This is a genomic window from Pseudomonas sp. Marseille-Q5299 (genome assembly GCF_943737035.1).
Classification (GTDB): Bacteria; Pseudomonadota; Gammaproteobacteria; order Pseudomonadales; family Pseudomonadaceae; genus Aquipseudomonas; species Aquipseudomonas putida_E.
The window spans coordinates 112,245-227,587 of record NZ_CALSFR010000001.1 but is presented as its reverse complement, the minus strand read 5'-3'; the positions used below and the strand labels follow the sequence as shown (position 1 = coordinate 227,587).

Here is a 115,343-nt window from a genome sequence, read left to right as displayed (position 1 = left end):
AGCAACTGCCCCGGCGCCCCCCCCAAGGCAGCCCGCGCGGTGAGCGCGCGCAGGCCCGCGCCGCGCTTGCCCCGGCCGTTGTGCAGCACCTGGCCGGCCTTGGCCTGCCCTTGGACATGGTGTTGCAGGCAGCCTGGTGGCTGCTGCTGGCGCGGCTCGATGGTCAGCCTGCGCAGGTGGTGAACTGGTGCCACGACAGCCGCGGCGACTACACCTATTTCGCCGACAGTGCAGGGGTGTATCACAAGCAGCTGCCGGTGCTTGTCGACTACCAGGCCGAGCAGCCACTGCGTACCTGGCTGCACGGCCTGGCCGCGCAGTTGGAGCAGCATGCAGTTTGGCAGGAATACTTCACCCCCGAGCACACGCCCGCGCTGGAGCCTGCCGCCATCGGTTTTCGCCTGATCCCCGCCTGCCCGCCGCTGGCCGGTGGTTGGCAGGTAGTGGGCATGGACGCGCCGAGGGTCGGCCCCGACCTGCTGCTGCAAGTCGACAGCGACCGCGCAGCGCCACAGGCGCTGTTGCAGTACTGGGCCTCGTGGCATAGCCCGGCACTGGCGCAGCTACTGCTCGAGCAGTACGTAACGCTGCTGGCAAGCATCGCTCAGACACCAGACGCGGCCTTGGCCAGCCTGGGCCTTGTCGGTGAGCAACAGCGTCGCCTGGTGCTTGAGCGTAACGCCCAGGCTGCACTGCCAGCGGTCACCGAACTGCTGCCCGAACGGGTCGCCCGCTGGCTGCGCGAACAGCCCCAGGCGCTGGCGATCATCGATCAAGGGCAGGGGTGGAGCTGGCAGCAGCTCGACCAGCTGGCCACTGCGCTGGCCGCCCACCTGCAGGCCCAGGGCGTTGGCAGCGCCAGCGTTGTCGGCCTGGCCCTGCCGCGCTCGGCGCACTGGCTGGCGGCGGTACTGGCCTGCTGGAAGTGCGGCGCTGCATACCTGCCGCTGGACCCGCTCTGGCCCGCAGCGCGACGCGAGCAGGTCAGCCGCCTGGCCGGCGCGCAGTTGCAGATCGATGCCACGCTGTTCGAGCAGTTGGCGGACACCTCTGCGCCGTTCGAGGCGCAAGCGCTCACGGCCAATACGGCGGCCTATGTGCTGTTTACCTCGGGTTCGACCGGTGAGCCCAAGGGGGTGGTCATCGAACACGGGCAACTGGCCGGGTACCTGCAGGCCGCTGAGCAGGCCTTGGACCTTTCGGCCTGCAGGCACTTTGCGTTCAGCGCCACGGTGGCGGCTGACCTCGGTCATACCAGCCTGTTCGGCGCCTTGCAGGTTGGCGCCACCTTGCACGTTGCCAGCGACGCAGTGATGCAGGACCCGGCGGCCTTTGCCGCGTTCGTGCGCAACGAAGGTATCGATTGCCTGAAGATCGTGCCGTCGCACTTGGCGGCGCTGCTCGACAGCGCGCAGCCCAGCCTGCCAGCGACCCTGGTACTGGGCGGCGAAGCGCCGAGTGCGCAGTTGCTGGCGCGCATCGCACGGCTGGCGCCTCAGGCTCGGGTGTTCAACCACTATGGCCCGACCGAGGCCACCGTCGGCGTGCTGGTCCAGCCACTGCGGGCCGAGACGCCGATGGCGAGCCTGGGCCAGGTGCTGGCCGGCAACCGCGTTTACTTGCTGACGCCTGCAGGGCAACTGGCGGGCGTGGGTGAGCTGGGCGAACTGCATGTGGCCGGGCGCCAGCTGTGCCGGGGCTATCTGGGGGCCGAGCAGGGGGCGTCGTGCTTTATCGACAACCCATTGCAAGCCGGCGAGCGCCTGTACCGCAGCGGTGACCTGGCCCGTTACCAGGCCGATGGCAGCATCCTGCTGCAGGGGCGGCAGGATCACCAGGTGAAGATTCGCGGGTTCCGTGTCGAGTTGGCCGAAGTGGAAGCGCGCCTGCTGGAGATCGACGGGGTGGCGCAGGGGGCGGTGCTGGCGATCGAAACCCAGCCCGGGCAACTGGAACTGCTGGCTTGCTACGCCGTGCACGGCGAAGCCGAAGGGCTCGATGAAGCCTCGCTGCGTGCGCGGCTGGCCGATTGCCTGCCAGCGGCCATGGTACCGACGCAGCTGCGTTGCCTGCCGAGCCTGCCGCGCCTGGCCAACGGCAAGCTCGACCGTCGCGCGCTGCTGCAGCTGCCGCAGCAGCAGGGTGGCCAGCAGGATGCACCACAGGATGCATTGCAGGCGTTGCTGGCCCAGCGCATGGCGCAGTTGCTCGGGCGCGACAGCATCGGTATCCACACCGACTTCTTCGCTGCCGGCGGCCATTCGCTGCTGATCATCAAGCTGGTGGCAGGGATTCGTAAGTTGTTGAACTGTGAAGTGGCGCCGGCGCTGGTCTTCGAGCACCCCACAGTGGCGGGGCTGGCCGAGGCGTTGCAGGCCAACGAGGCAAATCGCGGGCAGTTGCTCAAGATTGCCCAGGCGCGCCTGCAACTGGAGCGCATGAGCCCTGAGGAAAAGGAGCAGATGCTGGCCAAGGCGAAGAACCTTACGGCATAGCTCAGACAGCGTTTGATAGGGCTGCTACGCAGCCCATCGCCGGCAAGCCGGCTCCCACAGGTACAGGGCAGAACTCAAGAACCGCGCTGTACCTGTAGGAGCCGGCTTGCCGGCGATGGGCCGCAAAGCGGCCGCAAATCTATTGACCGACTGGCATTAGCCTTCCGGTTTTTCATGAGTGCGAGGTTAGGCAGCCCCGAGCCATCGACCAATTGAACGCAAATGAAAAAAGTTATCAGTTTTTTTCACGTTCGTGCGTCTTACCTGTAAGCCGCTGAAAACGCGTCGCTCGAACGCGTAAGGCCCTTATAGAAACGGTACGTCGAGACCGTCACCTACACACTCATAGAACAGTCGGAGTCAGTTGCGCACATGAAGTCCAAACGTATGCGAAACAAGGGGGCAGCCTTGGCCGCCGGGCCATCGAAGTGGAGCCTGCGGGCTTCGGCACTGGTGCTGAGCGTGGCCATGGCCCATGCCCATGCCCAGCCGGTTGCGGTGGACATCGCAGCCCAGCCATTGGACCAGGCCCTGATCGCCCTTGGCCAGCAGACCGGCCTGCAGATGGTCTACTCGCCCGACCTGGTCAGCGGCAAGCGTGCACCCAAGGTCAGCGGCACCATGGAGCCGGACCAGGCCCTGGCGCAACTGCTGGAAGGCGCAGGCCTTACCTACCGCATCGAGAACAATTCGGTCCTGTTGATCAGCACCGACACCAGTGATGTCGGCGCCGGTGCTCTGGTTATCGGCGAAACCACCATCATGGGCCAGGGGATGGGCCAGGCTACCGAGAACACCGGCTCCTACACACCGGGCCTGACCAGCGTCGGCTCGAAGAGCCCGACCTCGTTGAAGGAAACCCCGCAATCGGTGTCGGTGATCACCCGCCAGGTCATCGAAGACCGCCAGTTCACCGACATCAACGATGCGATGAAGGCCGTGCCGGGTGTGACCGTGCAGAGCAACACCTTCCGTATCCAGGACTTCTATTCACGCGGCTTCCCGATCCAGAACATCCAGCTCGACGGCGCCGCCCCCATGGCGTTGGGCACCACCGCCGGCAGCTTTTACGCGTCGAACATCTACGACATCGCCGAGTTCGACCATGTCGAAGTGCTGCGTGGTGCCAGCGCACTGTTTGGCGGCACCGGTGACCCGGGCGGTATCATCAACCTGGTGCGCAAGCGCCCGCTGGACTTCTACCAGCTCAAGTTCACCGCCTCGGCGGGCAGCTGGGACAACTACCGCAGCGAGCTGGACGTGACCGGCCCGCTGGGCTTCGATGGCAAGCTGCGTGGCCGTATGGTGGTGGCCTACCAGGACCGCCAGTACTTCGTCGACAACCGTGCCACCGACAAGCCGTTCTTCTATGGCGTGCTTGAAGCCGATGTCACCGACGACACCATGCTCACCGCAGGCTTGCGTTTCAACAAGGTCCACGAGACCGGCACCGCCTCGGCCGTGCCACGCTACAGCAACGGTGCAGACCTTGGCCTGCCGCGCCATACCGGCCTGTCTACCACTTGGGCGTACGCGGACGGCTTTTCCCGCGAGTATTTCGCCAAGATCGACCATCGCCTCAATGATGATTGGAAGCTCAACCTCAGCTACACCAACATCTACGACACCATCACCACCAACAACGCCACCACGCTGGGCTCTGTTAACCCGGTCACCGGCACCGGCGTGACCCGCTACGGCACCTACAACACCCAGTGGAGCGAGCAGAACCTCTGGGACGTCAACGTCTCCGGCGACTTCAGCATGTTCGGCCTCGACCACCGCCTGGTGGTGGGTGGCGACTATCAAGAGATCGACAGCCGCTGGCGCGGCACTGGCCGCTTCACCACTGCCGGCGGCCCGGTCAATGTATTCGATCCCGATTCCACCCCATGGGATGATCCAGGCGCCCGGCCGGTCATCAGCCGCGACTACAAGCCCAACAGCCAGACCCAATACGGCCTGTACTCGAGCCTGCGCCTGCAACTGGCCGAGCCGTTGCACCTGATCGTCGGTGCCCGTGCACAGCGCTACAAGTTCGACCAGACCTACCAGACGGCAGACGCCACCGGGTCGACCTGGACCCAGCAGTCGCGGGTGGACATGCGCGAACCGACCAAGGTCACCCCGTTTGGCGGCATCGTCTATGACCTGACGGACGAATGGGCGGCCTATGCCAGCTACGCCGAGATCTTCAAGCCACAGCAGAACTTGCTGGCCGGGCCTGCGACCTCTGGCAGCACCCTCGACCCGATGACCGGCAAAACCTACGAGACCGGCATCAAGGGCGAGCTGTTTGGCGGTGCGGTCAACACCAGCATTGCGCTGTACTACACCAAGCGTGAAGACCAGGCGGTGCAGGACCCGAACTACCCATTGAGCCAGGTGGCATTCGGCGGTAACTGCTGTTACGTCAATGGTGGGGAAACCATCAGCAAGGGCATCGACATGGAAATCTCCGGCGAAATCCTGCCGGAATGGATGATGATGGCCAGCTACACCCTCAACATCAACAAGAACCGCGACACGGGCTCTGCGCTAAGCACCGTCACGCCCAAGCACATGGCCAAGCTGTTCACCACCTACCGCTTGCCGGGTGTGCTGAACGACTTCCGCGTCGGGGGTGGCGTGGACATCCAGAGTGCGACCAAGGTCAGCGGCACCGCAGCGACCTACGATAGCCTGGGCAACGTAGTGCAGTCCGACGTGCCTTTCGAATACCAGCAGAGCGGTTATGCGATCTGGAACGCGATGGTCGACTACCGTATCGACGAGCACTGGAACGTGACCCTCAACGGCAACAACCTGTTCGACAAGAAGTACTACCAGACAGTCGGTACCTCGACCTACGGCAACTACTATGGCGATCCACGCAACTTCATGCTGACGGTACGGGCGACGTACTGATTTCAGTCAGCGTAATCAGGGCCGCTTTGCGGCCCATCGCCGGCAAGCCAGCTCCCACAGGTACAGCGCAGTTCTTGAGGTCTGCGCTGTACCTGTGGGCCGGCTTGCCGGCGATGGGCCGCAAAGCGGCCCCAGATTCGCATCAGGCCAGCACCTGCTCCAACCAGCATCCTGCCGCGGCATACACCTCGCCAGTCGCTCCGGTGATCCCCGACATGCGCAGAAAGTCGTGGGTCAGCCCCGCCTCTATGCGCAGGGTGGTCGGTGTGCCGCTCGCCTCAAGCTTGCGCGCATAGTCCAGGCCTTCATCGAACAACGGGTCGTACTGGGCCAGGTTCACATACGCCGGCGCCATGGCCGGCAGCGCCGGGTGCAGCAGAGGCGAGGCGCGCCAGTCATTGTGCGCCTGGGCGGCGCCCAGGTAATGGTCATAGAACCAGTCCAGTGTGCCGCTCTCCAGCAGATAACCCTCGGCATACCGCTGGTGCGAGGCGCGCCGGGTATTGCTTTCGGCCACAGGGTAAAACAGTAGCTGCGCTTTCACTGCCATGGCCTGCGGGTGTTGCGCGGCTTCGATCGCCAGCACCGTGGCCAGGGTTGCCCCCGCGCTGTCGCCGGCCAGCACCAGCGCGCTCGGCAGGCCCAGTTCGGTGGCGCTGTGCTGCAGCCAGCTGGCGGCGTCCTGGCAGTCGTGCAGGGCCGTAGGGAACGGCTGCTCCGGCGCCAGCCGGTAGTGCGCAGCGAACACCGCATAGTCACCCAGGCAGGCCAGGCGCCGGCACACGCAGTCATGCGAGTCCAGGCTGCCGACCACATAGCCACCGCCATGCAGGTAGAGCAGGGTGGCCTTGGGCGTGACGCCCGGGCGCACGTAGAGGCGGGCGGGCAACTGCGCACCATCGCGGCAACTGAACTGCAGGGCGCGCACCTCGACGTGGGCGGGGGGTCGGGGTCGAGCAGGCGCGAGGCGTTTTCAAATTCCGCCCGCGCCTGGGCGATGCCCAACTGATGCATGGGCTGGCTCTTGCCCGTCAGGCGGCCGAGTTCGGCCAGTTCCAGGAACGCTTCCAGATCGCAATCCAGGGACATTCGGGTTTCCTTCACATTGTTGGATAAGGGCCCGGCCGCGCAGGGCGGCCGGGCGCAGGCTCACAGGGTTGGTGCGGCCACCGGCTGCAGGCGGTGAAGCACGGTTTCGAGCAGTGCACCATGGCTGACGATGGCGTAGTGATCTGCGGCCAGGCACTGGCTGGAGTGGATCGCGTGGCGCGCTTCGAAGGCCTGGCAGACGCCCGCTTCGCTGCTCTGTGCCCACCAGCAGTCCAGGCTGGCGCGTACCGCAGGCAGGGCGTGCACTTGCAGCGACAGGGCCTTGAGGGTCATGGCGACGGTAAACGTGCGCGCCAGATCCTCGCTGCTTTGCAGGCCGTCCATGGCCTCTGCGCCCAGGCTCCGCTCGATCAGTGCCTGCAGCTGCGTGGCATCGGCATTGGCCGCTACCGGGAACAGCGGCAGGCTGTCGGCCGGGCGGCCACTGACCACGGCGAGGAAGGCGCGCAGGTCGCCGCCGCAGTCTTCGTCCAGCGCCGCACCTGGCTCACCCGGTACATACGGGTCAACCAGACCAAGCAGGTCGATCTGCTGGCCCTGGCTCTCCAGCTCGCGGGCCACCAGTAGCGCCAGGGTGCCACCCAGCGACCAGCCCAGCAGGCGGTAGGGGCCTTGGGGCTGCTTCTGGCGGATGTACTGGGCGTAGTCGATGGCCATGGCTTCGAGCGACTCGTCCTGCCACTGGCGGTCGAGCAGCATGCGGTTCTGCAGGCCATAGACACTGCAAACGCCGTCCAGCCGCTGAGCCAGTGCGCGGTAGTCGAACACCGTGCCGAAGCCTGCATGCAGGCAGAACAGCGGTGCCTGGCGTTCGACCTTGCGGTTGAGCAGCAGCAGTGGGTCGAGCGCCGCCTGCTCGCGCGCCTCGGCCGGGCACAGTTCGGCGATGGTCGGGCGGGCGATCAGGTCGCGCAGCTTCAGGTTCAGGCCCAGTTGCGGTTGGTTGCGCAAGCGCGAGAGCACCTTGAGCACACCCAGTGAATCGCCCCCCAGTTCGAAGAAATGATCACTCACCCCAACCTGCTCCAGGCCCAACACATCGGCCCATATCGCCGCCAGCGCACGCTGGCGGTCATCCGCCGGTGCCTGGTACTGGCGTTCGCACATGAGAGGCTCGGGCAGTGCGCGGCGATCGACCTTGCCATTGGGGGTTAGCGGCAAGGCATCGAGCACCATCAGTTGCGCCGGTACCATGTAGTCCGGCAGTACCTGGCGCAGGTACTCGAGCATCGGGATGACAGCCCGCTCGCCGTCGCCACGTACCACGTAACCGACCAGCTGCTTACCGTTGGCACCCTCGCGCGCCACCACCACGGCATCGAGCACGTTGGCGATATCGCGCAGGCGCGCCTCGATCTCACCCAGTTCGATGCGAAAACCGCGGACCTTCACCTGATTGTCCAAACGCCCGAGGTAGTCGAACACCCCGTCCGGGCGCTGGCGTACCAGGTCACCGGTGCGGTACAGGCGCCCGCCAGTGGCGCTGAACGGGTCGGCGACGAAGCGCTCGGCACTCAGCCCCGGGCGGCGGTGATAGCCACGGGCAAGGCCCTCGCCACCGATGTACAGCTCGCCGGCCAGGCCTGCCGGCAGCGGGTTGAGGCAATCATCCAGTACATGCAGCGTGCGGTTGCCCACGGCCACGCCAATGGGTGCATACACCGCTTCGCAGCGCGCCGTCACCGGCACCTTCCACAGCAGTGGGGTGACCACGGTTTCGGTAGGGCCGTAGCCGTTGGTGAGGTACTGCGGTTTGAGCACCTGCTTGACCTGCTCGAAGTTGGCATCGGCCACTGCATCGCCGCCGAAGCAGTAGATGCGCACAGGGGGCGGGGCCGGTTGTGCCTGGCCATATTCGGCCAGTTGCTGAAGATAGGCCGGCGGGAAGCAGGCGATGCTGATGGCCTCGGCATGCAGCACGTCCCAGGTCTGCTGCGGGGTCCACAGGGTGTTGCCACGCACCACCAGCAAGCCCCCGCTGATCAGGGTCGACAGCCAGCGCTCCTGGGCACCGTCGAAGGCGAACGACATGAACAGCAGTTCGCGGGTCGACGGGCCCATTTCATAGCGTTCGATGATCGCCTGGCAGTGCATGCGCAGCGGGCCTCGGGCCACGGCCACGCCCTTGGGGTTACCGGTGGAGCCGGAGGTGTAGATCATGTAACTGAGCTGATCGTCCAGCGCCTGCTGTTGCGGCGCGTGACGCTGCGCGGACAGCTCGCACCGGTCCAGGTCCAGGCGGCGCTCGGGGGCGATGCCCAGGCGCTCGCCGATAACGCTGTCGGTCAGCAACAGGGCCACGTCGGCGTCGCCGATGATCCACTGCAGGCGTTCGGCGGGGTAATCGATGTCCAGCGGCACATAGGCCGCGCCAGCCTTCATCACCGCGTAGAAAGCAACGATGGTGCGCACCGAGCGGTCCAGGGCGATGCCCACCCGGTCCTCGCGCCCGATACCGCGTTCGAGCAGGGTCCAGGCCAGGCGGTTGGCCTGCTCTTCCAATTGCCCGTAGGTCAGTTGCACCCCGTCGCAGCGCACTGCCACCTGGTCTGCACGCTCCTTTGCATGACGGCCGATCAGGCTGGCCAGGTCATGCTGTGCTGTATCGCAGGGCTGTGCGTGTGGCTGCACGACGGTGTCGAGCAGGCCGAGCGTGCCGACTGCCGCCTCGGGGTGGCTCAGCAGGCGTTCGAGCAAGGCTTCGAAGTGGCGGCGGATGGCCTGCACCTGCTGCGCCTGGAAATGGTCCAGGCGGTAGAGGAACTCGATACGCAGGCGGGTATTGAGGTGCACCGCCAAGTCCATCGGGTAGTTGGTGACGTCGCGCAGTTGCGCTTCGCCGAAACGCAGGCCGGCGGCACCGGCCGATTGCAGGCGTTCATCGATGGGGTAGTTCTCGAACACGATGATGCTGTCGAACAGCGCCTGGCCGTTGCTCTGGGCCCAGCGCTGGATGTCCACCAGCGGCGTGTGCTCGTGGTCGCGCACTTCCAGGTTGCAGGTCTGCAACTGTTGCAGCCAGTCCTGCACCGCTTGTGCCGGGTGCGGTGCCTGGATGATCGGCAAGGTGTTGATGAACAGCCCCAGCAGGCTGTCGGCACCCGGGAGGCTGGCCGGGCGACCGGACACGGTGGCGCCGAAGCACACGGTCTGTTGGCCGGTGTAACGTTGCAACAGCAGCACCCAGGCAGCCTGCACCAGGGTGTTGGGGGTTACGCGCAGGCGCTGGGCCTGCTCGCGCAGCCAGGTGGTGCGCTGCTCGTCCCAGTGCAGGTAGAGCGCGCCGTGGCCTTCCTGGGCGCTGCGGCTGCCGGCCGCACCGGCCAGCTGGGTGGGGGCCTGCAGCTCGGCCAGGCGTGGCCGCCAGAAGGCTTCGCTGGCCTGTTGCGCCGGCGCCTGCAGCCAGCGGATGTAGTCGCTGTAGCGGCCTTGCTGAGCCGGCAACGGCTGGCCGGCGTAGCACTGGAACAGTTCACCGAGCAGGCGTGACTGGCTCCAGCCATCCATGAGCATGTGGTGGCTGGTCAGGATCAGTTGGTGGCGCTCGTCATCCAGGCGCACCAGCAACAGGCGCAGCAGGGGCGGGGCGAGCAGGTCGAACGGGCGGCGGCGCTCGGCTTCGGCGGCGGCGGCCAGGCGCGCCGGCTCGACGGCCTGGCCACGCCAGTCCAGCTCCCGGGCGTCGAGCTGGCCCTGGCGCAGCACCACCTGCAGTGGCTCGCTCAGCTGCGGCGCCTGCCAGAAGGCACTGCGCAGCATCTCGTGGCGCTCCACCAACCGGCCCCAGGCGGCGATGAAACGCGGCGCCTCCAGGCCTTGGACCTCGACGCTGGTCTGGTTGATGTAGAAGTCCCCGGCACCGGCATCCTGGGTGTGGAACAGCATGCCCTGCTGCACGGTGGACAGCGGGTAGATGTCCTCGACCTGGTCGCAGGCGAAGGGCAACAGGGCCAGCTGGGCCTGGCTCAGGCGGGCCAGCGGCACGTCCGAAGGGGTCAGGCCCCGGCGCACGCCCTGGCCGCACAGGGCCACGACCTCGCGCAACTCGGCGGCGTAGTCATCGGCCAGGCGCTGCAGTTGAGCCGGCTCGAACATGCGCTGGCTGAAGCTCCAGTTCAAGCGCAGCTCGCCGTCGAACACCTGGCCATTGAGTGCCAGCCAGTTCTGCAGCGGTGCATCGGCGCTGTGTTCGCGGCCTTTGTCTGCCGGGATCGGCCGCATCAGCGTGGCGGCATCGTCGTTGCCACTGTCGAACTGGCCCAGGTAGTTGAAGGTGATACGCGCAGCGGGCAGCGCGGCCAGGGCCTCACGTATTGCCGGGCTGGCGAAGCTGCGCAGGGCACCGAAGAACGCACCTTTGCCCGGCAGGGCGCGCAAGTGTTCCTTGGTCAGCATGATCGCTTCGGCCAGCGAGCTGCCGGCGCTGATGCGGGCCGGGTAGAGGCTGGTCAGCCAGCCGACGCTGCGGGTCAGGTCGGCCTCGACGTCGGCGAAGGCTTCGCGGCCATGGCCTTCGAGTTCCACCAGATGGTCATCGGCGCCGGTCCAGCGTTGCAGCACGCGGGCGAGGGCGGCCAGCAGCAGGTCGTTGATCTGCGTGCGGTAGGCGGCCGGGCAATCCTTGAGCAGGCGCGTGGTGGTCGCGGCATCCAGATGGGTGGTGACGCTGCGGCTGTCGCGCAGGCGCAGCGCAGCGTCGGCATCGATCACCGGCAGCGTGCTGTCGATATCGGCGCACTGGCGTTGCCAGAAGGCGGCTTCCTGCTCCCCGGCCGGGCTCTGTGCGTGCGCTTGCAGGCGCAGGGCCCAGTCCTGCACCGACAGGGTACGCGGTGGCAGCGCGCAGGCCTGGCCGGCAGCCGCCTGGGAATAGGCACTTTGGAGGTCTTCAAGCAGGATGCGCCAGGACACACCGTCAACGGCCAGGTGGTGGATCACCAGCAGCAGGCGCAGCTCACCGTCGACCACCCCTTGCACTGCGCGCAGCAACGGGCCTTGGGCCAGGTCGAGGCTGCCCTGAGCACGGTCGCACAGGCCCTGCCAGCTGTCGCCCTGGCTTGGTTCGAACAGCCAGAGCACGTCGTCGTCGGGCACGTGCGGGGCAAAGTGTGCCTGCCACTCGCCTTGCACCTGGCTGAAGCGCAGGCGCAAGGCATCGTGGGTGGCCAGCAGTGCAGCGAGTGCCTGGCGCACATGGGCCGGGGCCAGCGCCTGGTTGGCCTTGAGCATCACCGACTGGTTCCAGCGCTGCGCCTGTGGTACGGCCTGGGCGAAGAACTGCTGTTGCATCGGCAGTAGCAGGCTGCGACCGCTGGCGGGCAGGTATGCGGCCTCGGCCGGTTCGGCCTGGGTCAGGGTGACGTGGGCCAGCGTGCGCACGGTCTGGTGGCTGAACAGGTCTTTGGGGGTGAAGTGCAGGCCGTCGCGTCGAGCCTGGCTCACCAGTTGGATGGACACGATCGAGTCGCCGCCCAGCTCGAAGAAGTTGTCATCAATGCCCACGTGCTCACGCTTGAGCACCCGCTGCCAGACCTGCACCAGGCGTGCCTGCAGTTCATCTTCGGCGGCGCTGTAGCTGGCCTGGGCCTGAGCCAGCCCCGGGGCGGGCAGGGCCTTGCGGTCGAGTTTGCCATTGGGGCTCAGCGGCATGCGCTGCAGGAACAACCACTGGTTGGGCACCATGTAGTCGGGCAGGTGGGCCAGCAGTGCCTGGCTCAGTTGCTCGCGCTCCGGCAGCGGTGTGCCGGCCTTGGCCACCAGGTAGGCGACCAGCTGGTTGTCCACGGCCAGCACGGCGGCCTCGTGGATGGCGGGTTGCTCCATCAGGCGCGCTTCGATCTCGCCGAGTTCGATGCGCAGGCCGCGGATTTTTACCTGGTGGTCGATGCGCCCGCAGTACTCGATCACGCCGTCGGCGCGGTAGCGCGCCAGGTCGCCCGTGCGGTACATGCGTGCGCCAGGCTGGAACGGGCAGGCAACGAAACGCTCGGCGGTCAGTGCCGGGCGTTGGTGATAACCGCGGGCAAGGCCCACGCCGCCCAGGTACAGCTCGCCGATGACGCCCGCGGGTTGCGGCTGCAGGCCGGCATCAAGGATCCAGCAGGCCAGGTTGGCGATCGGATTACCAATCGGTACGCCGGTCTTACCCTCGTCACGGCAGGTCCAGTGGGTGACGTCGATGGCCGCTTCGGTGGGCCCGTACAGGTTGTACAAGCGGGCCTGCGGCAGTTGCGCGAATACTTGCTGCTGCGCCTCCACCGGCAGTGCTTCGCCACTGCAGACGATGCGCTGCAGGCTGCTGCAGCGGGCAACCTGGTCGTCGAGCAGGAAGGCCTGCAGCATCGAGGGCACAAAGTGCAGGGTGGTGACCTGATGCTGGACGATCAGTTGTACCAGGCGCGCCGGGTCGCGGTGGTCACCCGGTGCGGCGATGGCCAGGCGGGCGCCGGTGATCAACGGCCAGAAGAACTCCCACACCGACACGTCGAAGCTGAAGGGGGTCTTCTGCAGCACTGTGTCGCTGGCATCCAGGCCGTAGGCCGCCTGCATCCACTGCAGGCGGTTGGCCAGGGCCTGGTGGCTGTTACCCGCGCCTTTCGGGCGGCCGGTGGAGCCGGAGGTGTAGATGACGTAGGCCAGTTGCTCGGGCGCGCACGGCAGCTGCGGATCGTGCTCGGGCTGCGCAGCCAACGCCTGGTCGAGCAGGAGCACGGGCAGCCGGGGCGGCAGCGGCAGGCGATCGCGCAGGTGCGACTGGGTCAGCAGCAGGCCGATGCCACTGTCTTCGACCATGTAGCTCAGGCGCTCGGCGGGGTATTCAGGGTCCAGCGGCACGTAGGCGCCGCCGGCCTTGAGGATGGCCAGCAGGCCAACCACCAGTTCCAGGCTGCGCTCGGCGGCGATGCCGACCGGCGTGTCCTGGCGCACGCCTTGGGCGATCAGGGCGTGGGCCAGCCGGTTGGCCTGACGGTTGAGCTGGGCGTAGCTCAGCGCGCTGTCGCCGAACAGCAGTGCGGTGGCATCGGGTGTGCGGCGTGCCTGGGCTTCGACCAAGGCATGGATCGACGGCGTGGCAGGGTAGGCGTGGGTGGTGGCGTTCCACTGGGTGAGCAAGCGCTGGCGTTCTTCATCGGCCAGCAGTGTCACCTCGCCAAGCGCCTGCTGCGGGGCATGCACCACTTGCGCCAGCAGGCGCAGCCAGTGGTCGCCCAGGCGTTGGATGGACGTGTGGTCGAACAGGGCTGTGGCGTAGGTCAGGCTCGCACTCAGGCCCCGGGCGTCCTCAAAGGTGTTGAGGGTCAGGTCCAGCTGCGCGGTCTCGCCTGCCAGTGGCAGCGGCTCGATGGCCAGGCCATGGCCGAGGGCCGTTTCGTTCGGCTGGGGCGCGCCGACCTGATGGTTGAACATGACCTGGAACAACGGGTTGTGGCTGAGGTTGCGCTCGGGCTGCAAGGCCTCGACCAGTTGCTCGAAGGGCAGGTCCTGGTGGGCCTGGGCCTGCAAGGTGGTGGTTTTGACCTGGTCGAGCAGTTGCTCGAAAGACAGGGTCGGCTGGCACTGGCCATCGATGACCAGGGTGTTGACGAAGAAGCCGATCAGGTCTTCGGCCTCGACCCGGTTACGGTTGGCGCTGGGCACGCCGACGCGGATGTCCTGCTGGCGGGTGTAACGGTGCAGCAGGGCCATGAACGAGGCCAGCAGCACCATGAACGGTGTGGCCTGGCGTGCCTGGGCCAGCTGGCGCACGGCCAGGGCCAGGGCCGGCGGGATGGCCAGCGGCAGGCGCGCACCGTCGAATCGCTGCACGCTCGGGCGTGGCCGGTCCAATGGCAGTTCCAGCACTGGCACTGCGCTGCCCAGGCGCTGGCGCCAGTAGTCGAGCTGGCGTTCCTGCTCGCCGGCTTCCATCCAGTGGCGTTGCCAGATGGCGTAGTCGGCGTACTGCAGCTGTGGTTCTGGCAACTGGCTGGTCAGGCCCTGGCTGAAGCGGGCGTAGCAGTGGGTCAGCTCCTTGACCATCACCTGCATCGAGCGGCCGTCGCTGATGATGTGGTGCTGCACCAGCAGCAGCACATGGTCATCGCTGCCCAGTTGCAGCAACTCGGCACGCAGTAATGGGCCGCAAGCCAGGTCGAAAGGTTCACGTACCCGCGCCTGGATATGGGCCTGTACGGCCTGCTCATCGAGCGTGGTGAGCGTCAGGGGCAGCGCGACGGTGCTGTCGACCTGCTGCGCGACGCCTTGCTCGTCTTCGATGAAACGCGTGCGCAGGCTGTCATGGCGGCGCACCAGCGCCTCAAGGCTGGCCTGCAGCGCAGCCACGTTCAGGGCGCCGCGCAGGCGCAGGGCGCAGGGGATGTGATAGGCGCTGGCCTGGCGATCGAACTGCCAGAGGAACCATTGGCGTTGCTGGGCGAACGACAACGGCAGGCGGTCGAACGCGTCACGTACCTGAGGGATCGGCAGGCTGGCCACCGACAGGCCTTCCTCGCGCATCTTCATCAGGTACTGCCGGCGCTTTTCCAGCGGCAGCAGGACAAAGCGCTTGGCGATTCTCGAAGCGGCAGTGCTGTCCATCAGTGTTCCTCCATTTCGTCGAGCCAGGCTTCGAGGGTGTCGAGCTTGTTTTCATCGACCGCAGTTGTAGTGGTGTCCAGGTGAAGCGCCAGGGCTTGAAGGGTCGGGTGCTGGAACAGGGCCTGTGGGGTCAGCTCGCGGCCCAGCTCCAGCTGGATGCGCGAAACGACGTTGATCACCAGCAGCGAATGGCCGCCCAGCTCGAAGAAGTCGTCGTCCAGGCCCACGGCCTGCACGCCGAGCACCTGTTGCCAGATGCCGGCCAGTTGCTCCTGCAACGGTGTGTGGGGGGCGCGGAAGGTGCGTTGGGCGTTGCTGTCGGCTGGTGCCGGCAGGGCACTGCGGTCGAGTTTGCCGTTGACGGTCAGGGGCAGCTGTTCGAGCCACATGCAATGGGCCGGCACCATGTAGTCGGGGAGCTGCGCCTTGAGCGCGGCGCGCAGGGCGCCGGTGTCGCCGCCCTGGCCTGCATGCGCCACCAGGTAGGCGAGCAGGCGGGTGCCGGCGGGCCCCTGGTCGGCGATCACCACTGCCTGCGCCACCGTCGGCTGCGCTAGCAGGCTGGCCTCGACTTCGCCCAGTTCAATACGGAAGCCGCGGACCTTCACCTGTTGGTCGATGCGCCCGATGTATTCGAGGGTGCCGTCGCTACGGCGGCGCGCCAGGTCGCCGGTGCGGTAAAGGCGGCTGCCGGGCTGGGTGGAGAACGGGTTGGCGATGAAGCGCGTGGCGCTCAGCCCGGCGCGGTTGAGGTAGCCTCGGGCGAGGCCCGCCTGGCCGATGTACAGCTCGCCGACGCAGCCCGCCGGAACCGGCTCGAGTTCGCCGTCGAGCAGGTAGCCGCTGAGGTCGTCGATCAGTTCGCCGATCGGGCTCACCGTGCGGTTCAGGTCATCCAGGCCAATCGGTCGATAGGTGACGTGCACAGTGGTTTCGGTGATGCCGTACATGTTCACCAATTGTGGCCGCTGTGCGCCGAAGCGCTCGAACCAGGGGCGCAGTGCAGCCACGTCGAGCGCTTCGCCGCCGAAGATCACAAGGCGCAGGGCAAGGTCTGCCGAGGTGGCGCTGCACGCGGCCTGGGTCAGTGGTTTGAAAGCCGAAGGTGTCTGGTTGAGTACGCTTACACGCTCGTCCACCAGCAGCTGCAGGAAGCCCTGCGGGTCGCGGCTCAGGGACTGCGGCACGATCACCAGGCGGCCTCCATGCAGGAGCGCACCGAAGATCTCCCACACCGAAAAATCGAAGGCAAAGGAGTGGAAAAGGGTCCAGACGTCATTGTGGTCGAAGCGGAACCAGCGATCGCAGGCACTGAACAGCCTTAGGACATTGCGCTGGCTGAGCAGCGTACCTTTGGGCAGGCCGGTGGAGCCGGAGGTGTAGATGATGTAGGCGAGGTTGTCGACGCTGCTGCGCGGCGCGGGATTGTCCACCGGCTGGTCGTCGTAGCCGGCCTCCAGGTTCAGGCGCAGCAGCCCGTCGTACTCTGGCAGTTCGGCGAGCAGGCCTGGCTGGTCGAGTAGCACCTTGATGCCGCTGTCGCGGACCACGAAAGCCAGGCGCTCTGCCGGGTGCGCGGGGTCGAGCGGCACGTAGGCGCCGCCGGCCTTGAGGATGGCCAGCAAGCCGACGATCATCGCGAAGCCGCGCTCTGCCACCAGGCCCACCGGCACCTCGGCGCCCACGCCCGCCGCGATCAGGCGGTGTGCCAGGCGGTTGGCGCGCTGGTTGAGCTCGGCGTAGCTCAAGGCCTGGCCCTGATAGCGCAGGGCAACAGCCTGCGGCTGCCGTTGTACCTGGGCTTCGATGCGTGCCGCCAGCGCTTGCGTTTGTGGGTGGGCGACCGGCGCGCCGTTCCAGGCGTCCTGGACCTGCAAGCGTTCGGCCGGGTCCATCAGGGCCAGTCGTGCGAGCGGCAGCCCTGGCTGGGCCAGGGCCTGTTCGAGCAGGTTCAGCCAGTGCCTGGCCAGGCGTTGCAGGGTGGTGGCGTCGAACAGCGTGCGGTCGTAGGTAAAGCTGGCGCTGAGGCCGTGTTCACCCTGGGCCGTGCTTAGCGCCAGGTCGAACTGGGCCTCCTGCGGCTGGCTGTCCAGTGCCTCCAGGTGCAGCGCACCCAGTGGCGCGGCATCGGCCGCCTGGTGGTGGTTGTACAGCACCTGGAACAAGCCCTGTTGCGGGCCGCGCTGGGGCAGCAGGGCTTCGAGCAGTTGCTCGTAGGGCAGGTCCTGGTGGTCTTGGGCTTCGACCATGGCCTGGCGGGTCTGCGCCAGCAGCCCGGCAAACGACAGGTCGGCCGTGCAGTCGGCGCGCAGCACCAGCGTGTTGACGAAGAAGCCGATCAATTGCTCGGTTTCCAGGCGGTTGCGGTTGGCCACCGGTACGCCGATGCGGATGTCCGGCTGGCCGGTGTAGCGGTGCAGCAGGGCCTGCCAGGCCGCCAGCAGCACCATCGGAACTGTCGCCTGGTGCGCGCTGGCGAAGCGTTGCACGGTTTCGCCCAGTGCCGTGGGCAATACCAGATGCAAGCGTGCTGCCGGGCGCTTGGCGTTGTCGCGACGGGGGTGATCGCAGGGCAGCTCGAGCACCGGTTGCTCGCCGGCCAGGCGTGTGCGCCAGTAGGCCAGCTGGCGCTCGCGCTCGCCGTCATCCAGCCAGCGACGCTGCCAGGCAGCGAAGTCGGCGTATTGCAGTGCCAGTGCGGGCAAGGCCTGGCCTTGATAGAGCGCGCACAGCTCGCGGACCATCACCTGCATCGACCAGGCGTCGGAGACGATGTGGTGCTGCACCAGCACCAGCACGTGGTGGTCGGCCGCCAGGCGCGCCAGCCCTACACGCAGCAGCGGGCCGTTGGCCAGGTCGAAGGGCTGGCCGAGCAGGCCTGCGATAAAGGCTTGGCACTGGCTCTCTTCAAGTGACTGGCACTGCAGGTTCAGCGACCAGGGGGCGAGGATGTGCTGGCGCGGCCGTTCACCTTCGAGGGTGAAGCAGGTGCGCAGCGCTTCATGGCGGGCAATCAGCTGGTCGAATGCTCGGCTCAGGGCGGTGACATCCAGCGGGCCGCGCAGGCGCAACACGCTGGGAATGTGGTAGGCGCTGCTTTCTGGGGCCAGCTTCCACAGCAGCCACTGGCGCTCCTGAGCGTAAGACAGCGGCAGTTGGTCACGCGCGGTTTGCACCGGCAGGGCCAGCGGCGTGGCCCTTTGCAGCTGCGACAGGGCCTGGCAGAAGTCGCCCAGGCGCGGCTGGTCGAACAGCAGGCGCAGGGGGAAGTTCAGCGCCAGCTCATGGCGCAGGCGCGAGACTGCCCGCGCCACCAGCAGCGAATGGCCGCCCAGGGCGAAGAAATCATCACCCAGCCCGACGCGTTCGGCCTTCAGCAGCTCGGCCCAGGTGGCCGCAACCTGGCGTTGCAGGTCAGTGGTCGGCGCCAGGTAGCGAGCCTGCGCCGGGCTTTCATCGACCACCGGCAGGGCCTTGCGGTCGAGCTTGCCGTTGGGTGTCAGCGGCATGGCCTGCAACAGGTGCAGGCGTGCTGGCAACATATAGCCCGGCAGTTGCTCACGCAGCGGCGCCAGGCAGTGTTCGGTGAATGCCTGGATGTCGGCGGGCCTGCTGGCGGGTACCACATAGGCGACCAGTTGAGCGCCATCGACGCCGTCGCGGGCGACCACTGCGGCTTCGCGCACCGCGTCCAGGGTGAGCAGGGCCGCTTCGATCTCGCCCAGCTCGATGCGAAAACCACGGATCTTCACCTGATGATCGACCCGGCCAAGGAAGTCCAGGCTACCGCTGGCGTGGCGGCGCGCCAGGTCGCCGGTGCGGTACAGGCGCTCGCCGGGCTTGCCATAGGGGTGCGGCACGAAGCGTTCGGCGGTCAGGCCGGGGCGCTGGTGGTAACCCTGGGCCAGGCCGTCGCCGCCGATGTACAGGTCAGCCGGCACCCCCGGGGGGCTGGGCAGCAGGTTGCCGTCGAGCAGCAACAGGCCGGTGCGCTCGATCGGCTGGCCCAGTTCGGGGCGGGCGCTGGCGCGGGCCAGTGCGTGGCGCGCCGACCAGATGGTGGTTTCGGTCGGGCCGTACAGGTTCCACAGCGCGGCGCAACGGGCCAGCAGCCTTACCGCCAGGTCATCGCCGAGCGCTTCCCCGCCGCATAGCGCGGTCAGTGCAGGCAGGCGTTGGTCGGGGTCATTGTCGAGCAGCATGCGCCATGTCGACGGGGTGGCCTGCAGCACGTCGACGTGCTCGCTGATCAGCAGGTCGAGGATTGCCGCCGGGTCCTGCACGGTGTGCTTGTCGGCCAGCACCATGCACGCCCCGGTGCACAGTGGCAGGTACAGCTCCAGGCCGAAGATGTCGAAGGAGCAGGTGGTGATGCTCAGCAGGCGCTGGCCCGGGTGCAGGCCGGGGGCTTTGGCCATGGCCGCGACGAAATTGGACAGTGCGCCATGGGGCACCATCACGCCCTTGGGGTTGCCAGTCGAACCGGAGGTATAGAGCACGTAGGCCAGTTGCTGCGGTGGGCAGTCCAGGGCCAGGGCCGGTTCGGGCTGGTGCGTGGCCTGCAGGTCGAAGTCATCGAGCAGCAGTACCTGCTGGCCTGGCGTTGGCAGGGCAGCCAGCACCGAGGCCTGGCTCAGCAGCAGGGGGGCGCCGCAATCTTCAAGCATGTAGGCCAGGCGTTCGGCGGGGAACTGGGGGTCCAGCGGCACGTACGCCGCGCCGGCCTTGAGGGTGGCCAGCAAGGCGACGATCAGCGGTGCGCCGCGCTCCAGGGCCACCGCCACTCGCTCGCCCGGGCGGATGCCGGCGGCTTGCAGCCGGCGGGCAAGGCGCTCGGCGGCGTTGTCGAGGGCGCGGTAGCTCAGGTGCGAGTCGCCGGCGACCAGCGCAACGGCCTCGCCGTGGCTGCGCGCCAGGCGTGCGAACTGCTGGTGCACGGCCAGGCCGTCGAGGGCATCGCCAGCGGGGCCCTGTGCGGCCGCCAGCCACTGTTCACGCTGCAAGGCAGGTTGCGCATGAAGCTCACCGATAGCGCACTCGGGGTGGTCGAGCATGGCCTGGAGGATGGCCAGCCAGTCCTCGCCCAGCCGCTCAGCGGTGGCTGCCTCGAACAGCGCGGCATCGTAGTCGAGGCTGATGCCGAGCCGCTCGCGACCCGCCTGAACGTTGAGGCTGAGGTCGAACTTGGCGGCAGTCGGCGCACTGGGCAAGGGCTCGATGTGCAAACCTGCGAAACCGGCCGGGGGCTGCTCGGCATTGTCGCTGGTCCAGTTGAACAGGCAGTGGAACAGTACGCCGTTGGTGCTGTGGCGTTGTTCGGCAAGCGCTTGCTCAAGCGGATAGTCGGCATGTTCCAGGCACGCCAGGGCGTGCTTGCGCACCTGCTCGAGCAGGCCGGCCACGGACTGGCGCGGGTCCAGGCGTGCCCGGTGGATCTGGCTGTTGACGAAAAAGCCGATCAGGTCCTGTACCTGTTCCTGGGTGCGCCCGGCATTGGGCACACCAACGATGAAATCCTCCTGCCGGGCATGGCGGCCAAGTACCAGTTGCCAAGCGGCCAGCAGCACCATGAACGGCGTCAGGCCATTGGCCCGGCAGGCTGCCTGCAGCTGGCTGAACAGCGCGGCGGGCAACGCCAGGGTGCAGGTCCCGGCGGCGGTGGCGGGGCGGCTGTCGCGCGGGTGATCGGTGGGCAGTTCCAGCCGTTGCAGGCCACCTTGCAGGTACTGGCGCCAGTAGCTGGCGGCGCGTTCGTGGGCCGGGCTGGCCTGGTAGACGCCGCGCTGCCAGTGGGCGAAGTCCAGGTACTGCACCGCTGGGCGAGGCAGCTGACAGTCACTGCCGGCGCAGGCGTTGGCGTAGGCCTGCGAGAGGTCGCGCAGCAGCACCGGATTGGACCAGGCATCACTGACGATGTGGTGGCTGGTCAGGGCCAGCACATGGCGTTGCGCGCCCAGCTGGTACAGGCAGGCGCGCAGCAGTGGGGCCTGGGTGAGGTCGAACGGGGTGGCGGCTTCGGTGTGCAGCGCCTCGCGCAGCACGTGCTGTGGTTGGCTGCGCAGGTCGACGCAGCGCAGGTTCAGCCGCGCTGCGCGGTCGACCTGCTGGCGTGGCTGGCCCTGCACCTCGTTGATGCGGGTACGCAGGATGTCGTGACGGTCGATGACCCGGTCCAGTGCCTGTTGCAGGTCTTGCGCCTGCAGCGGGCCCTGGAGCAAAAAGGCGCGCGGCTGGTTGTAGGTGGCGGCATCGGGGTCGAGCTGATCGAGCAGCCACAACTGCTCCTGGGCGAACGACAGCGGCGCGTGGTCGGCGCCGTGGGCAACGATGCCGGCAGGGGCAGCGGCGGTTTCGTCGAGCTCGCAGAGCAGGGCCAGCAGCGCGTCATCGGTGGATTGGTTCTGGGGTGTCATCTCGGTCTCGCCATCACTGGAGAATTAAGCGTACTGAGAGAGACGAAGGGGCAGGGGGGTGATTTAGGCAGGTGACGAAACAGCTGCACCCGGCGCGCGTGGGGCGCGCCGGGTGGGGCTCAGGCGAGGGCGGGTGCGTGTTCGACGACGACTTTGCCGGCCTGCAGCCGCACCAGCTGGTCGGCGATGTCGAAGTAGCGGTCATCGTGGGAAATGACAATGATGGTCTTGCCCAGGCGCTTGAGGTCCGGCAGCAGCTCGGTGTAGAAAATCCGCCGGAAGGTCGGGTCCTGGTCGGCGGCCCATTCGTCGAACACCAGCACCGGGCGCTCTTCCAGCCAAGCGTTGATCAGCGCCAGGCGCTTGCGCTGGCCGGTGGACAGGTCGGTGGTGCTGAACGCACCGTCCTTGACGCTGACCTTGTGGGCGATTTCCAGGCGCTCCAGGTAGCGGTTGGCGTCTTCGGGGATGTGCGTGTCCCCCTGCACCACATCATCGAACAGGTAGTAGTCGGCAAACACCGTGGTGAACAATTGCCGGTAGTCGTCGCGAACCTGTGCGTCGACGGCCTGGCCGTTGAGCAGGATCTGCCCCTGTTGCGGCGTGTACAGGCCCAGCAGCAACTTGATCAGGGTGGTCTTGCCACAGCCGTTTTCACCGACCACGAAGACGATGTCGCCCTGGGCGATGCGCAGGTTCACCGGCCCTACCTGGAACGGTTGGGCACCGGGGCTGGCTTGATAGGCATAGCTCACCTCGCGCAATTCCAGGCTGTCGACCACGACAGGCTTGTTGCCGTGGTCCTCCAGCAGCAGGTGCGCTTCAGGCGAAGAAAACTGCTCGGAAAGCTCGGCGATACGGCGAAAGGCGATTTGCGCGCGGCTGACCACCGGCAAGGTACCGATCAGGTGTTCCAGCGGGCCTTTCATGTACAGCAGCACCAGCACGAAGCCGCTGATGGCCTTGGGGTCGGCGCTTGGCCAGAGGAACTGCAGGGTCAGGCCCAGGCCGATGACCACGAAGAACAGCATGGAGCCGAAGCTCTTGGCAATGACGAACGTGTTGATCGAGCGGACCTGAGTGGCGCAGATCGCGTCGGCGGTGTCCTGGATGCCTTGGCGGAACATGCGCTGGCGCCGCGGGCGGTGGATGCGCAGCTCCTTGGCCCCCTCGGCGATGGCGTGGTAGTGCTTCTGCAGCCGGTCTTCCGCGTCGCGCGCCGCCATGAAGCCTTTGATGCCACGGCCTCGAGCGATGTACTGGACGACACTGCCGATACCGATTGCCAGCAGCATCATCAGGAACATCGGCAGTGACAGGGTGGCCAGGTAGCCGAGGCAGCCAAGGGTTACGGTCAGCGAGATTGCCAGGGGCGCAAAGGCGAAGGCGAAGTCGCTGATGGTATCGACGTCATGGGTCAGTACCGGGATCAGGCGGTGGCTGCGGAAACGTTCGATCTGCTCGATCGGGGCCGACAGCACCTTCTCGCCCAGGGCTTTGCGCAGTTTGGCGATGATGTGCTGGCCGACGTAGTTGGTGCCGATGTCGGAGCAGATCGAGCTGGCCAGAGCCAGCGCACACAGCCCGGCGAAGCCGAGGATCACGCTGTTGCTCAGGCCGCCGTCGGCGTGCAGGCCACTGTTGATGGTGGCCAGCAGTGCGGTAACGCTCAGGCCGCCGACCATGCCCATGACGACCGACAGGGTGACGATCGGCCAGAACGGTTTGAGCAGGGTGAATAGCTCGCTCAGCGCCCCGCGGGTTTTGGAGGTCATGTTGAATTCCTGGATCAGAGGCAAAAGTACATCGTTATGACGAGTGGCCCGCGGGGCAATTTAACCGCGTACCGTCACAGGTCGCGGACCACCCGCACACCCAGCCAGTCACCCAGGCGGCCCGGGAAATTGGTGTTGCGGTTGCCGGAGCGGGAGAAGATCGGCGCCTCGCCCCAGTCGTTGCCGCGGATACTTACCACCTTGCAGCTGTCCTTGGCCCGGCTGGCCTGGCCCCAGGCACTGCCGTCGGCCGGGGCGCCTTCATAGCTGTTGTGGTAGCAGTCGGCGACCCATTCGTAGACATTGCCGTGCATGTCGTACACGCCAAAGGCGTTGGCCGGGTAACTGCCCACGGGCGAGCTATAGCTGTAGCCATCCTTGGGGCCATAGACGTTGGCGTGCTGGCTGATTTCCAGGGTGCTGTCCGGGTCGATCGGGAAGGGGAACATACCGGTGCTGGCGCCGCGTGCGGCATATTCGCGTTGGGCCTCGCTGACCATGCGGTAATGCTTGCCGGTCTTTTTCGACAGCCAGGCCACGTAGTCCTGCACATCGTGGTAGCTCATGCACACTGCCGGTTGCTGCGGGCCCTGTTTGTAACTGGGCTTGCTGGCGGTGCAGCGGCGGCCAGGGCGATCGTCGCCGTCGGCGATGCGTGTGCCCGTGGCCTTGAGGTAGCCGTCCCATTGCTCGGCGGTCACCTGGAAGCGGCTGATGGCGAAGGGCTTGGCGAAGGTCACCGCATGCTGCGGACCTTCGTCATCCTGGCGCCCCATTTCGTCGGCCGGGGTGCCCATGTTGAAGGTGCCGGCGGGCAGTACCACCATCTCCGGGCAGAGCTTGTCGCAGTCACGGAACACCGTGCCTGGGGTATCGGCGGCTTGTGCTGCCAGGGCCGGCAGGCTGCAGGCGGCCAGCAGGCCGGCCAGGGTCAGGCGATGCAGGGAAGCGGTCATGGTGATGCCTTGTCAGAGTTGTTGGGTAATCAGGGCCATGGCCCGGTCGATCTGCTGCTCGTCATTGAGCAGGCTGGGGGCCAGGCGGATCACCGGGCCGACATCGCGATACACCGCATCGCACATCACCTTGTTGGCAGTGAGGTGGGCGGCGACGGCGTCGGCGTCGCGGTCCTTGATGCGGAAAAACGTGAAACCGGCCGAATAGCGCTCGCTGCGCGGTGTCACCAGCTGGACCTGACGGTGCTCGGCGAGGCGCGCCTTGAGCAGGCTGTTGAGCTGGTGGATGCGCTGTTGCACGTCGGCCTTGCCCAGCGCCAGGTGCAGTTTGAAGGCCTCGTTGGTGGCCCAGCGGTGTTCGAAGGCGTGGTAGCCGCCAGGGGTCATGATGGTGGCGAAGTCTTCATCGCGGGAGAACGTGGCGATGGTCGGGGTGAGATGCTCCATGCCGGTGGAGGCTGCGCAGATGATGCCTGTGCCGCGCGGGCCGAACATCCACTTGTGGGTGCCGGCGATGAAGTAGTCGCAGTTGAAGTCGGCAAAACGCACGTTCTCCACACCGAAGCCGTGCACGCCGTCGACCACATAGAGAATGCGCTCGGCTTCGCTGCGGTTGCGGTTGTGCTGGCGCACCAGCGCGCCGATCTCACCCACCGGCAGCTTGACGCCACTGCCGGAGTGCACCCAGGTCATGCCGAGCACGCGGGTGTGCGGCTGGATGGCTTTGTCCAGGGTGCTCAGCACCTGGTCGGTGGAGACTGTCCATGGGTCGTCGAACAGGCGGATCTTGCGGGTCAGGGTGCCCTGGCGCTGGGCGCGGAAGGCCAGCGCCTTGTGGGTGGAGTAATGCTCGTGCTCGGTGACCAGGATTTCCTGGTGGGCGCCGACCTTCAGGCCGCCATAGATCATCGCCAGGCCTTCGGTGGTGCTGCCGGTCAGGGCCACCTGGCGCGGCTTGACCTCAAGGTAGCGCCCGGCCCACTCGCGCACCTCGTCCTCGCGCTGCCATTCGTACTGGCTTTCCCAGTCCATCAGGGCGGCGGGGTTGCGGTCCAGCGCGGCACGGTGGCGGTCGATCGCTGCCTGTACCGGGCGCGGGTGGGCGGTCACCAGGAAGTTGGCGAAGTGCGCGACCTGTGGGTCGAGCGGGAACAGCGTGCGCAGGTTGCGCCATTTGTCGGGGCCGCTCAGTGGTGTGCTGGCGCCAGCCAGGGCCTGGGGCAGCAGTGGCAGGCTCGCGGCCAGCAGGCCGGCCTGTTTCAGGAAACTACGGCGGTTGCTCATGGTAGGCAGGGCTCGGCTCAACGGTTGGCGACAGGCTGGGCAGCGCTCTGGACTTGCTCCCAGGCGCGCAGGAAATTGCCCGCCCAGAGCTTTGCAATGTCCGTTTCGCTGTAGCCGCGGGTCAGCAGTTCGGCGGTGACGTTGCTAATTTCGCTGACGTCCTTCCAGCCCTCCAGGCCGCCACCATCGTTGAAGTCCGAGGCGATGCCGACGTGGTCGATACCCACCTTTTTCACGGTGTAGTCGATGGCGTCGACATACTGTTTCAAGGTTGCTTTGGGTTCGTCTTCGAGAATGGCGTACAGCGAGCTTGCATACTCGCCGAAGCGTGCCTCGGGCCAGATGGCGATCACCGCGTCGCCCGGCATCAGGGCATTGGTCAGGCCTTGCAATGGTTGCAAGTCGAAGCGCGCACGCAGGGCATCGAGCTTGTCCACCACCGGCTGGGTCAACGGCTTTAGGTACTGACCGAAGCCGACCACCTGGATCACGCCGCCGCTCTGCTTGATCAGTTGCATCTCCTTGTCGGAGAGGTTGCGCGGGATATCCACCATCGCCCGCGGTGCCGAGTGCGAAGCGATGATTGGCGCGCGCGACAGGCGAGCGACATCTTCGAGTGCCAAGGTGGACATCTGTGACACATCGATGATCACCCCCAGGTCGTTCAGGCGTTTCACTGCCTGCTCGCCCAGCGGTGACAGGCCGCCGAGGGCGTCGGCGGTGTCGTTGAAGAACGGCAGCGGCCGCGAAGAATCGGCCCAGTCGTTGTTGCCGACGTAGCTGAAGCCGAACATGCGCATGCCACGTGCTGCCCACAGGTCAAGCTGCGACAGGTCGTGGCCCAGCGGGTAGGCATTGAGCATGCTGATGAAGATGGCGAACTTGCCTTCGCCGTTGAGGCGCCGGAAGTCGTCAGGGGTGTAAGCGATACCGACCTGGTTGGGGAAGTCGCGGACCATGCCGGTGATGATCTTGTAGCGCCCTTCCTGTTCTTGCCGGGCGGCATCGACGAAGCCGGGGGTGGGGCGGTGCGGGGCGTTCGGGCCGTTCCAGATTTCCGGCCAGCCGAACACGGTCAGGGCGGCACCAGAGAGGCGGCCGCGGTTGGCCTTGACCAGGTCGAACTGGCCCGGGCCATCCTTGTCTACTTCGTGCCCCTCGCTGCCCATGCTCAATGGCACGGTGATATGGCTGTCGAACGAGAGCATGTGCTCGTGCAGCTCCTCAGCCTGCTGCACGATCTTCAGCGGGTAGCCTGCGTGCAGGTGCCGCCAGTAGAAGTAGCCAGCGGCACTTGCCAGGGCAACGGTCAGGGCCAGGGGCAGGCCGATGTACAGGGCTTTGCGGGAACGGGTCTTGGTCATTGCCATCTCGTTGCGCGGTGATCGGGGCGGCTGCCGGCTCAGGGTTTGCTGCGCGGGCAGGGCTTGGGTATCAGGTGGACGAACAACGGCGGGGCAAATTTATCGTTGGCTGCGTCACAGGCCGTCTGCCTGCGGCGGTAAATTTTGCGTACTGCACAACGTTCTAGCCTTGGACGGGCCGTGCTCCATGGCCGCAATGAATGCTCAGGTAGTGCAATGACGATTTCTCGACGCGGGTTCATCGCCGGTGTGGCATTGACAGGCATGGCGGTGCCCGGTGCGCTGTATGTGCGGCACGTGCAGCGCCAGCAGTTCGACGAGCAGTATCCTGAAACCCCGGGCGAAGCCGTTGTCGAACTTGCCGATGCGCCCCTGCAGCAGTTGGGCGACAACTTGCGCGGGTGCTGGCTCTGGACAGCGCAGGGCAGGGACGCAGGGCTGCACGGTTTGCCTGATGGGGAGCTGGAGCTGTTGCTGGACGTTGCCCACAGTGGGCGTGGCCTGCGTGGTTACTTGGACACGCCCGAGCGCCTGCGTGGTCCGCAAGAGCCGCGCTATCGCGTGATGGGCGACCTGCTGGGGGACAAGCCAGGGACACTGCGCTGGCGGCTGTTTTCGACGCAGCCGGGCCAGGAGCAGGCGAACTATGAGTGCCAGGTGGTCCTCGACGAAGCCTGGGGCGGGTTCGGCAACGCCGGTCAGGCGACACTCAATGGCCGCATCCTGCCGCTGAACCGCGCATTGACGCTGCCCGAGCAGGACAACCGGTTTCTAGCGCTCAAGCGGCCTTTCCCCGAGGCCCGCGAACGGGCGCCCCTGGCACCGGCCTTGCTGGCGAGGCTGATCGCGCCGGAGCATCGATTGTTCCACCAGCTCTGGCATGCCGCGCGCGACAAGTGGCACAAGCTGGACGAGGACAAACAGGCAGCGCTGCGCGGCCTGGGCTGGCAGCCAGGGCCGCGGGGCCATGAACGCGATGCGCGGGGCCGGCACAAGGACCGCAACGGTTCGGGCGTGGATTTTTTCTTCATGCACCGGCACATGCTGGGTGCTGCCCGGGCCCTCCAGGACCTACCCTCCTGGCCGCGTTTTCCGCTGCCGCAGCCGGAGCTTGAGCGCGACCGTATCGGCTTCGCCCGCTATTTCGACAACCATGATGGCAATGCCCTACCGCCTACCTGGCTGGCTTCGGACGATGCCGCGTACACCCAATGGGTGCGCGATATAAAGACGCCCGAAACGTTCCATGCCAACTTCCAGGTCTGGGAGTCGAAGTACACTGATCCGCACTACCTGAGCACGCTTACGCTGGGGCAGTTCGGTTCGGAAATGGAGCTGGGTTTGCACGACTGGCTGCACATGCGCTGGGCTTCGGTGCCGCGCGACCCTTCCAGTGGCCTGCCAGTGCCTTTCGCTCGCAAACCGGAGGATTTTGCCGCGCGTTGGTTCCAGGCCGAGAACGACTTCCTCGGCGACCCGTTTTCATCCCATGTGAACCCGGTGTTCTGGCACTTCCACGGCTGGATCGACGACCGTATCGAGGATTGGTTCCGTGCCCATGAGCGGGTCCACCCGGGCCAGGTCAGGCGCCTGGAAGTCAATGGTGTGCCGTGGTTCGCGCCTGGGCGCTGGGTCGAAGTGGCCGACCCGTGGCTGGGGCCAGACACCCACGGTTGCTCGACGGTACCGGGGCTGCGGCCTGGGCGCAGCGTGGAGATGGACCCTGAGACCATGAAGCTGGCGTTGCGCATCATCTTTGGCGACGATGACCTGTTCGCCAAGCTGCGGCCGAAAGTCCCGCAACGCCCCTGGTACGCGCGCAATCTGAAACTGGCTCAGCGCTGAACACACTGGCCGCAAGCCGTGCGCGGCCTTTTCAGTGCGGTACCTGCCAGCCGCCCCCAAGCGCCTTGTACAGCGCCACGCTGCCCTGCAGGCGGGCCAGGCGCAACTGCGCTTGCTGGTCCTGGGCCAGGTAAAGCGTGCGCTGGGTTTCCAGCACGGTCAGCAGGGTCTCGGCGCCAGCCCCATAGCGCTGTTGTGCCAGGTCGAAGGCCTGGCGTGCCTGCAACACTTCCTCGTCCTGCCACAGCCGTTGACGCTCCACACCCTCAATGGCGTTAAGGGCTTTTTCAACATCGGCAAAGCCGGCGAGGATGCTGCTGCGATAGTTTTCCAGCAGTTCGTCCTGCTCGGCTTCGGCCAGCGCGCGTGAGGCGCGCAGCCGGCCGTTGTTGAAGATGGGCGCGACCAGGCCGGCGGTGAGTGTGTAGTAGGAACTGTCGAGCACCTGGGCAAAGGTGTTCGCGCCCGTGCCAAGGTTGGCGCCAAGCGTCAGCTTCGGCAGCATGGCCGCCCTGGCCACCTGCACATTGGCGTTGGCGGCGGCCAGGCGCGCTTCGGCAGCGGCGATGTCGGGGCGGCGAGTCAGCAGTTCGCTGGGAACGCCGCTGCCGATTGCCGGCCACTGCACAGTGGTGATCGGTTGGTGGCTGACCGGCAAGGCCTGCACCGGGTCACCGAGCAAGGTGGCGAGGGTGATGCGGCTGTCTTGCCGCTTTTGCTCGAGCAGCGGCACCTGGCGCTCCTGAGCCGCCACCAGGCTACGCTGCTGGGCCAGTTCAAGGCGGGTGGCGGACCCTGCACGCTGGCGGGTTTCGACCAGGTTGAGCACCTCACGTGCATTGCGCAGGTTAAGGCGTGCGATGCGCAGCTGTTCTTCCAGGGCGATGCCTTGCAGGTAGCTGTCGGCAACCGCACTGACCAGGGTCAGCTCCACTGTCTGGCGGTCGAAGCGGCTGGCGTCGAGGCCGTGCAGCGCGCTCGCCCGAGCCGCGCGCAGGCCGCCCCAGAAGTCGAGTTCGTAGCGGGCGGTAAGTTGCAGGCCGAAGGCTGTGTAGGTGGGCTCGCTGCTACTGACGTCCAGCTGGTCAGACCCTTCGCCGTGCAGCAGGCGTTGGCGGCTGCCATCGAGGCCCCCTTGCACCTCTGGCAGCAACGGCGCGCCAGCGATCACGGCGCGGGCCTGGGCCTGGCGTACGCGGGCCGCGGCAGCGGCGAGGTCATGGGCGTTGTGTTGTGCGCGCCTGACCAGTTGGTCCAGCTCGCTGCTGGCGAACGCCTGCCACCAGTGCCCCGATGGCAGTGCGATGGCGGGCGCAGCTGCCTCGCCTTGCCAGTGTTGCGGTGCGCTGATGCCGCTTGAGGGCGCAGGGGGTGTATTGCAGGCGGTGAGGCCCAGGCACAGGGTCAAGAGGCTGATGCGGCTTGGCAATGTCATGGATTATTCGCTGGTAAGGGCTTTGACCGGGTCGAGTCGGGCGGCCTTGCGTGCTGGCATGAAACCGAACACCACGCCGGTGATGGCGGCGCAACCGAAGGCGCCAAGGATGGCGGGCAGGGCGAAGGCGACGGCGACTTCGGCGAGTATCAGCGCGCCGCCGATCAGCAGCGCCAGCACGATGCCGGTCAACCCGCCGACCATCGACAGCATGACCGCCTCGCTGAGGAACTGGCGCAGGATGTCGCGCTGGCGTGCGCCGGTGGCCATGCGGATACCGATTTCACGGGTGCGCTCGCGCACGGTCATGAGCATGATGTTCATCACGCCGATACCGCCGACCAGCAACGAGATCGCAGCGATCGCCCCGAGCATCAGCGACAGGCTGTTTTGTGTGCGTGCCTCGGCCTGGATCAGTGCCGCATCGTTGGTCAGCTCGAAATCGTCCTTGCCTTGATGGCGCTTGCGCATCAGGCGGTGGATCGCTGTTTCTGTCTCGGCGACCCGGGCCGAGTCGGCTGCGGCGATGATCACGTATTCCGGGTCGTGGCTGCCGAACAGGCGCATGGAGGCGGCGGAATAGGGCACCACGATGCGCTCATCGCTCTTCTGGTCACCCGAACTTGCGCCCTTGCCGGCGAGCAGGCCGACGACCTGGAACGGCACGTTGCCGATCAGCAGGTACTGGCCCAGCGCGTCGGTGCCGGGTGCCAGCAGTTTGTCGCGGACTTTCTGGCCGATGACCGCCACGGCAGCGCCACTTCGTTCGTCGGCTTCGCTGAAAAAGCTGCCCTGCACGACCGGCCAGTTGAGGATGGCGGGGAATTCGACGTTGTTGCCGCCAACGTAGAACCTCTGGTTGTTGTTGCCGTGGCGCACCATCAGGTCGCCGCCGATGACCGGCATGACGCGCCGAACCTGGGGCAGTTCGGCGATGGCGGCGACGTCATCGAGGGTGACGATGCCGCCTGGCTCGCGCAGCGTCGGCGGGCGACCGTTGAGGTAGAGGATGTTGGAGCCGAACGCGGCCATCTGTGCCATGACCTGGCGTTTGCTGCCTTCGCCCACGGCCAGCATGACCACGACCGAAGCCACGCCAATGACGATGCCAAGCAATGTCAGGGCGGTGCGGAACCGGTTGATCCACATGACCCGCCACGCTGCCTGCAAGGCCTCGAGCAGCTCGCCTTTCCATGCGCCACGCACGGTCGCGCCGCGGTCCAGGCGCTGGCGCAGGTCATCGGCCTGCAGGCCTTGTTGTGCAGCAGCGGGAGGCTGGTCGCAGGCCGAGTCGCTGATCATCAGCCCGTCGCGGATTTCCACCACCCGGCGTGCCCGCGCCGCCACCTCGCGGTCGTGGGTGATCAGGATGATCACATGGCCCTGGCTGGCCAGCTCGTCCAGCAGGGCCATGACCTCGGTACCGCTGTGGCTGTCCAGGGCGCCGGTCGGCTCGTCGGCAAGGATGATATGGCCGCCATTCATCAGCGCGCGGGCAATCGACACGCGTTGCTGCTGGCCGCCGGACAACTGATGCGGGCGGTTGCCGGTGCGGCTGGCCAGGCCAAGGCGCTCAAGCAGGGCGGCTGCGCGGGCGTGGCGCGCGGCGGGCGGGGTGCCGGCGTAGATGGCCGGCATCTCGACGTTTTCCTGGGCTGAGCCTGAAGGGATCAGGTGGTAGCCCTGAAACACGAAACCAAAGGCTTCGCGGCGCAGCCAGGCCAGTTCGTCACTGCCCAGGTGGGCAACGTCCTTGCCGGCGAACAGGTAGTGGCCCGAGGTGGGGCGGTCGAGGCAGCCGAGGATGTTCATCAGCGTCGACTTGCCCGAACCCGACGCACCGACGATGGCGATGAACTCGCCGGGGTGGATGTTCAGGCTGATGCCGCGCAGTACGTCGACCTTGGGGGTGTCGATACCACCGTAGGATTTGCGGATGTCGCGCAGTTCGATCAGGGGAACGGCCATTCAACCTCCGCTGGCCAGGGGCGCACCGATGACCAGGCGCTCGCCTTCGCTGAGGCCATCGAGCACTTGCGCCCGCAGCCGGTCGCTGAGGCCGATGCGCACTGTGCGTTGTTCGACCTTGCCATCCTGGCCCAGTACCTGGGCCATGCGCAGGTCATCGGCCTCGCTGTCGTCCAGTGCCGCCAGCGGCGCGGTGAGTACCTGGCTGGCCTGGCCGGCGACGAAGAACACCTGGGTGGTCATGTCGGCCATCAACGCCCCATCAGGGTTGTCGACGTCGAGCAGCACGGTGTACTGCACCACCTGGCTGCCTGTCGTACCGGCGATCGCGCTGGCAGGGCCGCCGCCGCCCTGGCTGGTGTGCGCCAGCGGCTTGGGCGGAATCGGCAGGATCTGCCGCACGGTGCTGTTCCAGCGGCGTTTGCCGCCGGCCAGGGTGGTGAAATAGGCGGTCATTCCAGGTTTGACTTTGCCGATGTCGGCTTCGGACACCTGGGCCCACACGGTCATCGGCGAGAGCTTGGCGATTCGCAGAATCAGAGGCGTCTGCTGCTGGGCGTTGAGGGTCTGGCCTTCACGGGCATCCACCGCCACCACGGTGCCGTCCATCGGCGCATAGATGCGTGTATAGCCAAGCTCCGCCTCGTCGCTGCGCAGGTTGGCCTGGGCCTGACGGATCTGCGCCTGGATCATGTCGATGCGGGCCTGGGTGACCTTGAGCTGGGCGTCGGCCGCCTGCAGGTCTTCCTCGCGTGTGGCGCCCGCGCCAGCCAGTTCGCGCTGGCGCCGGTACTGCTGCGTGGCCAGCAGGTACTGGGCGCGCTGCTCGGCCAGTTGCGCCTTGAGGTTGTCGATCGAGAACCGCCCGGCGTCCAGCCTGGCCTGCTGGGTAGAAGGGTCGATCTCCACCAGCAACTGCCCCGTGTGCACCTGATCGCCAGCCTCCACGTGCAGCTTGCGGATCTGCCCGGAGGCTTGGGCGCCTACATCCACATACCGTCGTGGCTGCAGGGTACCCAGGGCGGTGACGCTGCTTTCGATGTCCGCGCGGACGACTGCGACGGTACTCACGGGCACGGCACCCAGAGGGAGCGCCTTCCAGGCCAGCAGGCTGCCAAGGGCCAGCAGGCCGAAGCTGCCAGCCAGCAGGTGGCGGCGAATGTTGGGTATGCGTCTCATGCGGACTTCCAGCCAAAGGGTGGCCACACGCAGCCAGGTCAAGGTGCGCACGGAGGTGCCAGTTAAACGAAGGCGCGCGGGGCGGATTTAGATGGGCTGGCGCTGGGGGGAGGAGAGTTGCTGAGAATCATTATAATTTGTAAGATCCCACGCTGATATCACATGACCCTGTCCGAGCCTGTCAGGACGTACCCCAGGTGCCGTCGTGGAACATTACTATCGCGAATTGGTGAGCTTCCTCTCCGCGCGCCTGGGCAGCCGCCAGGCCGCTGAAGATGTGGCTCACGATGCCTATCTGCGGGTGCTCGAACGCACCGGTACGCAGCAGATCGAGCACCCGCGCGCGTTCCTTTACCGCACGGCGCTGAACCTTGTGATCGACCGTCATCGCCGCCACCTGCTGCGCCAGTCCGAACCGCTGGAGGTGCTGGACCTGGACGAGCGCTGGCACACCCCGGCCCCCACCCAGAACATGCAGTTGGACCAGCGCCTGGCGCTGATGCAAAAAGCACTCGATGAATTGAGCCAGCCCTGCCGTGACAGCTTCCTGTTGCGCAAGCTCGAAGGCCTGTCGCATCAGCAGATCGCCGAGCACCTGGGCATCTCGCGCAGCCTGGTGGAAAAGCACATCGTCAACGCCATGAAGCACTGCCGCGTGCGCATGCGCCAGTGGGAATCCTGAAAACCGGTGGTGTGCCGGTGAAAATTCTGTGTGCTGGCAACTTGATTTCTAACTGTTTCAAGACAACTATCTAGATTGACCCCGCCAGGCGCCGCCCTGGTGGTTGCCTGTTACTGGCGCAGTTTGGTCAGGGAGTGTGTCCCTATTCACCTGACTGCCCAGGTCCGACAATGACCAACAAGACCCTGCGCATCCTGATCGCCGACGAGCATCCGTCCCAGCGCTTGCAGCTGGAGAGGCTGCTCAATGGCCTGGGCTATTACCGGATTGCCCCGGTGGACTCCTTCGACGAGCTGCAGCGCCTGGTGCACTGCGCGCTGCAGCCGTTCAACCTGCTGGTGGGCAATATCGAACTGGCCAGCCATGCAGGTGTCGACCTGGCGCGCTTTTGCCGGGTGAGCACGCAGATTCAGCATGCCTTGCTGTATCACTCGCGGCATCTGAAGGTCCCAAGCGTGCCGCAGACCGAGCGCCAGGCGGTGAATGTGAGCCTGCCGCAGGTGCCGGACAACGAGGCCCTTGAGTCCTTCATGGCGCTCATCGATGGCCCAGTGGTGGTCGGCAAGCTGGCCTTGCCGTCCGGCCTTTCCAGTAGTGGCCCGCCGGCCTACCCGCGCAGGAACTTCGCCCACACGGTCTTCAGCCGATAGCCGCAGCGGACGGGGCAAGGGGGCAGCTATTTGCTATCCTCTTGCCCTTTGCCGATTTGCGGACCTGTGCCATGACTGCCATCGATACCGCTCGCCCGCCCCGGTTCAGCCGTGGCGACCACCGGACCCTGGGCCTGGCGGCGCTGGGCGGCGCGCTGGAAATCTATGATTTCATCATCTTCGTGTTCTTCGCCCTGACCCTCAGCCAGCTGTTCTTCCCACCCGAAATGCCTGAGTGGCTGCGCCTGCTGCAAAGCTTCGGGATTTTCGTCACCGGCTACCTGGCGCGGCCGCTGGGTGGCATCGTCATGGCGCACTTCGCCGATCACCTGGGCCGCAAGCGGGTATTCAGCCTGAGCATCCTGATGATGGCGCTGCCGTGCCTGCTGATCGGGGTGATGCCGACCTATGCCGAGATTGGTTACGCGGCGCCGCTGATCTTGCTGGCGTTGCGCATTCTGCAGGGCGCTGCGGTCGGTGGTGAGGTGCCCAGTGCCTGGACATTCGTTGCCGAACACGCACCGCAAGGGCGGCGGGGTTACGCCCTGGGCTTCCTGCAGGCCGGGCTGACCTTTGGCTATTTGCTGGGGGCACTGACCGCGACACTGTTGGCCCAGGTGTTTACCGCCCAGGAAATCCTCGATTACGCCTGGCGTTACCCGTTCCTGCTTGGCGGGGTATTTGGTGTGATCGGCGTGTGGTTGCGCCGTTGGCTGAGTGAAACACCGGTGTTTCTGGCCTTGCGCGAGCGCAAGGAGCAGCCGGTGAAGTTCCCGCTGCGACGGGTGCTGGGCGAGCATCGTGGGGCGTTGATCCCGGCTGCGCTGCTGACCTGCGTGTTGACGTCGGCGGTGGTGGTGCTGGTGGTGATCACACCGACGGTAATGCAGCAGCGCTTCGGCATGACCGCCGCGCACACGTTCGCCCTGAGCAGCGTAGGTATCGTTTTTCTCAATATCGGTTGTGTGCTCGCCGGGCTGCTGGTCGATCGCCTGGGCGCCTGGCGGGCGCTGATGATCTACAGCGTGCTGCTGCCGCTGGGTATCGGTGCCTTGTATGCGAGCCTCGTGGGCCAGTGGGGCATGACGTGGCTGGCTTACGCGTTGGCTGGGCTTTGCTGTGGTGTGGTGGGTGTGGTGCCGTCGGTAATGGTCGGGCTGTTCCCGGCCCAGATCCGGGTGTCGGGCATTTCCTTTACCTACAACGTGGCCTACGCCTTGTGGGCCAGTACCACGCCGTTGGCGTTGATAGCGTTGATGCCGTGGAGCCCGTGGGTGTGCGTTGGCTTTTGTCTGCTCATGGGCGCGGTGGGGCTGCTCACGGCCCTCTACTTTGGCCGCCGGGAACCTTTGGCATTCGCGGCCGAGCCCATGCCGCTCATGTGCGGTGACAAATGAACGGGTAACGCCTGGCGGGCGGTGAGGCAGACTTCCGGGTGGGGGCTATTGGAATAACCTATTAGCCAAATTTAACCTGGAAGGTTAATTTCTCATGGAAAAGAGAACGCCTCATTGTTCGCTGGAGCGGATCAGGGCCTTGGTCAGCGCTGGGCGCGTCAGCCCGACAACCGCCTCTTTGCGGGGCGCCCTGGCACTGGGGATGGATTACCCGGACATGCTCCAGATAATCAACGGTCTGGAGCGCAGAGACTTTCACAAAAGCATGACATGTCACGGTGATTACCGCGTATGGCAGGACGTTTATCGCCCCCTTACGGGCAAGGGATACGTGTACCTGAAACTGTCTGTGGTGGATGACGTGCTCATCGTGTCTTTCAAGGAGTTGTAATCATGAAATGTCCAGTTTGTGGGGGGGCGGAGCTTGCACCTGATACCCGGGACATGCCCTATCGATACAAAGGTGAAGCGACCGTTATCCCAAATGTCAGTGGCGAATACTGTGCAGTCTGTGGGGAGGCGGTTCTCAGCCATGATGAAGCGATGCGCATCAGTACTTTGATGTCCGCATTCAATCGCCAAGTCAATGCCGCGGCAGTGGACCCCGACTTCATTGTCGCTGTGCGCAAGAAATTCGACCTCGACCAGCGTGAAGCCGGCGAAATCTTTGGCGGTGGGGTCAATGCGTTCTCTCGCTACGAAAATGGTAAAACCAGGCCGCCGGTTGCTCTGGTCAAACTGTTCAAGCTGCTCGACCGTCATCCGGAGTTGTTCGAGGAAGTCCGTACGGCCTAAGGCAGCCCTGAACGAGAAAGCCCCCGGGCCGTGAGGCCAGGGGGCTTTTTCTTGCTGCAAGGGCCGGGCTTACATGTTCGGGTAGTTCGGCCCACCGGCGCCTTCAGGGGTAACCCAGGTGATGTTCTGGGCCGGGTCCTTGATGTCGCAGGTCTTGCAGTGCACGCAGTTCTGCGCGTTGATCTGGAAGCGCTTGCTGCCGTCTTCCTGGCTGACCACTTCGTACACGCCCGCCGGGCAGTAACGCTGGGCTGGCTCGTCGTACAGCGGCAGGTTGCTGGCGATCGGGATGCTCGGGTCGGTCAGCTTCAGGTGGCAGGGTTGTTCCTCTTCATGGTTGGTGCTGGAGAGGAACACCGAGCTGAGCTTGTCGAAGCTGAGCTTGCCGTCTGGTTTTGGGTAGTCGATCTTTTTCGAGTCGGCCGCAAGCTTGAGGCAGGCGTAGTCCGGCTTGGTGTCGTGCAGGGTGAAAGGCAGCTTGCCACCGAACCAGTTCTGGTCGATGTAGTTGAACGCACCACCGAGGATCGGGCCGAACTTGTGCAGCGCCGGGCCGAAGTTGCGGCTGGCGAACAGTTCTTCATGCAGCCAGCTGGCTTTGAAGGCGTCGACATAGGTAGTAAGCGCATCGCCGCCTTCGCTGCCAGCGATCAGCGCATCGGCCACCGCTTCGGCCGCGAGCATGCCGGACTTCATGGCGGTGTGGCTGCCTTTGATCTTGGCGAAGTTCAGGGTGCCCAGGTCGCAACCGATCAGGGCGCCACCGTTGAACACCATCTTGGGCAGCGAGTTCAGGCCGCCCTTGCAGATGGCGCGGGCGCCGTAGCTGATGCGTTTGCCGCCTTCGAGGTACTGCTTCATCACGGGGTGATGCTTGAGGCGCTGGAATTCGTCGAAAGGCGACAGGTAAGCATTGCTGTAGGACAGGTCGACGATCAGGCCGACCACCACCTGGTTGTTTTCCAGGTGATAAAGGAACGAGCCGCCGGTGTTTTCAGCGCTCATCACGTCCAGCGGCCAGCCGGCGGTGTGTACCACCAGGCCTTGTTCGTGCTTGGCCGGGTCGATTTCCCAGATTTCTTTCAGGCCGATGCCGTAGTGCTGGACGTCGGACTCGCTGTCGAGGTTGAAGCGCTTGATCAGTTGCTTGCCGATATGGCCGCGGCAACCTTCGGCGAACAGGGTGTACTTGGCGCGCAGTTCCATGCCCGGGGTGTACAGGCCGTCCTTCGGGTTACCCTCGCGGTCGACACCGAGGTCACCGGTGACGATGCCGCGGACCACGCCGTTTTCATCGAACAGCGCTTCCTGGGCGGCGAAGCCCGGGTAGATTTCCACGCCCAGATTCTCGGCCTGCTGGGCCAGCCAGCGGCACAGGTTGCCCAGCGAGATGATGTAGTTGCCCTGGTTGTGCATGGTCTTGGGCACGAACAGGTCAGGGACCTTGGTCGAGTTGCCGGCGTCCTTGAGCACGTAGATGTCGTCGCGCTTGACCTCGGTGTTGAGCGGTGCGCCGAGTGCTTTCCAGTCGGGGAACAGCTCGTTCAGGGCGCGGGGCTCGAACACTGCACCGGAGAGGATGTGGGCGCCGACTTCGGAGCCTTTCTCGACCACGCAGACGCTGATCTCGCTACCGGCTTCGGCGGCCTTCTGCTTCAGGCGGCAGGCGGCTGACAGGCCTGCCGGGCCAGCGCCGACGATGACCACGTCGAATTCCATGTATTCGCGTTCCACTGGTTCTCTCCTACTCATCAAGGCTCGTGCTGTTGCTTTGTCTTATGGGTGTGGCGTGATCATGCGCGCCGCGCTTCACGGGAGCGGAGCTGTAGCGGCACAGAGGATGGACTACACCGTTTTGTCTTGGCCGCGCATTATATCTACACCACTTGGCGGGTCCAATACAAACGTTTGTTTGAATTTGCCGCAGGCCAGTAAAATCAAAGGAACGCGGCTGGAGGGTGACCGATTTGCCGTATTGACCGGATTGGGTGTTGCGGTCAAGATACGAGCGGTTTTACGTTCGCCGTAGGCTCATCGCCGGGCGCAGGTACACCTCTAAAGACCAGGTGTGGGGTAAGGCTTTCGGGCCAAAACACGGTTTGTAGTGGAGTTTACACGCCACCACAGGAAATGACCCGCGGGTATTTGCCGCAAGAGTCTCAACAGGACTGATCGGTCACCGTGAAGATTGCACCTCGCGCATCGTTTTCAGAGGTGCCCTTGTACCCACGCGCATCGCAGGGCTTAGCCCCAGGCGACTATCTATTCACCGGAGAGTAACGAGGAATCCATGAAGGTTCTTGTAGCTGTCAAACGAGTGGTCGACTACAACGTCAAGGTTCGCGTCAAAGCGGACAACTCCGGCGTCGACCTTGCAAACGTCAAGATGTCCATGAACCCCTTCTGCGAAATCGCCGTGGAAGAAGCCGTGCGCCTGAAAGAGAAGGGCGTGGCAAGCGAGATCGTCGTCGTCTCCGTCGGCCCGGCCACTGCTCAGGAGCAGTTGCGTACTGCCCTGGCCCTGGGCGCCGATCGTGCCATCCTGGTCGAAGCTGCTGACGAACTGAATTCCCTGGCCGTGGCCAAGGCGCTCAAAGCCGTTGTCGACAAAGAACAGCCGCAGCTGGTGATCCTCGGCAAGCAGGCCATCGACAGCGACAACAACCAGACCGGCCAGATGCTGGCGGCGCTGACTGGCTACGCCCAGGGCACCTTCGCCTCCAAGGTTGAACTGGCTGGCGACAAGCTGAACGTCACCCGTGAAATCGATGGCGGCCTGCAGACCGTATCGCTGAACCTGCCAGCGATCGTCACCACCGACCTGCGCCTGAACGAGCCGCGCTATGCGTCGCTGCCGAACATCATGAAGGCCAAGAAGAAGCCGCTGGAGACCCTGGCTCCAGACGCGCTGGGCGTATCGCTCGCCTCCACCAACAAGACCTTGAAAGTCGAAGCGCCTGCTGCCCGCAGCGCGGGTATCAAGGTCAAGTCGGTGGCCGAACTGGTCGAGAAGCTGAAGAACGAAGCGAAGGTAATCTAAATGACTATCCTGGTTGTCGCTGAATACGAGAACGGTGCCGTAGCCCCGTCCACCCTGAACACTGTCGCCGCAGCCGCCAAGATCGGTGGTGATGTGCACGTGCTGGTCGCTGGCCAGAACGTCGGTGGCGTTGCCGAATCCGCTGCCAAGATCGCTGGCGTTGGCAAGGTACTGGTTGCCGACAACGCAGCCTACGCCCACGTCTTGCCCGAAAACGTCGCGCCGTTGATCGTCGAGCTGGCCAAGGGTTACAGCCACGTACTGGCCCCGGCCACCACCAACGGCAAGAACATCCTGCCGCGCGTTGCCGCGCTGCTGGACGTCGACCAGATCTCCGAGATCATTTCGGTTGAATCCGCCGACACCTTCAAGCGCCCGATCTATGCCGGTAACGCCATTGCCACCGTGCAATCGAGCGCTGCTGTGAAGGTGATCACCGTGCGTACCACCGGCTTCGATGCTGTGGCCGCCGAAGGTGGCTCCGCTGCCGTTGAAGCGGTAGGCGCCGCGCACGATGCCGGTATCTCCGCCTTTGTTGGCGAAGAACTGGCCAAGTCCGACCGTCCAGAGCTGACCGCTGCCAAGATCGTCGTTTCCGGTGGCCGCGGCATGGGCAATGGTGACAACTTCAAGCACCTGTACAGCCTGGCCGACAAGCTCGGCGCTGCCGTGGGTGCCTCGCGCGCTGCGGTCGACGCAGGCTTCGTACCCAACGACATGCAGGTCGGCCAGACCGGCAAGATCGTTGCCCCGCAGCTGTACATCGCCGTCGGTATCTCTGGCGCGATTCAGCACCTGGCCGGCATGAAGGACTCCAAAGTGATCGTTGCGATCAACAAGGACGAAGAAGCGCCGATCTTCCAGGTGGCCGACTACGGCCTGGTCGCTGACCTGTTCGAAGCGGTTCCGGAGCTGGAAAAGCTGGTCTGATCCGCCTGCTTCACTTATAAAGAAGCCCGGCCCTTGTAACGAGGGCCGGGTTTTTTTATGCGGGCAAGGAGTGAAGGATGGCGTTTCGTGAAGCAGGCAAGGTGCTGGTGTGCACGATGGCGATGCTTTCACCGCTGGCGATGGCGGCTGGCAAGTGTGAGCGTCTGGTGGCGACTGGCAGCCCGGATGCTCCACCTTACTCCTGGCAAGACCCGAAAGACCCGAAACACCTGATTGGCGCCAACGTCGATCTGTTGCGCAAGGTGGCCGGGGAGCTGGGGCTGAAAGTGGAAGTCCTCAATGCCGGCAGGCGCGATCAGGCGCTGGAAGAGGTGCGCAGTGGGCGCATGGATCTGTTGCTCGACACCCCCCTGCAGGTGGAGCAGTTGACCGCACTGGATTACATCCACCCGCCCTTGCAGCTCAATGAATACCTGGTCTGGACGCGCCATGACGCCGACGTGGAATTCAACGGCCCCGCGGATCTGGCCAGATACCAGGGTAGCCTGTCGGAGCGCGCCCGCCTGACCCCGGCTTTCAGTGCATTCGCCAAGGCGCAGTTAAAGCTGGTACCGGCGCAGAACCTGACCCAGGCATTCCAGAAGCTGGTGCTGGGCCAGGTCGACTACGTGCTGGCTGGGCGTTACTCGGGCATGGCCATGACCCAAAGCCTGGGTATGAGCAATGACCTGATCGCCCGCGGCCTGCCGGTCGACCGGCCAGGGCTGTACCTGGCTGTCTCGCACAACTCGGCATGCAATGACACCTGGTTGCGTGGGCAACTGGCAAAAAAGCTGACAGAATTGCCGATCTCCGGTGCGTCTGAAGCCGTGCTGCAACGTAATGTCGAGCGCTGGAAAGCGCAGATGGATGTGCAGGCGGACGCCCCCAAACAGTAGGAAGAGTGCGTGAGAACCCAATCACTGATCCTTGCCGTGGCCATGCTCGGCCTGGCCGGCTGCGCCAACGACCCGGCGCCCAATGAACAGATGCGTATTTCCGAGCAGGCGCTGGAACAGGCAAAAGCGGTCGGTGCCACCGACCAGGTCGAGGCGCTCAAGCTTGCCGAAGACAAGCTCGCCCGCGCCAAGAGCGACATGCTGACCGAGGACTACCGCGACGCCCGCATGCGTGCCGAGCAGGCCGAACTCGATGCCCGCCTGGCCGAGGCGCGCGTACTGAACCAGAAGAGTGAGGAGCAGCTCGGCGTATTGCAGTCGCGGGTCAAGCGCTTGCGCAAGCAGCTGGAGGTGCAGCCATGAAGGGCTTCAAACCCATGGCGGCGCTGGCATTGCTGGCGCTGGCTGGCGGGCTGCAGGGGTGCGCCAGTCAGCGCAGTGCAGCGGCGCTGGACGATGCCTCGGCGGCCTTCCAGAAGGTCAAGGATGATTCCGCTGTGCTGCGCAGCGCACCGCGTGATGTGATCCGCGCCGGTGAGTCGCTGGCCCGCGCCGAGCGCTTGTCCAGTTACATCGGCACCGGCAGTGACGTGCGCCACTATGCGTATCTGAGCCAGCGTTACAGCGAAATTGCCGGTGAGCACGCGAAGTTGGCGCTGAGTCAGGAGCGTCTGGCCAAGCTCGACCTTGAGCGTCAGCGCCTGCAGCTGGCCCTGCGCGAGGCCAAGCTGGCCAGCGTGCAGCAGCAGGGTGAATGGGTGGAAGCGCAGATTGCGGCGCTGGCCTCGCAGCAGGCTGATCGCGGGCTGGTGATGACCTTGGGTGATGTGCTGTTCGACACTGGTCGTGCGGACCTCAAGAATTCGGCCAGTCGCACGGTGCTCAAGCTGGTCCAGTTCCTTCAGCTCAACCCGCGCAGGGTGGTGCGGATCGAGGGCTATGCCGACAACACCGGCGCGCCGGAAGATAACCTCAAGCTGTCGCGCGACCGGGCGCAGGCAGTGGCCGACATGCTGGTCGACCTGGGTGTCGACGAAAAGCGTCTGCAGGTTGAAGGGTATGGCGATCAGTACCCGATCGAGGCCAATGCTTCGGAGCGGGGCAGGGCGCAGAACCGCCGGGTGGAGATCGTCTTCTCCGATGACAAGGGCAGGCTTGCTCCGGCACGCTGACCGCTGGCGCCTCTTCGCGGCTTGAGAAGAGGCGCGCTGGTTAACCCTTTCGATAGCGGCCACGCCACTGTAATGTCGACTATTGTGCAATCTGTCCCAGTACACTTTGCAACTGTTACGGTATCCTCTACCGTAAGTGAGTCGTACAAGAACAATGAGCCGTCCGCGCGTCGAGATATCGCCATGACCAACCTGCTGCTGTATCAGCGTATCGCCCAGCAACTGGCCGATGACATCCGCCGTGGTGTCTATCAGCCAGGCGAGCGCGTGCCGTCCGTGCGCAAGATGAGCGCCCAGCTCAACGTCAGCCATGCCACGGTACTGCAGGCCTATGCCAATCTCGAAGACCAGGGGCTGATCCGCGCCCGGCCGCAGTCTGGCTACTACGTGCACCAGACCCCGGCGTTGACTGCGCAGACGCCGGATATTGCCAGAGTCGAGCGCCCTGGCCTGGTCACCCGCGCGAGCATCATCCAGCAGGTGCTGACCGAGGCCCGTCGTGATGGCGTGTTTGCGTTCGGTGCCGCCGTTCCTCATGTCGACTACTTGCCGGTGCGGGCCTTGCATCAGCAGATTGCCAAGGTCACCCGTTTTCACAGCCCGCGTGCTTTCAGCTACATGTTCAGCCCGGGCTTCGAGCCGTTGCGCCGGCAGATCGCTATCCGCATGCGTGATGCGGGCGTGCTGGTCGATCCCAGTGAAGTGATCGTTACCCATGGCTGTGTCGATGCCCTGCAAATGTCACTGCGCGTACTGACCCGCCCGGGGGATCTGATTGCTGCGGAGTCGCCCACCTATTACGGCCTGCTGCAGCTGGCTGATTTGCTCGGGCTGAAGGTGATCGAGATCCCCAGCGACCCGTCCACCGGCATCAGTCTGGAAGCGCTGCAACTGGCGGCCAATCAATGGTCGATCAAGGCGCTGGTACTGACCACACGCCTTAGCAACCCGCTGGGCGGCACTATCCCCGAAGAGCGGCAGAAGCAGTTGTTGCGCCTGGCTTCGGACTTCGACATCCAGATCGTCGAGGACGACATCTATGGCGAGTTGATGTTCGAGCAGGGCAAGACCAAAGCGCTCAAGGCATTCGACCGGCTGGACCGTGTGATCTACTGCTCGAGCTTTTCCAAGACATTGTCACCTGGCGTGCGCGTTGGCTGGATGGTAGCGGGGCGATACCAGGACGAAATCCAGCGGCTGCAGACCTTCACCACCCACTCGGCCTGCAGTGTCACGCAGATGGGGGTGGCGGCTTACCTGGAGAACGGTGGCTATGATCGCCACCTGCGGTATATCCGCCAGGAGTACCGCAAGAACCTCAGTGCCTACCAGTTGGCTGTGCAACAGCACTTTCCCGAGGGTACGCAGATGACCCGGCCCACGGGCGGCTTCATTCTGTGGGTCAGCCTGCCGGGGCGGGTCAACACTCAAGAGCTGCATGTGCGTGCGCTGGAGCAGGGGATCAGTATCGCCCCTGGGCTTATCTTCAGTAATACCGAGCAGTTCAACCACTGCATCCGTCTCAACTGCGGTATTCCATGGAACAAGGAAGCCGAACGGGCGGTGATGACGCTGGGAATGCTGGCCCAGCAATTGTGCAGGGAGTCTGTAACTGCGCTTTTGTAAGGCTTGCCAGGCGCAGGCGGAACAGAGAGCATACGCACTCTTGAAGCCTGCCTATCGATGTCCATGAAACTGTTGCGTCGTATTGCCCTGGTTTTTTGCCTCGCGCCAGTGTGTTTGACCTCTGGTGTGGCCCACGCTGCGCAGCCTGCCAAAGCGGACAACGCCAAGGTGTCGCCTGCGCGCAAGCCCGCCAGCAAGGCGGCAACCCAGCAATTGCCCGCGGCGCACCTGGATCTGAGCCTGCCTGCCGAGATGGTCAACCAACTTGAGCCCAGCGTCGGCAGTTCAGTCACGCGCCGCAAGCCCTTGCTGCCGGCCATGTTTACCGACAAACCGCAGAGCGGTGACAGCCCGTTCCAGCTCAATGGTCGCTTGATCAGCAACGAGATGCAGCTGCAGTTGCGCAATGACAGCCGGCGTGATGTGGAAGGGGCGGCGATCGAGTTTGAGTTCCGCCAATAGCCTGGGCGAACTGACTGCCGGGTCACTGCAGATTTCATCGGGCCAGCAATTTCAAACGTATGTTTGAGCGGTTAGTATCCAGGGACGTTCGTCCCGTTTTGTTTCAGGGAGTCCTGATTTTATGAAATGCCGTGAGGGTTGCGGTGCCTGCTGCATCGCCCCGTCCATCACTTCCGCAATGCCGCGCATGCCAGACGGCAAGCCGGCTGGCATGCGCTGCCTGCACCTGACCGCCGACAACCTCTGCGACCTGTTCGGCAAGCCCGAGCGGCCGGCGGTCTGTGGTGGGTTCAAGGCGGATATCGAGGTGTGCGGCAATGATCGCGACGAGGCAATCAGGATTCTCGGTTGGTGGGAGCAGATGACGGCGGCGTGACAAGGCTGGATCTTCGACAACAAGGATAAAGATGATGAGATCGTTCAAGCGTATTGCACTGCTATGTGGCGTGGGCTTGCTGATGGCGCCGGCCGCCTGGGCCGAGAGCTGGCAAGTGGCCAAGGACGAGGAGGGGATCAAGGTCTCTCTCAGTGAAGTGCCGGGGTCCAAGTACAAGGCCTACCGTGGTGTGACCCTGATCAAGGCGCCGTTGGCCAGGGTGCAGGCTCTGCAGGAAGACGTGGCAGGGGCGTGCACCTGGATACATGAGTGCAAGTCGCAGAAGTTGCTCAAGCACGAAGGTGACCAGAGCTGGACCTACACCCAGTTCAATACGCCGTGGCCGGTAACGCCGCGCGATTCGGTGTTGCATGTCACTACCGTCAAAAGCGCTGATGGCAGCCTGACGCGTAACCTCAAGGAAGAGCCGACCTATTTGCCCGAAGAGAAGGGGTATGTACGGGTGGCGAAAGTCGAAGGCTTCTGGAAGTTGGTGCCCAAAGGGGAGAGTACAGAAGTGACCTATCAGGTACATACCGAGCCGGGTGGCAGTGTGCCCGCGATGGTAGCCAACAAGTTTGTAGTGGATGCGCCGTTCAATACCCTGAAAAGCTTGCGTGAGCGGGCAGAGAAGAACTGAAGTCAGGGCAGGGGCAAAGCAATGAAAAAGGCTGCCCGAGGGCAGCCTTTTGCGTTCGGCTTCAAAAGCTTACTTGCGGTCCTTCAGCTCAACGATGTCACGCGGCAGCTCGCCGGTGTACAGCTGGCGCGGGCGGCCAATCTTGTACGGGCTGGAAAGCATTTCTTTCCAGTGCGAGATCCAGCCCACGGTACGTGCCAGGGCGAAGATCACGGTGAACATGCTGGTTGGGATGCCGATCGCCTTGAGGATGATGCCCGAGTAGAAGTCGACGTTCGGGTACAGCGAGCGCTCGATGAAGTACGGATCGGTGAGTGCGATCTCTTCCAGGCGCATCGCCAGTTCCAGCTGCGGGTCGTTCTTGATGCCGAGTTCGCCCAGGACTTCGTCGCAGGTTTTCTTCATCACGGTGGCGCGCGGGTCGCGGTTCTTGTACACGCGGTGACCGAAGCCCATCAGCTTGAACGGGTCGTTCTTGTCCTTGGCCTTGGCAATGTACTTGTCGATGTTCGAGACATCGCCAATTTCATCGAGCATGGTCAGCACGGCTTCGTTCGCACCGCCGTGGGCAGGGCCCCACAGTGCGGCGATACCGGCGGCGATACAGGCGAACGGGTTGGCACCCGAAGAGCCGGCCAGGCGGACGGTGGAGGTGGAGGCGTTCTGCTCGTGATCGGCATGGAGGATGAAGATCTTGTCCATTGCCTTGGCCAGTACCGGGCTGATCGGTTTGATCTCGCACGGGGTGTTGAACATCATGTGCAGGAAGTTTTCCGCGTACGACAGGTCGTTGCGCGGGTACATCATCGGCTGGCCCATGGAGTACTTGTAAACCATCGCGGCGAGGGTCGGCATCTTGGCGACCAGGCGCACCGCGGAAATTTCGCGGTGTTGCGGGTTATTGATATCCAGCGAGTCGTGGTAGAACGCCGACAGGGCGCCGACTACGCCGCACATTACGGCCATCGGGTGGGCGTCGCGGCGGAAACCGTTGAAGAAGGACTTCAGCTGCTCGTGAACCATGGTGTGGTTCTTGACGGTGCTGACAAACTGGGCCTTCTGCTCGGCGTTGGGCAGTTCGCCATTGAGCAGCAGGTAGCAGGTTTCCAGGTAGTCCGATTGCTCGGCGAGCTGCTCGATGGGGTAGCCGCGGTGCAGCAGTACGCCCTTGTCGCCGTCGATGTAGGTGATCTTCGACTCGCACGAAGCGGTCGCCATGAAACCAGGGTCGAAGGTGAAGTGACCAGTGGCCCCCAACCCGCGGACGTCGATTACATCAGGACCAACGGTGCCGGTTAAAATGGGCAGCTCGACGGGGGCAGCGCCCTCGATGACCAACTGCGCTTTTTTGTCAGCCATGTGGCCTCCTATTAATGCTTGAAATCATCAGACAGACCCCCCACGCAGGGCCCGCACCACTATAGAGAAGTAAATTCGAATGTCAATTTGCCTAAAGGCTGGTTGAAACCCGCTCTGAGGCCTGATTTTTCACGAAATTCTCGCCCATTTACGCCTTTTGCTCGCTAAAGGCAATGCGCTATTTGGGCTACCCCGTCACGTTGTCATAAGCAGCCTAACTGTCTATACTCGGCACCCGACCGCCAGGGGCTTGCAAGCCCGAACTGCTGGGGGTCGCCGTTCCCTGGGTGGTGGGTACCTGACCAGTACACTTACCAACAACTTTGCCCTGATTCGCTAGGGGCTCTTCAGTGTGAAAAAAGCCGTGAAAAGCCAACGACCTGTAAACCTAGACCTAAGGACCATCAAGCTCCCTGTCACAGCGTACACGTCCATCCTGCACCGTATCTCCGGCGTCATCCTGTTCCTTGGCCTTGCCATCATGCTTTATGCACTGGGCAAGTCGCTGGGTTCCGAGGAAGGCTTCGGTGAGGTGAAGGCGTGTCTGACCAGCCCGCTGGCCAAGTTCGTGACCTGGGGCCTGCTATCCGCCCTGCTTTATCACCTCGTGGCAGGTGTGCGTCACCTGATCATGGACATGGGTATCGGTGAGACGCTGGAAGGCGGCAAGCTGGGCTCGAAAATCGTGATCGTCATCTCCGTGGTGCTGATCGTTCTGGTGGGAGTTTGGGTATGGTAACCAATGTCACGAACCTGTCGCGTTCGGGCCTCTATGACTGGATGGCGCAGCGCGTCTCGGCGGTCGTTCTCGCGGCTTACTTTCTCTTCCTGATCGGCTACGTGGTCGCCCACCCAGGCATCGACTACACCCAGTGGCATGGTCTGTTCTCCAATAACGCGATGCGGATCTTCAGTCTGCTGGCCCTCGTTGCCCTGGGCGCTCACGCCTGGGTCGGCATGTGGACCATTGCAACCGACTACCTGACGCCAATGTCGTTCGGCAAGTCGGCAACTGCGATTCGTTTCCTGTTCCAGGCGGTATGCGGCGTTGCGATGTTCGCTTACTTCGTCTGGGGTGTGCAGATTCTCTGGGGTATCTGATCCATGGCTAGCATTCCAACCATTTCCTTCGACGCCATCATCATCGGTGGCGGCGGCGCCGGCATGCGCGCAGCGCTGCAGCTGGCCCAGGGCGGTCACAAGACTGCCGTGGTCACCAAGGTCTTCCCGACCCGTTCGCACACTGTTTCCGCCCAGGGCGGCATCACCTGCGCCATCGCTTCGGCCGACCCGAACGACGACTGGCGCTGGCACATGTACGATACCGTCAAAGGTTCCGACTACATCGGTGACCAGGACGCTATCGAATACATGTGTCAGGAAGGCCCTGCTGCGGTCTTCGAGCTGGACCACATGGGCCTGCCGTTCTCGCGCACCGAAACCGGTCGTATCTATCAGCGTCCGTTCGGCGGCCAGTCCAAGGACTTCGGCAAGGGCGGCCAGGCTGCACGTACCTGTGCTGCTTCCGACCGTACCGGCCACGCACTGCTGCACACCCTCTATCAGGGCAACCTGAAAGCGGGCACCACCTTCCTGAACGAGTACTACGCTGTCGATCTGGTGAAAAACCAGGACGGCGCGTTCGTGGGTGTGATCGCGATCTGCATCGAAACCGGCGAAACCCTGTACATCAAGTCCAAGGCCACCGTATTGGCCACTGGCGGTGCGGGCCGTATCTACGCCTCGACCACCAACGCCCTGATCAACACCGGTGACGGCGTCGGCATGGCCCTGCGTGCCGGTGTGCCGGTGCAGGACATCGAAATGTGGCAGTTCCACCCGACCGGCATCGCCGGCGCTGGTGTACTGGTCACCGAGGGTTGCCGCGGTGAGGGTGGCTACCTGATCAACGCCCACGGCGAGCGTTTCATGGAGCGTTATGCTCCGAACGCCAAAGACCTGGCCGGCCGCGACGTGGTCGCCCGTTCCATGGTCAAAGAGATCATCGCTGGCAACGGCGTGGGCCCGAACAAGGACCACGTACTGCTGAAGCTGGACCACCTGGGCGAGGAAGTGCTGCACAGCCGCCTGCCAGGCATCTGCGAACTGTCCAAGACCTTCGCTCACGTCGACCCGGTTGTAGCGCCGGTGCCGGTCGTGCCGACCTGCCACTACATGATGGGTGGTGTTGCCACCAACATTCATGGCCAGGCCATCACCATGGACGCCGAAGGCAAGGACCACATCATTCCGGGCTTGTTCGCCGTGGGTGAAGTGGCGTGCGTATCGGTTCACGGTGCCAACCGCCTGGGCGGTAACTCGCTGCTCGACCTGGTCGTATTCGGCCGCGCCGCCGGCCTGCACCTGGAGAAGGCGCTGAGCGAAGGCGTCGAGTACCGCGATGCCAGCGATACCGATGTCGACGTCGCCCTGAACCGCCTGAACAAGCTCAACGAGCGTACCACTGGCGAAGACGTCGCAAGCCTCAAGCGTGAGCTGCAAAGCTGCATGCAGAACTACTTCGGTGTATTCCGTACTGGCGAATACATGCAGAAGGGTATCGAACAGCTGGCTGGTCTGCGTGACCGCATCGCCAACGTGAAGATCAACGACAAGTCCCAGGCCTTCAACACCGCGCGTATCGAAGCGCTGGAGCTGCAGAACCTGTTGGAAGTCGCCGAAGCTACCGCCATCGCGGCCGAAGCCCGTAAAGAGTCCCGCGGCGCTCACGCCCGTGAAGACTTCGAAGACCGTGACGACGAAAACTGGCTGTGCCACACCCTGTACTACCCGGGTGAGAAGCGCGTGGCCAAGCGTGGCGTCAACTTTGCGCCGAAGACTGTTCCAGCCTTCGAACCAAAAGTCCGGACTTATTGAGGGTGACTGCTATGTTGAAAGTCGAAGTTTATCGCTACAACCCGGATACCGACTCGGCGCCCAAGATGGAGTCGTTCGACGTCGATACCGGCGGCAAGGACCTGATGGTGCTGGACGTGCTGGCGCTGATCAAGGAGAAGGACGAGGGCTTCTCGTACCGTCGCTCCTGCCGTGAAGGCGTTTGCGGTTCCGATGGCATGAACATGAACGGCAAGAACGGCCTGGCCTGCATCACGCCGCTGTCCGGCGTGGTCAAGGGCAACAAGCTGGTTCTGCGCCCGCTGCCTGGCCTGCCGGTCATTCGTGACCTGGTCGTCGATATGAGCATCTTCTACAAGCAGTACGAGAAGGTGAAGCCATTCCTGCAGAACGACACGCCGGCCCCGGCCATCGAGCGTCTGCAGTCGCCGGAAGATCGCGACAAGCTGGACGGTCTGTACGAGTGCATCCTGTGCGCTTGCTGCTCGACTTCCTGCCCATCGTTCTGGTGGAACCCGGACAAGTTCCTGGGCCCCGCCGCCTTGCTGCAGGCCTATCGCTTCCTGGCCGACAGCCGTGACACCAAGACCCAGGAGCGCCTGGCGTCCCTGGATGACCCGTTCAGCGTCTTCCGCTGCCGCGGGATCATGAACTGCGTCAACGTTTGCCCGAAGGGTCTGAACCCGACCAAGGCAATCGGCCACGTACGTAACATGCTGCTGCAAAGCGGCACCTGATTCAAAGCGTTGTAACTGCAGTAAGCCGAGGTGCGGGTGGTGAGCCCGCACTGAGGTAAAACCTGAGCAAGGGCCCAAAAAGCCCGCGCTCGATACCTATGAAGATATGAGACCAGCAGGGGCTTTCCGGGCTGGTACCCGGAAAATCAGCAGGATCCAAGTGGCGTGGTTCAGTCGCTGTGTTCGGACTTTTCCAGGTTTGCTGTGGCTCTCGCCGATCAGTCCCCTAACCGAGGGTGACCAAGCATGCAAGAAAGCGTGATGCAGCGCATGTGGGAAAGCGCCCACCTTTCAGGTGGTAACGCTGCATATGTGGAAGAGCTCTACGAACTCTACCTGCACGACCCTAACGCTGTGCCAGAAGAGTGGCGCACTTACTTCCAGAAGTTGCCCGCCGACGGCAGCACCGCTACCGATGTATCGCACTCGACAATCCGCGACCATTTCGTACTGCTGGCAAAGAACCAGCGCCGCGCCCAACCGGTATCTGCCGGGAGCGTGAGCAGTGAACACGAGAAGAAGCAGGTTGAAGTTCTGCGACTGATCCAGGCCTATCGTATGCGCGGCCATCAGGCTGCCAAGCTCGACCCCTTGGGGTTGTGGCAGCGCCCTGCGCCCGTAGACCTGTCGATCAATCACTACGGCTTGACCAATGCCGATCTTGATACGACCTTCCGTGCCGGCGACCTGTACATCGGCAAAGAGGAAGCGAGCCTACGCGAGATCGTCGAGGCGCTCCAGAAGACATATTGTCGCACCATTGGCGCCGAGTTCACCCATATCGTCGATTCCGAGCAGCGCAGCTGGTTCCAGCAGCGCCTGGAAAGCGTGCGCGGCCGCCCGGACTTCTCCGCCGACGTGCAGGCCCACCTGCTCGAGCGCGTGACGGCCGGTGAAGGTCTCGAGAAGTACCTGGGCACCAAGTACCCGGGCACCAAGCGTTTCGGCCTTGAGGGTGGCGAAAGCCTGATCCCGATGCTGGACGAAATGATCCAGCGTTCCGGCTCCTACGGCACCAAGGAAGTCGTGATTGGCATGGCCCACCGCGGCCGTCTGAACGTGCTGGTCAACACCTTCGGCAAGAACCCGCGCGAGCTGTTCGACGAGTTCGAAGGCAAGAAGATGAACGAGCTGGGCTCCGGTGACGTGAAGTATCACCAGGGCTTCTCCTCGAACGTGATGACCACCGGTGGTGAAGTTCACCTGGCCATGGCGTTCAACCCGTCCCACCTGGAAATCGTCTCCCCCGTGGTCGAAGGTTCGGTGCGCGCCCGTCAGGACCGCCGCAACGATACCGCCGGCGACAAGGTGCTGCCGATCTCGATCCACGGTGACGCTGCCTTCGCAGGCCAGGGCGTGGTCATGGAAACCTTCCAGATGTCGCAGACCCGCGGTTTCAAGACCGGCGGCACCGTGCACATCGTGATCAACAACCAGGTTGGTTTCACCATCAGCAACCCGCTGGACTCGCGTTCCACCGAGTACGCCACCGACGTTGCCAAGATGATCCAGGCGCCGATCCTGCACGTGAACGGCGATGACCCGGAAGCTGTGCTGTTCGTGACCCAGCTGGCCATCGATTACCGCATGCAGTTCAAGCGTGACGTGGTCATCGACCTGGTCTGCTACCGTCGTCGCGGCCACAACGAGGCCGACGAGCCCAACGGTACCCAGCCGCTGATGTATCAGCAGATCAGCAAGCAGCGCACCACCCGTGAGCTGTACGCCGAGGCGCTGATCCAGGCCGGTCGCATCGATGCCGAGCGCGCCCAGGCCAAGATCGACGAGTACCGCAATGCCCTGGACAACGGTCTGCACGTGGTCAAGAGCCTGGTCAAGGAGCCGAACCGCGAGCTGTTCGTCGACTGGCGTCCGTACCTGGGCCACGCCTGGACTGCGCGTCACGACACCCGTTTCGACCTCAAGACCCTGCAGGACCTGTCGGCCAAGCTGCTCGAGCTGCCAGAAGGCTTCGTCGTCCAGCGTCAGGTGTCGAAGATCTACGAAGACCGTCAGAAGATGCAGGCCGGTGGCTTGCCGATCAACTGGGGTTACGCAGAGACCATGGCCTACGCCACCCTGCAGTTCGAAGGTCACCCGATCCGCATGACCGGCCAGGACATCGGCCGTGGCACCTTCTCGCACCGCCACGCGGTGCTGCACAACCAGAAGGACGCCAGCACCTACGTGCCGCTGCAGAACCTGTTCCCGGGCCAGCCGCGCTTCGACCTTTACGACTCCTTCCTGTCGGAAGAAGCGGTACTGGCCTTCGAATACGGTTACTCGACCACCACGCCGAATGCGCTGGTGATCTGGGAAGCTCAGTTCGGCGACTTCGCCAACGGTGCGCAGGTGGTGATCGACCAGTTCATCACCAGCGGTGAGCACAAGTGGGGCCGCCTGTGCGGTCTGACCATGCTGCTGCCTCACGGTTACGAAGGGCAGGGCCCGGAGCACTCCTCCGCGCGTCTGGAGCGTTACCTGCAGCTGTGCGCCGAGCACAACATCCAGGTTTGCGTACCGACCACCCCGGCACAGATCTACCACCTGCTGCGTCGTCAGGTCATCCGTCCGCTGCGCAAGCCGCTGATCGTGCTGACGCCCAAGTCGCTGCTGCGCCACAAGCTGGCCGTCTCGACCCTGGAGGACCTTGCAGAAGGTTCGTTCCAGACCGTGATCCCGGAAATCGACACCCTGGATCCTGCCAAGGTCGAACGCCTGGTGCTGTGTGGTGGCAAGGTCTATTACGACCTGCTGGAAAAACGCCGTGCCGAAGGCCGCGAAGACATCGCAATCGTGCGTATCGAGCAACTGTACCCGTTCCCGGAAGACGACCTGGTCGACATCCTGGCGCCGTACACCAACCTCAAGCATGCCGTCTGGTGTCAGGAAGAGCCGATGAACCAGGGCGCCTGGTACAGCAGCCAGCACCACATGCGCCGTATCCTGGGCCGCCACAACAAGGCGCTGGTCCTGGAATACGCCGGCCGCGACGCTTCCGCCGCGCCAGCCTGTGGTTACGCTTCGAAGCACGCCGAACAGCAGGAAAAACTGCTGCAAGACGCCTTCACTGTCTAACGCCTTCGCGCACCTGAAACCGAATTTAAGGAAACACTGATAATGGCTATCGAGATCAAAGCCCCAACCTTCCCGGAATCGGTTGCCGATGGCACCGTTGCCACCTGGCACAAGAAGCCGGGCGAAGCCGTCAAGCGTGACGAGCTGATCGTCGACATCGAGACCGACAAGGTCGTCCTGGAAGTACTGGCTACCGCCGATGGCGTGATGGGCGACATCGTCAAGGGCGAGGGCGATACCGTCCTGTCCGACGAAGTGCTGGGTTCGATCGTGGAAGGTGGTGCTGCTGCCGCCGCGCCTGCTGCCGCTCCGGCCGCCGCTGCTCCGGCAGCCGTTGCCGCCGATGCCGGCGAAGACGACCCGGTTGCCGCTCCGGCCGCGCGCAAGCTGGCTGAAGAGAACGGCATCGACCTGGCTACCGTTGCCGGTACCGGCAAAGGTGGCCGCGTCACCAAGGAAGACGTGGTTGCTGCAGTTGCCAACAAGAAGTCCGCGCCTGCCGCTGCTCCGGCTGCCAAGCCTGCCGCTGCCGCCCCGGTTGTGGCCGCTGCTGGCGATCGCACCGAGAAGCGTGTGCCGATGACCCGCCTGCGTGCCAAGATCGCCGAGCGTCTGGTTGAAGCCCAGTCCAACATGGCGATGCTGACCACCTTCAACGAAGTCGACATGACCGAAGTCATGGCCCTGCGTTCGAAGTACAAGGACCTGTTCGAGAAGACCCATAACGGCGTGCGCCTGGGCTTCATGTCGTTCTTCGTCAAGGCCGCTACCGAAGCGCTGAAGCGTTTCCCTGCTGTCAACGCCTCGATCGACGGCAACGACATCGTCTACCACGGTTTTGCCGACGTCGGCGTTGCCGTCTCCAGCGACCGTGGCCTGGTGGTGCCAGTACTGCGCAACGCCGAATCGATGAGCCTGGCTGAAATCGAGAACGGCATCGCCACCTTCGGCAAGAAGGCCCGTGACGGCAAGCTGTCGATCGAAGAAATGACCGGCGGCACTTTCACCATCACCAACGGTGGTACCTTCGGCTCGATGATGTCGACCCCGATCGTCAACCCGCCGCAGGCCGCCATCCTCGGCATGCACAACATCATCCAGCGTCCGATGGCCATCAATGGCCAAGTGGTAATCCGCCCGATGATGTACCTGGCGCTGTCGTACGATCACCGCCTGATCGACGGCAAGGAAGCGGTAACCTTCCTGGTCACCATCAAGAACCTGCTGGAAGATCCGTCCCGCCTGCTGCTGGACATCTAATCGCGCAGCTGTAAGCTGCAAGCCGCAAGCTTCAAGCCGAAGCCTGCTGGACTTGCGGCTTGCAGCTTGCCGCTTGAAGCTAAAAAGGAATCTTTTATGACCCAGAAATTCGACGTAGTGGTGATTGGTGCAGGTCCTGGCGGTTATGTGGCTGCCATCAAGGCTGCCCAACTTGGTCTGAAGACTGCCTGTATCGAGAAGTACACCGACGCCGAGGGCAAGCTGGCCCTGGGTGGCACCTGCCTGAACGTAGGTTGCATTCCGTCCAAGGCGCTGCTGGACAGCTCCTGGAAGTACAAGGAAGCCAAAGAGAGCTTCAACGTCCACGGCATCTCCACTGGCGAAGTGAAGATGGACGTGGCCGCGATGGTTGGTCGCAAGGCTGGCATCGTCAAGAACCTGACCGGTGGCGTTGCCACCCTGTTCAAGGCCAATGGCGTCACTTCGATCCAGGGCCACGGCAAACTGCTGGCTGGCAAGAAAGTCGAAGTCACCAAGGCTGATGGCACCACCGAAATCATCGAAGCCGAGAACGTGATCCTGGCCTCCGGCTCGCGTCCGATCGACATTCCGCCGGCTCCGGTCGACCAGAACGTCATCGTCGACTCCACCGGCGCCCTGGAATTCCAATCGGTTCCCAAGCGTCTGGGCGTGATCGGTGCTGGCGTGATCGGCCTGGAGCTGGGCTCGGTGTGGGCTCGCCTGGGTGCTGAAGTCACCGTCCTGGAAGCCCTGGACACCTTCCTGATGGCTGCTGACACCGCAGTGTCGAAAGAAGCCCAGAAGACCCTGACCAAGCAAGGCCTGGACATCAAGCTGGGCGCTCGCGTCACCGGCTCGAAAGTCAACGGCAACGAAGTCGAAGTGACCTACACCAACGCCGAAGGCGAGCAGAAGATCACCTTCGACAAGCTGATCGTCGCGGTCGGCCGTCGCCCGGTGACCACCGACCTGTTGGCCTCCGACAGCGGCGTGAACATCGACGAGCGTGGCTACATCTTCGTTGACGACCACTGCGCTACCAGCGTACCGGGCGTCTATGCCATCGGCGACGTTGTCCGCGGCATGATGCTGGCGCACAAGGCCTCGGAAGAGGGCATCATGGTCGTCGAGCGCATCAAGGGCCACAAGGCCCAGATGAACTACGACCTGATCCCTTCGGTTATCTACACCCACCCGGAAATCGCGTGGGTCGGCAAGACCGAACAAGCCTTGAAGGCCGAGGGTGTTGAGGTTAACGTAGGCACCTTCCCGTTCGCGGCCAGCGGCCGTGCGATGGCGGCCAACGACACCGGTGGTTTCGTCAAGGTCATCGCTGATGCCAAGACCGACCGCGTACTGGGTGTACACGTGATTGGCCCGTCGGCTGCCGAGCTGGTTCAGCAGGGCGCAATCGCAATGGAATTCGGCACCAGTGCCGAGGATCTGGGCATGATGGTCTTCAGCCATCCAACCCTGTCCGAAGCGTTGCATGAAGCAGCGCTGGCAGTGAATGGCGGCGCCATTCACGTGGCCAACCGTAAGAAGCGTTAATTATAAGAAACCACGGCGGGCTGCCCGTCGTGAGTCTTGCGTGCATGACTCACCGCGGAACGTCCGCCGGACCGGATCACACGGGAAAACCCGGGGTCAACGGTCACAGGTGGTGCGGCGCCAGTAATGGCGCAGCGCCGAAGCGCAGTACCTAACGAAGACGGTAAAAAGCATGAATCTTCACGAGTATCAGGGTAAGCAGCTGTTCGCTGAGTACGGCCTGCCAGTTTCCAAGGGTTTCGCTGTCGATACCCCTGAGCAAGCTGCAGAAGCCTGCGACAAGATCGGCGGTTCCGAGTGGGTTGTCAAAGCCCAGGTCCACGCTGGTGGTCGCGGTAAAGCGGGCGGCGTCAAGCTGGTTCGCAGCAAGGAAGACGCCAAGGCGTTCGCTGCACAGTGGTTGGGCAAGAATCTGGTTACCTACCAGACTGATGCCAACGGTCAACCCGTCTCCAAGATTCTGGTCGAATCCTGCACTGACATCGCCAAAGAGCTGTACCTGGGCGCTGTAGTGGATCGTTCGAGCCGCCGTATCGTGTTCATGGCGTCCACCGAAGGTGGCGTGGACATCGAGAAAGTCGCTCACGAAACGCCTGAGAAGATCCTCAAGGCTACCATCGACCCGCTGGTCGGCGCTCAGCCGTTCCAGGGTCGTGAACTGGCATTCCAGCTGGGCCTGGAAGGCAAGCAGGTTCAACAGTTCGCCAAGATCTTCGTTGGCCTGGCCAAGCTGTTCAAGGATCACGATCTGGCCCTGCTGGAAGTGAACCCGCTGGTGATCAAGGCCGACGGCGACCTGCACTGCCTCGATGCCAAGATCAACATCGACGCCAACGCCATGTACCGTCAGCCCAAGCTGAAGACCTTCCACGACCCGTCGCAGGACGACGCTCGTGAAGCCCACGCTGCCAAGTTCGAACTGAACTACGTTGCCCTGGAAGGCAACATCGGCTGCATGGTCAACGGTGCCGGCCTGGCCATGGGTACCATGGACATCGTCAACCTGCACGGCGGCAAGCCAGCCAACTTCCTCGACGTAGGCGGCGGTGCTACCAAAGAGCGCGTTACCGAAGCGTTCAAGATCATTCTGTCCGACAGCAATGTCGCGGCCGTACTGGTCAACATCTTCGGCGGCATCGTTCGCTGCGACATGATTGCCGAAGGCATCATCGGTGCAGTGAAAGAAGTCGGCGTCAAGGTTCCGGTCGTCGTTCGCCTTGAAGGCAACAACGCCGAACTGGGCGCAAAAGTACTGGCAGAAAGCGGTTTGAACATCATTGCGGCAACCAGCCTGACCGACGCTGCTCAACAAGTTGTCAAAGCTGCGGAGGGCAAGTAATGAGCGTCCTGATCAATAAAGACACCAAAGTCATCTGCCAGGGCTTCACCGGCTCGCAGGGTACTTTCCACTCCGAACAGGCCATTGCCTACGGCACCAAGATGGTCGGCGGCGTTACCCCGGGCAAGGGTGGCACCACCCACCTGGGCCTGCCGGTGTTCAACACCGTCAAGGAAGCCGTGGAAGCTACCGGCGCTGACGCTTCGGTGATCTACGTTCCGGCTCCGTTCTGCAAAGACTCGATCCTGGAAGCAGCCTTCGGCGGCATCAAGCTGATCGTCTGCATCACCGAAGGCATTCCTACCCTGGACATGCTGGATGCCAAGGTCAAGTGCGACGAGCTGGGCGTTACCCTGATTGGCCCTAACTGCCCAGGTGTCATCACTCCGGGCGAGTGCAAGATCGGCATCATGCCAGGCCACATCCACCTGCCAGGCAAGGTCGGTATCGTTTCGCGTTCCGGCACCCTGACCTACGAAGCGGTCAAGCAGACCACCGACGCCGGCTTTGGCCAGTCGACCTGCGTGGGCATCGGCGGCGACCCGATCCCAGGCTCGAACTTCATCGACATCCTGAAGCTGTTCCAGGAAGACCCGAAGACCGAAGCGATCGTCATGATCGGTGAGATCGGCGGTTCGGCTGAAGAAGAAGCCGCGGCCTACATCAAGGCCCACGTGACCAAGCCTGTCGTTTCCTACATCGCTGGTGTTACTGCACCTGCGGGCAAGCGCATGGGCCACGCTGGCGCCATCATTTCCGGCGGCAAGGGCACTGCGGACGAGAAGTTCGCGGCCCTGCAGGACGCTGGTGTGAAGACCGTGCGTTCCCTGGCTGACATCGGCAAGGCCCTGGCCGAGCTGACTGGCTGGGAAGCCAAGAAGTAAGTAACACAAAGTAATATGTAGTACCCCCACGCGCACAAAGGCCACCTTCGGGTGGCCTTTGTCGTTGTGCGGCTGTGAAGGCTGCGCCCCCACCTTCGGAAAGTTCGATCACCCTGATCAGGATTTTCAACCAGACATCCGCTCGAATCAGCAATAAATTGTCGTCGAACACGGTCAACCAGACGACAAACATGTACGCACATCGGACAAGCAGCACTGTGCCAGTGCGTTTGGCGGGTAAAACGGTTAATCTACGCGTTCACTTTGTGCCCGTACCCCAAAAGGGAACGACACGCTAAACGGGTCTGGCCTATCAAGCCGGGCAGCATTTCCCTCACTCAAGGGGAAATCCCTTCTCGAATCCCGATTTCAGCAGTGTGGTACTACCCTAAATGAAAGTTTTAAAAGGCCAGGATATCCTGGCGCTTGGCTTTATGACGTTTGCGCTTTTTGTGGGCGCTGGCAATATCATCTTCCCGCCCATCGTCGGTCTGCAGTCCGGGCCGCATGTGTGGATGGCCGCTCTGGGCTTCCTGGTAACGGCTGTGGGCCTGCCGGTCATCACCGTGGTCGCACTGGCCAAGGTCGGTGGTGGCATGGATGCGCTCAGCAGCCCGATCGGCAAGTTCTTCGGCGGCCTGTTGGCGGCGGTATGCTACCTGTCGGTCGGCCCGCTGTTCGCAACCCCGCGCACCGCGACCGTGTCGTTCGAAGTGGGTGTGGCACCGCTCACCGGTGAAAGCCCGTTGGCGTTGTTCCTCTACAGCCTGGTGTACTTCATCGTGGTACTGGCGGTGTCCATGTACCCGGGCAAGTTGCTCGATACCGTGGGCCGTTTCCTCGCGCCGCTGAAGATTATCGCCCTGGCGGTACTTGGCATCGCGGCGTTCGCGCTGCCGGCCGGCACCATTGGTGAAGCACAGCCTGCCTATGCAGCTGCGGCCTTCTCCAAAGGCTTTTCCGATGGCTACCTGACCATGGACACCCTGGGTGCGCTGGTCTTCGGTATCGTGATCGTCAATGCCATCCGTTCGCGGGGTGTCGAGTCGCCGAAGCTGATCACCCGCTATGCCATCATTGCCGGCCTGATTGCCGGTGTAGGCCTGGCGCTGGTCTACATCAGCCTGTTCCGCCTGGGAGCCAGCAGCCATGATATCGCGGCTGGAGCCACCAACGGTGCAGCGGTATTGCACGCCTACGTACAGCACACCTTCGGTTCGCTTGGCAGCGGTTTCCTGGCGGTACTGATCGCGCTGGCCTGCCTGGTGACTGCCGTAGGCCTGACTTGCGCATGCGCCGAGTACTTCAGCCAGATCCTGCCGCTGTCGTACCGTGCGCTGGTGGTGATCCTGGCGGGCTTCTCGCTGCTGATTTCCAACCTGGGCCTGACCAAGCTGATCATGTTCTCGATCCCGGTGCTGACCGCCATCTACCCACCGTGCATCGTGGTGGTAGGGCTGAGCTTCGTCAAAGACCTGTGGAATTCGCCAACACGTATCCTGGCGCCGGTCATGCTGGTGTCGCTGTTGTTCGGCATGGTTGACGCGATCAAGGGCAGCAGCATTGCCCACGTGCTGCCGGACTTCATGGCCCACCTGCCGCTGAGCGATCAGGGCCTGGCCTGGCTGGTGCCGTCGGTGGTGACACTGATGGCGGCTGTGGCGTGCGACCGCATGCTTGGCAAGCCGCGCGAAGCGCTGGCCTGATAGGTTGACGCCTGCCGTTGGCACCGGCCACAAGCCGTAGGGTGCCCGCGAAGGCCGATACACCAAACCCCGCATCCTCAAGGGTGCGGGGTTTTTTATTGCGCCGATGTGCCTTTGCGTGCTTGCAAGCGTCGAAATGCGGTCCCTATCCTTGTCTGCCCTGGCCTTCGGGAAAACTGCATGAATTTCATCCAAAGCAACCTTCACAACGTGTTGGCCCTCTGCTGGTTCGCCCTATGCTGGGGCGGCTATACCCGCTATGCCATCTGGAAGGGCCGCGACACTGCCTGCCTGGCTAGTGTGCTGCATCTGTACCGGGAAGACTGGATGCGCCGCATGCTGCTGCGCGACAACCGCATCGCCGATGCCAGTGTAATTGGCAATCTGGAGCGCAACGCGTCGTTCTTTGCCTCCAGTACCCTGATCATTCTGGCCGGCATCCTGACTGTTCTGGGGGCCTCTGACCGCGCCCTGTCGCTGCTGGCCGACCTGCCTCTGGTGCAGCAGGCCTCGCAAGGCATGTCGGAAATCAAGCTGCTTTGCCTGGCGATGGTTTTCGTCTATGCGTTCTTTACGTTCAGCTGGTGCATGCGCCAGTACAACTTCGCAGCAGTGCTGGTGGGGTCTGCGCCCATGATAGGCGAGCGGCTGGTCAGTGAGCTTGAGCGCAAGGCTTTCGCTTCACGGGCGGCGAGGGTGTTGTCGCTGGCGGCCAATCAGTTCAACTTTGGCTTGCGGTCTTATTACTTCGGCATGGCCATGCTCACCTGGTTCATCAGCCCGTGGTTGTTCATGGTCGTGAGTGTAGGAGTGGTATTGATCCTGTATCGCCGGGAGTTCCACTCCGATGTGCTGGAAGTGATGGTGTTCACGCCAACGGAAAGTGCGCCTACCGAGACCAGCAAGGAAGGCCTCGGTACAAACACATGAAACGTTTAACCTATAACTGGCAGGCACAAAAAAACCCGACAATGTCGGGTTTTTTTGTGCGTCGCGATTACTGCTTGGCAGGCTCAGCCGGTGCAGTAGCCGGAGTTGCCGGAGCGGCTTCTTCAGCAGCCTTCTGCTCGGCTTCAGCCTGATCTTTGGCAGCTTCGGCGTTTTCCTCGGCGGCGTCGTTCATTTTATCCTGAGCTTCGCCCATTTTTTCCTGGGCTTGCTCGGCATGTTCCTGTGCGTCTTGGGCTTTGTCTTCGCTCGCTTTATCGCAAGCAGCCAGGCCCATGGCAGCAGCCAGCATCAGAGCAAAAGCAAATGGTTTACGCATTGGGTGTTTCTCCTTGGTGGAATAAGTGACTTGTTCCTTCGAGTTCAGCCATGCGGCAATAGTTCCGTATCAGTTACAGATATATAACACCGCATCGCGGATAGACTTTTTATCACACTTATGCAGATGTCGCAGGCGCCAGTGGCTGTGAAGAGGAGTGTACCGATGACCGATTCAAGCTTGATGGCCATGGCCGAGCGTTTCTTGTCGGCACTGAAACATTGTCAAGTGTTGCAAATGCGCGTGGAGCATGCGGACGCCGATGGCATGACGCTGCTCTTGCCCTGGTCGCCAGCCATCGTTGGCAACCCGCAGACCGGCGCAGTGCATGGTGGTGCCCTGACCACGCTGATGGACACCACCTGCGGGATGGCCACCCTTTGCGTGCTGCCGAGCTTTGAAGTATGTCCAACGCTGGACCTTCGTATCGACTACATGCATCCGGCAGAGGCGGGAAAGCCCATCTATGGTCATGCCCAGTGCTATCGGGTCACCCGAGACGTGATTTTCACCCGTGGCATGGCCTATCAGGACGACCCCGCCCAGCCGATCTGCCAGGTTGTCGGTACCTTCATGCGCCTGGGGCAGGAGGTCAAGGGCGGCATCCGGTTCGGCAAGGGGCTGAAGGAGGGCGGGGCATGATTCCACAAGACGTACGTCGACAGCTCAACGCGGCGCATGCCGTGGGCGATTACCAGCCATTGCTGGCGTTGATACCCTACGCCAGCCTGATCGGCATCACCTGTGAGCGCCAGGGCGATGACCTGCTGTTCCGCTTGCCGGCCAGCCCGGACAACATCGGCAACCCGTTGCTGCCGGCCATTCATGGCGGTGTGATTGCTGGGTTCATGGAGCTTTCTGCCGCCTTGTATCTGCTGATCTACAGCGAGAGCGCCAGCATCCCCAAGATCATCGATTTTTCCATCGACTACCTGCGCGCCGGGCTCTTTCGCGACACTTACGCGCAGTGCCAGCTCTGGCGCCAAGGCCGGCGGGTGACCAATGTGGCGATCACCGCCTGGCAGGGCGATCGACAATCGCCGATCGCCACTGCCCGTGCGCATTTCAAGATTGAGCCCCAAAAGCCCTTGAAATCGTCGGGGCTGCCCCCATCTGCATGACATCCGCCATTAATGCATGCCGATTCGGCTGCCGGCGCCCACTGCCATCAGATCGGAGTTTTGAAGACCATGAGTGTGGAAACACAAAAGGAAACCCTGGGCTTCCAGACCGAGGTAAAGCAGCTGCTGCACCTCATGATTCACTCGCTGTACTCGAACAAGGAAATCTTCCTGCGTGAGCTGATTTCCAACGCTTCCGACGCCGCCGACAAGCTGCGTTTCGAAGCCCTGGCCAAGCCAGAGCTGTTCGAAAACGACGCCGACCTGAAAATCCGCCTGAGTTTCGACAAGGACGCCGGTACCGTGACCCTCGAGGACAACGGCATCGGCATGAGCCGCGAAGATGTGATCACTCACCTGGGTACCATCGCCAAGTCCGGCACGGCCGACTTCATGAAGAACCTCACCGGTGACCAGAAGAAGGATTCGCACCTGATCGGCCAGTTCGGTGTGGGCTTCTACTCTGCCTTCATCGTGGCCGACAAGGTCGACGTGTTCAGCCGTCGCGCCGGCCAGCCGGCTGCCGAGGGCGTGCACTGGTCGTCCAAGGGCGAGGGCGACTTCGAAGTTTCCACCGTCGAAAAACCACAGCGCGGTACCCGTATTGTCCTGCACCTGAAGAAGGACGAGCAGGAATTCGCCGATGGCTGGCGCCTGCGTAACGTGGTCAAGAAGTACTCCGATCACATTGCCCTGCCGATCCAGCTGCCCAAAGAGCAGGCGGCGGCCGAAGGTGAAGAGCAGCCGGCCGAAGAATGGGAAACCGTCAACCGCGCCAGTGCCCTGTGGACCCGCCCGCGTACCGAAATCAAGGACGAGGAATACCAGGAGTTCTACAAGCACATCGGCCATGACTTCGAAAACCCGCTGGCCTGGAGCCACAACAAGGTCGAAGGCAAGCTCGAATACAACTCGCTGCTGTACGTGCCGGCCCGCGCGCCGTTCGATCTGTACCAGCGTGAAGCGCCGCGCGGCTTGAAGCTGTATGTGCAGCGCGTGTTCATCATGGACCAGGCCGAGTCGTTCCTGCCGCTGTACCTGCGCTTCATCAAGGGTGTGGTCGACTCCAATGACCTGTCCCTGAACGTCTCCCGCGAGATCCTGCAAAAGGATCCGATCATCGATTCGATGAAAACTGCGCTGACCAAGCGTGTGCTGGACATGCTGGAGAAGCTGGCGAAGAACGAGCCTGAGCAGTACAAGGGCTTCTGGAAGAACTTTGGTCAGGTGCTGAAGGAAGGCCCGGCCGAAGACTTCGCCAACAAGGAGAAGATCGCCGGCTTGCTGCGCTTTGCCTCCACCCATGACGAGAGCGGCGAGCAGAGCGTCTCCCTGGCCGATTACCTGGCGCGCGCCAAGGAAGGCCAGGACAAGGTCTACTACCTCACCGGCGAGTCGTACGCGCAGGTCAAGAACAGCCCGCACCTGGAAGTCTTCCGCAAGAAAGGCATCGAAGTGCTGCTGCTGACCGATCGCATCGACGAGTGGCTGATGAGCTACCTCAACGAGTTCGACGGCAAGGCCTTCGTCGATGTCGCGCGTGGCGACCTGGACCTGGGCAAGCTGGACTCCGAAGAGGACAAGAAGGCCCAGGAAGAAGTCGCCAAGGAAAAAGAAGGCCTGGTCGAGCGCTTGAAATCTGCGCTGGGTGAGAGCGTCGCCGAAGTGCGTGTGTCGCACCGCCTGACCGATTCGCCGGCAATCCTGGCCATCGGTGAGCAGGACCTGGGCCTGCAGATGCGCCAGATCCTCGAAGCCAGCGGGCAGAAGGTGCCGGACTCCAAGCCGATCTTCGAATTCAACCCGACTCATCCGCTGATTGAAAAGCTGGACAACGAGCAGAGTGAAGACCGCTTTGCCGAACTGTCGCACATCCTCTTCGATCAGGCGGCCCTGGCGGCCGGTGACAGCTTGAAGGATCCGGCGGCGTACGTTCGTCGTCTGAACAAGCTGTTGGTCGAGCTGTCTGCTTGAGTTGATGCATCGATAAGCCCGCTTCGGCGGGCTTTTTTAATGGTGAATGCCCAAGGAGTGCTTGATGAGCAAGGTAATCGTCGAATCGCTGGTTTATCACCTGTCCGGCAAGGCCTATGAAAGCCGTCTGGTGTATGAGCCAGGTGCGTTGGGGCGACCGGGCCTGGTGATGGCGCCGAACTGGATGGGCATTGGCGAAGGTGCCGAGCGCATCGCCAAGGAAGTGGCCGAAAAAGGCTATGTGGTGCTGATTGCCGACCTGTACGGGCAATCGGTGCGTCCGTCCAATGCTGACGAAGCCGGGACGGCGATGATGCCGTTGAAGAATGACCGTGGCGAATTGCGCAAGCGCATGAAGGAGGCGTTGGCGCAGCTGCTGGCACAGTCGAAGGCGTTACTGGAGCCTGGCAAGGTGGCAACCTTCGGCTTCTGCTTTGGCGGCTGCTGCGCCCTGGAGCTGGCCCGTACCGGTGCAGACCTGAAGGCTGCGGTGTCGTTCCATGGCACGCTGGATACCCCGAACCCTGAAGATGCCAAGCACATCAAGGGCTCGGTGCTGGTGCTGCACGGCGCATCCGACCCGCTGGTGCCGAGGGAGCAGCTGCCGGCCTTCGAGGAAGAGATGAATGCGGCCAAGGTGGATTGGCAGCTGCTGAGCTATGGCGGCGCGGTGCACTCGTTCACCGACCCGAATGCCAATGTGCCGGGCAAGATGCAGTATGACCGCAGGACCTCGGAGCGGGCGTTCCGCTCGATGCACAATTTGCTCACTGAAGTGTTCCAGCGCTGACGGTGCAGTGGGGCCGCAAAGCGGCCCCACTTTAACGCGGTAGCTCGATCCGCGAAGTCTCCCCCGGCACCACCGGCCAATCGCCGGCAGCCCATTTCGCCCGGGCGTGTTCGATCAGTTGCGGATCACTGGCCACGAAATTCCAGTTCATCCGCCGTGGCCCATCCAGTGGCTCGCCGCCGATCAATACCAGCTGGCATTCACCCTCGGCATACAAGGCAATCTCTTCGCCCTCAGGCAGCACCACCAAGCTGCACGCCTCGACTTCCTCATCATTCATCATCAGCTCGCCGTCGAGCAGATACAGCGCCCGTTGCGCATGCTCATCAGGTACCACCAGCGTGGTCGCCGATTGCATCTGCACATGCGCGTAAAGGGTAGGGGAGAGGACTGGCACCGGCGATTCCAGGCAGAAACCGCTACCTGCAATCATGCAGATGCGTACCCCCAGGTTATCGCTCACTGGCAGGCTGGCCGCGGCGTGATGGCTATAGCTCGGTGCGCCTTGCTCGAGCGCGCGGGGCGACGCCAGCCACACCTGCAGCCCATGCAGGCGCGAACCGTGTGCCAACGCCTCGGCCGGGGTGCGTTCGACATGCGCCACGCCGCTGCCGGCCGTCATCCAGCTCACATCGCCAGGCAACACGCGCTGATTCGAGCCCAGGCTGTCCTTGTGCAGGATCGCCCCTTCGAACAGGTAGGTCAGCGTCGACAGGCCGATATGCGGGTGCTGGCGAATATCCATGCCGTGGCCCGGCGCATAGTCGGTCTCGAGCATGTGGTCGAAGAACACGAACGGGCCGACGCTGCGGCACTGCGCCGACGGTAGTGGGCGCAGGATCGGTTGGCCCTCGACCGACTCGGCGCGCGGGCGGATCACCAATGGGCTGCTCATGCTGTGCTCCAGGCGGCGGGAAATAGCACCAGCATAGCGGTTTGCCGTGCATGGCTGAACCGCTGGCTTGGCCGCCAGGTCTACTCTGTTCATACACAGAGAAGGATGCTGCCCATGATCGCCAGAGCGCTGGCCTGCCTGCTGTTGAGCGCAACGTTGTGCCAGGCGGCACAGGCGCGTGATTACCGCTACAGTGACGCCCACCTGCACTATGTGGACTTCTTTCAAGAGACCGAGGGTATGGCTGCCCTGATCAAGGCCATGGATCAAGCGGGTGTCGAGCACTCGATGATTTCTGGCATTCCGGTGGCCAAGAAATGGCACGAGGATGAGCCCAAGCGGCCGCGCTATTACGCCGGTGACGATGCCGACGCCTACTGGTACAGCGCCACCGATACCTACGTGGCGGCGGCGCTGCAGAAGCTGCCGGCCGAGCAGCGCAAGCGCTTTCATCCTTTCCTGACCGGTTTCAATCCGGTAGACAAGAATGCGGTCAGCCATATCGAGCGCATGCTCGATCTCTACCCTGGCCTCTGGCAGGGCATAGGTGAAGTATTTACCCGGCACGACGACCTTACTGCGCTGACCAGCGGTGATACGCCGCGCGCCAACAACGAGGCCATGACCCGTATCTATCACCTGGCAGCCGAACGCGACATGCCGGTACTGCTGCATTCGAACATCACCTCCAAGCGTGAGCGCAACCCGCTTTACCTGGCCGAGATCGAGGAACCGCTGCGCAATCATCCGCATACCCGGTTCATCTGGGCGCACGCGGGCACGAGCATGGAGATTCATCGGCATCAGACGCAGATGGACTTTCTATTGCCGGTGCTGACGCGCCTGCTCAACGACTACCCGAACCTTTACATCGACTTGTCGTGGACTGTGCTCGAGCCCTACCTGCTGGATGACAAGGGTGTGCCGCGCAAGGAGTGGCTGGCGCTGGTCGAGCGCTTCGCGCAGCGGTTCATGCTTGGGTCTGACGTGGTGGGCAAGTTTGGCAGCGTGGGGGAGCAGATGCACAGCTTCAAGCCGTTTCTGGATGCCTTGCCGGAAGGGGTGGCGAAGCAGGTGGCGCGGGACAACTTCCTGGCGGTCTTGCCCAAGGCTCGCTGACGGTCTGCCCGAACGCTACGCGGCACAGGCAAACACAAAAGAAAACGCCCCGAACCAGTCGGGGCGTTTTCATTTACCGCATCAAGGCATTACTTGCCAGTCCAGCGCTTGAGCACCAGGGTGGCGTTGGTGCCGCCAAAGCCGAAGCTGTTGCTCATGACCGTATCGATCTTGGCGTTTTCTTCGGTTTTGCGCAGGATCGGCAGGTCAGCGACTTCCGGGTCCAGCTCGTCGATGTTGGCGGAGCCGGCGATGAAGTTGTTCTCCATCATCAGCAGGCAGTAGATCGCCTCGTGGACGCCGGCAGCACCCAGCGAGTGGCCCGACAGGCTCTTGGTCGAGCTGATCTTCGGTGCCTTGTCGCCGAACACGGCGCGAACACCTTTGATTTCGGCAACGTCGCCGACCGGAGTCGAGGTGCCGTGGGTGTTCAGGTAGTCGATCGGGGTGTCGACAGTGGCCAGTGCCTGCTGCATGCAGCGAATGGCACCTTCGCCGCTTGGGGCAACCATGTCGTAGCCGTCGGACGTCGCGCCGTAGCCGACGATTTCGGCGTAGATCTTGGCGCCACGGGCGAGGGCGTGTTCCAGTTCCTCGACCACGACCATGCCGCCACCGCCAGCGATGACGAAGCCATCACGGTCGGCGTCGTAAGCGCGCGAAGCCAGTTCCGGAGTATCGTTGCGCTTGGTCGACAAGGCGCCCATGGCATCGAACAGGAACGACTGGCTCCAGTGCTCTTCTTCACCGCCACCGGCGAAGACGATGTCCTGCTTGCCCCACTGGATCTGCTCCAGGGCGGTGCCGATGCAGTGTGCCGAGGTGGCACAGGCCGACGAGATCGAGTAGTTCAGGCCCTTGATCTTGAACGGGGTGGCCAGGCACGCCGAAACGGTGCTGCCCATGGTGCGGGTGACGCGGTAGGGGCCGACACGCTTGACGCCTTTCTCGCGCAGGGTGTCCAGCGCTTCCATCTGGTTCAGGGTCGAGGCGCCGCCGGAGCCAGCCACCAGGCCGGTACGCGGGTTGGAAACCTGCTCTTCGGTCAGGCCGGCGTCCTTGATCGCGTCCTGCATCGCCAGGTAGGCATACGCCGCAGCGTGGCCGACGAAGCGGTAGACCTTGCGGTCGATCAGTTCTTCGAGGTTGAGGTCGATGGAGCCGGAAACCTGGCTACGCAGCCCCTGTTCCTTGTATTCCGGGTTGTAACGGATACCCGGACGGCTGTTGCGCAGGTTTTCGGTGACGGTAGCTTTGTCATTGCCCAGGCACGATACGATGCCCAGACCAGTGATAACGACGCGGCGCATGCGAATAACCCTTAGAAATTGTCAGTGGAGGTGAACACGCCGACCCGCAGGGCTTCGGCAGTGTAGATCTCGCGGCCGTCAACGCTGACCGAGCCATCGGCGATGGCCATGTTCAGCTTGCCCTTCAGGACGCGCTTGATGTGAATGTTGTAGGTGACTTTCTTGGCAGTAGGCAATACCTGGCCAAAGAATTTCACTTCACCCGAGCCCAGGGCGCGGCCACGGCCAGGCAGGCCCTGCCAGCCCAGGAAGAAGCCAACCAACTGCCACATGGCGTCAAGGCCCAGGCAGCCCGGCATTACCGGGTCGCCTTCGAAGTGGCAGGCGAAGAACCACAGGTCCGGGGTGATATCCAGCTCGGCGACCAATTCACCTTTGCCGTACTTGCCGCCTTCTTCGCTGATATGGGTGATGCGATCGACCATCAGCATGTTCGGCGCGGGCAGTTGCGCATTACCTGGGCCGAACAGCTCACCGCGACTGCAGCGCAGCAGGTCTTCCCGAGTAAAGGCGTGTTGTTTGGTCATGCGAGCTCCTCAATAACCCCCTGTGGCAGGGGATGAATCTTCCCGGCCAACCCGGCATCAGTCCGGGCGGCAGCCTACAGGTAGACTATTGCGTTGTGGTGAAAGTCACAGCGCACCTGGCGAAAGAAGTACAGGTGTGCACTGAAACGTCTATTTTCAGGGCCGATGAAGGTCCTGTCCAGTCCTTAAGACTGCCGCACTTTAGCATTTATCGCCAGTCGCGGCTGTCCGGCCGGGTAACCAGCGTTGCAACACCTGCTGCAGGTCAGTGCGGCGCAACGGTTTGCTCAGGTAATCGTCCATGCCGGCGGCCATGCAACGTTCCCGGTCACCCTGCAGGGCGTTGGCGGTCAAGGCGATGATCGGCAACTGGCCGCCGTTGGGCAGCAGGCGTATGCGTCGGGTGGCTTCATAACCATCGACCTGCGGCAGGCGGCAGTCCATCAGGATGGCAGCAAAGTGCTGCTGGCTGACCTTTTCCACGGCCTGGATGCCGTCATGGGCCACGCTGACCTCCAGCCCCAAGCTGCGCAACATGGCTTCGATGACGCTCTGATTGACCGGGTTGTCCTCCACCAGCAGGATCCGTTCGCCTTTGGCGAGCGGTGTGTGAGCCGCCAGCGCGCCGGGCAATGTCGCAGGCGCAGGGCTCGCCAGGGCTAGCGGCATTTCCAGGGTGAAGGTCGAGCCCAGCCCTTCGTGGCTTTCGCCACGCAGCTTGCCGCCCATGCGTTCAGCAAGGGTGCGAGCGATGGACAGCCCCAGGCCAGTACCGCCATAGCGCCGGGAAATCGAGCTGTCGGCCTGCTGGAAGGCGACGAACATCATTTCCAGGCGTTCGCTGTCGATGCCGATGCCTGTGTCGCGCACGCTGCACGTGAACCACAGCGTCTGACGATCGAGCGCCTGCCAACGCGCTTCGACCTGCACCTGGCCGCGTTCAGTGAACTTCAGGGCATTGCCGACCAGGTTGAGGAGGATCTGGCGGATGCGCGTCGGGTCGCCCACCACCTGCAGCCGCTCGCTCTGGGCCGGTAATTGCAGTTGCAGATCCAGGCCCCGTTGTTGTGCGCTGTGCTGGAAGGACTGCACGCTGCTGGCGATCAGCTCGCCGAGATTGAAGTCGATATGCTCCAGTTGCAGCGTGGTGCGTTCGATCCGTGAGAAATCGAGAATGTCGTTGATCACCTTGAGCAAGTGCCCGGTGGATTCGCTGGCCACAGCCGTGTACTCGGCCTGCTCGCTGGTCAACTGGGTGGTTTCGAGCAGCTGCAGCATGCCCAGCACGCCATTCATGGGGGTGCGCAGCTCGTGGCTCATCATCGCGAGGAATTCCGACTTGGCGCCGTTGGCCTGCTCGGCCTCCTCGCGGGCCTGGATCAACTGGGCAATGGCCTGTTTCTGTTCTGCGCTGGCCTGTTCCAGTGCGCTGGCCAGGTTGTTGATGTGGCGTGCCAGGTGGCCCAGCTCGCTGTCGTCGACCACCGGCAGCGGGGTGTTGTAGTCACCTTGCTGGATGGCCTTTACCGCATGGCCCATGTCGCTGATCGGCTTTGCGAGGCTCATGGCCAGGCGCCGTGCGAGCAGGAAGGTGAACAACAGGGCGAACAGCGCCAGGATGCCAGCCTTGATAACGATCTCCTGTTGGCGCTGGCTGAAGGCGTCGTCCGACATGCCGACGATCACCCGCCCCAGATAATCGTCCCCGATCGCCGGCGACGGCGCTTTGCCCTGCTGCAGGAAGTCGTTGTCCAGGCGTATTTGCTGAAGCCGGATCGGCGCCTGGAACACCTCCACGCGTTGTGCCCGGTTAGCGCTCTCGTCTGACTGCTCGACGTACACCAGGATGTGGTTGCGGCTGTCCTGCACTTCCAGAAAGCGCACGTGGGGGATGCTCAGGGTGGCGCGCATCAGGCCTTCGAGCACTTCGTTGTTACCCGAGATCACACCGTACTCGGACGCTGGAGCCAACTGATTGGCGATCAGCTGACCGGTATGGTTGAGCTCCTGGCGCAAGTCCTGGATGCGCACGAAGGTGAAGAAGCTGATCAGCAGCAATGTCAGCAGCAGCGCAGGGCCCAGGCTTATGATCTGCGTACGGGTGTGGATATCCCAGCTCAGGCGTCTAGTCATGGGGTGGGTTCTCCTTCAGCCAAAACCTTGGCAGTGGCGTTCGGATCGATCGGTTCAAGGCCCAGGGCGCGAGCCACCTGCTGGTTGCCGCTGACCCCGAAACGTGCGGGGTAGAGGCTGCGCGGCCATTGCGCTGGCGGGCGGTCGAGCAGTTGGTCGAGCACCGCCAGCCAGTCCTCCTGGTCGCTGTAGGTACTGGCCAGGGCACCGGCGCGGACAAAGCCGGCGTTCGGGCCGATCAGCGCCATCTGCCGGCCGTAGGTGCTGAGCAGCAGGTTCTTGGCGGTCTTGGAGTTGTAAAGGTCGGGGTCTTCCAGGCCCAGTAGCACGTCGCTATTGCCCAACAGATCCAGCAGCGGCCGGCTGTCGCGCGGGTCCGGCCATTGCTGGGCGACGATTTCCAGCCCCAGTGGCCGGGCTGCCTGGCGTAGTTCATCAAGCAGAAAATGGCTGTGTTCTGCGTACAGCACGCCGATGCGTTGGGCCTGCGGCAACAGGTAGCGGGCCAGGCGCAACTGGCGGGCCAGGGGCGGGTCACTCCACAGCAGCGTCAGGTACGCCGGTCGCGACTTTCCCAGGCGCTGCTCGGCCTGCACGCGGCTGATGCGCATGGCCAGGGCCGCCGGCCCTTTGCTTTCGGCCAGGCGCCACTCCAGTGCGGCGCTGTCAAGCAGCACCAGGCGCAGGTCGGCCTTGAGCTTGCCTGGGCGCGGCAGTTCGGCGACGGTCTGAAACCGTACCTGATCTTGGTTGCGGCGGCTTTCGAGGGCCGCGACAAAGCTACGGATGCCGGGCTGTTCCTCGCCACCGACCAACAGGATTTCGCTGGCGGACAGCGAGCCTAATGGCCAAAGGCAGAACACCAGCAGGCGCAGCAGGCGGGCCATCAGAACTCCAGCTCCGCGCTGACGCTCAGGCGGTGACGGCTGTCATAGCGGTTCTGGAGGGTGGTGGTCGGCTCGTCGTCCAGGCGCTGCTGCCACAACGCAGCCAGCTCAAGGGTGCTGCCCTCGATCCGAAAGCGTTTGGCCAGACGCAGGTCGAGGCGCTCGTAGCGATACTGGTTAAGGGCATCGTCGCCGTAGTAGAACAGCGCACTGGACCAGCCATCACCCCATTCGCGCATCCAGCCCGCCGAGCCGCTGTTGCGGGCGGTGTTGGCGCTGTCGGCGGGGTTGCTGGCCCAGGCATCGACATAGGCATATGTGAAACGCAGGCGGTCGCGCCGGGTAGGGCGCCAGTCCAGCTGTGCCTCGCTGCCGCTGAATCGGGCCTTGTTGGCGTTACTGGCGATGTACTGGTTGTTCCTCAGGGGCTCGCTGATCATTCCGGTGATCTCGTCGTAGAACAGTTTCACATCCATGTTCAGGTCGATAGCAGTGAACTGGCCGTTGTAGCCCAGCTCGCGTGAACGCATGCGTTCCTGGTCGAGGTCGCCCGGGCCGCGGGTCTTGACGAAATACTCGCCGTTCTGCTGGCCGAACGCAGTAGGGGTCAGGTTCTTGACCGTGTAGCTCCAGTTGACGTTGTTTTCGAACATGTCCGGCGAGCGCACTGCCTCGGAGTACACCGCACGCAAGCCGTGGCGCGGGGTGATCAGGTAGTTGACTGCCATGCGCGGGGAAAGCGAGCTGCCGGACAGTTGCGAGTCTTCGAACATCGCGCCGCCCTGCAGGATCCAATGATCGTCCGCGCGCCACTCCAACTGGCCGAAGAGGCGCCAGGTCTGATCGTCCAGGCCGCCGTCGAAATACGTCTGTGAGTCGGCGCGGTCATAACGGTAGTTCATGCCGCTGAGCAGGCGCAGGTTGTCGGTCAGGCTCAGGGTATCCTGGATTTCCAGGTCGTAGCGGGTTTCACGGGTGCTCTGGTCGACATCGCCGCACACCACGTTGCTGCCGCCCTGGTTGTTCCACTGGTCCTTGATGGCATCGACCAGCGCCTGCTCTTCGGGGTTGCTGCTGTTGGGCGGGTTGTTGGCGCCGCGGGCGACCTGCTCGGCAAAATTCGGGTTGAGCTGCCACAGCCGGGTCAGTTCCGGGCTGAACGACAGCGCTGCGTCGCAGGCGCGCCAGACCTGCTGGCGGTCGAAGTGCTGGGCCGAGCCCTGCACGTACAGGCTGTGGTCAGGGTTGAAGTCGATGTTCCAGCGCACGGAGCCTGCGTAGTCCTTGGCGTTGACGTCGGCGTTGTTGCCGCTTTCGGTGACGAAGGGGAATACGGGCTGGTAGGTATAGGGCCGCTGGTTGCTGCCCTCTTTGGCTGCCAGTTGCCATTCCAGGGTCTGATTTGTCGCGAGGCTATGGCTGACGCTGAGGTTGAAGCGGTTCAGGCGGCGGCTGTCGCGGTAATCCTGGCCAAACTGGTTTTCATCGAAGCCGTCATCTTTCTGGCCCGACACCGACAGGCGCAGATCACCGCCGTCCCAGCCGAAGCCGTGGCTGAGGTAGTAGTCATCGATGCCATCCTGGCCGCGGGTCAGCTTCATGCGCGTGCCATGGCTGTCCGCCGGATTGCGGGTGAGAATGTTGACCACCGCCATCAGTGCATTGGCGCCGTAGCTGACGGTGTTGGGGCCGCGGAATACCTCGATGCGTTCGATGTCCTCCAGCGCCACCGGGATGTCGCTCCAGTCCACCGTGGCCAGGCCCGCACGGTACACCGAGCGGCCGTCGATCAGCACCTGCATGCGCCGGGCTTCGTTGACGTTGGTGCCGTGGTAATTGACGGTTGGCTGGTTGCCGGCGCCGTAGCCGATCATCATCCCCGGCACCAGGCGCAGCAGTTCGGGGATGTCGCGGGCGCCGCTGGCACGGATCAGTTCGCTGTCGAGCACGGTCATGCTGCCCGGCACGGCGGCCGGGGATTGTTTCAGCCGCGTGGCGGTCAGAACCTGTGGCAGGTCGGCGTTGTCGATGAACAGGTCGTCGGCCACGGCCGGGCTGCCGAGCAAGGCAGTCAGCAGCAACAGGCGAGGGTAGGGAGGCGTGCCATGGAACACGATACGGCCTTGTATCAGAGTTGAAACAGGCATGTTAACTGACCATGGGGGTTTTGCCAGCCACAGGCAGCAAGCTGCAAGCTACAAGAAAACCTTGTGGCCAATGAGGGCGCTGTGTCTTGCAGCTTGCAGCTTGCAGCTTGCCGTATAATGGCCCGGTCGCCACTTAACTTATGGCTTTAACGGATTGAATATGACTGAACAGCAACCTGTTGCAGTTCTGGGAGGCGGCAGCTTCGGCACCGCCGTGGCGAACCTGCTGGCGCAGAACGGCGTGCCGGTACGCCAATGGATGCGTGACCCTGAGCAGGCCGAGGCCATGCGCGTCAATCGCGAAAACCCGCGCTACCTCAAAGGCATCCGTCTGCATGACGGCGTCGAGCCGGTCAACGACCTGCTGGCCACGTTGCACTACAGCGACCTGATCTTCGTCGCGCTGCCCTCCAGCGCCTTGCGCAGCGTTTTGGCCCCGCATGCCGGGTTGCTGCGCGGCAAATGCCTGGTCAGCCTGACCAAAGGCATCGAAGCGCAGAGCTTCAAGCTGATGAGCCAGATCCTCGAAGAGATCGCGCCCGATGCGCGAATCGGTGTGTTGTCCGGGCCAAACCTGGCCCGCGAGATCGCTGAGCATGCGCTCACCGCTACCGTGGTCGCCAGTGAAGATGAAGACCTCTGCCAGCGCGTGCAGGCGGTATTGCACGGGAGTACCTTCCGGGTCTACGCCAGCAGCGACCGCTTCGGTGTCGAGCTGGGTGGGGCTCTGAAGAACGTCTATGCGATCATTGCTGGCATGGCCGTGGCGCTGGGCATGGGCGAAAACACCAAGAGCATGCTGATTACCCGTGCGCTGGCCGAAATGACTCGTTTCGCCGTGAGCCAGGGCGCCAACCCCATGACCTTCCTCGGCCTTGCCGGGGTCGGCGACCTGATCGTCACCTGTTCTTCGCCCAAGAGCCGCAACTACCAGGTCGGTCACGCCCTGGGCCAGGGCTTGACGCTGGAGCAGGCGGTCAGTCGCCTGGGCGAGGTGGCCGAAGGGGTCAATACCCTCAAGGTGCTCAAGGCCAAGGCTGAAGAGGTCCAGGTCTACATGCCGCTGGTAGCAGGGCTGCATGCCATCCTCTTCGAAGGCCGCACGCTGAACCAGGTGATCGAGCGCCTGATGCGCGCCGAGCCCAAGACCGACGTCGACTTCATTTCCATCAGCGGTTTCAACTGAGCCTTTAGCGGCTTTGAACAGAACAAGGAGCGACACATGAACGATACCCCTGAGCGCGCCCAGCGCGAGTCGATCATCCTGCGCGTGCTGTGGATGCTGGTGTTTCTGGTGGTGTGGCAACTGGCCGAGCTGCTGCTCGGCGGCCTGGTGCTGGTGCAGCTCATCTACCGTCTGATCTACGGCGCACCGAGCGCCAGCCTGATGAACTTCGGCGACAGCCTGAGCCAGTACCTGGCGCAGATCGGTCGCTTTGGCACCTTCCATACCGACAGCAAGCCGTGGCCTTTCGCAGACTGGCCCACACCGCGTGCGCCGGAAGGCGAAGCGCCGCATGCCGTTGCCCCTGCACCCCACCCGGTGCGCGATGAGGAGCCCAAACTGTGAAGCTGTGGGTATTGCGCCACGGTGAGGCAGAGCCCAGGGCCAACACCGACGCCGAGCGGCGCCTGACTGCCCACGGCCGCGAGCAGGTGCTGCACAGTGCTGCGCATCTGCTCGGCCAGCCGCTGCAGGCCATCATTGCCAGCCCCTACGTGCGTGCTCAACAAACGGCCGCCCTGGTGCATGACACCCTCGGTTTCGCCGAGCCGGTGCGCACCGTGCCCTGGCTGACGCCCGACAGCAATGTGCAGGAGGTGATCGCTGAACTCGAACGCCTGGGGCTTGAGCACGTATTGCTGGTCAGCCACCAGCCGTTGGTGGGTGCGCTGGTCGGCATGCTGGAGCATGGCCACGCGCAACAGCCTGCGCCTTTGAGCACCGCCAGCCTGGCGCAGCTTGAAGGCGACTGGCCGCTGGCGGGGCTGATGACCCTGCAGGCCCTGCAGCACGCCCCTTGATTGATCGGCAACGGGCGTTTGCGCCTGTTGCCGTGCCCCAGCCGATTACTCGCAGCCCGGCTTCGTCAGCGCCTGGTGACCTGATCGCCCTCGCCGATGACCTTTACGGACGTTGCCGAGCGCCCGCGGGATGCCGACAATGGGCCATCATCCTCGTACCGGACCAGGTGCCATGTCGCAGCAGATCTTCTTCGCCCATGCCAACGGCTTTCCGTCGGCCACCTACGGCAAGCTGTTCGCGGCCCTGGCGCCGGATTACCAGGTGCAGCATCTGCCCCAGCATGCCCATGACCCCCGTTTTCCGGTGAATGAGAACTGGCAGAGCCTGGTGGATGAGCTTTTACACCACCTGGCCAGGCAGGATCAGCCGGTGTGGGGTGTCGGCCACTCGCTGGGTGGTGTGCTGCACCTGCATGCAGCCCTGCGGTGTCCTGCTTACTACCGCGGTGTGGTCATGCTTGACTCACCGGTGCTGACCCGCGCCGATCAGTGGTTGCTGCGCACCGCCAAGCGCTTTGGCTTCATTGACCGCATCACCCCTGCAGGCCGCACGCTGGGCCGGCGCGAGGCGTTCAGCGACCGCGCCAGCGCACGGGACTATTTCGCCAGCAAAAAGCTGTTCCGGCATTTCGACCCCGACTGCCTGGAAGCCTACCTCGAGCATGGCCTGCAAGACATGGAGCAGGGGGTACGCCTGCGCTTCGATCCGGCTACCGAAATCAGCATCTACCGCAGCATCCCTCACGCAAGCCCGGCCCCTGCGCGGCAGCTTCAGGTGCCACTGGCGATGGTGCGGGGTGAGCGCAGCAACGTGATTCGTCGCCACCACACGCTGGCTGTGCGCGGCATGCCCAAGGGCGAGTACCACAGCGTACCCGGTGGGCACATGTTCCCCCTGGAGCGGCCGACGGACACTGCCAGCCTGATCAAAGGCCTGTTCGACCGCTGGGGCCAGGCATGAGTGCCCACGTGGAGGAAGTCCGCCTCAGCCTGGGTCATATCGAGCTGGCTGCTCACCTGTTCGGCCCCGAAGACGGCCTGCCGGTGATCGCCCTGCATGGCTGGCTGGACAATGCCAACAGTTTTGCCCGCCTCGCACCGCAATTGAAAGGCCTGCGCATCCTCGCCCTGGACCTTGCCGGGCATGGCTACTCGCAGCACCGCCCGCCAGGCGCCGGCTATGCGCTGGCCGACTACGCCCATGATGTACTGCGGGTTGCCGAACAACTGGGCTGGCAACGGTTTGCCCTGTTGGGGCATTCGCTGGGGGCGATCATTTCTGTGCAGCTGGCCGCCGCCCTGCCAGAGCGGGTCAGCCATCTGGCGCTGATCGACGGCGTCATCCCGCCGACCGGCGCCGAAGCGGATGCCGGCGAGCGCCTGGGGTTGGCGCTGCAAGCCCAGTTGCGCCTGGATGGCAAACGCAAGTCGGTCTACAAGACCCTGGAGGAGGGCGTGCAGGCGCGCATGAAGGGCATGGTCGCGGTCAGCCGGGACGCTGCCGAGTTGCTCGCCCAGCGCGGCCTGATGCCGGTGCCTGGCGGTTACAGTTGGCGCAGTGACAGCCGCCTGACGTTGCCATCGCCGGTGCGCTTGAGCCATGCCCAGGCCATGGCCTACGTGCGCCGGGTGAACTGCCCGGCGTGCCTGGTGGTGGCGGCCGACGGCATGCTGGCGCGCCACGCTGAGCTGCTGCAACAGCTACCCTTTGAACAGAAGGTGCTGCCCGGTGGCCATCATCTGCACCTGAACGATGAACACGGCGCGGCCCTTGTCGCAGACTGTATCAATCGCTTCTTTGGCTTTGCTTGACTTGAGCCGGACAAGTGTCGAGGCTTGGCGGGTTGAACAGGGAGACAACCATGCAACTGCCAGACATCCTGGAGCTTCATTACGGCGCTCGCCGCCGCGCGGGTCGCCGATGAGCGTGCCCGTCATGATTCGTACTGCCGGCGCCTGCCTGGCGCTCGTAAGCCCGCTGCTGTGGGCCGGCGCCCTGCCCGTGCCCGTGGATGCCAAAGTGGTCGAACAACGCCCGGCAGTCGAGCAGGAGCGGGTCTACCCAATGGGCCCGCTACGCAAGATCAGCGGCCGTCTGCGCGTGGATGACAAGGTCGAGAGCCGAGGGCAGGTAAGTTCCATCACTTACGAACTGCCGGCCGAGCGTACGGCTCGTGAAGCCTTCACCAGTGCCCGCGAAGCGTTGCAGCGCGATGGCGGTTACCCATTGTTCTGGTGTCAGGGCCGCGATTGTGGCGAAGCCAGCCTGTGGGGCAATGAGGTATTCGGCAGCGCGCGGCTCAATGGCGGTGACGAGCAGCAGGCGTTCATCCTCCTGCGCCGCTCCGCCAAAGAGGCAGACACCCTGGTAGCGCTTTACAGCGTTACCCGCGGCAACCGCCGCGCCTACCTGCACGTGGAAGAGTTCGTCGCCAGCAGCCCGCTGGGTGAACTGATGCCTACGCCGGCTACGGTGCTGCGCGAAATGCGCGACACGGGCAAGCTCGACTACCCCGACCTGGCTGTGCCGCAACCTTCCTGGGTGACCTTGTTGGGTCGCAGCCTGAACCTGGACAGCACGTTGCGTGCAAGCCTCAGCGGTCCCCAGGCTGAGGTCTGGCGCGAGCAGCTGGTCAGGGCCGGTGTACGCAGCAACCGGCTCGAAGTCGGCAATGCCCCCACCGATGGCCTGCACCTGGAACTGATCCGTTGAATGAGCGCCACCATGGCCAACAATGATCGCCTGCTGATCCAGATTATCCTGCTGACCTTGCTCGGCGCTGCGTTGTGGGTGATGGCACCTTTCATTTCCGCGTTGTTGTGGGGGGCTATCCTGGCGTTTGCCAGCTGGCCGCTGATGCGCCTGCTGACACGCGCACTGGGTGGGCGTGAAACACTGGCGGCAGGCCTGCTGACCTCGGCCTGGATACTCATCGTGGCCTTGCCGTTGGTGTGGTTGGGCTTCAACCTCGCCGACCATGTTCGGGACGCCACCGCCTTCGTGCGCGACGTGCAGGTCGATGGCTTGCCTGATGCCCCCGCGTGGCTGGGCGGCATTCCCCTGGTCGGTGAACGCCTGGTCAGCGGCTGGCAGTCTCTCGACCAGCAGGGCGCCGCGCTGATCGCGTCGGTCAAGCCTCACCTGGGCCAGGTCGGCAACTGGTTGCTGGCACGCAGTGCGCAGATCGGCAGTGGTGTGCTGGAGCTGACGCTGAGCCTGGTCTTCGTGTTCTTCTTCTATCGTGACGGCCCGCGCCTGGCGGCGTTCGTCCTGCGTTTGCTGAACCGCCTTGTAGGTGAGCGCGCCGAGTATTACCTGGAGCTGGTGGCGGGCACCGTGCAACGGGTGGTCAACGGGGTGATCGGTACTGCGGCGGCACAGGCACTGCTGGCCTTGATCGGCTTCCTGATCGCCGGTGTGCCGGGGGCCATCGTGCTGGGCCTGGTCACCTTCATGCTCAGCCTGATCCCCATGGGGCCGCCACTGGCGTGGATACCCGCAACTGCCTGGCTGGTATGGCAGGGTGAGTACGGCATGGCGGTGTTCCTGGGTATCTGGGGCACCTTCGTCATCAGTGGCGTGGACAACGTGCTCAAGCCTTACCTGATCAGCAGGGGCGGCAACCTGCCGCTGGTGATCGTGCTGCTCGGGGTGTTTGGCGGTTTGATTGCCTTTGGCTTCATTGGCCTGTTCATCGGGCCAACCCTGCTGGCGGTAGGGTATAGCCTGCTGCTGGACTGGAGCCGCAACGCCGGGCAGCCAACGCCACAACGTTAACCTTGCGTCGGCCCGGGCGGGCTTGCCCTGCGCATGGGCCGGTGCAGGTAACACGACAAATCTGATCTTTACGCATTCTTTATTTCCAGCCCCACCCCTCGATCTCGCCCCTTTACGCCCCTCCCTTGGACAATTCCCCCAAAGCGGCCCAAGCCGTAACCAGGGGAGATCCACACATGAACATGCTCGACGGGCTGTCACTGCTACTGGCAGTGGCGTTGGCGGTTTACCTGCTGATGGCGCTGCTGCGCGCCGATCGCAGCTAGGGAGCGGCCATGCACAGTTATGACTTCGCGTTGCTGCTGGCGTTTTTCGCCATCGTGCTGCTGCCGGCACCCTGGCTCGGGCGCTTCTACTTCAACGTCATGGAGGGCCAGCGGACTTGGCTGACGCCGCTACTTGGGCCGGTGGAGCGGGGCTGCTATCGGCTGGCCGGCGTGCGCGCCGATCAGGAACAGAACTGGAAGCAGTACGCCCTGGCGCTGCTGGCGTTCAACCTGGCCGGTTTCGTGCTGCTCTTCAGCGTACTTTTACTGCAAGGTTACCTGCCGCTCAACCCGCAACACCTGCCCGGCCAGGAATGGTCGCTGGCTTTCAACACTGCGGTGAGCTTTGTCACCAACACCAACTGGCAGGCTTACAGCGGTGAAGCCTCGGTCAGTTACCTGAGCCAGATGCTCGGCCTGACCGTGCAGAACTTCGTAAGCGCCGCTACCGGGCTGGCCGTGCTGGTCGCCTTGTGCCGCGGCATCTCCCGGCGCTCGACCAGCAGTATTGGCAACTTCTGGGTCGACATGACCCGTGCCACCCTTTACGGCCTGTTGCCGTTGTGCCTGGTGCTCGCGCTGCTGCTGGTCTGGCAGGGTGTGCCGCAGACCTTCGCCGACTACGCCCATGCGGTGACCCTGCAAGGTGCTGACCAGACGATTCCGCTCGGCCCTGCCGCCAGCCAGATCGCCATCAAGCAATTGGGGACCAACGGCGGCGGCTTCTTCGGCGTCAACTCGTCACACCCGTTCGAGAACCCAACGGCCTGGAGCAACCTGTTCGAGGTGGCTTCGATCATCCTGATCCCGGCCGCCCTGGTCTTCACCTTCGGCCATTACGTCAAGGACCTGCGCCAAAGCCGCGCGATTCTGGCCTGCATGCTGGGCCTGTTCCTGATTGGCGGCGCGACCGCGCTGTGGTCGGAGCACCAGCCCAACCCGGCGCTGGACAGCGCGCAGGTTCAGCAGAGCGCACCCCTGGAGGGCAAGGAAAGCCGCTTCGGCACTACCGGCTCGGTGTTGTGGACGGTAGCCACCACCGCAGCGTCCAACGGGTCGGTCAACGCCATGCACGACAGCCTCAACCCGCTTACCGGCATGGTCGCCATGGTCAACATGATGGTCGGCGAGGTGATTTTCGGCGGCGTTGGCGCGGGGCTCTACGGCATGTTGCTGTTCGTGCTGATCGCGGTGTTCCTGGCAGGTTTGATGATCGGCCGCACCCCGGAATACCTCGGCAAGAAACTGCAGGCCCGGGAAGTGCAACTGTTGGTGGCAACCTTGCTGGTGATGCCGGTCGGCGTGCTGGTGCTTGGTGCCATTGCCGCCAGCCTGCCGGGCCCTGCCGGCGCGGTCAGCAATCCGGGTGCACATGGTTTCAGCCAGTTGCTGTACGCCTACACCTCGGGCGCCGCGAACAACGGCTCGGCGTTCGCCGGGTTCGGCGCCAACACCGTGTTCCACAACGTGATGATCGGCCTGGCCATGCTCATCGGCCGCTTTGGCTACATCCTGCCGATCCTGGCCTTGGCCGGAAGCCTGGCAGCGAAAAAAAGCGCGCCGCAAGGGCTGAACAGCTTCCCTACCCACGGCCCGCTGTTCACCGGCCTGCTGCTGGTGACCATCCTGCTGGTGGGCGGCCTGACCTTCCTGCCGGCCCTGGCCCTTGGGCCAATCGCTGAACACCTGAGCCTGGGTTTCTGAGGAACCGACCATGAACATGCCCATTCCTGAAGTGAACGCCCGGCACAGCGCCAAGGACCAGACCCGCTTCGCCGCGCTGTGGCGCCCGGCGCTGGTGCAAGCATTCGTCAAGCTTGACCCGCGTCAGCTCAAGCGCTCGCCGGTCATGCTGGTGGTCGCGCTGACTGCCGTCCTGACCACCGTGCTGTGCTTTGCCCCCGGCACTAACGTGAGCACCGGCGTTGCCGTGCAGATCGCGGTGTGGCTGTGGTTCACCGTGCTGTTCGCCAACTTTGCCGAAGCCCTGGCAGAAGGCCGCGGCAAGGCCCGCGCCGACAGCCTCAAGGCCGGCAGCCAAGGGCTGACCGCAGAGCGACGCATGCGCGACGGCACATTCGAGACCGTTGCCGCTGCGCAGTTGCGCAAGGACGACGTAGTCCGTGTCGTGGCCGGTGAGATGATCCCGGGTGACGGCGAGGTGCTCGAGGGCATCGCTGCGGTCAACGAAGCGGCCATCACCGGTGAGTCTGCGCCGGTGATTCGCGAATCCGGCGGTGACCGCTCGGCCGTCACTGGCAATACCCGGTTGGTTTCCGACTGGTTGCTCATTCGCATCACCAGCAACCCTGGCGAGTCGACCCTGGACCGCATGATCGCCCTGGTCGAAGGCGCCAAGCGACAGAAGACGCCCAACGAAATCGCGCTGGACATTCTGCTGATCGGCCTGACGTTGATCTTCCTGATCGTAGTGGTCACGCTGCAGCCATTCGCCCACTTCGCCGGCGGCAGTCTGCCACTGATTTTCCTGGCTGCACTGCTGGTGACGCTGATCCCGACCACCATTGGTGGCCTGCTCTCGGCCATCGGCATCGCTGGCATGGATCGCCTGGTGCGCCTTAACGTGATCGCCCGCTCGGGCCGTGCCGTGGAGGCGGCCGGTGACGTGCACACGCTGATGCTCGACAAGACCGGCACCATCACCTTTGGCAACCGCCGTTGCAGCGCCCTGCATGCAGCCACCGGGGTGACCGCCAAGGAGCTGGGCGAGGGCGCCTTGCTCGCGTCGCTGGCCGATGACACGGCCGAAGGCAAGTCGATTGTCGAGTACCTGCGCCAGCTGCATGACTTCGTCGAACCGGGCGTGGGGCAGTTCGACGCCATTGCCTTCAGTGCCGAGACACGCCTGTCGGGCATCGATTTCCAGCAGCATCGCTACCGCAAGGGCGCCGTTGATGCAGTCCTCGCCTTCGTCGGCATGCAGCGCCTGGAAATGCCCCTGGCGCTGGCCCGCGAAGTTGAACGCATCGCCCAGAGTGGTGGTACGCCGCTGCTGGTGTGCGTGGACAAGCGCCTGCTCGGTGTGATCCACCTCAAGGACGTGGTCAAGCCTGGCATCCGCGAACGCTTCGCCGAGCTGCGCAAGCTGGGTATCCGCACGGTGATGGTGACCGGCGACAACCCGCTGACGGCCGCGGCCATCGCCGCCGAGGCCGGTGTTGATGACGTGCTGGCCGAAGCCACACCGGAGAAGAAGCTGGCGCGCATCCGTCAGGAGCAGAACGACGGCCGCCTGGTGGCCATGTGCGGCGACGGTGCCAACGATGCCCCGGCCCTGGCCCAGGCTGACGTGGGCATGGCCATGAACGACGGCACCCAGGCCGCGCGCGAAGCCGCCAACATGGTCGATCTGGACAGCGACCCGACCAAGCTGCTGGACGTGGTCCAGGTCGGTAAAGAGCTGCTGGTGACCCGTGGCGCGCTGACCACGTTTTCCATCGCCAATGACGTGGCCAAGTACTTTGCCATCCTGCCGGCGTTGTTCGCCGCCATTTATCCGCAACTGGGCGTGCTCAACCTGATGCAGCTGGCCAGCCCGCAGAGTGCGATCCTCTCGGCCATCGTGTTCAACGCGCTGATCATCATCGTACTGATCCCCCTGGCGCTGCGTGGCGTGCGCGTGCAGGCGGCCAGTGCTGCCCATCTGCTGCGGCGCAACCTGCTGATCTACGGCCTGGGCGGCATCATCGTGCCATTTGCCGGGATCAAGCTGATCGACCTGTTGCTCAACGCTTTGCACCTGGTCTGAGGAGGCCACCATGAACACATATGTACGCCCGGCGTTGAGCCTGATCCTGTTGTTGGCGGTGGTCACCGGCGCGCTGTATCCGCTGGCGGTGACCGGTGTTGCCCAAGTGGTTTTTCCGGAACAGGCCAATGGCAGCCTGGTCCGCGATGAGCAGGGCCAGGTGCGCGGCTCGGCACTGATCGCCCAGGATTTTCAGGGGGATGGCTGGTTTCATTCGCGGCCTTCGGCGGGGGCTTATGCCACCGTGGCCAGCAGTGCCAGCAACCTGTCGCCAAGCAACCCGGCGCTGGCTGAACGGGTAGCGGGCGATGCCGCGAAGCTGTATCAGGCAGGGCAGGGGCCGGTGCCCCAAGCCTTGCTGACCACCTCGGGCAGTGGCCTGGACCCGCATTTGCCACCGCAGGCCGTGGCCTACCAGATTCCGCGGGTGGCGGCGGCGCGCCAGATACCGGTAGAGCGCTTGCAAGCCCTGCTGGAAGGGGCCACCCTCCACCCATTGATCGGGCCGCCTGTGGTCAACGTTCTGGCACTTAACCAGGCCTTGAGCAAATTGGCGCGATGAAGCAGGCCCGGACAATGCCGATCGTGGCACCACTGAAGGATGAAGCATGAGTGACGCAGCCCGCGCAGACGCGCTGTTGGCCAACCTGCCGCGCGAAGGCCGTGGCAGGCTCAAGGTATTTCTCGGTGCAGCCCCTGGCGTAGGCAAGACCTACGCCATGCTCCAGGCCGCCCACGCCCAACAGCGCCAGGGCGTGCAGGTACTGGCAGGCGTAGTCGAAACCCACGGTCGTGCCGAAACCGAATCACTCCTCTCAGGCCTCGCCCAGCATCCTCTGCTACGCAGCGAATACCGAGGTGTCACCCTGGAGGAAATGGACCTTGACGGCCTGCTGAAGGCCGCCCCCGGCCTGGCCTTGGTCGATGAGCTGGCCCACAGCAACGCCCCGGGCAGCCGCCACGCCAAACGCTGGCAAGACGTTCAGGAACTGCTGGCCGCCGGGATCGATGTGTACACCACGGTCAACGTCCAGCACCTGGAAAGCCTCAACGACAAGGTGCGCGACATCACTGGCGTGCACGTGCGTGAAACGCTGCCGGACTGGGTGCTGCAGGAGTCTTTCGAGCTGGTGCTGATCGACCTGCCGCCACGCGAGCTGCTCGAACGTCTGCGTGAGGGCAAAGTCTACGTGCCCGAGCAGGCTCGGGCTGCGATCGATGCCTATTTTTCCCAGACCAACCTCACCGCGCTGCGTGAGCTGGCCATGCAGGCCGCCGCCGCGCAGGTCGATGCCGACCTGGCCCACGGCTACCGTCAGCGTGGGCAAGAGGCGCCGGCCCTGCGCGGGCGTCTGCTGGTGGGTGTCGATGGTGACGATCAGGCCGAACGCCTGGTGCGCCATGCCAGCCGGGTTGCGCAGCGTCGGCATTTGCCCTGGAGCCTGGTGCATGTGGACAACGGGCGGCTGCGCGACGAAACCGCACGGCAGCGTTTGCAGGCGGCTCAACAACTGGCTGAGCGCCTGGGCGGGGAAGTGGTGCTGCTGCGCGCAGGCGAGGTGGCACGCACGCTGATCCAGCATGCCGGCGAGCGCCGAGCCAGCCTGGTGCTGGTAGGTCAGTCGCGGGACCGCCTGCGTCGTCGACTGTTCGGCGCAGGCGTGGCTGCGCGGTTGCTGCGCGAAAGCCACGGGCTTGAGATCAACGTGCTTGACCGCGATGCCCAGCCGGCACCGACAAGTTCGGCCGCGCGGCGGGTGTGGGTATGGCGCCACTATCTGTTGGCACTGGCCGCGACCGTGCTGGCGACGGGGTTGTCCTGGGTGGTGTCGAGCGTGTTGGCGCTGCCCAATATTTCGCTGGTGTTCCTTGCCGCCGTACTTCTGGTTGCGGTGCGCAGCAGCCTGGGCCCGGCCTTGGCCTGTGCTGCCTTGTCATTCCTGACCTACGACTTCCTGTTCATCCCGCCGAATTTTTCCTTCAGCATCCAGCGCGAAGAAGACGTGCTGACGCTGGTGTTCTTCCTGTTCATGGCTGCGCTTACCGGCAACCTCGCTGCGCGTCAGCGCCGGCAGTTGCAGGCCCTTCGCGAAACCCAGGCGCAGACCAACCAGCTGCTTGACCTGTCGCGACGGCTTACGGTCGCCACCGACCGGCAAGCCGTATTCAACGCCGCCGGCCAGCACCTCAATGGCTGGCAGGACGTGCACGTGTGCCTGCTCGAACGCAATCCCGAAGGGCAGTTGCACGTGGCCAGCGGCCAGGCCCAGGCCCTGAGCGACAACGAACGCGCCGCCGCCGAATGGGCCTGGCAACATGGGCAGGCCGCCGGCCATGGCAGCGACACCCTGCCTGATGGCCGATGGTGGTGGTGGCCGTTGACCGTCGACGATCATCCCTTGGCCATGCTCGGTGTCCGCCCCCAGTCCGGCGAACCTCTCAGTGCCCAGCGGCGCCGGCTGCTCATGGCGCTTGGTCAACCGCTGGCCCAGGCCCTCGCCCGGGCTCGCCTGGCCGAACAACTGGAAGCCGCCCGTCTGCACGGCGAGACCGAGCAGTTGCGCAGCGCGTTGCTGGCCTCTGTCTCCCACGACTTGCGTACTCCGCTGACCGCCATGCGTGGCAGTATCGACAGCCTGCTGGCGCTGGGCGAAGCCATCCCCACCGAAGACCGCCGCGAACTGTTGGAGGGTACCCGCAACGAAGCCGAACGCCTTGACCGCTATATCCAGAACCTGCTCGACATGACCCGTCTGGGCCACGGCGGCCTCAAGCTGGCCCGCGACTGGGTCGCTCCGGCCGATATCGTCGGCAGTGCCCTGAACCGCCTACGCGTGGTGCTCGCGCCCCTGCGGGTGCACACCGAGGTGCCCGCCGAGTTGCCGTTGCTGTTCGTGCACGCCGCGCTGATCGAGCAGGCGCTGATCAACGTGCTGGAAAACGCAGCGCGCTTTTCGCCCGCCCAGGGCCGCCTCGAACTGCAGGTGTCGGTGCACGACGAGCAATTGCGGTTCGCGGTCAGCGACCAAGGGCCTGGCATCCCCGTGCCTGAACGCGAGAAAATCTTCGACATGTTCTACACCGCGGCCCGCGGCGACCGAGGCGGGCAGGGCACCGGCCTGGGCCTGGCGATCTGCCAGGGCATGATCGGCGCCCATGGTGGGCAGATCCTGGTCAGCGAAGGCATCGATGGCCATGGCACCTGCATCACTTTATGCTTGCCGCTGCCCCCACAACCCGAAGCCGAAAGCGAAACCCCATGAGCCAGTCCGCCACCCTCCTGGTCATCGACGATGAACCGCAGATCCGCAAGTTCCTGCGCATCAGCTTGGCCTCTCAGGGCTACAAGGTGATCGAGGCGGCCACCGGTAGCGAAGGGCTGGCTCAGGCTGCCTTGGCCAAGCCTGACCTGGTGGTGCTTGACCTCGGCTTGCCTGACATGGACGGGCAGCAGGTGCTGCGCGAGTTACGCGAGTGGAGTGCAGTGCCGGTAATGGTGCTGTCGGTGCGCGCCAGTGAAGTGCAGAAGGTCGATGCGCTGGATAGCGGGGCCAATGACTATGTGACCAAGCCGTTCGGCATCCAGGAGTTTCTGGCCAGGGTGCGCGCGCTGTTGCGCCAGGTACCGCAAGCGGGTGGGAGCGAGGTGACGGCGAGTTTCGGGCCTTTGACCGTGGACTTCGCGTTTCGCAAGGTGACGCTTGAGGGCGCTGAGGTGGCGCTGACCCGCAAGGAATATGCGTTGCTGGCGCAACTTGCCGGGCACCCGGGGCGGGTGATTACCCAGCAGCAGTTGCTCAAGGATATCTGGGGCCCGACGCACGTGGAGAACACCCATTATCTGCGGATTGTAGTGGGGCACTTGCGGCAGAAGCTGGGGGATGATCCAACCGCACCGCGGTTCATCATTACCGAGGCCGGGGTGGGGTACAGGCTGGTTGCGCCTTCCTGCTAGGGCCATTGCCGGTCAAGCTGCACCTTCGTTGTTGCGCACCATGAGACGCCCTCCCTTGCGCCCTCTCCTCTGAATGGTCGCAGCCATCAGCCAACTGAGCGTTTTCACTCAGCAACATCGCCCCCAGTTACGCTTCCGTGTCAGGCGTTGCCTTAGGGCAACGCCGGTCTTTTCTTTGTACGCCAATTTTATTTTGTACAGGTATACAGCCGGGAATTTGCCGTATTCACGGCGAATAAGTCTTTGCTAAGAATAAAAAATTGTACAACGCTCTGGATTTGTACAGGTTTTGTCGGTACTGTTGATTTCCTCGCAGGAGCGCGGAACGTTCAAAGGAGTGATGAAGTCTCAGTAATGGCCCATAGCCATAACCTTGTTGCCATTCCGATAGGGGCAGGTGAAATGAACATGAATGTCGCCCCTATGCCGTCCAATGAAGAGCAGCGCTTGGCTGCGGTCGCTGAGTGGTGTGTTGCGCACCAGGACTGCAGCACCGAGCTGCGCACACTGGTCGAATGGGCCGGCCGCTACTTCAATGCGCCGATGTGCCTGATCTCGATCGTCAGCGAGTGCCAGCAGTGGTTCATGGCCAAGACCGCATTGGAGGCCGACAGCACGCCGCGGGATGTGGCGTTCTGTGCCCATACCATTCTTCAGGCGCAGCCGCTGGAAGTACTGGATGCGACGCAGGACCCGCGCTTTGCCGAAAACCCGCTGGTCACCGGTGCACCCGGCATTCGCTACTATTGCGGCGCTCCGCTGCTGGTGGACAAACAGGTCGCGATTGGCAGTTTCTGCATCATCGATACGGTCCCGCGTGAGGCCATGGATGATGCTCAGCGCGGGATGTTGCAGGCGTTCGCAGACATGGCAGTGCAGATCATTGCCGGTATACGCCATCGAAATTTCTACGACCAGCCGACAGGGCTGTTCAATCGGGTAAAACTTGAATGCGACGTGCAGACGCGCCTTGAACGCCATGATGCCCTGACCGTGGTGGTGTTCGACATCATGCCGGCGCAGGTGCTTACGCACATGATCAAGGTGTTGGGCTACAACTTCGCCCACGACCTGACCCTTCAGGTGAAAGACCTGATCGTCAGCCAGCTTGACCCGGACCTTGCGTTGTACAAGATCAGCCCCACCCGGTTTGCCGTTATCGTGCATCAGCACCCTCTGGCAATGTGCGCGCGGGTAATCGGTGTGCTGAGCGACCCTGTGCAGTGTCATCAGATTCCCGTGCTCCTGGACGCCGCGGTCGGTATTTCGCCGGTCACCCGCTGCGACGACGATGGCAGCCTTGACTGGTTGCGCCGTGCGGTCGGCGCCGCTGACGCAGCCCGTGGCAACCCTGGCCGCTGCGCGCACTATCAGCCGGAGGTGGACGCCGCGCAGCGCAGGGCATTCTCCCTGTTGACCTCACTGGGGGCGGCGCTGCAGAGCGATGACGAGCTCAGCCTGCACCTGCAGCCGCGAGTCGAACTGCAAGGCCATACCTGCAACAGCGCTGAAGCGCTGTTGCGCTGGCGTCATCCGCAATTGGGGGATATTTCCCCTGCCGAGTTCATCGCCCTGGCCGAGAAAACCGCGCTGATAGCGTCGATCAGTCTGTGGGTGATGCGCGCGGTGTTGAACATCCTGCAACACGCTCAGGCGCCAGACTTGCGCATCAGCATGAATGTCACCGCGCGCGACCTGGAGAGCGCGGCATTCATGGACACCTTGCTTGCCGAGCTCCAGCACAGGGCCATCGCGCCGTGGCGCCTGCAACTGGAGTTCACCGAAAGCGTGCTTATCGAGCATCCCGAAGAAGTACGGCGGCAATTGCTGCGTGCACGTCAGGCCGGGATCGACATCGCCATCGATGACTTTGGTACCGGTTATAGCAACTGGGCTTACCTCAGCCGCATTCCTGCCACCCTAGTGAAACTGGACCGCTCGTTGATCCAGAAAGCCACGCACAGTGCCAAGGACCTCCTATTGGTGCAGTCGCTGGTGGGGTTGGCTAACCAGCTCGGTTACCAGGTTGTGGCCGAAGGCATCGAAACCGCTGAACAGCTCACCTGTGCCAAGGCCTGGGGTTGTACCCAGGCGCAGGGCTATTACCTGGCAAGGCCCATGCCGCTGGCCGCCTTCCAGACGTGGTACTGCAACAACCGGCTCCGCTGGTCGCAGATTTGACTTATTCGTCGCTATTCTCAGCAGGTGCCAGCATGTTCAACCGGCAATTGAAAACCACGCTCGCCGAGCGTGAACGCGAACTGGAAAGCCTTCGGCAATGCCTGGAGCAAATAGAGCAGGCGGGTTTTTTTCTGCGGCTCGACGCCGATTGGCGGATCGTCGACTGCAACATTTCCAGTGCTGCTGCGTTCGGCGTCACTGTGGATGCCTTGACCGGCACTTACCTGAGGCAGTGGCTTCCCGCTGAGGCCTTGCGCGGGTTGGCCAGCGCGCTTGCCAATGGTGTGCCGCTGCACGATGACATGAGCCTGAATGCGGCCAATGGCAAGTCGGCGTGGTGGCGCCTGGGCTGGTATCCGCGGTTGGATGCACAAGGGCGGGTATGCGAGGTCCGCGCATACGGGCGCGACGTGTCCAAAGAGGTCGGGCTGGCTCGGGAGAACCAGGCGCTGCTCGACGCGTTGTTGCGCTCCAGCGCGGTCATCCAGTTCGATCTGGCAGGCAATGTGCTGGCCGCCAATGACACCTTCCTGGCGGGCATGGGATACCGTCTCGATGAAGTGGTGGGTAAGCATCACAGGATGTTTTGCTGCGCAGAAGATACCGCCAGCCCGGCATATGCAGAATTCTGGCGAACGCTCAATACCGGCCGCTACGTCACCGGCCGTTTCCGCCGCCTGGACCGGCACGGGAACGAAGTGTGGCTGGAAGCGAGTTACAACCCGGTGAATGATGCGCAGGGAAAATTGGTGCGGGTGGTCAAGTTCGCCTCGGTGGTTACCGCACAGGTCCAGCGCGAAGAGGCCATCAAACAGGCCGCGCAGATGGCGCTTGAGGTGTCCCGCAATACCGTTGGCGGAGCGTCTGAGGGCGCGGCGGTGGTGCAGCAAGTGGAGCAGACCATGCAGGGCATGACCCGGCAACTGCAATCGGCCGGCACGACGATCACTGCACTGGGCGAGCAATCGGTGTTGATCAGTTCGATCGTCCAGACCATCGGCGGCATCGCTGCGCAGACCAATCTGCTGGCGCTCAATGCAGCCATCGAAGCGGCCCGCGCCGGCGAGCAGGGCAGGGGGTTTGCCGTGGTTGCCGACGAAGTGCGAAAACTGGCGGCGCGCACCAGCACGGCTACCGATGAGATCGTCTCGGTGGTGGCGCATAACCAGACACTCGCTAGCCAGGCGGTTGGCGAGATAGAAACCAGCCGGGATCACGCCACGCAGAGCCTGCAGCTCGCCTCGCAGGCAGGTGAGGCGATTGGCGTGATCCTGCAGGGCGCGACGGGTGTGGTGAACGCTGTAGAGCGAGTGAGTCAGGATTTGCGTTGAACCGGGCCAGCGTACTGCTCACCGGGCATCGCTCGATATCAGCGCGGTCAATGGTGGCAGACGATGCGCAGTTCCCCCTCTAGATTCGTGTGGCGTGCTGGAAGCCCCGAACAACAATAACGAGGGACCTGACTATGCCGACCGCCATCCAAGCGAACAACGCCTGGCGCATCCTGTTCCTGCTGTTCCTGGCCAACCTGTTCAATTTCTTCGACCGCACCATACCCGCCATCATCATCGAACCGATTCGCCTGGAGTGGCATCTGAGCGACTTCCAGATCGGCCTGATCGGCACAGCCTTCACGCTGGTCTATGCCATCGCTGGCCTGCCATTGGCACGGCTGGCCGACACCGGCTCGCGCAGCCGGCTTATGGGCTGGGGCCTGATGGCATGGAGCGGGCTGACGGCAGTCAACGGCATGGTTGGGAGCTTCTGGAGCTTTCTGCTGGTGCGCATGGGGGTGGGCATCGGTGAAGCCAGCTATGCGCCCGCCGCCAATTCGCTGATCGGTGACCTGTTCCCTGCCGAGCGGCGGGCAAGGGCGATGGGTATCTTCATGCTCGGCCTGCCGCTGGGCCTGTTGCTGGCCTTCTTCACCATCGGCGCCATGGTGCAGGCCTTCGGCAGCTGGCGCGCACCGTTCTTCATTGCCGCAGTACCGGGTGTGGTGCTGGCGCTGTTCCTGTTCCTGATTCGCGAACCGGCACGCGGTGCGGCAGAAACCGTAGCCGTCTCCCAGGCTCCACTGGACCGGCCCCTGCGCCGCGTACTTAGCGTGCCCACCTTCGCCTGGCTGGTGCTCGCAGGCCTTACGTTCAATTTTGCTTCGTACGCCTGCAACTCGTTCATGGTGCCCATGCTGCAGCGGTACTTCGAGCTGCAACTGCAACAAGCCGCAGTGGCCACCGGGGTCATTGTCGGTGTGACCGGTCTAGTAGGCCTTACCCTTGGTGGCTGGGTGGCCGACAAGGTGCATCAGCGCTTTGCCAATGGCCGGCTGATGTTCGCCGTGCTTAGCATGCTGGTCGCCACGCTGGCCACTGCCTGGGCGCTGCACGCTGGGCGGATCGAGCTGGGCCTGTTCGTGGCGCTGTTCGGCGCGGGCTGGCTGTTCTCGTACAACTTCTACACCTGCGTGTACACCGCCATCCAGGACGTGGTGCAGCCCCGCCTGCGCGCCACGGCCATGGCGCTGTATTTCGCCGGGCTGTATCTGCTTGGCGGTGGATTAGGGCCGGTGGTGGTGGGCGGGCTTTCGGACCATTTCGCTGTCGCAGCCATGGACGCAGCGGGGGAAGTGATGATGAGCGAGGCGTTCAAGGCCCAGGGGTTGCACGACGCGATGTACCTGATACCGGTGGCACTGATGTTGACCATGGTGTTTCTGCTGGCCGCGTCGCGGTGTTTCAGCCGCGATGCGCAGCGCATGCGGGAGGGGATGGTGGCTGACAGCGAAGCACTGGAGGGCCGCGCTGTCCAAGCCTGAGTAACATTGGCCGCGATTGGTTTCTGAGGGTGGCCAACGCTCAGACGTGGCGCCACGTCTGAGCGGCAAGGCCGTTCCGAAAGGCTGTCATGACAGCGTCAGCATCAGAAACTGGCTTTGACCGATACCATGAAGTTGCGTGGCTCACCGTAATAGTTGCCGAAGGTTTCGGTGCCGATGCTGGCGTAGTAGCGCTTGTCGAACAGGTTGTTACCGTTGAGCGCTACCGACCAGGTGTCATCGATGCGATAACCGATACGCCCATTCCAGATCGCATAGCCCGCCTGGTCGATTTTTTCGCCACTGGCGGGCGAGACGCGGAAGTTGTCGCTTTGCGCGTTGACCCCGGCACCGATAGACAACCGCTCTAACGCGCCGCTCAGGGTGTACTCGCCCCACAGGCGCAACACATGCCGAGGCACGTAGCTGTTGAACGCCGCTCCGTTCAGGCTGCTGTCGATGTCGTCCAGGGTCTTGGTCTGGGTGTAGGTGTATCCCGCAAGCAGTTGCAGGCGCTCGATGATTTCCCCACTGAGCTCCGCCTCGAAACCTTGCGCACGTACCCTGCCGGCGTTGACGTAGCAGTAACCATCGGATGACGGGCATGACGAGTTGTAATCGGTCTGCGCCTGGTCTTTCTGAATAGTACGGAACAGGTTGAAGGCGCCGTTCAGTCGCCCCTCCAGCCAGGCCCCCTTGATCCCCAATTCATAGCTCTGGCCCACAAGCGGCTTGAGCGCGGAACCGTCTTCAGACCGGTAGTTGCCTTGCGGAGTGAAGATGTCCGAGTAACTGGCGTAAGCGGTAAGGTTTTCGTTCAAGTCCAGCAGTACCCCGGCGAAGGGCGTGACCTGCCCGGTCTCGCGGGTGCTGGAATGCTCCGACGTACCGGTGTTGATAAAGTCGGAGTCGGTCGTGGAGGTGTACCAGCTCACCCGGCCGCCAACCACCAGGGTCAGTGGGTCGGCCAGTTTCAAACGCAGGGTCGAGTAGAGGCCTTTTTGTGTAGTCTTGGACTTCACCGGCCCGCCGCGAGATGAGTTGTCGATGAAGTAGCTGTCGTCGGGCTCAGGGATGAACTTGTCGGGGTTGAATACATTCTGGCGCTGCGGCAGAAAGGCCACTGAGTAGAAGTCGTCCTTGTTCGAACGGCTCGCATTCATGCCTAGCACCAGTTCATGTTGTTGGCCAAACGCATCGAATGTGCCACCGACGTAGGCGTCCAGGCCGTAATCGACCTGGTCGTAGTCATACATGCTGCCCAGCATGCCAGTGGTATTGGTACCGGGCGTCACTGCACCTGAGGCAAACGCGTACTTGATGTCCTGGGTGTTCTTCGTATAGACGCTGGCAACCTTGAGTTTCCAGTCTTCGTTAAGCTGATGGGACACATCACTGAACACGGTGGTGCGCTGGCTGCGCCAGGTGTTCCATGAGGGGTCCAGGCAGGTTGAGCGGCTCAGCTTCAAGTCGCTGCGATCGCGGTAGCGCGGCAGGCCACCCCAGCATGGGTTGGCATCCACGTCTTCATAGGCAACGCCCAGCCCCAGGGTGGTGTCGGCATTCAGATCGAAGTCGAGCGCACCGTAATACACCTGATCTTTGCGGTTGGCGTCGTCCACGAAATAGTGGCGGCTTTGTTCGGCGATCACTGCCCGGCCGCGCAGAGTGCCGGATGCGTTCAGCGGGCCGCCGGTGTCCAGTTGCCCGCGGTAGTTGTCCCAACTGCCGCCGGACAGGGTGATGTCGGTATGCGCAGCTGCCAGGCCGCGCTTGCGCACGAAATTCACCCCGCCGGCAGTGCCGCCGGAGCCTTTCATCATGCCCGCTGCGCCGCGCAGCACTTCGACCCGGTCGTAGTACGCCATGTCGCTGCTGAAACTGTCGGCCTGGACATAGAGGTTGCCCATGTCCAGCGGCACACCGTCGTACTGATACTGGCCCGACATGCGGAACCCGCGTGAATAGAAGTATTTGCCACCCATGGTCGAGTCGTACACGGTAATGCCGGGCGTCTTCTCCATGACCTGGTCGATGGTGTACAGGTTCTGGTCGTCCATCATCTTGCGGGTCATTACCGTCACCGACTGTGGCGTCTCTTTGAGCGAGTGCTCACCTTTGCCTATGGTGACCGCGCCCGTGGTGTACGAGCCGCTGTTCTCTGTCGTGGCGCCCAGCACCTGGCCGGTGATGTTGGTGGCACCAAGTTCCATTGCCGAACCAGCGGAAGGCACTTCCCGCAGTACATAGGTGCCGTTGGACTGCGCCTGGGCTTGCAGGCCGCTGCCGGCCAGAATCCGGCTAAAGCCTTCAATGACACCGAAGGTACCTTTGAGCCCCGAGGAGCTAAAGCCGTCTGTTTGCCTGGCATCAAACGAAATCGCCGCCCCCGCCGCGCTGGCGAAGTGGCCAAGGACTTCGGTCAGGCTGCCACCAGGGATGTCGAACGACCGCACTGCGCTGTGCTGGGCCGCCACGGCTGCCTCGACCGTTGCTGTGGACCAGGCTCCGACAGTGGTTACTGCCAGCAGCGCGACTTTTACCGCGGTCGCCAGACGACCACGCTTGAATACCTCAGACATCCTAATCCCCCCCTGAAAATGATCGATGACACCCAATGGGGGATGAGCCGAACGATGCGTAAGAAAAGTGCAAAAAAGAATTTTTTAATTACTGAGGCGGGACGACAGGAGGCGACACATTGACCCAGAAACGGCTGTAACGCGTGACGCGTAATGAAAGCCCGCTTTCCAGCGCAGCCAACGCCAGGTCGGTGTCATCGATTGGGAACGCGCCAGAGACCCTCATTTGCGCAATACGCGGATCACAGCGCAGCACGCCGGTGCGGTAGCGCGACAGGTCGGAAAGCAGTTCGACCAGGGGGCGATCAATGGCAATGATGCTGCCGTGTTGCCAGGCTCCCACCGTAGCGTCATTACGCCGTAGCTGCCCCACCGTGAGGTCGGTGAAGGCGATGGATTGCCCGGCCTCAACGCGCACTGTCAATGCGCTGCTGGACGCTCTGACTTCTACCGCTTTCTCCAGGACTGCCACCTCACCGCCCAGCGCTTGTGTGCGAACGATAAAGCGCGTGCCCAGCGCCCGGACCTCGCCATGTGTGGTGCTTACCTTGAATGGCCGCTGTGCTGGGTCGTTAGCGGTCGATACCAGAATTTCACCGCGAAGCAGTTCCAGCACCCGTTGCTGGCCGTCGTACTTGAGGTTTACAGAGGTGTCGGTGTTCAGCAGCAGTGAACTGCCATCGGCCAAACGAAAGGTACGGCGCTCACCCACTGCGGTGCGGTAATCGGCAAACAGCTGTTGCGAGCTGTTGCTACGCCACCCCAGCCAGCCCAGCGAGGTGGCTGGCACTAATACCAATACGCTGCGTAACAGCTGCCGGCGGGAACGTGCGGCACCACGCAGGGCGGGTGCGGCCAGCGCACCCGGCACGCTTGCCATCTGCTCCCCCACAGCGGTCATCCGCTGCCAGGCTTGGCGATTGACCGGGTCGGCAGCCAGCCAGTCGTTCCAGGCGCTGCGATCGGCGTCGGTGGCGATGCCAGACTGCAGCCGCGCGTACCAGCGGGCTGCTGCACTGATGGCCTGCAACTCGGCGGGCGAAAGGCTCATGCCAATTGCATCTGCATCAAACAGCAATGCTCCATTGCCTTTGCCATGTAGTTGTTGACGCTGCGCACGCTGATGTTCAGCTGCTCGGCAATCTGCGGGTAGGTCAGCCCGTCGAATTGCGACAGCATGAACACCTGCCTGACCTTCGGCCCCAGCCCTTGCAACAGGCGATCGATTTCTACCAGTGCCTGCAACATGATCGCCTGCTCTTCCAGCGACGGGTGCTGTGCTTGCGGCAAGGCTGCCAAGGTTTCCAGGTATGCCTGTTCCAGTGAGCGCCGACGAAACAGGTCGATCAGCAAGCCCTTGGCGATCCTCGACAAGTACGGGCGCGGCTCGCGAATGTCCAGTGCGCTGCGTGCCTTGATCACCCGCACGAACGTATCCTGCGTCAGGTCCGCGGCATCGAATGCGTTGCCAAGCCTCTTGCGTAGCCAGCCATTGAGCCAGCTGTGATGCTCGCAATACAGGTGATTGACGGCGCTACGCAGAGAGAGGTCGTTGGCGGGCATTTTGGATGGAATGGTTCGCGATTGGTAATGAATCTTATTGTCGTGCGTGGTGGAGGTGTTTGCAATAGCAAAGGTTTGCCCGAAGGCTACGCCTTTCGCGCCTTAGGCCCACGGGCGTTGTCGTACACCGTGACAAGCACGTAGGCCACCTTCCTGATTGCTTTGCCAGAGGCTTTTAGCTGGTAAAACAGCTCCTCCAGGGATTCGAACTCATGCATCAAGGCTATTATCAGAGCCGAGACGGGCGATCTAGGCGGCAGCGAAACAGCCTGCTGCTCCGTGCTCTGGGCGCACAACCTCTGCCTTGATACGGGTAAAACCATCAGGCCCTGGAAGGCAGTCACCGTTCAGTGTCATGACGCAAAAACGCCGCCTCCAGCAGTTGCTGCGTATAAGCATGCTGGGGTGAATGGAAGATCTGCTGAGCCTCGCCTTGCTCCACAACATGCCCCTGCTTGATCACCATCAGTTGGTGACTCAACGCTTTGACCACGGCAAGGTCATGGCTGATGAACAGGTAGGTGAGGTTGTACTTGTGCTGCAAGTTGCGCAGCAATTCCACCACCTGCCGCTGCACCGTACGATCCAGCGCAGACGTCGGCTCATCCAGCAGAATCAACGCCGGCTTGAGCACCAGCGCCCGGGCGATGGCGATACGTTGACGTTGCCCACCCGAAAACTCATGCGGGTAGCGGTGGCGCGTGCGTGGGTCCAGGCCTACCTCTTCCAGCGCCGCGATAATTGCCGCTTCCTGTTCTGCGGCTGTACCAATCTTGTGAATCCGCAGCCCCTCACCAACGATATCCGCCACACACATACGTGGGCTGAGGCTACCAAAGGGGTCCTGAAACACCACTTGCATCTCACGTCGCAGTGGCCGCACCTGCTTCTGGTTCAAGCCTTCCAGCGCCTGGCCATGGAAGCGGATGCCCCCCTGGCTCGAAATCAGGCGCAAGATCGCCAGCCCCAGCGTCGACTTGCCAGATCCCGACTCACCCACGATCCCCAGTGTCTGCCCTTGCGGCAAGCTGAAGTTGATCCCGTCCACCGCCTTCACATGGTCAACCGTCTTGCGCAGCAAGCCTTTCTTGATCGGGAACCATACCTTCAGGTCGTTCACTTCCAGCAGCGGTGCGCCAACCGGGTTATGTGCCGGCAAGCCGCTGGGCTCGGCATTGATCAGCATCTGTGTGTAATGGTGCTGCGGCGCACTGAACAGCGTCGCGCAATCGGCCTGCTCGACAATCTGCCCACGCTGCATCACGCAAACACGGTGGGCAATGCGCCTTACCAGGTTCAGGTCATGGCTGATCAGCAGCAATGCCATGCCCAACCGCGCCTGCAGTTCCTTGAGCAGCTCCAGAATCTTCAGTTGCACGGTCACGTCGAGTGCGGTGGTAGGTTCATCGGCAATCAGCAACTCCGGCTCATTGGCCAGCGCCATGGCGATCATCACCCGCTGCCGCTGGCCACCGGACAGCTCGTGGGGCAGGGCCTTCAGGCGCTTGCGCGGCTCGGGAATGCCCACCAGCTCCAGCAACTCCAGCGTGCGCGCAGTGGCTTGCTTGCCGGTGAGGCCCTTGTGCAGCAGCAGGATTTCGTTGATCTGCTTTTCGATGCAGTGCAGCGGGTTCAGCGAGGTCATCGGCTCCTGGAAGATCATCGCGATGCGGTTGCCGCGAATCTTCTGCATGGCCTTCTCACCTTGCTGCAGCAGGTCGTTGCCTTCATAGCCGATGCTGCCGCTGGGATGGCGTGCAAGTGGATAGGGCAGCAGGCGCAGAATCGAGTGGGCGGTAACGGACTTGCCCGAACCGCTCTCGCCGACCAGCGCCAGGGTCTCACCCTTGCGGATGTCGAAGCTGATGCCATCGACCACACGGTTGACCTGTTCGCCGGTAACGAACTCCACCGCCAGGTCGCGCACTTCGATCAGGTTCTGTTCACTCATCTCACTTCCTCGGGTCGAAGGCATCGCGGGCGGATTCGCCGATGAATACCAGCAGGCTCAGCATGATCGCCAATACGGCAAAGGCGCTGATGCCCAGCCATGGCGCCTGCAGGTTGGACTTGCCTTGGGCCACCAGTTCGCCCAGCGACGGCGCGCCCGGTGGCAGGCCGAAACCGAGGAAGTCCAGGGCGGTCAGGGTGCCGATGGCACCGGTGAGGATGAAGGGCATGAAGGTCATGGTTGAAATCATGGCGTTGGGCAGGATGTGCCGGTACATGATCGCGCCATTGCGCATCCCTAGGGCACGGGCGGCGCGCACGTACTCGAGGTTGCGCCCGCGCAGGAACTCGGCACGCACCACGTCGACCAGGCTCATCCACGAAAACAGCAGCATGATGCCCAGCAACCACCAGAAGTTGGGCTGCACGAAGCTGGCAAGGATGATCAGCAGGTACAGCACCGGCAAGCCGGACCAGATCTCCAGAAAGCGCTGGCCGGCAAGGTCCACCCAGCCACCGTAAAAGCCCTGCAGGGCACCGGCGATGACGCCGATGATGGAACTGAGGATGGTCAGGGTGAGGGCGAACAGCACCGAAATGCGGAAGCCGTAGATCACCCGCGCCAGTACATCACGGCCCTGATCGTCGGTGCCCAGCAGGTTGTCCGCCGAGGGTGGCGCAGGGGCGGGTACGCGCAGGTCGTAATTGATGCTCTGGTAGCTGTACGGGATCGGGGCCCACAGCACGAAGCTGTCTTTTTTGGCCAGTAGCTCCCGGATATACGGGCTCTTGTAGTTGGCCTCCAGTGGGAACTCGCCGCCGAAGGTGGTTTCCGGGTAGCGCTTGAAGGCCGGGAAAAACCACTCGCCGTCGTAGCGCACGGCAATCGGTTTGTCGTTGGCGATCAGCTCGGCGCCCAGGCTCAGGCCGAACAGGATGAGGAACAGCCACAGCGACCACCAGCCGCGTCGGTTGGCCTTGAAGCGCTCGAAGCGCCGACGGTTGAGAGGGGACAAGGCCATGTCAGTGCTCCCGGCTGGCGAAGTCGATGCGCGGATCGACCAAGGTGTAGGTGAGGTCGCCGATCAGTTTCACCACCAGCCCTAGCAGGGTGAAGATGAACAAGGTGCCGAACACCACCGGGTAGTCGCGGTTGATGGCCGCCTCGAAACTCATAAGGCCCAGGCCGTCGAGGGAGAAAATCACCTCGATCAGCAGGGAGCCGGTGAAGAAGATGCCGATGAACGCCGAAGGGAAGCCCGCGATCACCAGCAACATGGCGTTGCGGAACACGTGGCCGTACAGCACCCGCGAGCGGCTCAGGCCTTTGGCTTTGGCGGTGACCACGTATTGCTTGTTGATCTCGTCGAGGAAGCTGTTCTTGGTCAGCAGGGTCATGGTGGCGAAGTTGCCGATCACCAGGGCGGTGATCGGCAGCACCAGGTGCCAGAAGTAGTCGAGCACTTTGCCGGTGGTGGACAGCTCGTCGAAGTTGTTCGAGGTCAGGCCGCGCAGCGGGAACCAGTCGAAGTAGCTGCCGCCGGCGAACAGCACGATCAGCAGGATGGCGAACAGGAACGCCGGGATGGCATAGCCGACGATGATCGCCGAGCTGGTCCAGACGTCGAAGTGGCTGCCGTGGCGCACCGCCTTGGCGATACCCAGGGGGATCGACACCAGGTACATGATCAGCGTGCTCCACAGCCCGAGCGAAATCGACACCGGCATCTTCTCGGCGATCAGGTCGATGACCTTGGCATCGCGAAAGAAGCTCTCGCCGAAGTCCAGCTGGGCATAGTTCTTGACCATGATCCATAAACGCTCGGGGGGCGACTTGTCGAAGCCGTACATGCGCTCGATTTCGGCGATCAGGGCAGGGTCGAGGCCCTGGGCACCGCGGTAGTTGGAGCCGGCCACGGAGACTTCGGCGCCGCCGCCGGCAATCCGGCTGGTTGCGCCCTCGAAACCTTCGAGCTTGGCGATCATCTGTTCCACCGGGCCGCCGGGGGCGGCCTGGACGATGATGAAGTTGATCACCAGGATGCCGAACAGGGTCGGGATGATCAGCAGCAGGCGACGCAGGATGTAGGCCAGCATGTCAGTTGGCCTCTTGCGCAGGCGCTTCGGACACGGCTGGCGTCACCTCGGGCTTGATCCACCAGGTGTCGATGCCGATGTCGTACTTGGGCGAAACCTTGGGGTGGCCGATGTGGTTCCAGTAGGCCACGCGCCAGGTCTTAATGTGCCAGTTGGGGATCACGTAGTAACCCCACAGCAGCACGCGGTCCAGGGCGCGGGCGTGGTTGATCAGGCTCTGTCGGGAATCGGCGTTGATCAGCGCTTCGACCAGTTGGTCGATGGCCGGGTCCCGCAGGCCCATGAAGTTGCGGCTGCCGGGGTTGTCGGCAGCGGCACTGGACCAGAACTCGCGCTGCTCGTTGCCTGGGGAGCTGGACTGCGGATAGCCACTGACGATCATGTCGAAGTCACGCGAGCGCAGGCGGGTGATGTACTGGGAAACGTCGACGCGGCGGATGTTCAGGTCGATGCCAAGGTCGGCCAGGTTGCGTTTGAACGGCAGCAGGATGCGCTCGAATTCGGTCTGGGCCAGCAGAAACTCGATGGACACCGGTTTGCCGTTCTTGTCGACCATCTTGTCGTCGACGATCTTCCAGCCAGCGTCCATCAGCAGCTTGTAGGCCTGGCGCTGCTGTTCGCGGATCATGCCGCTGCCGTCGGTGACCGGGTTGTGGAAAGCCTCGCTGAACACCTGTTCGGGGACCTTGCCGCGCATAGGCTCGAGGATTTTCAGCTCGTCAGGCGAGGGCAGGCCCTGGGCGGCCATTTCGGAGTTTTCGAAGTAGCTGCCGGTGCGGGTGTAGGCGCCGTTGAACAACTGCTTGTTGGTCCACTCGAAGTCCAGCAGCAGGCTCAGCGCCTGGCGCACGCGGATGTCCTGAAACACCGGTTTACGCAGGTTGAAAATGAAACCCTGCATGCCTGTGGGGTTGCCGTTGGGCAGCTCTTCCTTGATCAGGCGGCCATCGCGTACGGCGGGAACGTTGTAGGCGGTGGCCCAGTTTTTCGCGCTGGTCTCAAGGCCATAGTCGAACTGGCCGGCCTTGAGTGCTTCCAGCGCGACGGTGTTGTCGCGGTAGGAGTCGAAGGTCATGGCGTCAAAGTTGAACTGGCCGCGGTTGAGCGGCAGGTCCTTGGCCCAGTAGTCCTTGACCCGCTCGTAGCGGATCGAGCGGCCGGGCTTGACCTCGGTGATCTTGTACGGGCCGCTGCCGAGCGGGATTTCCAGGTTGCCGCGGTTGAATTCGCGGCCTTCGTACCAGTGCTTGGGCAGCACGGGCAACTGGCCGAGGATCAGCGGCAACTCGCGGTTGTTCTTGTGCTTGAAGGTGAACAGCACGCGCAGCGGGTCTTCGGCGACGACTTGGGCGACATCGCCATAGTACTGGCGGTACAGCGGTGCGCCGTCCTTGATCAGGGCGTTGAAGGTGAACACCACGTCTTCGGCCCGCATCGGGTGGCCGTCGTGGAAGCGCGCCTCGGGGCGCAGGTAGAAGCGCACCCAGCTGTTGTCCGGGGCCTTTTCGATCTTGCCGGCAACCAGGCCGTACTCGGTGAACGGCTCGTCCAGGCTCTGGCGCATCAAGGTGTCGTAGATGGCGCTGAGGTTTTCGGCGGCCACCCCTTTGTTGATGAACGGGTTGAGGCTGTCGAAGCCGCCGAAACTTGACTGGCGGAAGGTGCCGCCCTTGGGCGCGTCGGGGTTGACGTAGTCGAAGTGCTTGAAGTCGGCCGGGTACTTCGGCGCTTCATCATAAAGGGTCAGTGCGTGTTGTGGCGCGGCCATTGCCGGTAGGCTCAGGCAGGCAAGCAGCAGGCTGCCTGCCAGCTGGCGCAGGCGGTATGTTGGCATCATTGGGCTTTCTCCGAAGTCTTTAGCCACCAGGTATTCAGCCCCAGGGTATAGGGCGGTGTGGTGACGAAACCGAACCGGTTGCGGTAGGCCAGGCGGTGATTGTCGAGATACCAGTTGGGGATCATGTAGTACTGCCAGGACAGCACGCGGTCCAGGGCGCGGGCGGCGGCGACCTGGTCATCGCGGGTGCGTGCGGCGAGCAAGGTGTCGAGCAGGTGGTCGACCACCGGATCCTTGACCCCAGCATAATTTTTGCTGCCCTTGGTCGCAGCCTGGCTGGAATGGAAGTACAGCCACTGCTCAAGGCCGGGGCTCAAGGTCTGGCTCAAGGTCATCAGAATCATGTCGAAGTCGAACTGGTCCAGGCGTTGTTTGTACTGGGCACGGTCCACGGTGCGCAAGCGCGCATCGATGCCGATGCTCGCCAGGTTTTCGACATAAGGTTGCAGGATGCGTTCGAGGTTGGGATTCACCAGCAGCAGCTCCATGCGCAATTGCTGGCCTTGTGCGTTCACCAGGCGCTGGCCGTCGAGCTTCCAGCCGGCGCGACCGAGCAGGCTCAGCGCCTGGCGCAGGCTCTGGCGGTCGATGCCGCGGCCATCGGTGTGGCTGACCTGATAGGGCTGGGTGAACAGCTTTTCCGGCAATTGGTCACGGAACGGCGCCAGCAGCAGCCACTCCTTGCCCGTGGGCAGGCCGCTGGCGGCAAACTCGCTGTTGGGGTAGTAGCTGGTCGAGCGCCGGTAGGCGCTGCTGAACAGGGCGCGGTTGGTCCACTGGAAGTCGAGCATCAGGCCCAGCGCCTGGCGTACCCTGGCGTCGCTGAAGGTGGCCCGGCGGCTGTTCATGAACAGCCCCTGGGTCTGGGTCGGGATGCGATGGGGGATCTGGGCCTTTATCACCTCGCCACGGCGCAGTGCCGGGAAGTTGTAGCCGTTGGCCCAGTTCTTTGCCTGATGCTCGATATAGATGTCGAACTCGCCTGCCTTGAAGGCTTCGAACGCGACTGTGGCGTCCCGATAGAACTCGTATTCGATGCGGTTGAAGTTGTACTTGCCGCGGTTTACCGCCAGGTCCTTGCCCCAGTAGTTCTTTACCCGCTCGAACACCAGGCGCCTGCCGGGCTGCACCTGAGTGATGCGGTAGGGGCCGCTGCCAAGCGGCGGCTCGAAGGTGGTGGCCTTGAAATCGCGGTTTTGCCAGTAGTGTTTGGGCAGCACCGGCATCTCGCCCAGGCGCAGGATCAGCAGCGGGTTGCCAGCGCGCTTGAACACGAAGCGGATGCGCAGCGGGCCAAGGATATCCACGCGCTGCACTTCCTGCAGGTTGGTGCGGTAGATCGGGTGGCCGTCCTTGAGCAGCGTGCGGTAAGAGAAGGCGACGTCTGCAGAAGTGATCGGTTTGCCGTCATGCCAGCGCGCTTGCGGGCGCAGGTTGAACACCACCCAACTGCGGTCCTCGCTGTACTCCACCGAGCGGGCGATGAGGCCGTAACTGGAGGTGGGCTCGTCCCCGGAAGGGTCATACATGCCGGTGCCGACCATCAGTGTTTCGTTGAGCTCGTTGACACCGTACTGCAGGAAGTTCGGCGTTGTGACCGGGCTAGAACCCTTGAAGGTATAGGCGTTGAGCGTGTCGAAGGTGCCCAATGCCATGGCGCGCAAGGTGCCGCCCTTGGGCGCTTGCGGGTTGACCCAGTCGAAGTGGGTGAATGTGGCTGGGTACTTGAGCGTGCCGAACTGCGCGTATCCGTGGCTTTCGCTCACCATCGCGGCTGCGGGAAAGCTCAAGGCCAGGCTGAGTGACAGCAGGAGGGGACGTATCAAGTCGGCATCCGATCCAGAGGCGTTGGGCTTTGGTCGGGCTACAGTAACAGCTTGGCGGGGTTGGAAAAAGGGTGTGTCTGGAAGGAGATCAAGGGGCTGCGGAGCAGCCCCGGGTTGCCATCAGTGCCCCAGGTAGACGGTCAAGGTCTGGCCTGGCTTGAGGGCGTGCCCGCTGCGCGGATTCCAGCGCTTGAGGTGCTTCATCTCAACATTGAAACGTTTTGCCACCAGATACAGCGAGTCACCCTTGCGGACCTTGTACTGGGTAGAGCGCTTGGAGGATGCCGCCACCCGGTTGCCTGCCGCACTACCACCACGCAGTGCCAACACCTGGCCGGCCTTTACACGGCTACCCGATAGTTTGTTCCAGCGCTGGATATCCTTGACCGAAACCCGGTTGGCCCTGGCAATGGTGCTCAGGCTGTCGCCGCGCTTTACGCGGTAACTGCGCGCTCTGGCAGGTGCCTTGGCTTCGGCCACGGCGCGTGCGAACACGGCTTTGTTCGGCTGCAGGCTGACCAGTTGTTCAGGCTTGAGGTTGGACAGGCTGTCGGACAGCAGTTGCGCCTTGGCCGTCGGTACCAGCAATTGTTTGGGCCCATCCACGGTCATGCGCTTCTTGAATGCCGGGTTGAGCTGGATCAGTTCGTCTTCGTCGATGTTGGCGAAGGCGGCTACCCGCGACAGGTCCAGGCGGTCCTTGATGGCGACAGCTTCGAAGTAGGGCTCGTTGGCGATCGGGTTGAGGTTCACGCCGTAGGCTTCGGGGGTCAGGACCACCTGCGACAGGGCCAGCAGCTTGGGCACGTAGTCGCGCGTCTCCTGTGGCAGTGGCAGGTTCCAGTAATCGGTGGGCAGGCCGAGTTTCTCGTTGCGCTCGATCGCCCGGCTGACGGTGCCTTCCCCGGCGTTGTAGGCGGCCAGTGCCAGCAGCCAGTCGCCGTTGAACATGTCGTGCAGGCGGCTCAGGTAATCCAGCGCGGCGTTGGTCGACGCGGTGATGTCGCGGCGACCATCGTAGAAATTGGTCTGGCGCAGGTTGAAGTGGCGCCCGGTAGAGGGGATGAACTGCCACATGCCTGCAGCATGGGCGCGCGAGTAGGCCATGGGGTTGTAGGCGCTTTCGATCGCCGGCAACAGGGCCAGTTCCAGCGGCATGTCACGTTCTTCCAGGCGCTCGACGATGTAGTGCAGGTACAGGCTACCGCGCTCACCGGCGTTTTCGAGGAACGAGGGGTTGCTGGCGAACCACAGCCGCTGCTGCTCGATGCGCGGGTTGACGTCGATGGTGTCTTGCAGGGCGAAGCCCTGGCGCATGCGCTCCCACACATCCTGCGGCGCCTGCTCGGCGGGTTTGACCGCGAGCGGAACGGGTTTGTGTTTGATCCGCGCCTGGTAGCTGTGCGCGCGAACGCTGTCGGATTCGTCGAGCTGACGGGTGCTCTGGCAGCCCACCAGGGTGGCGGCCAGCGCCAGCGCACTGATTTGGGCCAGGCGCGTCAGGGCGACTGAATGAGCGGTTCTGCGGCTACGGGAAGACATCGGCGGGGACGGGTATCCGGGCAAAAAATTTCGGCGATTCTAGAAACCGCATCCCGCCGGGTCAACCTTCGAGCACATGTTGCGATATATCTTCAGGTTATCAGAAGGTGTCCTTCCAAGACCTCAAGGCAGCAAAAACAGCGACATGCGTGGTGTTTGAATGTCCCTTCCATTCGTCAGCTTTTTGTTTAACTAATGTTTCAGAGGTACGCAGAAAGGGGTTGGTCAGCCGTTCCAGGCCGATGGTTGATGGCAATGTGATGTGATTTTCGGCGCGCAGCCGGGTAACATCATCGAAACGTTGCAGAACGTGCGGGTTTTGTGGCTCCACGGCCTTGGCGAAGCGCAAGTTGCTAAGGGTGTACTCGTGGGCGCAGTACACCTCGGTACGCTCCGGCAGCGCGGCCAACCTGGCGAGGGCAGGCTGCATCTGCTCTGGCGTGCCTTCGAACATCCGCCCGCAGCCGGCGGCGAACAACGTGTCGCCACTGAATAGCACCGGTGTCGCAGGTTGGTCGCTGAAGAAGGCGATATGACCCAGCGTGTGCCCCGGTACTGCCAGAACCTGGAAGGTCACGCCCACCGCGGTCACTTCGTCACCTTCGTCCAAGGCAAGGTCGCGGCACGGAATACGCTCGTTGGCCGGGCCGCTGACCCGCGCACCGGTCAGTTTTTTCAGCCGCTCGACACCGCCCACGTGGTCATTGTGGTGGTGGGTGACCAGAATATCCTCCAGCACCCAGTCGGGATTGGCGGCCAGCCATGCCTCCACGGGGGCGGCATCACCAGGATCGACCACCGCGCAGCGGCGTTTGGCAGTATCCTGTAACAACCAGATGTAGTTGTCGGAGAAAGCGGGGAGAGCATCGATCTGTATCATGGTGCGGATCCGTATCGCCTAGCGTGGCACATGAGGCCATCTTAGCCGCGATGGCGCGGTGCGAGAACCTTCGAGGGAGAGCGCAAATGACCGACCAACCCTTTGCCCAGGCCGACCCGGCCTGGATCGAGCTGATCAGCCTGGCCCGTGACTGGTTCCACGGCCCGCTCGGCCAGCTGATGCTCAAAGAAGAGGAAAAATTGTTGGAGGAGGAGCTCGGGCGCTTCTTCGGGGGTTACCTGGTGCATTACGGCCCCTGCGCCGAGGCTCCGCCCAGCGCCCCCCAGGTACAGCGCAACGTGCGTTTGGGCGCGCCGCTGCCGGGGGTGGAGATCGTCTGTGAGGAACAGGCCTGGCCCTTGAGCGAGCACGCTGCCGACGTGGTGGTGCTGCAGCACGGCCTGGACTTCTGCCTGTCGCCCCATGGCTTGCTGCGCGAGGCCGCCAGTGCGGTACGCCCCGGCGGGCATCTGCTGATCGTCGGCATCAACCCCTGGAGCAGTTGGGGCATACGCCACTTCTTCAGCCACGGCGCGCTGCGCAAGGCCCGCTGCATCTCGCCGTCACGGGTCGGTGACTGGCTCAACCTGCTGGGCTTCGCGCTGGAGAAACGCCGCTTCGGGTGCTATCGTCCGCCGCTTGCCTCACCGGCCTGGCAACAACGCCTGGCGGGCTGGGAACGGGTGGCAGGCGGTTGGCAGAGCTCTGGTGGCGGGGTTTACCTGCTGGTGGCGCGCAAGATGGTGGTTGGCCTGAGGCCGCTGCGCCAGGAACGCCGCGAACCGATGGGCAAGTTGCTGCCTTTGCCATTGGCCAAGGTCAACCGCACCGTGGTCAGCCCGGATACCGAAAAGCACTGAACATGAGTGGTACATGAGCGATAGCGTCGAGTTGTATACCGATGGTGCCTGCAAGGGCAATCCAGGCCCTGGTGGCTGGGGTGTCCTGTTGATCTACAAGGGCGTCGAAAAGGAACTGTGGGGCGGCGAACGCGAAACCACCAACAACCGCATGGAACTGATGGCCGCGATTCAGGGCTTGATGGCGCTCAAGCGCGAATGCGAGGTGGTGTTGACCACCGACTCGCAGTACGTGATGAAGGGCATCAACGAGTGGATGGTCAACTGGAAGAAGCGCGGCTGGAAGACCGCCGCGAAGGAGCCAGTGAAGAACGCCGACCTGTGGCAGCAGCTCGACGAGCAGGTCAACCGCCACAAGGTCACCTGGAAGTGGGTGCGCGGGCACATCGGCCACCCCGGTAACGAGCGCGCTGACCAATTGGCCAACCGTGGCGTCGACGAGGTACGCGCCAAACGTTGAGCTGCGGTACAATCCTCGGCTTTGTAACTGATGCAAGTTGGAGCGCCCCGCGTGGAGCAGCAGCAAGATAAACGCCTGGTCATTCTCGATACCGAAACCACCGGCATGCCGGTCAGCGAAGGCCACCGGATCATCGAGATCGGCTGCGTCGAAGTCATTGGCCGGCGCCTGACCGGTCGGCACTTCCACGTCTATCTGCAACCGGACCGCGAGAGTGACGAGGGCGCGATCAATGTCCACGGCATCACCGACGCGTTCCTGGTCGGCAAGCCGCGCTTCGGCGATGTGGCCGAGGAATTCTTCGAATTCATTCAGGGTGCCACGCTGGTCATCCATAACGCGGCGTTCGACGTCGGCTTCATCAACAACGAGTTCGCCCTGCTCGGCCAGCGCGACCGCGCCGACATCTCGCAGCACTGCACCATCCTCGACACACTGTTGCTGGCCCGCGCCCGGCACCCGGGGCAGCGCAACAGCCTTGACGCGCTGTGCAAGCGTTACGATATCGACAACTCCGGCCGTGAGCTGCACGGCGCGTTGCTCGACTCGGAGCTGCTGGCTGACGTCTACCTGGCAATGACCGGTGGCCAGACCAGCCTTTCGCTGGCTGGCAATGGGGCGGACGGCGACAATGAAGGGCAGGGCAGCGGTGGCAGCGAGATCCGCCGGATTACCGGGCGTGCGCCTGGGCGGGTGATCATGGCCACTGCCGAGGAACTGGAGGCGCATGCAGAGCGCCTGGCGGCTATCGCCAAGTCGGCGGGCGGGCCGTCGATGTGGCAGGTATTGACCGAAACGCCTGCCGGTTGATGCTGAGTCTGCCCTGGCCTTATCGCCGCAACCTGGCTCCCACAAGCTCTTTACTGAACTGCAAATTCGCGTAGGCACCGGCGTGCCTGCGACAGGGCCGTACTGACAGCACCAGGCTCTACTACCCTGTGAAAGACGCTCTGTCCTTCGGAGGTTGCAGCCTGATGTACAAGGACCTCAAGTTCCCCATCCTCATCGTCCACCGTGCCATCAAGGCCGACAGCGTTGCCGGCGAGCGCGTGCGGGGGATTGCCGATGAACTGCGTCAGGACGGCTTCGCCATTCTCGCCGCGGCAGACAATGCCGAAGCCCGTCTGGTCGCGGCCACCCACCACGGCCTGGCCTGCATGCTGATCGCCGCCGAAGGCATTGGCGACAATACTCACCTGTTGCAGAACATGGCCGAGTTGATCCGCCTGGCCCGCCAGCGTGCTCCTGACCTGCCAATCTTCGCCCTGGGCGAACAGGTCACCTTGGAAAACGCTCCCGCCGAAGCGATGAGCGAGCTCAACCAGCTGCGCGGCATCCTTTACCTGTTCGAGGACACCGTGCCGTTCCTCGCCCGCCAGGTAGCACGTGCCGCACACAACTACCTCGACGGCTTGCTGCCGCCTTTCTTCAAGGCTTTGGTACAGCACACCGCGCAGTCCAATTATTCCTGGCACACACCCGGCCATGGCGGTGGCGTGGCCTACCGCAAAAGCCCGGTGGGCCAAGCCTTCCATCAATTCTTCGGCGAGAATACCTTGCGCTCGGACTTGTCCGTCTCGGTGCCGGAACTGGGCTCGCTGCTCGATCACACTGGCCCTTTGGCAGCGGCCGAAGCCAGGGCGGCGCGCAACTTTGGCGCCGACCATACCTTCTTCGTGATCAATGGCACCTCCACCGCCAACAAGATTGTCTGGCATGCCATGGTCGGCCGTGATGACCTGGTGCTGGTGGACCGTAACTGCCACAAGTCGGTGGTCCATGCCATCATCATGACCGGCGCCATTCCCATCTACCTATGCCCCGAGCGCAACGAACTGGGCATCATCGGGCCGATCCCGCTCAGCGAATTCAGCGCCGAGTCGATCCAGGCCAAGGTGCTGGCCAACCCCTTGGCCAAGGGGCGCGAACCGCGCATCAAGCTGGCGGTGGTGACCAACTCAACCTATGACGGGCTGTGCTACCACGCCGGGCTGATCAAGCAAGCTCTGGGCAGCAGCGCGCAGGTGCTGCACTTCGATGAAGCCTGGTTCGCTTACGCGGCGTTTCATGAGTTCTTCACGGGGCGCTATGCGATGGGTACGGCCTGCACCGAGGGCAGCCCGTTGGTGTTCAGCACGCACTCGACGCACAAGCTGCTGGCGGCCTTCAGCCAGGCGTCGATGATCCATGTACAGGACGGCGCCCAGCGGCAACTGGACCGAGATCGCTTCAATGAAGCCTTCATGATGCATATCTCGACGTCACCGCAGTACAGCATCCTGGCTTCTTTGGATGTGGCTTCGACCATGATGGAGGGGCCCGCGGGGCGTTCGCTGCTGCAAGAGATGTTTGACGAGGCACTGAGCTTTCGTCGCGCCCTGGCTAACCTGCGTGCACATATCGCGGCCACCGATTGGTGGTTCAGTATCTGGCAGCCGCCTGGGGCAGAAGGCGTCGATCAGCTCGCTGCGCAGGACTGGCTGCTGCAGCCTGGGGCGCAGTGGCATGGCTTTGGCGAATTGGCGGGCGATTATGTGCTGCTTGACCCGTTGAAGGTCACCCTGGTGATGCCGGGGTTGCGTGCCGACGGCGTGTTGGACGAGCAGGGCATTCCGGCGGCAGTGGTCAGCAAGTTTCTCTGGGAGCGCGGGTTGGTGGTGGAGAAGACCGGCCTTTACAGCTTCCTGGTGCTGTTCTCGATGGGCATTACCAAGGGCAAGTGGAGCACGCTGCTGACCGAGTTGCTGGAGTTCAAACGCCATCATGATGGCAATACTCCGTTAAGCCAGTGCCTGCCGAGCATCGTTGCAGTCGACACGGCACGCTACCACGGTATCGGCCTGCGCGACCTGTGCAACCAGCTGCATGACTGCTATCGCGTCAATGCCACGGCCAAGCAGCTCAAAGGGTTGTTCAGTCGCTTGCCGGAAGTGGCGCTCAGCCCGGCCCGGGCATATGACCATATGGTGCGCGGTGAGGTGGAAGCGGTGCCGATAGAGGCATTGCTCGGCCGTGTCGCGGCAGTCATGCTGGTGCCCTATCCGCCGGGCATACCCTTGATCATGCCGGGGGAGCGGTTCACTGAAGCTACCCGCTCGATCCTCGACTACCTGGCGTTTGCCCGCGCCTTCAACAGCGGTTTTCCCGGCTTTGTCGCCGATGTGCACGGCCTGCAGAGCGAAGCCGGAAGCTATACGGTCGATTGCGTCAAGGAATGCGAATGATCTCGACGCCGGTCTGTACCAGTTCAAAACGGTCTTCACCCAAGTGGTTGACTCGGTCGCCGATGGCCAGGCGATAGGTGGTGACCGGTGCGCCCTGTACGCTGCCGTCGGTCTGCAGGGTGGACTCTTGGAACTCGTGGACGGGGTAGATACGGCCTTCGGCGTCACGGGCGTGGAATTGGCCGACCATTACTGCTGCCATTTAAGTGAAAACCTCTGAATTGCGTAGGAAATGTCTGCAGGAATAGACCGTGGATGGTACCTGGAAGTTTTCTGGCGGAGGAAAAAAACCTAAGCGCCGAGCAATGGTCATCTATAACTACAACGTCTCTTAACCCAGCAAAGGTTGGAAATCGCCATGAGCCAGGTGTATTCGGTAGCGGTCGTCGTCGGCAGCTTGCGCAAGGATTCGTACAACCGCAAGGTGGCCCGTGCCCTTTCAGAGCTGGCACCGTCCAGTCTTGCCTTGAAAATCGTCGAAATCGGCGATCTGCCACTGTACAACGAGGATGTCGAGGCTGCGGATGTGCCCGAGCCGTGGAGGCGCTTTCGCGACGAGATCCGGCGCAGCGACGCGGTGCTGTTCGTCACCCCGGAGTACAACCGCTCTGTACCGGGCTGCCTGAAAAATGCCATCGACGTGGGCTCACGTCCCTATGGGCAAAGCGCCTGGGGTGGCAAACCTACGGCGGTGGTGAGCGTCTCGCCCGGTGCCATTGGCGGGTTTGGGGCCAACCATGCCGTGCGCCAGTCGCTGGTGTTTCTCGACATGCCGTGCATGCAGATGCCCGAAGCTTATATCGGTGGGGCGGCCAGCCTTTTCGAGGACAGTGGCAAGCTCAATGACAAGACCCGGCCGTTTCTGCAGGGTTTCATCGACAAGTTTGCCTCTTGGGTGAAGCTGAACCGGGCGGTTTGAGCCGGCCTTGTCGTCGGTAAGCCGGCCCCACAGCTACCCCACCGTTCGTGAAAACGGCGGGGTAGCTGTGGAAGCCGGCTTGCCGGCGAAAGCTGCAACACAGATCGGTCAGAACGCCTGCGGCATCTCTCCCTTGGCCAACCGCCGGTTGATATCGGCGACCACCTCGGGCAGTTCATTGATGGTGTCGATCAGGTAGTGCGGGCGTGACCCTGCGAACAGCGCATGAATGCGCTTGCGCTCACTCTCCAGCTTCTCAGCGCTCAACGCCTGGTACCCCTCCCAGGTCAGCCCGAGCGCGTTGCCCGAGCACACCAGAGCCACGGTCCACATGCCGGCACGGCGGCCTTCGAGGATGCCCGGCACGGTGTCGTCGACCTTGACGCAGGCCGCCACGTCGTCGATGCCCAGGGCGATCACGTTGGCCAGTGCCTGTGCCGGCCACGGGCGGCCGTTCGGGGTTTCGTCGGTGGCCACCACATGATCGGCGACATAGCCGTTCTGGGCCGCCAGCTCCACCACCTTGTCCATCACCACTTTCGGGTAGCCCGAGCATGAGCCGATTTTCAGGCCGTCCCGGCGCAAGCCGGTGAGGGTGTCCAGAGCACCGGGAATCAGCGCCGAATGCACGGCGATCTTCTCGATCTGCAGCGGCATGAAGCGGTTATAGATGGCAGTGACGTCCTCGTCGGTCGGCGTGCGGCCGAACACGTTGCGATAGCGTTCGGCAATTTCCGGCACGTCACATAGGGTGCGAATATGGTCCCACTTGCCCATGCCCATCGGGCCGCGGGCTTCTTCGATGGAAACCTGGACGTCGAACTCGGCGAAGGCTTCGACGAAGATCTGGGTCGGGGCGAAAGAGCCGAAGTCGACCACGGTGCCGGCCCAGTCGAGGATGGCGGCTTGCAGCTGGGTGGGGTTGCTGTAGTTCATGTGCGCTATTTCCTGAAATCGGATGGGCAGAGGGTCAGATGTCCAGTACTTCCATTTCCCGCAGCACGTCGGCCACGGCATTCACAGCGGCTTGCATGCCGTCCGGCCCGACCACGCCGATGCAGCCGACGCGGAAGGTCTCGACCTGGGTCAACTTGCCGGGGTAGAGGATGAAGCCCTTGGCCTTGACCCGTTCGTAGAAGTCCTTGAACTGGTAACGGGCGTTATTCGGGGCGTGGAAGGTGACGATGATCGGCGCCTGGATGTCGGCTGGCAGGAAGCTGCGCAGGCCGATGGCGGCCATGCCGTCGAGCAGGGTCTTGCAGTTGTCGGCGTAGCGCTGGTGGCGCGCCGGCAGGCCACCTTCTTCGGCGTACTGCTGCAGCGCCTCGTGCAGGGCAGCAACCACATGGGTGGGCGGGGTGAAGCGCCATTGGCCGGTTTTGGCCATGTAGGCGTGCTGGTCGTGCAGGTCCATGGCCAGCGAGTGGGCATTGCCCTCGGCGGCGGCCAGTGCGGTTTTCTCGGCGAAAACGAAGCCCATCCCGGGGACGCCTTCCAGGCATTTGCCGGACGCGGCGATCAGTGCCTCGAAGGGGATTTCGCGGGCGTCGATCGGCAGGGCGCCGAACGAGCTCATGGCATCGATGATCAGGCGCTTGCCGTGGCGCTTGATCACCTGAGCGATCTCGTGCAGCGGGTTGAGGATGCCGGTGCTGGTTTCGCAGTGGATCAGCGCCACGTGGGTCACGCTGGGGTCCGCCGCCAGCAGGCGGTCGACGTCGGCAGCGGTGGTCGGCTGGTCCTCGGCGGTTTCGAAGGTGCTGAAGTTGCGCCCCAGCACTTTGCAGATTTTCGCCAGGCGCTGGCCGTAAGCGCCGTTGATCAGCACCAGTACCTTGCCATCGCGCGGTACCAGAGTGCCGATGGCGGCCTCCACGGCGAAGGTGCCGCTGCCTTGCAGGGGTACGCAGTG

The 115,343-nt window shown here is 63.4% G+C and carries 86 protein-coding genes and 1 pseudogene (2 of these 87 cut by a window edge); 55 read left to right on the top strand and 32 right to left on the bottom strand.

The features are described from left to right. On the top strand, positions 1 to 2,495 hold the 3' portion of the coding sequence (locus NGJ21_RS00975; RefSeq protein WP_251961692.1) for a non-ribosomal peptide synthetase. It extends 595 nt beyond the left edge of the window; the window shows 2,495 of its 3,090 coding nt (coding positions 596-3,090); the start codon falls outside the window, past its left edge; it ends in the stop codon at positions 2,493 to 2,495. A 372-nt stretch (positions 2,496 to 2,867) separates the two neighbouring features. Next, on the top strand, positions 2,868 to 5,402 hold the full coding sequence (locus tag NGJ21_RS00970) for a TonB-dependent siderophore receptor (RefSeq protein WP_251961691.1): 2,535 nt from the start codon (positions 2,868 to 2,870) through the stop codon (positions 5,400 to 5,402). Between the two features lie 142 nt (positions 5,403 to 5,544). On the opposite strand, the gene NGJ21_RS00965 is transcribed toward NGJ21_RS00970, so the two are convergent. The 7 genes from NGJ21_RS00965 to pvdM all read right to left on the bottom strand — a co-directional run bounded on the left by NGJ21_RS00965 (position 5,545) and on the right by pvdM (position 26,881). Next, a complete protein-coding gene (locus NGJ21_RS00965) occupies positions 5,545 to 6,291 on the bottom strand; it encodes an alpha/beta hydrolase (protein WP_502943485.1) in 747 nt (248 codons plus the stop codon). Positions 6,292 to 6,551: 260 nt separating this feature from the next. Next, positions 6,552 to 15,089 (bottom strand): non-ribosomal peptide synthetase, encoded by an 8,538-nt coding sequence (locus tag NGJ21_RS00960; RefSeq protein ID WP_251961690.1) that lies wholly within the window; start codon positions 15,087 to 15,089, stop codon positions 6,552 to 6,554. Continuing rightward, complete coding sequence (locus NGJ21_RS00955) at positions 15,089 to 21,502, bottom strand: non-ribosomal peptide synthetase (RefSeq protein WP_251961689.1); 6,414 nt, start codon at positions 21,500 to 21,502, stop codon at positions 15,089 to 15,091. Before NGJ21_RS00955 ends, NGJ21_RS00960 begins: the two co-directional genes overlap by 1 nt. A gap of 119 nt (positions 21,503 to 21,621) precedes the next feature. Continuing rightward, entirely contained in the window at positions 21,622 to 23,277 is a 1,656-nt protein-coding gene (locus NGJ21_RS00950; protein WP_046785267.1) for a cyclic peptide export ABC transporter, read from the bottom strand. 74 nt (positions 23,278 to 23,351) lie between these two features. Further along, complete coding sequence (pvdO, locus tag NGJ21_RS00945; protein ID WP_174142467.1) at positions 23,352 to 24,233, bottom strand: dihydropyoverdine dehydrogenase; 882 nt, start codon at positions 24,231 to 24,233, stop codon at positions 23,352 to 23,354. Positions 24,234 to 24,245: 12 nt separating this feature from the next. Further along, the gene (gene pvdN / locus NGJ21_RS00940; protein WP_115274267.1) at positions 24,246 to 25,517 is read right to left on the bottom strand and encodes a pyoverdine-tailoring periplasmic protein PvdN; all 1,272 of its coding nucleotides are present in this window, start codon (positions 25,515 to 25,517) and stop codon (positions 24,246 to 24,248) included. A 17-nt stretch (positions 25,518 to 25,534) separates the two neighbouring features. Continuing rightward, positions 25,535 to 26,881, bottom strand: coding sequence for a pyoverdine-tailoring dipeptidase-like protein PvdM (gene pvdM / locus NGJ21_RS00935; RefSeq protein ID WP_046785264.1), 1,347 nt, complete (start codon positions 26,879 to 26,881; stop codon positions 25,535 to 25,537). 216 nt (positions 26,882 to 27,097) lie between these two features. Here pvdM and pvdP point away from each other — a divergent pair, with 216 nt between their 5' ends. Beyond that, positions 27,098 to 28,726, top strand: coding sequence for a pyoverdine maturation tyrosinase PvdP (pvdP, locus tag NGJ21_RS00930; protein WP_251961688.1), 1,629 nt, complete (start codon positions 27,098 to 27,100; stop codon positions 28,724 to 28,726). Between the two features lie 31 nt (positions 28,727 to 28,757). On the opposite strand, the gene NGJ21_RS00925 is transcribed toward pvdP, so the two are convergent. The 3 genes from NGJ21_RS00925 to NGJ21_RS00915 are packed head-to-tail and all read right to left on the bottom strand — an operon-like array spanning position 28,758 to position 33,308. Continuing rightward, positions 28,758 to 30,161: an efflux transporter outer membrane subunit gene (locus tag NGJ21_RS00925; protein ID WP_174142469.1), complete on the bottom strand. Its 1,404-nt coding sequence runs from the start codon at positions 30,159 to 30,161 to the stop codon at positions 28,758 to 28,760. Positions 30,162 to 30,164: 3 nt separating this feature from the next. Continuing rightward, positions 30,165 to 32,129: a MacB family efflux pump subunit gene (locus NGJ21_RS00920; protein ID WP_174142470.1), complete on the bottom strand. Its 1,965-nt coding sequence runs from the start codon at positions 32,127 to 32,129 to the stop codon at positions 30,165 to 30,167. Then, complete coding sequence (locus tag NGJ21_RS00915; protein ID WP_196996784.1) at positions 32,130 to 33,308, bottom strand: efflux RND transporter periplasmic adaptor subunit; 1,179 nt, start codon at positions 33,306 to 33,308, stop codon at positions 32,130 to 32,132. Between the two features lie 205 nt (positions 33,309 to 33,513). On the opposite strand from NGJ21_RS00915, the gene NGJ21_RS00910 reads away from it, so the two are divergent. The 5 genes from NGJ21_RS00910 (at position 33,514) to NGJ21_RS00890 (ending at position 36,832) form a co-directional block, all read left to right on the top strand. Continuing rightward, entirely contained in the window at positions 33,514 to 33,990 is a 477-nt protein-coding gene (locus NGJ21_RS00910) for a sigma-70 family RNA polymerase sigma factor (protein ID WP_046785260.1), read from the top strand. Positions 33,991 to 34,160: 170 nt separating this feature from the next. Further along, entirely contained in the window at positions 34,161 to 34,640 is a 480-nt protein-coding gene (locus tag NGJ21_RS00905; protein WP_046785259.1) for a response regulator, read from the top strand. 71 nt (positions 34,641 to 34,711) lie between these two features. Beyond that, a complete protein-coding gene (locus NGJ21_RS00900; RefSeq protein ID WP_115274271.1) occupies positions 34,712 to 36,037 on the top strand; it encodes an MFS transporter in 1,326 nt (441 codons plus the stop codon). Between the two features lie 94 nt (positions 36,038 to 36,131). Next, positions 36,132 to 36,428 carry a type II toxin-antitoxin system MqsR family toxin gene (locus tag NGJ21_RS00895; RefSeq protein ID WP_115274272.1) on the top strand — a complete coding sequence of 99 codons (297 nt, stop codon included), beginning with the start codon at positions 36,132 to 36,134 and terminating at the stop codon, positions 36,426 to 36,428. Between the two features lie 2 nt (positions 36,429 to 36,430). Continuing rightward, the gene (locus NGJ21_RS00890; RefSeq protein WP_115274273.1) at positions 36,431 to 36,832 is read left to right on the top strand and encodes a type II toxin-antitoxin system MqsA family antitoxin; all 402 of its coding nucleotides are present in this window, start codon (positions 36,431 to 36,433) and stop codon (positions 36,830 to 36,832) included. Between the two features lie 69 nt (positions 36,833 to 36,901). On the opposite strand, the gene NGJ21_RS00885 is transcribed toward NGJ21_RS00890, so the two are convergent. Next, the gene (locus NGJ21_RS00885; RefSeq protein ID WP_080516487.1) at positions 36,902 to 38,584 is read right to left on the bottom strand and encodes an electron transfer flavoprotein-ubiquinone oxidoreductase; all 1,683 of its coding nucleotides are present in this window, start codon (positions 38,582 to 38,584) and stop codon (positions 36,902 to 36,904) included. Positions 38,585 to 39,122: 538 nt separating this feature from the next. On the opposite strand from NGJ21_RS00885, the gene NGJ21_RS00880 reads away from it, so the two are divergent. The 9 genes from NGJ21_RS00880 to NGJ21_RS00840 all read left to right on the top strand — a co-directional run bounded on the left by NGJ21_RS00880 (position 39,123) and on the right by NGJ21_RS00840 (position 45,977). Then, the gene (locus NGJ21_RS00880) at positions 39,123 to 39,872 is read left to right on the top strand and encodes an electron transfer flavoprotein subunit beta/FixA family protein (RefSeq protein ID WP_251961687.1); all 750 of its coding nucleotides are present in this window, start codon (positions 39,123 to 39,125) and stop codon (positions 39,870 to 39,872) included. Continuing rightward, positions 39,873 to 40,802: an electron transfer flavoprotein subunit alpha/FixB family protein gene (locus tag NGJ21_RS00875; protein WP_012315359.1), complete on the top strand. Its 930-nt coding sequence runs from the start codon at positions 39,873 to 39,875 to the stop codon at positions 40,800 to 40,802. A 77-nt stretch (positions 40,803 to 40,879) separates the two neighbouring features. Then, positions 40,880 to 41,701, top strand: coding sequence for a substrate-binding periplasmic protein (locus NGJ21_RS00870; protein ID WP_119687487.1), 822 nt, complete (start codon positions 40,880 to 40,882; stop codon positions 41,699 to 41,701). 9 nt (positions 41,702 to 41,710) lie between these two features. Then, positions 41,711 to 42,064: a DUF4398 domain-containing protein gene (locus tag NGJ21_RS00865; RefSeq protein WP_251961686.1), complete on the top strand. Its 354-nt coding sequence runs from the start codon at positions 41,711 to 41,713 to the stop codon at positions 42,062 to 42,064. Further along, positions 42,061 to 42,873, top strand: coding sequence for an OmpA family protein (locus tag NGJ21_RS00860; RefSeq protein ID WP_115274275.1), 813 nt, complete (start codon positions 42,061 to 42,063; stop codon positions 42,871 to 42,873). The genes NGJ21_RS00865 and NGJ21_RS00860 overlap by 4 nt, the downstream gene beginning before the upstream one ends. A 183-nt stretch (positions 42,874 to 43,056) precedes the next feature. Beyond that, positions 43,057 to 44,499: an aminotransferase-like domain-containing protein gene (locus NGJ21_RS00855; RefSeq protein WP_046785252.1), complete on the top strand. Its 1,443-nt coding sequence runs from the start codon at positions 43,057 to 43,059 to the stop codon at positions 44,497 to 44,499. Between the two features lie 63 nt (positions 44,500 to 44,562). Further along, positions 44,563 to 44,961, top strand: coding sequence for a hypothetical protein (locus NGJ21_RS00850; protein WP_187306323.1), 399 nt, complete (start codon positions 44,563 to 44,565; stop codon positions 44,959 to 44,961). 121 nt (positions 44,962 to 45,082) lie between these two features. After that, a complete protein-coding gene (locus NGJ21_RS00845) occupies positions 45,083 to 45,337 on the top strand; it encodes a YkgJ family cysteine cluster protein (protein ID WP_012315353.1) in 255 nt (84 codons plus the stop codon). A 34-nt stretch (positions 45,338 to 45,371) separates the two neighbouring features. Then, complete coding sequence (locus NGJ21_RS00840) at positions 45,372 to 45,977, top strand: START domain-containing protein (RefSeq protein ID WP_115274278.1); 606 nt, start codon at positions 45,372 to 45,374, stop codon at positions 45,975 to 45,977. Between the two features lie 69 nt (positions 45,978 to 46,046). Here NGJ21_RS00840 and gltA read toward each other — a convergent pair whose 3' ends face one another. Beyond that, positions 46,047 to 47,336 (bottom strand): citrate synthase, encoded by a 1,290-nt coding sequence (gene gltA, locus NGJ21_RS00835; protein WP_115274279.1) that lies wholly within the window; start codon positions 47,334 to 47,336, stop codon positions 46,047 to 46,049. 352 nt (positions 47,337 to 47,688) lie between these two features. Between gltA and sdhC the strand changes: the two genes are divergently transcribed. From sdhC to NGJ21_RS00780, 11 genes are all read left to right on the top strand, one after another. After that, on the top strand, positions 47,689 to 48,075 hold the full coding sequence (sdhC, locus tag NGJ21_RS00830) for a succinate dehydrogenase, cytochrome b556 subunit (RefSeq protein WP_012315350.1): 387 nt from the start codon (positions 47,689 to 47,691) through the stop codon (positions 48,073 to 48,075). Further along, positions 48,069 to 48,437: a succinate dehydrogenase, hydrophobic membrane anchor protein gene (gene sdhD, locus NGJ21_RS00825; protein ID WP_003254214.1), complete on the top strand. Its 369-nt coding sequence runs from the start codon at positions 48,069 to 48,071 to the stop codon at positions 48,435 to 48,437. The genes sdhC and sdhD overlap by 7 nt, the downstream gene beginning before the upstream one ends. A 3-nt stretch (positions 48,438 to 48,440) precedes the next feature. Further along, complete coding sequence (gene sdhA / locus NGJ21_RS00820) at positions 48,441 to 50,213, top strand: succinate dehydrogenase flavoprotein subunit (protein WP_012315349.1); 1,773 nt, start codon at positions 48,441 to 48,443, stop codon at positions 50,211 to 50,213. Between the two features lie 11 nt (positions 50,214 to 50,224). After that, a complete protein-coding gene (locus NGJ21_RS00815; protein ID WP_012315348.1) occupies positions 50,225 to 50,929 on the top strand; it encodes a succinate dehydrogenase iron-sulfur subunit in 705 nt (234 codons plus the stop codon). A 246-nt stretch (positions 50,930 to 51,175) separates the two neighbouring features. Continuing rightward, complete coding sequence (locus NGJ21_RS00810) at positions 51,176 to 54,007, top strand: 2-oxoglutarate dehydrogenase E1 component (RefSeq protein ID WP_012315347.1); 2,832 nt, start codon at positions 51,176 to 51,178, stop codon at positions 54,005 to 54,007. 42 nt (positions 54,008 to 54,049) lie between these two features. Next, a complete protein-coding gene (odhB, locus tag NGJ21_RS00805; RefSeq protein ID WP_039602468.1) occupies positions 54,050 to 55,267 on the top strand; it encodes a 2-oxoglutarate dehydrogenase complex dihydrolipoyllysine-residue succinyltransferase in 1,218 nt (405 codons plus the stop codon). A gap of 96 nt (positions 55,268 to 55,363) precedes the next feature. Next, entirely contained in the window at positions 55,364 to 56,800 is a 1,437-nt protein-coding gene (gene lpdA / locus NGJ21_RS00800) for a dihydrolipoyl dehydrogenase (RefSeq protein WP_039602469.1), read from the top strand. Positions 56,801 to 56,972: 172 nt separating this feature from the next. Continuing rightward, complete coding sequence (gene sucC / locus NGJ21_RS00795; protein ID WP_011534748.1) at positions 56,973 to 58,139, top strand: ADP-forming succinate--CoA ligase subunit beta; 1,167 nt, start codon at positions 56,973 to 56,975, stop codon at positions 58,137 to 58,139. Next, positions 58,139 to 59,023, top strand: coding sequence for a succinate--CoA ligase subunit alpha (gene sucD / locus NGJ21_RS00790; protein ID WP_003254203.1), 885 nt, complete (start codon positions 58,139 to 58,141; stop codon positions 59,021 to 59,023). The genes sucC and sucD overlap by 1 nt, the downstream gene beginning before the upstream one ends. 392 nt (positions 59,024 to 59,415) lie before the next feature. Beyond that, a complete protein-coding gene (gene brnQ, locus NGJ21_RS00785) occupies positions 59,416 to 60,729 on the top strand; it encodes a branched-chain amino acid transport system II carrier protein (protein WP_046785248.1) in 1,314 nt (437 codons plus the stop codon). A 180-nt stretch (positions 60,730 to 60,909) separates the two neighbouring features. Further along, on the top strand, positions 60,910 to 61,659 hold the full coding sequence (locus NGJ21_RS00780) for a DUF599 domain-containing protein (RefSeq protein WP_115274281.1): 750 nt from the start codon (positions 60,910 to 60,912) through the stop codon (positions 61,657 to 61,659). Positions 61,660 to 61,726: 67 nt separating this feature from the next. On the opposite strand, the gene NGJ21_RS00775 is transcribed toward NGJ21_RS00780, so the two are convergent. Continuing rightward, positions 61,727 to 61,996: a hypothetical protein gene (locus NGJ21_RS00775; RefSeq protein ID WP_012315342.1), complete on the bottom strand. Its 270-nt coding sequence runs from the start codon at positions 61,994 to 61,996 to the stop codon at positions 61,727 to 61,729. 165 nt (positions 61,997 to 62,161) lie between these two features. Here NGJ21_RS00775 and NGJ21_RS00770 point away from each other — a divergent pair, with 165 nt between their 5' ends. From NGJ21_RS00770 to NGJ21_RS00755, 4 genes are all read left to right on the top strand, one after another. Continuing rightward, on the top strand, positions 62,162 to 62,638 hold the full coding sequence (locus NGJ21_RS00770; RefSeq protein WP_174142476.1) for a PaaI family thioesterase: 477 nt from the start codon (positions 62,162 to 62,164) through the stop codon (positions 62,636 to 62,638). Beyond that, positions 62,635 to 63,117, top strand: coding sequence for a PaaI family thioesterase (locus NGJ21_RS00765; protein ID WP_115274283.1), 483 nt, complete (start codon positions 62,635 to 62,637; stop codon positions 63,115 to 63,117). Before NGJ21_RS00770 ends, NGJ21_RS00765 begins: the two co-directional genes overlap by 4 nt. A 69-nt stretch (positions 63,118 to 63,186) precedes the next feature. Further along, positions 63,187 to 65,091, top strand: a complete 1,905-nt coding sequence (gene htpG, locus NGJ21_RS00760) for a molecular chaperone HtpG (protein WP_046785421.1) — start codon at positions 63,187 to 63,189, stop codon at positions 65,089 to 65,091. A 64-nt stretch (positions 65,092 to 65,155) separates the two neighbouring features. Beyond that, positions 65,156 to 65,881, top strand: coding sequence for a dienelactone hydrolase family protein (locus NGJ21_RS00755; protein WP_119687482.1), 726 nt, complete (start codon positions 65,156 to 65,158; stop codon positions 65,879 to 65,881). A 31-nt stretch (positions 65,882 to 65,912) separates the two neighbouring features. Here NGJ21_RS00755 and NGJ21_RS00750 read toward each other — a convergent pair whose 3' ends face one another. Then, a complete protein-coding gene (locus NGJ21_RS00750) occupies positions 65,913 to 66,776 on the bottom strand; it encodes a pirin family protein (RefSeq protein ID WP_115274285.1) in 864 nt (287 codons plus the stop codon). Positions 66,777 to 66,890: 114 nt separating this feature from the next. Between NGJ21_RS00750 and NGJ21_RS00745 the strand changes: the two genes are divergently transcribed. After that, positions 66,891 to 67,895 (top strand): amidohydrolase family protein, encoded by a 1,005-nt coding sequence (locus NGJ21_RS00745; RefSeq protein WP_174142477.1) that lies wholly within the window; start codon positions 66,891 to 66,893, stop codon positions 67,893 to 67,895. A gap of 89 nt (positions 67,896 to 67,984) precedes the next feature. On the opposite strand, the gene fabB is transcribed toward NGJ21_RS00745, so the two are convergent. The 5 genes from fabB to NGJ21_RS00720 all read right to left on the bottom strand — a co-directional run bounded on the left by fabB (position 67,985) and on the right by NGJ21_RS00720 (position 74,899). Continuing rightward, positions 67,985 to 69,205 carry a beta-ketoacyl-ACP synthase I gene (gene fabB / locus NGJ21_RS00740; RefSeq protein ID WP_012315335.1) on the bottom strand — a complete coding sequence of 407 codons (1,221 nt, stop codon included), beginning with the start codon at positions 69,203 to 69,205 and terminating at the stop codon, positions 67,985 to 67,987. 11 nt (positions 69,206 to 69,216) lie between these two features. Then, a complete protein-coding gene (gene fabA / locus NGJ21_RS00735) occupies positions 69,217 to 69,732 on the bottom strand; it encodes a 3-hydroxyacyl-[acyl-carrier-protein] dehydratase FabA (RefSeq protein ID WP_012315334.1) in 516 nt (171 codons plus the stop codon). A gap of 201 nt (positions 69,733 to 69,933) precedes the next feature. After that, positions 69,934 to 71,865 (bottom strand): ATP-binding protein, encoded by a 1,932-nt coding sequence (locus tag NGJ21_RS00730; RefSeq protein WP_046785241.1) that lies wholly within the window; start codon positions 71,863 to 71,865, stop codon positions 69,934 to 69,936. Then, positions 71,862 to 72,752, bottom strand: a complete 891-nt coding sequence (locus tag NGJ21_RS00725) for an ABC transporter substrate-binding protein (RefSeq protein WP_115274287.1) — start codon at positions 72,750 to 72,752, stop codon at positions 71,862 to 71,864. The genes NGJ21_RS00730 and NGJ21_RS00725 overlap by 4 nt, the downstream gene beginning before the upstream one ends. Continuing rightward, the gene (locus NGJ21_RS00720) at positions 72,752 to 74,899 is read right to left on the bottom strand and encodes a TonB-dependent receptor plug domain-containing protein (protein ID WP_174142478.1); all 2,148 of its coding nucleotides are present in this window, start codon (positions 74,897 to 74,899) and stop codon (positions 72,752 to 72,754) included. The genes NGJ21_RS00725 and NGJ21_RS00720 overlap by 1 nt, the downstream gene beginning before the upstream one ends. Before the next feature lie 160 nt (positions 74,900 to 75,059). Here NGJ21_RS00720 and NGJ21_RS00715 point away from each other — a divergent pair, with 160 nt between their 5' ends. The 17 genes and pseudogenes from NGJ21_RS00715 to NGJ21_RS00640 all read left to right on the top strand — a co-directional run bounded on the left by NGJ21_RS00715 (position 75,060) and on the right by NGJ21_RS00640 (position 93,691). Next, entirely contained in the window at positions 75,060 to 76,085 is a 1,026-nt protein-coding gene (locus tag NGJ21_RS00715; RefSeq protein WP_115274288.1) for an NAD(P)H-dependent glycerol-3-phosphate dehydrogenase, read from the top strand. Between the two features lie 36 nt (positions 76,086 to 76,121). After that, a complete protein-coding gene (locus NGJ21_RS00710) occupies positions 76,122 to 76,469 on the top strand; it encodes a DUF4389 domain-containing protein (RefSeq protein WP_046785237.1) in 348 nt (115 codons plus the stop codon). Continuing rightward, on the top strand, positions 76,466 to 76,924 hold the full coding sequence (gene sixA / locus NGJ21_RS00705; protein WP_046785236.1) for a phosphohistidine phosphatase SixA: 459 nt from the start codon (positions 76,466 to 76,468) through the stop codon (positions 76,922 to 76,924). Before NGJ21_RS00710 ends, sixA begins: the two co-directional genes overlap by 4 nt. Before the next feature lie 172 nt (positions 76,925 to 77,096). Further along, on the top strand, positions 77,097 to 77,885 hold the full coding sequence (locus NGJ21_RS00700; RefSeq protein WP_115274289.1) for an alpha/beta fold hydrolase: 789 nt from the start codon (positions 77,097 to 77,099) through the stop codon (positions 77,883 to 77,885). Beyond that, positions 77,882 to 78,736: an alpha/beta hydrolase gene (locus NGJ21_RS00695; protein ID WP_115274290.1), complete on the top strand. Its 855-nt coding sequence runs from the start codon at positions 77,882 to 77,884 to the stop codon at positions 78,734 to 78,736. The genes NGJ21_RS00700 and NGJ21_RS00695 overlap by 4 nt, the downstream gene beginning before the upstream one ends. Before the next feature lie 109 nt (positions 78,737 to 78,845). Next, positions 78,846 to 79,637 (top strand): DUF4892 domain-containing protein, encoded by a 792-nt coding sequence (locus NGJ21_RS00690; RefSeq protein WP_119687479.1) that lies wholly within the window; start codon positions 78,846 to 78,848, stop codon positions 79,635 to 79,637. 12 nt (positions 79,638 to 79,649) lie between these two features. Further along, entirely contained in the window at positions 79,650 to 80,702 is a 1,053-nt protein-coding gene (locus tag NGJ21_RS00685; protein ID WP_042112064.1) for an AI-2E family transporter, read from the top strand. A gap of 176 nt (positions 80,703 to 80,878) precedes the next feature. Next, a complete protein-coding gene (kdpF, locus tag NGJ21_RS00680) occupies positions 80,879 to 80,968 on the top strand; it encodes a K(+)-transporting ATPase subunit F (RefSeq protein WP_039602773.1) in 90 nt (29 codons plus the stop codon). 9 nt (positions 80,969 to 80,977) lie between these two features. Continuing rightward, positions 80,978 to 82,672: a potassium-transporting ATPase subunit KdpA gene (gene kdpA, locus NGJ21_RS00675; RefSeq protein WP_115274292.1), complete on the top strand. Its 1,695-nt coding sequence runs from the start codon at positions 80,978 to 80,980 to the stop codon at positions 82,670 to 82,672. Between the two features lie 10 nt (positions 82,673 to 82,682). Beyond that, positions 82,683 to 84,737, top strand: coding sequence for a potassium-transporting ATPase subunit KdpB (gene kdpB, locus NGJ21_RS00670; protein WP_046785231.1), 2,055 nt, complete (start codon positions 82,683 to 82,685; stop codon positions 84,735 to 84,737). Between the two features lie 10 nt (positions 84,738 to 84,747). Next, positions 84,748 to 85,299, top strand: coding sequence for a potassium-transporting ATPase subunit KdpC (gene kdpC, locus NGJ21_RS00665; protein ID WP_125924917.1), 552 nt, complete (start codon positions 84,748 to 84,750; stop codon positions 85,297 to 85,299). Between the two features lie 46 nt (positions 85,300 to 85,345). Then, positions 85,346 to 88,000, top strand: coding sequence for a DUF4118 domain-containing protein (locus NGJ21_RS00660; protein WP_237860535.1), 2,655 nt, complete (start codon positions 85,346 to 85,348; stop codon positions 87,998 to 88,000). Further along, complete coding sequence (locus tag NGJ21_RS00655; RefSeq protein ID WP_115274294.1) at positions 87,997 to 88,692, top strand: response regulator; 696 nt, start codon at positions 87,997 to 87,999, stop codon at positions 88,690 to 88,692. Before NGJ21_RS00660 ends, NGJ21_RS00655 begins: the two co-directional genes overlap by 4 nt. 408 nt (positions 88,693 to 89,100) lie before the next feature. Further along, positions 89,101 to 90,873, top strand: a complete 1,773-nt coding sequence (locus NGJ21_RS00650) for a bifunctional diguanylate cyclase/phosphodiesterase (RefSeq protein WP_251961685.1) — start codon at positions 89,101 to 89,103, stop codon at positions 90,871 to 90,873. A gap of 32 nt (positions 90,874 to 90,905) precedes the next feature. Continuing rightward, positions 90,906 to 91,667 (top strand): annotated as a pseudogene (locus NGJ21_RS25995) (PAS domain-containing protein); the annotation flags it as partial. Positions 91,668 to 91,697: 30 nt separating this feature from the next. Then, entirely contained in the window at positions 91,698 to 92,204 is a 507-nt protein-coding gene (locus NGJ21_RS25990) for a methyl-accepting chemotaxis protein (RefSeq protein WP_261981986.1), read from the top strand. Between the two features lie 134 nt (positions 92,205 to 92,338). After that, entirely contained in the window at positions 92,339 to 93,691 is a 1,353-nt protein-coding gene (locus NGJ21_RS00640) for a spinster family MFS transporter (RefSeq protein ID WP_251961684.1), read from the top strand. A 104-nt stretch (positions 93,692 to 93,795) separates the two neighbouring features. Here NGJ21_RS00640 and NGJ21_RS00635 read toward each other — a convergent pair whose 3' ends face one another. From NGJ21_RS00635 to gloB, 10 genes are all read right to left on the bottom strand, one after another. Beyond that, positions 93,796 to 96,273, bottom strand: coding sequence for a TonB-dependent siderophore receptor (locus NGJ21_RS00635; protein WP_251961683.1), 2,478 nt, complete (start codon positions 96,271 to 96,273; stop codon positions 93,796 to 93,798). Positions 96,274 to 96,361: 88 nt separating this feature from the next. Then, the gene (locus NGJ21_RS00630; protein ID WP_251961682.1) at positions 96,362 to 97,324 is read right to left on the bottom strand and encodes a FecR domain-containing protein; all 963 of its coding nucleotides are present in this window, start codon (positions 97,322 to 97,324) and stop codon (positions 96,362 to 96,364) included. Continuing rightward, positions 97,321 to 97,836: a sigma-70 family RNA polymerase sigma factor gene (locus NGJ21_RS00625; RefSeq protein WP_115274300.1), complete on the bottom strand. Its 516-nt coding sequence runs from the start codon at positions 97,834 to 97,836 to the stop codon at positions 97,321 to 97,323. Before NGJ21_RS00625 ends, NGJ21_RS00630 begins: the two co-directional genes overlap by 4 nt. Positions 97,837 to 98,176: 340 nt before the next feature. Beyond that, positions 98,177 to 99,787, bottom strand: coding sequence for an ABC transporter ATP-binding protein (locus NGJ21_RS00620; RefSeq protein WP_046785220.1), 1,611 nt, complete (start codon positions 99,785 to 99,787; stop codon positions 98,177 to 98,179). A 1-nt stretch (position 99,788) separates the two neighbouring features. Further along, positions 99,789 to 100,808, bottom strand: a complete 1,020-nt coding sequence (locus NGJ21_RS00615) for an ABC transporter permease (RefSeq protein WP_046785219.1) — start codon at positions 100,806 to 100,808, stop codon at positions 99,789 to 99,791. 1 nt (position 100,809) lies between these two features. After that, positions 100,810 to 101,883, bottom strand: a complete 1,074-nt coding sequence (locus NGJ21_RS00610) for a microcin C ABC transporter permease YejB (protein WP_039603181.1) — start codon at positions 101,881 to 101,883, stop codon at positions 100,810 to 100,812. Between the two features lies 1 nt (position 101,884). Further along, positions 101,885 to 103,720, bottom strand: coding sequence for an extracellular solute-binding protein (locus NGJ21_RS00605; RefSeq protein ID WP_174142522.1), 1,836 nt, complete (start codon positions 103,718 to 103,720; stop codon positions 101,885 to 101,887). Further along, positions 103,717 to 105,546 carry an extracellular solute-binding protein gene (locus tag NGJ21_RS00600; RefSeq protein WP_204918484.1) on the bottom strand — a complete coding sequence of 610 codons (1,830 nt, stop codon included), beginning with the start codon at positions 105,544 to 105,546 and terminating at the stop codon, positions 103,717 to 103,719. Before NGJ21_RS00600 ends, NGJ21_RS00605 begins: the two co-directional genes overlap by 4 nt. A 120-nt stretch (positions 105,547 to 105,666) precedes the next feature. Next, positions 105,667 to 107,088, bottom strand: a complete 1,422-nt coding sequence (locus NGJ21_RS00595) for a lytic transglycosylase domain-containing protein (RefSeq protein ID WP_046785216.1) — start codon at positions 107,086 to 107,088, stop codon at positions 105,667 to 105,669. Between the two features lie 100 nt (positions 107,089 to 107,188). Continuing rightward, positions 107,189 to 107,968, bottom strand: a complete 780-nt coding sequence (gene gloB, locus NGJ21_RS00590; RefSeq protein ID WP_196996764.1) for a hydroxyacylglutathione hydrolase — start codon at positions 107,966 to 107,968, stop codon at positions 107,189 to 107,191. 86 nt (positions 107,969 to 108,054) lie between these two features. On the opposite strand from gloB, the gene NGJ21_RS00585 reads away from it, so the two are divergent. The 4 genes from NGJ21_RS00585 (at position 108,055) to NGJ21_RS00570 (ending at position 112,512) form a co-directional block, all read left to right on the top strand. Then, the gene (locus NGJ21_RS00585) at positions 108,055 to 108,828 is read left to right on the top strand and encodes a class I SAM-dependent methyltransferase (protein WP_046785214.1); all 774 of its coding nucleotides are present in this window, start codon (positions 108,055 to 108,057) and stop codon (positions 108,826 to 108,828) included. Positions 108,829 to 108,841: 13 nt separating this feature from the next. Continuing rightward, the gene (gene rnhA, locus NGJ21_RS00580; protein ID WP_012315304.1) at positions 108,842 to 109,288 is read left to right on the top strand and encodes a ribonuclease HI; all 447 of its coding nucleotides are present in this window, start codon (positions 108,842 to 108,844) and stop codon (positions 109,286 to 109,288) included. Between the two features lie 51 nt (positions 109,289 to 109,339). After that, positions 109,340 to 110,098 (top strand): DNA polymerase III subunit epsilon, encoded by a 759-nt coding sequence (gene dnaQ, locus NGJ21_RS00575; protein ID WP_039602584.1) that lies wholly within the window; start codon positions 109,340 to 109,342, stop codon positions 110,096 to 110,098. Between the two features lie 164 nt (positions 110,099 to 110,262). Further along, on the top strand, positions 110,263 to 112,512 hold the full coding sequence (locus NGJ21_RS00570; protein ID WP_204918450.1) for an Orn/Lys/Arg family decarboxylase: 2,250 nt from the start codon (positions 110,263 to 110,265) through the stop codon (positions 112,510 to 112,512). Here NGJ21_RS00570 and NGJ21_RS00565 read toward each other — a convergent pair. Continuing rightward, positions 112,496 to 112,714 carry a hypothetical protein gene (locus NGJ21_RS00565; protein WP_046785212.1) on the bottom strand — a complete coding sequence of 73 codons (219 nt, stop codon included), beginning with the start codon at positions 112,712 to 112,714 and terminating at the stop codon, positions 112,496 to 112,498. The genes NGJ21_RS00570 and NGJ21_RS00565 overlap by 17 nt on opposite strands. A 156-nt stretch (positions 112,715 to 112,870) precedes the next feature. On the opposite strand from NGJ21_RS00565, the gene NGJ21_RS00560 reads away from it, so the two are divergent. Further along, positions 112,871 to 113,431, top strand: a complete 561-nt coding sequence (locus tag NGJ21_RS00560) for an NADPH-dependent FMN reductase (RefSeq protein WP_251961681.1) — start codon at positions 112,871 to 112,873, stop codon at positions 113,429 to 113,431. A gap of 108 nt (positions 113,432 to 113,539) precedes the next feature. On the opposite strand, the gene phnX is transcribed toward NGJ21_RS00560, so the two are convergent. Together phnX and NGJ21_RS00550 are read right to left on the bottom strand one after the other, a co-directional pair. Beyond that, positions 113,540 to 114,367 carry a phosphonoacetaldehyde hydrolase gene (phnX, locus tag NGJ21_RS00555; RefSeq protein WP_115274307.1) on the bottom strand — a complete coding sequence of 276 codons (828 nt, stop codon included), beginning with the start codon at positions 114,365 to 114,367 and terminating at the stop codon, positions 113,540 to 113,542. Positions 114,368 to 114,401: 34 nt separating this feature from the next. Further along, a protein-coding gene (locus NGJ21_RS00550; RefSeq protein ID WP_119687467.1) for a 2-aminoethylphosphonate--pyruvate transaminase crosses the window boundary here: on the bottom strand, positions 114,402 to 115,343 show its 3' portion. The gene runs 165 nt beyond the window's last position; only the last 942 of its 1,107 coding nucleotides appear in the window; the start codon falls outside the window, past its right edge — the gene reads right to left on this strand; it ends in the stop codon at positions 114,402 to 114,404.

What these genes read in the sequence shown, in the direction of transcription:
- NGJ21_RS00565 (WP_046785212.1), bottom strand. Translation starts at nt 112,714, where the DNA reads ATGGCAGCAGTAATGGTCGGCCAATTCCACGCCCGTGACGCCGAAGGC.
- NGJ21_RS00755 (WP_119687482.1), top strand. Translation starts at nt 65,156, where the DNA reads ATGAGCAAGGTAATCGTCGAATCGCTGGTTTATCACCTGTCCGGCAAG.
- kdpF (WP_039602773.1), top strand. Translation starts at nt 80,879, where the DNA reads ATGAACATGCTCGACGGGCTGTCACTGCTACTGGCAGTGGCGTTGGCG.
- lpdA (WP_039602469.1), top strand. Translation starts at nt 55,364, where the DNA reads ATGACCCAGAAATTCGACGTAGTGGTGATTGGTGCAGGTCCTGGCGGT.
- pvdM (WP_046785264.1), bottom strand. Translation starts at nt 26,881, where the DNA reads ATGACCAAGACCCGTTCCCGCAAAGCCCTGTACATCGGCCTGCCCCTG.
- NGJ21_RS00700 (WP_115274289.1), top strand. Translation starts at nt 77,097, where the DNA reads ATGTCGCAGCAGATCTTCTTCGCCCATGCCAACGGCTTTCCGTCGGCC.
- NGJ21_RS00690 (WP_119687479.1), top strand. Translation starts at nt 78,846, where the DNA reads ATGAGCGTGCCCGTCATGATTCGTACTGCCGGCGCCTGCCTGGCGCTC.
- fabB (WP_012315335.1), bottom strand. Translation starts at nt 69,205, where the DNA reads ATGCGCCGCGTCGTTATCACTGGTCTGGGCATCGTATCGTGCCTGGGC.
- NGJ21_RS00900 (WP_115274271.1), top strand. Translation starts at nt 34,712, where the DNA reads ATGACTGCCATCGATACCGCTCGCCCGCCCCGGTTCAGCCGTGGCGAC.
- NGJ21_RS00960 (WP_251961690.1), bottom strand. Translation starts at nt 15,089, where the DNA reads ATGGACAGCACTGCCGCTTCGAGAATCGCCAAGCGCTTTGTCCTGCTG.
- NGJ21_RS00845 (WP_012315353.1), top strand. Translation starts at nt 45,083, where the DNA reads ATGAAATGCCGTGAGGGTTGCGGTGCCTGCTGCATCGCCCCGTCCATC.
- NGJ21_RS00560 (WP_251961681.1), top strand. Translation starts at nt 112,871, where the DNA reads ATGAGCCAGGTGTATTCGGTAGCGGTCGTCGTCGGCAGCTTGCGCAAG.
- sdhA (WP_012315349.1), top strand. Translation starts at nt 48,441, where the DNA reads ATGGCTAGCATTCCAACCATTTCCTTCGACGCCATCATCATCGGTGGC.
- NGJ21_RS00610 (WP_039603181.1), bottom strand. Translation starts at nt 101,883, where the DNA reads ATGCTGGCCTACATCCTGCGTCGCCTGCTGCTGATCATCCCGACCCTG.
- NGJ21_RS00635 (WP_251961683.1), bottom strand. Translation starts at nt 96,273, where the DNA reads ATGTCTGAGGTATTCAAGCGTGGTCGTCTGGCGACCGCGGTAAAAGTC.
- NGJ21_RS00895 (WP_115274272.1), top strand. Translation starts at nt 36,132, where the DNA reads ATGGAAAAGAGAACGCCTCATTGTTCGCTGGAGCGGATCAGGGCCTTG.
- NGJ21_RS00630 (WP_251961682.1), bottom strand. Translation starts at nt 97,324, where the DNA reads ATGAGCCTTTCGCCCGCCGAGTTGCAGGCCATCAGTGCAGCAGCCCGC.
- NGJ21_RS00720 (WP_174142478.1), bottom strand. Translation starts at nt 74,899, where the DNA reads ATGCCTGTTTCAACTCTGATACAAGGCCGTATCGTGTTCCATGGCACG.
- NGJ21_RS00655 (WP_115274294.1), top strand. Translation starts at nt 87,997, where the DNA reads ATGAGCCAGTCCGCCACCCTCCTGGTCATCGACGATGAACCGCAGATC.
- NGJ21_RS25990 (WP_261981986.1), top strand. Translation starts at nt 91,698, where the DNA reads ATGGCGCTTGAGGTGTCCCGCAATACCGTTGGCGGAGCGTCTGAGGGC.
- NGJ21_RS00685 (WP_042112064.1), top strand. Translation starts at nt 79,650, where the DNA reads ATGGCCAACAATGATCGCCTGCTGATCCAGATTATCCTGCTGACCTTG.
- NGJ21_RS00605 (WP_174142522.1), bottom strand. Translation starts at nt 103,720, where the DNA reads ATGATGCCAACATACCGCCTGCGCCAGCTGGCAGGCAGCCTGCTGCTT.
- gltA (WP_115274279.1), bottom strand. Translation starts at nt 47,336, where the DNA reads ATGGCTGACAAAAAAGCGCAGTTGGTCATCGAGGGCGCTGCCCCCGTC.
- NGJ21_RS00765 (WP_115274283.1), top strand. Translation starts at nt 62,635, where the DNA reads ATGATTCCACAAGACGTACGTCGACAGCTCAACGCGGCGCATGCCGTG.
- NGJ21_RS00570 (WP_204918450.1), top strand. Translation starts at nt 110,263, where the DNA reads ATGTACAAGGACCTCAAGTTCCCCATCCTCATCGTCCACCGTGCCATC.
- fabA (WP_012315334.1), bottom strand. Translation starts at nt 69,732, where the DNA reads ATGACCAAACAACACGCCTTTACTCGGGAAGACCTGCTGCGCTGCAGT.
- NGJ21_RS00970 (WP_251961691.1), top strand. Translation starts at nt 2,868, where the DNA reads ATGAAGTCCAAACGTATGCGAAACAAGGGGGCAGCCTTGGCCGCCGGG.
- kdpB (WP_046785231.1), top strand. Translation starts at nt 82,683, where the DNA reads ATGAACATGCCCATTCCTGAAGTGAACGCCCGGCACAGCGCCAAGGAC.
- NGJ21_RS00585 (WP_046785214.1), top strand. Translation starts at nt 108,055, where the DNA reads ATGACCGACCAACCCTTTGCCCAGGCCGACCCGGCCTGGATCGAGCTG.
- NGJ21_RS00615 (WP_046785219.1), bottom strand. Translation starts at nt 100,808, where the DNA reads ATGGCCTTGTCCCCTCTCAACCGTCGGCGCTTCGAGCGCTTCAAGGCC.
- gloB (WP_196996764.1), bottom strand. Translation starts at nt 107,968, where the DNA reads ATGATACAGATCGATGCTCTCCCCGCTTTCTCCGACAACTACATCTGG.
- NGJ21_RS00750 (WP_115274285.1), bottom strand. Translation starts at nt 66,776, where the DNA reads ATGAGCAGCCCATTGGTGATCCGCCCGCGCGCCGAGTCGGTCGAGGGC.
- NGJ21_RS00885 (WP_080516487.1), bottom strand. Translation starts at nt 38,584, where the DNA reads ATGAGTAGGAGAGAACCAGTGGAACGCGAATACATGGAATTCGACGTG.
- NGJ21_RS00725 (WP_115274287.1), bottom strand. Translation starts at nt 72,752, where the DNA reads ATGGCCCGCCTGCTGCGCCTGCTGGTGTTCTGCCTTTGGCCATTAGGC.
- pvdN (WP_115274267.1), bottom strand. Translation starts at nt 25,517, where the DNA reads ATGAGCAACCGCCGTAGTTTCCTGAAACAGGCCGGCCTGCTGGCCGCG.
- NGJ21_RS00595 (WP_046785216.1), bottom strand. Translation starts at nt 107,088, where the DNA reads ATGTCTTCCCGTAGCCGCAGAACCGCTCATTCAGTCGCCCTGACGCGC.
- NGJ21_RS00745 (WP_174142477.1), top strand. Translation starts at nt 66,891, where the DNA reads ATGATCGCCAGAGCGCTGGCCTGCCTGCTGTTGAGCGCAACGTTGTGC.
- NGJ21_RS00905 (WP_046785259.1), top strand. Translation starts at nt 34,161, where the DNA reads ATGACCAACAAGACCCTGCGCATCCTGATCGCCGACGAGCATCCGTCC.
- NGJ21_RS00890 (WP_115274273.1), top strand. Translation starts at nt 36,431, where the DNA reads ATGAAATGTCCAGTTTGTGGGGGGGCGGAGCTTGCACCTGATACCCGG.
- NGJ21_RS00620 (WP_046785220.1), bottom strand. Translation starts at nt 99,787, where the DNA reads ATGAGTGAACAGAACCTGATCGAAGTGCGCGACCTGGCGGTGGAGTTC.
- NGJ21_RS00860 (WP_115274275.1), top strand. Translation starts at nt 42,061, where the DNA reads ATGAAGGGCTTCAAACCCATGGCGGCGCTGGCATTGCTGGCGCTGGCT.
- NGJ21_RS00880 (WP_251961687.1), top strand. Translation starts at nt 39,123, where the DNA reads ATGAAGGTTCTTGTAGCTGTCAAACGAGTGGTCGACTACAACGTCAAG.
- NGJ21_RS00875 (WP_012315359.1), top strand. Translation starts at nt 39,873, where the DNA reads ATGACTATCCTGGTTGTCGCTGAATACGAGAACGGTGCCGTAGCCCCG.
- pvdO (WP_174142467.1), bottom strand. Translation starts at nt 24,233, where the DNA reads ATGACCGCTTCCCTGCATCGCCTGACCCTGGCCGGCCTGCTGGCCGCC.
- kdpA (WP_115274292.1), top strand. Translation starts at nt 80,978, where the DNA reads ATGCACAGTTATGACTTCGCGTTGCTGCTGGCGTTTTTCGCCATCGTG.
- NGJ21_RS00855 (WP_046785252.1), top strand. Translation starts at nt 43,057, where the DNA reads ATGACCAACCTGCTGCTGTATCAGCGTATCGCCCAGCAACTGGCCGAT.
- NGJ21_RS00715 (WP_115274288.1), top strand. Translation starts at nt 75,060, where the DNA reads ATGACTGAACAGCAACCTGTTGCAGTTCTGGGAGGCGGCAGCTTCGGC.
- NGJ21_RS00920 (WP_174142470.1), bottom strand. Translation starts at nt 32,129, where the DNA reads ATGGCCGTTCCCCTGATCGAACTGCGCGACATCCGCAAATCCTACGGT.
- NGJ21_RS00780 (WP_115274281.1), top strand. Translation starts at nt 60,910, where the DNA reads ATGAATTTCATCCAAAGCAACCTTCACAACGTGTTGGCCCTCTGCTGG.
- NGJ21_RS00925 (WP_174142469.1), bottom strand. Translation starts at nt 30,161, where the DNA reads ATGACATTGCCAAGCCGCATCAGCCTCTTGACCCTGTGCCTGGGCCTC.
- NGJ21_RS00775 (WP_012315342.1), bottom strand. Translation starts at nt 61,996, where the DNA reads ATGCGTAAACCATTTGCTTTTGCTCTGATGCTGGCTGCTGCCATGGGC.
- NGJ21_RS00730 (WP_046785241.1), bottom strand. Translation starts at nt 71,865, where the DNA reads ATGACTAGACGCCTGAGCTGGGATATCCACACCCGTACGCAGATCATA.
- odhB (WP_039602468.1), top strand. Translation starts at nt 54,050, where the DNA reads ATGGCTATCGAGATCAAAGCCCCAACCTTCCCGGAATCGGTTGCCGAT.
- NGJ21_RS00625 (WP_115274300.1), bottom strand. Translation starts at nt 97,836, where the DNA reads ATGCCCGCCAACGACCTCTCTCTGCGTAGCGCCGTCAATCACCTGTAT.
- NGJ21_RS00660 (WP_237860535.1), top strand. Translation starts at nt 85,346, where the DNA reads ATGAGTGACGCAGCCCGCGCAGACGCGCTGTTGGCCAACCTGCCGCGC.
- NGJ21_RS00950 (WP_046785267.1), bottom strand. Translation starts at nt 23,277, where the DNA reads ATGACCTCCAAAACCCGCGGGGCGCTGAGCGAGCTATTCACCCTGCTC.
- NGJ21_RS00850 (WP_187306323.1), top strand. Translation starts at nt 44,563, where the DNA reads ATGAAACTGTTGCGTCGTATTGCCCTGGTTTTTTGCCTCGCGCCAGTG.
- kdpC (WP_125924917.1), top strand. Translation starts at nt 84,748, where the DNA reads ATGAACACATATGTACGCCCGGCGTTGAGCCTGATCCTGTTGTTGGCG.
- NGJ21_RS00710 (WP_046785237.1), top strand. Translation starts at nt 76,122, where the DNA reads ATGAACGATACCCCTGAGCGCGCCCAGCGCGAGTCGATCATCCTGCGC.
- NGJ21_RS00640 (WP_251961684.1), top strand. Translation starts at nt 92,339, where the DNA reads ATGCCGACCGCCATCCAAGCGAACAACGCCTGGCGCATCCTGTTCCTG.
- NGJ21_RS00810 (WP_012315347.1), top strand. Translation starts at nt 51,176, where the DNA reads ATGCAAGAAAGCGTGATGCAGCGCATGTGGGAAAGCGCCCACCTTTCA.
- sdhD (WP_003254214.1), top strand. Translation starts at nt 48,069, where the DNA reads ATGGTAACCAATGTCACGAACCTGTCGCGTTCGGGCCTCTATGACTGG.
- htpG (WP_046785421.1), top strand. Translation starts at nt 63,187, where the DNA reads ATGAGTGTGGAAACACAAAAGGAAACCCTGGGCTTCCAGACCGAGGTA.
- NGJ21_RS00650 (WP_251961685.1), top strand. Translation starts at nt 89,101, where the DNA reads ATGAATGTCGCCCCTATGCCGTCCAATGAAGAGCAGCGCTTGGCTGCG.
- NGJ21_RS00695 (WP_115274290.1), top strand. Translation starts at nt 77,882, where the DNA reads ATGAGTGCCCACGTGGAGGAAGTCCGCCTCAGCCTGGGTCATATCGAG.
- pvdP (WP_251961688.1), top strand. Translation starts at nt 27,098, where the DNA reads ATGACGATTTCTCGACGCGGGTTCATCGCCGGTGTGGCATTGACAGGC.
- sucD (WP_003254203.1), top strand. Translation starts at nt 58,139, where the DNA reads ATGAGCGTCCTGATCAATAAAGACACCAAAGTCATCTGCCAGGGCTTC.
- sucC (WP_011534748.1), top strand. Translation starts at nt 56,973, where the DNA reads ATGAATCTTCACGAGTATCAGGGTAAGCAGCTGTTCGCTGAGTACGGC.
- NGJ21_RS00840 (WP_115274278.1), top strand. Translation starts at nt 45,372, where the DNA reads ATGAGATCGTTCAAGCGTATTGCACTGCTATGTGGCGTGGGCTTGCTG.
- NGJ21_RS00955 (WP_251961689.1), bottom strand. Translation starts at nt 21,502, where the DNA reads ATGACACCCCAGAACCAATCCACCGATGACGCGCTGCTGGCCCTGCTC.
- brnQ (WP_046785248.1), top strand. Translation starts at nt 59,416, where the DNA reads ATGAAAGTTTTAAAAGGCCAGGATATCCTGGCGCTTGGCTTTATGACG.
- NGJ21_RS00815 (WP_012315348.1), top strand. Translation starts at nt 50,225, where the DNA reads ATGTTGAAAGTCGAAGTTTATCGCTACAACCCGGATACCGACTCGGCG.
- NGJ21_RS00870 (WP_119687487.1), top strand. Translation starts at nt 40,880, where the DNA reads ATGGCGTTTCGTGAAGCAGGCAAGGTGCTGGTGTGCACGATGGCGATG.
- NGJ21_RS00915 (WP_196996784.1), bottom strand. Translation starts at nt 33,308, where the DNA reads ATGAGACGCATACCCAACATTCGCCGCCACCTGCTGGCTGGCAGCTTC.
- NGJ21_RS00770 (WP_174142476.1), top strand. Translation starts at nt 62,162, where the DNA reads ATGACCGATTCAAGCTTGATGGCCATGGCCGAGCGTTTCTTGTCGGCA.
- phnX (WP_115274307.1), bottom strand. Translation starts at nt 114,367, where the DNA reads ATGAACTACAGCAACCCCACCCAGCTGCAAGCCGCCATCCTCGACTGG.
- rnhA (WP_012315304.1), top strand. Translation starts at nt 108,842, where the DNA reads ATGAGCGATAGCGTCGAGTTGTATACCGATGGTGCCTGCAAGGGCAAT.